Genomic DNA, 115343 nt, shown 5'->3' with positions numbered 1-115343 from the left:
ATATTTATAATGCCTATCCTATATTCGACTGGAAGACGACGGATGTATGGACGGCCAATGGAAAATTCCAGTGGGATTATAATACTTTATATGACCTTTACTATCGTGCTGGAGTCAATTTGGAGCGTCAGCGTGTAGCAAGTCCTTTTATTAACGAAGCGCAAGAGAGTCTGCAACTTTACCGGGTGCTAGATCCCAATACCTGGGGCAAAATGGTCGGAAGGGTGAACGGTGTGAACTTTACCGGTATGTATGGCGGTACTCATGCGATGGGATGGCAGTCGGTGAAACTTCCCGAAGGATATACATGGCGAGAGTTTATGTATTTCTTGTTGTCCACTTTGCCGGAACGGGCGAGGAAAAACTATCTTCGTAAACTTTCAGTGAGCGTGAATTTCTGGCGGACAAAAGGTGGATGTCTAAGTGATGCTACCATCCAAAAGTTGATTGATGCGAAAGTACCGATTATCGTTATGGACAACAGTAACTACAAAACGTTGAAAAAACCGGTACGTATGGAATATCAGGATGATATCGACATTCCGGAATTCAAAGAAATACCCACGTATAAGCGAATGTGTGTTTGTATTCTTAAAAATGACCATGCCTGCAAATATATGGGATTCTCACCTACGAAGGAGGAGATGAGTAAGAGGAGTCAAATTATGGAACAATATAGAATCATAGTATCATGAGTGTAGATAAAAGCCCTGTTTACGAGGTAAAAGCGGTACCCGTAGAAAAAGTATATGCGAACGATTATAATCCGAATGTCGTTGCACCGCCTGAAATGAAGTTGCTGGAACTTTCTATTTGGGAAGATGGCTTTACGATGCCATGTGTATGTTACTACAATAAAGATGAAGATCATTATATACTGGTGGACGGCTACCATCGCTATACGGTATTGAAAACTTCCCAACGAATCTATAAGCGTGAAAACGGCTTATTGCCGATTGTGGTGATAGACAAAGACCTGTCTAACCGTATGAGTTCGACCATCCGGCACAACCGTGCGCGTGGAATGCATAACATTGAATTGATGTGCAACATTGTTGCGGAACTTGACAAGGCAGGTATGTCCGATCAATGGATAATGAAAAATATTGGTATGGACCGTGATGAATTGTTGCGTCTGAAACAAATTTCAGGACTTGCCGATCTGTTTGCTAATCGCGAATTCAGTATTCCTGATGAGGTGGCACCTACGGAAACAGAGCGTAAAACCTTATAATTTGATAACTATATATACATATAGAAATTGAACTTGTTGTCATTTAGGCACAAATTATACAAGTTATTGGGCTATTTTGTTGTATAAAATAGCTATGTCTTTTGTCTAATTTGTGCCTAAGTTGTGTCTAAATGACACAGAAAACTATAACTTCCTTCCATTGTCCAAGTTTTTATGAGAGAAACTTGGGATTTTTTTAATGTTCGCATATCGAAAGAAATGAGGATATTAAATATTTTTGTTGTGAATTTCGTAACCCTCTTGTTCGCTACCTGCATAATTAGCCCCTTTATTCTAAGTTGATTCTCTGTAACAGAAATGAATACAATTTTGTATCTCCTTTAATATTCCGAAATTTGCAATATGAGATTTGGACAAAAATATTGTCCTGAGAGAAAAGCAAAAAGAGAAATAAGAGAGATATACAAGAAGTAGAAGAAAGTATATTAGAGAATTAATGAGAGAAATAACAAAACTTACAATCAGTATTTTATATTTGATTTTTTTATTATCTGTGATGTGTGTGCAGGGGTCGAATGTGACCGGCACTCTCTTTCAATTAACATCGAAGGTGACAACTTGTGCGGATATATATGCCAGGTTGTTGACTAAGCCGTTGAGCAATCCTTTGCTTGGCTCTCTGTCTTATAGTGACACTCAAGAAACTATCCCCATGAATTTATAACATTAAAAACAGGAAATTTGGAAAAAGAAGTTCATATTAGACAAAGGGAAGCTGTTCCTGCTACGGGAAGTACACTTCAGCTCATGCCTACTGGAAATTCAAATTCGGAGGTGTATGAAATCGATTATTTCTGCCTTACGGGCGAAGTGGATGAAAGTGCTAAAAATTGGATTCGTCTGTATTCTTCCGTAATGCCGGAGGGACATACAGGAGAAGAACGCATTATCGTTGAAGACGGTAAGATCTATATTAAGGTATTGCCCAATGTAGAGGCGGATTCCAGAAACGGAATCGTACATCTCACAACAATGGTGTCTTCCGTTAAAACGGGCATCAGTAATGTGCAACGCATAAAAATAGATGTTACTCAATTGGGGCAATAAACAACAGTAAATGTGATATAAATGAAGAAAGTTGCTATACTCATATTATTCATGCTCGGATGTGCCATTTCCGAGGGTCATGCCCAGAAGGTTGCGCTGAAAAGCAATCTGCTGTATGACGCTACTACTACCATGAATCTGGGACTGGAGATCGGACTGGCGCGTAAATGGACGCTGGATATTCCGGTCAATTATAATCCGTGGAAACTTTCCGACGGCAAACGCCTCCGTCATTTGGGGGTACAACCCGAAATCCGTTACTGGTTTTGTGAGAGTTTTCGCCGTATGTTTGTCGGAATGCATGGACATTATGCCGATTTCAATGTAGGGGGATGGCCCGACTGGTCTTTTATCAGTGACAATATGCAGCATACGCGTTATCAGGGATATCTTTATGGTGGTGGCTTTTCCGTAGGATATTCGTGGATTCTGAAAAAACGCTGGAGTATAGAAACATCTGTCGGAGTGGGATATGCGCACATTGTATATGACAAGTATCCTTGCGCTACTTGTGGTACGAGACTAAAGGAAAGCAGCAAAAACTATTTCGGGCCTACTAAAGCAAGTGTGTCACTTATTTATGTAATTAAATAATGAGGAGTATGATAATAAGAAAAATAGGTTTCCTTGTGTGTATGTTGGTGGTTTGCAGCCTGAATATAAACACAGCTATGGCTCAATCCCGCTCTTACGAAGGTGGCATTACTGTGAATCCGGTGCGGTTGGAACAGAAAGGTGATTTTATTCATGTCGATATAGATTTTGTTTTGAATAATGTGAAAGTGAAATCTGCCCGGGGAATGGATTTTATTCCGCGGCTGGTGACTCCCGGACGTACTCAGAATCTTCCGAAAGTTTCTATTAAAGGTCGTGACGAGTATCTGGCGTATGAGCGTGAGCTTGCGTTGATGAATGCCAAAGAGAAAAGAAACTACGAGAAGCCATATATAGTGGAAAAAGCTGGAAAACTAAGAAATGATACGATTCGGTATCAATATCTGGTTCCGTTCGAATCATGGATGAAGGATGCGCGCTTGGACGTGCAGCGTGATGAATGTGGTTGCGGCGAAACGGCATTGATGAACATAGAGGAGTTTGGCAAAGTGACGTTGGAACGTGTATGGACGCCTTACGTAGTGGTTCCTCAGTTTGCTTATCTGCAACCGAAAGCGGAAGAAATCAAACAACGGGATATTCAAGCAGAATGTTTTCTGGATTTCGAGGTGAATAAAGTCAATATTCGTCCCGAATACATGAATAATCCTCAGGAACTAGCTAAAATCCGCAAGATGATCGATGAGCTGAAGTCCGATCCGAATGTGAAAGTGAACCGTCTGGATATTATCGGTTATGCTTCTCCGGAAGGAACATTGGCAGCGAACAAACGTCTGTCTGAAGGGCGTGCTATGGCGCTTCGGGATTATCTGGCATACAGGTACGATTTTCCGAGAAACCAATACTACATTGTCTTTGGAGGTGAAAACTGGGACGGACTGGAGAAAGCGCTTGAAACAATCGAATTGGAATATAAAGACGAAGTGCTGGATATTATCAGGAACATACCTATTGAAAAAGGAAGAGAAACAAAACTGATGCAACTTCATGGAGGGACGCCTTACCGATACTTGTTGAAGTATATTTTCCCAAGTCTGCGTGTGGCTATCTGCAAAGTGAATTATGAAGTGAGGGATTTTAGTGTGGAGGAAGCGAAAGAGATTATCAAGACGCGTCCGCAGAATTTGAGCTTGAATGAAATGTTTCTGGTAGCTAATACCTATCCGACAGGCTCGCAAGAATTTATTGATGTGTTCGAAACGGCTGTCCGGATGTATCCACAGAGTGAGATTGCAAATATAAATGCTGCTACTGCCGCTTTATCACGCAATGATCTGGTTTCGGCCGAACGTTATCTGAGCATGGTGAATTCGAATAAGAATTTGCCGGAATATAATAATGCTATGGGAATATTAATGTTAATGAAGGGAGATTATGAATTATCGAAGAAGTATTTGAAGGTCGCAGAGCAGTCAGGTCTGGATGCAGCTAGGGGCAATCTGGAAGAATTAGTCAGGAAGAAGGCTAATGCTGCCGAAATGAGAAAAAATGGTAAGTAAAACTTACTAATTAAGTGGGAAATTATATATGTATTAATTCTAATAATTTTTTGTATTATGCTAAAGATTAAATCAATTTTAGTTTCGTTGCTGGCCATTGTGGCATTGGCAAGTTGTTCAAATGAGAATCTGGAGGAAAATCCGGAGGTTGAAGGGGGAGCAGGTTATGATGTAGCTTACGTATCAATTAGTCTGACTAATCCAAAAGTGCCTGGTTCACGTGCTTCTGGTGAACAGCCGGCTTTGCCTGCAGAAAGCGCGATTAATGAGCTTTATGTGATTACGTTCGATGCGGGTAAGGTGGTGACTAAGGATGAAAAGGCAACTAAGTATGCCACGGTATTGGGATCAGGTTCTTTCGGAACAAATAGTGGAGTTACGACTCCGAATACTCCGGTTAAAGTGGATCCGAATACTAAGTATTTGCTTGTTATAGCCAATCCGGGTTACCAATTAAAGGATCGCTTGGATAATCTTTCAGCGGGTGCAACCTATGCTACTATCAATGGAATGATTACAGTTCCTACGAACAATACTAAGCCCAACAATGCTTATCTGGTAGAGGAGGTTGTACACTCCAATGGTTGTGCAATGATTAATGTCGGATTCTACGATGATTCCGATTCGGATCCATCCAATCATGCATGGAAAGATGAATGTCTGCTCGATGTATCGGACAAGATTGTTTTGGTCAGTGACTATAAATCGGAAGCGCAAGCTCAGAATGCAGCGAAAAGTAATCCGGCTACTCTTGAGATAGAACGCCTTGCTGCAAAGTTGGAAGTTATGATTGGCAGTCCATTAGCAGTTGGACCTTTTGAAGATGGAACAAATGCAAGTCTTGGACAATTTGATTTTGGAAACTGGACTATAGACTACTATAACTCTCTGTTCTATCCTTTTGCAAAGAAGACTACCACAGCGTCGTCTCATACTACCGGATTCTACAAAAGTAACTTCTATACAGTTGACCCGAACTTTACGACTTCAGGTGGAACTGAATATCTTACAGGCATTGTTAAGAATACACTTGATGCTAACCGCGAACCTAAGGTAGAGTGGGTTGCTGAAAGTGCAGATGCGGGTGATAATTATAAATACTGTATCGAGAATACGATGGCTGAAGGATATCAGAAGTTCGGTGCGGCTACGCGTCTGGTACTTAAGGGACAGTATGCACCTTGGAAGTCCGGTGAATTTACTTTGGGAGATGACTGGTATCGTCTTCCTAACGGAACTAACTCTGTAAACTTCAAAAGTTTTGCTGACTTGCTGGCTGCTTATACACCTGCTAAAGCTAAACAAACAAACTCAGACCCTATGACCGCCCAGGAGAAACTCTTGGTTACAGCATGCGAACTGTTCTATACTCAGATACAATCTGAACTTACCACCAATGATCCGAGTAGTTTTGCTCTTCTTACACAGACTATTCTTGATGACAACAACATTAAGAATGGTGGTGAACTGTGTAAAAAAGAAGGTTGCATCTATTGGTATCCAAAGAGTCTCAACTATTACTACTATGAGATTCGTCATGACAATGCAGCCAACTCTTATATGGAGTATGGAAAATACGGTGTAGTACGTAATAACTATTATACGCTTACGCTGACAAAGGTAAATGGTAACGGTACACCGTGGTATCCTGGTGGTGGACCCGAAGATCCGGATGAAGAAGAAGATATCGATAAGAAAGGTGCTTATCTCCACTTTGAGATTAAAGTTGCTCCGTGGATATACTGGACTACAAATTTCGAAATCTAAAGAAACTCTTTACTTTCAAAGAAAACAGGGCAGTGCGGACTGCCTGCCCTGTACTTTTTTTAATAGATATTCTGTGCGGAACAGACCGCCGAAAAAAGTAAAAACAAGCCGGTGACAGGCTTCCCAAAAACAGCACTGAAATATACCGGCGCATCCGAGATGCAATGAAATGCAAAGCGCGCCCCTAAAAGAGGAAATAACCGGAGGTCACAAAATAGAGATCTCTGACAATATAAAATGGCAAACCGATAGGGTTGCCTCCTAAAAGAAAAAGATATGTTCGGAAAAACTAAATCGCTGTTCCTTATCGTTGCTTCGATGCTATGTATGGCTTCGTGCGACAGTATACGCGAAGACCTTCCACGGTGCGAGCTTTGGTTGGAATTTGTATTCGACTACAATATGGAATATGCGGATGCATTTAATCCGCAGGTTAAATCGGTGGATGTACTTGTGTTCGACAGCGATGATAAATTGCTTTTCACCAAAAGTGCCGAGGTTGCTGCGCTGGTGGGTGGAAACCGGATGTCGTTGACCGACGAGCTCGATTTCGGAAGTTATAAAGTACTGACCGTCGGAAGTCTGTCTGACAGATTCCGTCTTTCGGACAATGCAGGTAATAAACTGGCACCGGGAACTAGCACCCTCCAACAGGTCATTGTATCCCTGAAGCGAGAGACGGATGTTGTTAATTTCGAGTTTCAGCATCTTTACTTCGGAGAGGTTGTAGAAGTGGACCACCTGCCATCCAGTACCGACCATAAAATTTATCCGGTGAACCTGATACGTGACACCAATCGGTTTAATCTCGCGTTAATGGGATATGAGGAAAATAAAGTGGATGGCACACAATATACATTTGAAATTCAGGCGCCGGAAAATGCAGTTTATTCCTGGGAAAACGAACCCGCAGGACAAGGGCCGGTTACTTATGTGCCTTACTATACAGGTCCGGGTGAAATATCCGACGTGGTTATGTCCGCACGCCTGAACACGATGCGTTTGCTCAACAGGAGTGGATGGGATTATAAATTTATTATAAGGGATGCGAATACCGAAGCTGAAGTCTGGAGCTATAATCTGATGACACTCTTGAGTATTGCACGGCCGGTTTCCCGTTACGACGGAACGGAGCTTCCCTTTCAGGAATATCTTGACAGGCAGAGTGAATGGAACCTGATATTTACAGTTGTTGAAAAAAACGGAGGAGGATTCCTTCAAATTGGTATTGTCGTGGGGAACTGGATTCATTGGCTCCACGGGATGGAAGTTTAAGAATGAGAAAAAAGCTATTACATATCATTTGTCTGGCATCCACCATCCTTTTGTTCTCATGTAGTAGAGAAGCTGATGTGGCTTATGAGTTGCCTGCCCATACTACCCGGGCGCAACTTAGCATCGACTTGGTGAACAATGGGGATGTGGAACAACAGGAGAAGATAAACTCCATGCGGTTTATCGTATTCGGCAGCACGCCCGGTGGCGTGAGGCTGGATGTGAATGAACACATCCTGTTGAGTACTCCGGAGACAGCTACTGATATAGATGCGCAACTTCTCGAAGTGACGTCCAGTAATGATATCCTGGTCGTAGTTATTGCCAACGAACCGCAGAGCCTCACAAGCAAACTTGACGGTATAGCCAATCTTTTGACGTTGCAGGAGATGATTTACGATATCTCCAGCATACTGAATAGTGACGGGCAGATTATTTCGGCAACCGGAATGCCTATGACAGGAGTGATCCGGGATATATCCATAGCACCTGATGAAACCAAAACAGTACAAATGGTGATCGAACGTGCCGTAGCCCGGGTAGATGTCTTTATCGAAGCTATAGACGGTGGGGCGGTGACCGGATATATTGCCGGAAGCACTAGTGTCACCTTGCACAATTTCTCCTACGATAGCTATTTCGTGATGGGAAACGTGGACAACGGCACGCGTGATAACGCCGACTCTTCAAAAAACTACGGAAAAGTGAAGGAAGACGTGTCGGAAAGCAATTTGTTAACGCATAAGTGGACAGCTGCGACTACAGAAACTTGGGCATATTCATCTGCTCCCGGAGCTGAAAACCGGAAGTTGCTTTGCTCGTTCTACACAGCCGAACGTCTATTCAAGTCGGATTATTCCGACCGACTGTCTATCAGTATGGCTAATGTCCCGAAAGGCCCTTCGGACGTCACCGGAATAACCGAGAAAGTAATTGAAAGCGTAACAAAGGTTGACGGTACAGGCAGTCCGACAGCGCAACCTTTTACAGAGATCCGTCGGAACAATGTGTATCAGGTAACGGCACGCGTAGGAAAAATAGGTATTCAAATACTGACGATAAGCGTAGAAGATTGGGGTGAAAGACAAGACATTGATCTGGATATGGACTTGTAATATCTTTCGTTGATTGTTTTTAATTTCGGAAAAGAAGTAAGATGATAAAGACTATAAATAATATTAAGATGATTATGGCAATGGCTGTCCTTTCGGCTGTCCTCTTTTCGTGTGTCAGAGAAGAGATGACGTGTGATAAGGAATTAATTGTTGTGCAACGTATCGGAGAAGGCGGCTATGTCTACACTCGTGGTGCGGCAATCTCTTCGAATACTGATCTGAAAGAAGAGACTTTCGGTCTTTACGGCTCACTGACTCCCAATGCTTCCGTTCCCCAACCATACTTCAATGCAAGTGCCACGGTTAACGCCGACCTGACAGCCACCATCTCGCCGTTGCAATATTGGCCCGGATTGCTGAATGCGAGCATGAAATTCTTCTCCTGGTATCCGTACAACGATGCGAATGCGCCGACTGCGAGTTTCACTGATCCCGGAGAAATGGTGCTGAATTATACAGCGAATGCATCCGCCGCCAATCATGTCGATGTACTGGCGGCTATATCGGGCCCTGTATGGGTTGAGGGTGTGAATATACACTTCTACCACACATTGACTAAGGTTACCTTTACATTCAAGAAAGTAGCTCCTGTACCGGATGAGGTGACTATCGAGAAAATAGAATTCCAGAATGTGGGAAAAAGCGGTAAACTTGCCATGACTGAAATTCCGACCACCACGACGAAAAACGGCAAACCGAAGTTTGTCTGGAGCGATGTCGCCACCGGGAAGGTCGTTTCTACTCTCACCGATAACAAAACGGTGACCGAAGATGCCACCTTGATGGGGGATACATTCCTCATGTTGCCGACCGACGCTTTCTCCGCAACCGCCAAAATCGTTGTTACCACCAACTTTGGCGACCGGGAATTCCTGTTCAGTGATATTATCGCCAAGAACCCGCACTCTTGGGAGTCGGGCGAGTACATCAACTACAATCTTACGATATCCAACGAAACCTATCAGCTTTCAGCCACGCCGCTTGAATGGACGGAAAGCCCGGTGAATGTGATTTTCGACAAACAATATTATCTCAAGTTATCGCAGACCAAGGTACAGACGGCTGGTGATGGTGTCACTGTCAATATAGAAGCGAAAACGAATTATGATGCCAATCCGGATACGGGCTATCTGCCGGGTGCGTCATTAAACAAAAGTACTATGGATACGTGGGCAACGGTTAATATGGCCGAGACATCCTTTTCGGGAGGTGTATATACCTATAATATCCAGGTTGTGATGCCCGGATTTAACTCCGGAACCGGAACTAAGCGGGAAACAGGCTTTTATATCAATGCCGGTAATCTGCGGCATCATGTACTGTTGAGCCAGTGGAAAGAAGACGGAGAGTGGTTGACCTCGAACGTAGAATTGGACGGCAGTGATGGTGGAACCGGAAATATGCAACGTCGCAAGCTTGTCTTTACTTCGGGCAACCCGGGAACGTGGGAGTGGAAGATAACCCAGATACAGGATCCGGATAAAATTCTGCTTAACAGTGAGACAATGCTCGAAACAAGTGGCGTGAGTGGTGATGTGGTTTACTTCTACTTTAGAGCCGATGCTGTGTCCGGTGATACGGCTACACTCACACTAACCAATACGAATGGTGATAATCTGCCAATAGCGGTGACATTGACCGCGCCATAATGGCGAATATGCAATATTAAAGTTTAAGGAAAGGAAATAGAAATATGCAATATGGGATTTCAATCATAAGAAGGTGCTATCTTTTGCCTGTTTTGTTAATGACGGTATGGCTTACCGGATGCGTACAGGAAGAATTAGGGTCGACACCTTCTCCAACAGGAAACGGTATCCGGTTTACATTAACGGTTCCCGATGTAAACCTCCCGTCCGTATCTTCGCGTACGATGACTGGAACGGGAACAGCAAAGAAAGAAGACGAAATAGAAACGGTGGATATTCTTGTTTTTGATATGTCAAAAACACCGGCGGTATACCTGGAATGCGTCAGCGCTACAGGAGTTACTCAGGACTTGGCTGACAATTCCACTGTGAGTTTCTCTGCTGTGCTTTCTCCCACTACCGCATCTACTTGCATCGTGGTTGTGGCAAATAAGGAACTTGATAATATTGTGCCGGGCTTCATAAAGGGAACGACCACCAAGGTTGAGGCAATGGAAAAGATGCTCCACGCCCAGACCGGCAAATGGCTGGCAGACGGTTCGACGACTGATGGGTATACGCGGATTCCGATGTACGGGGAGAAGGTAATAAGCAAAATCACTCCTTCGATGGATCCGATAACTGGCATAAATATGAAACGTATGCTGGCGCGCATCGATATCCGTAATAACAGTGCCACTTCGAATTTCACGGTCGAAGAGGTTTACCTGGCTAATTACAATACCACCGGATACATTGCTCCGGCATGGAACACGAACGGGCAGGTTACTGACCCGGCTCCGGATACTCCGGTTCTCCCTGTGAACAGTGGTAAAATGACGGAAGAAGGGGATGCAATTCTTTACTCCGTAAATGGCAACACACCCTACGAAGGGGAGATTTATACATTTGAATCTATAGCAGCAGAGGATGTCGGTGGTGTGGGACAAGATGGAGAAGCGAGCCGTAAGAATGCTACTTGCCTGATTGTGAAAGGAAGAATCGGTACGGGCGAATCGACATTTTACCGGGTGGATTTTACCAAAACCGGAAATACAGGAGAGCAGGTGGAATATTTGTCCTTGAAGCGAAACCATAAATACATCATTACCATTACTAAGGCGTTGGGAATCGGTTATAAAAGTTTTAGCGAGGCGTTGGCATCTTATACAGTCATGTCCAACCTGAAATTCCGATTGATACACTATGACCGTGATAAGGTCAAAGATGTAGTCTACAATGGGCAATATATACTCGGAGTGGGTGAATCGGAGGTCGCTGTAACTCAATACCAGAATAATAGTTATGCCATAGACGTTTTTACTGACAATCCCGGCGGTTGGAAGGCCACCGTTACTGCAGGGAGCGACTGGCTCAAATTTGAAGGTGGAGCCGATGCGGCGTCGGGCGTTGCGAACGATGATACCCAACTCAAATTGAAGATTCCTTATTTTAATAATGATAATATAGGTGTTGAGCGTAAGGCTACTGTTACGTTGACGGCAGGGCGCTTGACTCACAATATTGAAGTGACGCAGTATACGATAGATCCGGGAATTATCAAATTTGTCGATGCATACGGAAATGTGTTGGAGAGAGGTCTTTTTTTCCCGATTAGAAATCCCGATGGTGACGAACTCCCTCTCGAACCGCAGACGGTGTATGTCATGTTTTCCGTGGATAAGATAGAAGGTAAACTTTTTGACGCTAACGATATCGGTATGATCCAATATAATGCCGGCGGTTTAATTCCGCAATTAGACAGGACGAATACGGTACCATTCAGTGAAAGGGTGCAGGCGTTTACCATACAGCCTAATCCGCGAAGAGCAGGTGATGGTACTGTTGAAGATGGTGAAGGTTGGTGGTGGCGTTGGGATTTCATCTTATTCGGCCTGTACGATAAGGAGGGATACCTCACTCATGTACAATTCCCCATCAATCAAGGGGAGTTGGAATTCTCATTCCGATATATTCCCACTACAGTCAATAGCCGTACTTATAAAGTCAATCTGGGTGCGGAGCAATACTTGCAATTGTTTGTCAATAACAATTGGGAAATTATGGATATTGAGGAATTGAATATAACGAACGATGATGGTACCGGACTGATTCGGACCGATTCGGATAATGATGTAATTATAGGCAGAAAGAATGCGGACGACAAGATGTATCTTGAGTCTATCATAGGCTATAATGACGGAAAGGGTAATGATGTGGTTGGCCACGGATACGATTTTAGGCTGAAGCTTCACCCTGGCAAGTGGAAAGAGGGAAAAAGTGGAACGATAAGAATCACGTTCAGAAATGTAATGCATACTGTGTCGGATGAAGAATTCCCGTTTTATCGTACGATTGACCTTCAGATGGTATCCGAAACCAAATCTTACACAACTGCAGGGGAACCTCTTTTCTATCTTTATCCACTTCGGTTTGATAACAGGCTATATTATAAGGAAATAGGCGAGACGAAGCAAAGTGTGGGACGGTTGGAAAATGTAGCCGATGCGGAGGATATCTGTAGGAATATAGGCGATGGTTGGCGTCTGCCTACTGCCAGTGAACTGTTGCTGTCATTCGCTTATGAAAATGCTTTGGGTGGCAATGCAGAGAATTATAATAATCATGATAGCCAGAATATATATGGGTGGTATCAAAACTGGACCGGTAATTACTGGACTTCATCATACTATGAGGCTAAAGGCTCTGCTACCCGTTTTTGGATGGAGATGTCGGCAGGTTTTTTGGATTCCGAATCTATTAGCAAGAATAATTATTTCCGTTGCGTGAGGAATAATACAAATAGTGGAAAGAAGTACCCTTATCTAACGGTAGAATCCTCGGGGGTCACTATTGTCTCTCGTGATGCCAGTGGAGGAACGGATCCTTCGGTATTATTTGCTTCAGGTGAAACTCCGGGTACAAGTGACGCGATGAATAAGATTGCTCCTAAGTTTCAGATTGAAAATACCAGTAGTAATGGTAAAACTTGGTCGGAAGCAAAAGCGGCATGCGAAAACAAAGGGAGTGGCTGGCGTCTGCCTACCCAGCGTGAGATGTATCTGGTGCTCAGTATGGGAGGGGCCGTTACCAGCATTGAAAACCAAGGTTTCGGTGGTTCGACTACTTGGACAGGGAGCGGATTCGAGAAGATTAGCGCTGTACATTGGACATTGACTTCACGCGATGGCGGCTATTGGGTGGTCGGACATAATAATGGAGAATTCGGCGCATGGACTACTGGAGAATCCACAGATTGGGCTTGGTATCGTTGTGTGCGCACAATAGAATAAAAGCTAAAAGAAAAGAGCTGTATCAGAATGAAGATAAACAACATTCTGATACAGCTCGTCTTTTCCCCCTTTCCTTTATATCCTAAAATCTACAATTGTTTACAACGTATTGATAACTTCCAATTGCTTTTGTAAAAAAGCGATACGCTGTGCTTCTCCACTTTCTGAAACTAGAATAGAGTGGCGCTTCAACGATTGAATCCAATTGCGTTGCATCTGGCAGATATACGAGCTTTGCGAATCCATCGAATTGATAGAATATACCCGCAGCAGGCTGACTTGGTAATCATGTTTCTCGATATAACTGTAAGTGGCTTCGAAACTGATATTGGACAGATAGAAAGATACTTTCTTGTTTTCGCTGAACTCTCCTTTTATGGACAGATGTTCTACCACGCCAAGTAACTGAAGAAGCTCTTCCTTCAAATGCATGACATCGTCCTTGCTTATCAGATTCAGACTGGCAAAGTACTTGATCTCTTTCACAAAAGAATAAAAGATATTTGTGTCCCAGATGAAAAACGTTTTTGGACACTGTCTTATACTTTCACTCAGCTTCTTATGCACATTGACGATCCGTTCATCCACAGACATCTCTTCCAAAGAATGTGGCGTCTTTATATCTCCATTCTGATACATCCATCGGCAAAGACGAAATTTAGACAAATTCTCATAGGAAGAATAAAGTGTAAAGGGCAGGGAATTGGATGCAGTATACACCTCCGTCGTATTATCTGTTTTCACATAGTCGAAAATTTGCAGATAACGGTTGATTATTTCGTAATAACTTTCCAGCGCACTGGAAGCATGAAGCAAGTTCAGGTCGAAAGTAACTTTATTAGATACATGGCTACCGACAATCTGGTCGATAGAAATACCGAGTTTTTGAGAAAGCAGCGCTACTTCGTCTATTGTAAAAGACACCTCACCCCTCAATCTGCGATAGACAGCTTCCTTTCCCATGCATAAAATATCAGCCAAAGTATTGGCCAGATTCATATCTTGAGGAATTCGCTCCCTCATTGTAGATATTAATTCGTTTAGAATACCGTTTTTCATTGTTTGTTCCTTTAATTTTAATGTTAATAATCTCTGTGATACATTCTATGCAAAATTACGTCTTGTGTTTGAAAGATTTGTGTGGTAAAACAGAGATGAGCGTACAGGTCTTTTTCTGATTGGGAATCAAGTGGGTAGGATGGGAACAGGGAATGAAAAAAAGTAGATAAGATTCTTATCTACTTTCATTTATTGGAACTTAATTTTTTTTGAAGTTCTAATCTGCGAAAATAAAATTAAAGAGCGTCAATAATTTCTCGCTGTTGCTTGAAGAATTGAATACGCTGCATTTCGCCGCTTTCGGATATCAAAGTGGAGAACTTTTTCAGAGATTGAATCCATTCTTTCAAGGTACAGAAAATTTCGTTGTCCATCGTGGTAATGGAGTTGATAGAATAAATACGTATGAGGCTCAGTTGCAGGTTATTGGTGTCTACATAACTATATGTTGCCTCGAAGTTGATATTCGACACATAGATGCGTACACGATTGCCGTCGGCTGTTTTACCGTTGATAGCCAGTTCTTCCAGTTCATCCGCCAATAAGAATAATTCTTTTTTGATTTCTTCTTTTGTTTCGTCGGAAATGAGATGGATGCTGGCGAAGTATTGAATATCGTTGATGAGATGCTGGAAAATCATATTATCCCATATATAGTCTATGGAGTGGATATGACGTGTCATTGCTACATAGTCTTTTTGGATATTGACCAGTTTCGGTGGAATATCCAACTCTTCGAAACTCTTGCAATCAATATATTTATTCTGGTACATCCATTTGAATAAACGGAATTTTGCCAGAAGCTCATGTTTCAGATAGAGAGTCTGTGGAATAATGTTGGCGGAAGTTCCCATTACAGAATTCGGGTCATCCGGCATCGTATTAATCAGCGAGACATATTTTTCAAGGATATTGTAGTAACTCTCGAACGGGTCGTCATAATCTACAATGTTTATATTGAACATGGCGTTCGATTTGAAACTTAGTCCTATAATTTTGTCTAACGATATACCCAGTTTTCTTGAAATAAGAGCCGACTCTTGCAAGGTGAAAGGTACTTCACCGCGCAATCTTCTATATACTGCCTCTTTTCCTATGTATAGCGTGTCCATTAACATATCTGCCAGTTGCCCTTTGAGCGGGAGCTTTTCCTTCATCGCTTCTATGAGGTTTGCATTTGGATTATTTGTCATCATAATAGTTCTAATAAATAATACTTTTTTATTATAAACATTTGTCAGTGGCAAGTTGTTTCGGAAATTGAAACTATTTAAATCTTCTTTTTTTTAAAATATCCTCTCCGAAAATTGTTTATTTTAAGCAAATCGGTTACATTTGTGACCATAAACAAAACGAAGAGACAGCGTCTCTTTAGTAAACAATAGAAATATTTAGAATGAAAAGAATATTGGTAAGTGGCGGAGCCGGTTTTATAGGCTCTCATCTCTGTACACGGCTTATAAACGAAGGTCATGACGTGATATGCCTGGATAATTTTTTTACGGGTTCGAAAGATAATATCATTCACTTGATGGATAATCATCATTTTGAGGTGGTGAGGCATGATGTCACTTATCCTTATTCGGTTGAAGTAGATGAAATCTATAATTTGGCCTGTCCGGCATCTCCCATTCATTATCAACATGACCCGATTCAAACTGCCAAAACATCTGTGATGGGAGCTATTAATATGCTGGGATTGGCAATGAGACTGGATGCCAAGATTCTGCAAGCTTCTACGAGCGAGGTATATGGAGATCCAATCGTTCATCCGCAACCGGAAAGCTATTGGGGAAATGTGAATCCGGTGGGATACCGGTCTTGCTATGATGAGGGAAAGCGTTGTGCAGAAACGTTATTTATGGATTATCACCGTCAGAACAATGTGCGTGTGAAGATTATCCGTATTTTTAATACGTATGGTCCGCGAATGTTGCCGAATGACGGACGGGTTGTTTCTAATTTTATTCTTCAAGCGTTGAATAATGAAGATATAACGATATATGGTGATGGGAAGCAGACGCGCAGCTTCCAGTATATTGATGATTTGATTGAAGGAATGATAAGAATGATGAATACGGAGGACGAGTTTACAGGTCCTATAAACCTGGGGAATCCGAATGAATTTCCGGTATTGGAATTGGCGGAAAGGATCATTAGTATGACCGGTTCATCTTCGAAGATTGTATTTAAGTCTTTACCGGATGATGATCCGAAGCAACGCCAACCGGATATTACATTGGCTAAAGAGAAATTGGGCTGGCAGCCTACTGTTGAACTTGAAGAGGGGTTGAAGCGTATGATTGAATATTTTAAAAATGTCTGAAGCATAAAAAAAGAAAATTATGAATATGGAAATTAATCCTTCTGAATATAAAGTCCTTATTGTGGACGATGTGATTTCAAACGTCCTTTTATTAAAGGTACTTTTGACTAACGAGAAATTCAAAATTGTGACTGCCGGTAATGGAACGCAGGCGTTGGAACAAGTGAAGAAGGAAAATCCGGATCTTGTATTACTGGATGTAATGATGCCGGATATCAGTGGCTTTGAGGTAGCTCAACAAATGAAAGCGGACCCCGAAATGGCTGAAATTCCCATTATCTTCCTGACTGCTCTAAACAGTACGGCGGATATCGTAAAAGGATTTCAGGTGGGTGGTAATGACTTTATTTCAAAGCCATTCAATAAAGAAGAATTGATTATTCGTGTGACGCACCAGATTTCGTTGGTTGCAGCGAAAAGAATCATTGTTGCACAAACGGAAGAGTTGCGTAAGACGATCATGGGACGCGACAAACTCTATTCTGTGATTGCACATGACTTGCGTTCACCAATGGGATCTATCAAGATGGTATTGAACATGCTGATTCTGAATTTGCCGAGTGATACAATCGGTGATGAGATGTATGAATTGCTAACGATGGCTAATCAGACAACAGAAGATGTATTCTCATTGCTTGATAATCTGCTGAAATGGACGAAGAGCCAGATTGGTAAGCTGAAAGTGGTTTATCAGGATATTAATATGGTGGAAGTCGTAGAGGGCGTAAGTGAAATCTTTACGATGGTGGCCAGCCTGAAAAATATTAAGATAGTACAAGATGTGCCTGTAGAGAATGTGGCTGTTCGTGCTGATATTGACATGATTAAGACAGTGATTCGTAATTTGATCAGCAATGCGATTAAGTTTAGCAATGAAGGTTCGGAAGTAGTGGTGTCACTGACAGAGGAAGATGGTATGGCAATCGTAAGTGTGAAAGATAGTGGTTGCGGTATTGATGACGAAAATCAGAAGAAGTTGTTGCACACTGATACTCATTTCAATACCTTCGGTACAAACAATGAGGAAGGTTCGGGACTCGGATTATTATTGTGTCAGGACTTTGTTGTCAAGAATGGTGGTAAACTGTGGTTTACTTCAAAGAAGGGAGACGGATCTACATTTAGTTTCTCAATTCCATTGCTCGAAAAATAATTGATTCAATGCGTTTTTGTCTCTGTTAAAGGATGCGTTGAAACTTCTTTATATTTTATTCAGGCACGGATTACACGGAATTATACGGTTTAAGATAATTGGGAAAACCGTGATCCGTCTAATTCGTGCCTGAATTTTTAATTTAATCTATCGCTTGCAGATAGCTTTAAAATCGCAATACGAACACTTTTTAGTGTCCTCTGTCTGCATGAAAGGCTCTTTTTCATTAAAGATCTCTTCTAATAATGCCTGTAAGCGTTCACGGAATTCATCTTCAAAAAAGGCGAAGTTGTTTACCGGTATTTTCGGTTTGCGGGGTTCTCCCATTTCAATAACAGGCGAATAGCTTTCCGATGCTGCCCGATGAATGTAGAGCAGGGCAGGAGCTACCATTAATGATTGCTTCCGGCTCATGATAGCGGCATACAGGAAAGTCTGGAAGATATAGTTCGGGCGTGTTTCTGATGGCGTAAACAGTTGCTCGATGTTGGCTGGAATCTTAGGGCTTCCTCCTGTTTTGTAGTCAACAATCCGCAGGGTACTTTCCTTAGCATCCATACGGTCGATTGTCCCACCCAGGCGGAGAGTGAACGGTCCTTGTCCCGTTTGTATGGTTATCTCTTCTGAAACCTTCTTTTCCATGGCGACCATTTCAAAAGGAGTATATTGAAGGTCGTTGCGGAGCAATTGTTTCAGATAGGAAACAATTACTTTGGAGTTGATAAGCTGTATGCCGTTATATTCGGGCTTTTCTTCGGGAGCGACCTTGAATAATTCTTCCTTGAAGGCTTGATCGACATAGCTTTGCAACTTTACTTCATTACGTAATAAGCGTTCAATATCTTCTTTCTGTATCATTTTTCCATTGGCAGTCAGATCGGTGTATGCCAATTGGGCAGAGAGATGGAAAATGGTTCCAAACAAAGCTGAATCAATTTCTGCACTGACTTCATCCGGTGTTTTTAATCCCGCTACGTAACGGTAATAGAATCTCAACCGGCAATCAAGATAAGCATTGAGGGCGGAAGGGGAGAGAATTACCGATGAAGGATTAGTGCTATCGTAAGTACGATAAATTCGTCTTAGTACTTCAGGTGTTTTTTCTATCTGTATCTCTTGGATGCTTTGCGGAGATTGTCCGGCTTCCAGATACTCACGAGTGATATCATGCGGACCTTCCACGAGTAATTGTAGCATGAAGCGGGACTCTTCTCCACGGTTGAGACCGTCCGAGGAAGTATTGTAGAGCAGAGTGATATTTTCTGCCCGCTGTATCAGGCGATAGAAGTAGTAGGCATACACTGCATTCTTATGTTCGATAGTGGTCATGCCAAAAGCTTTCCGGAGGTTATAGGGAATAAAAGAAGATTCTCCTCCGGATTTGGGGAGTTGTCCTTCGTTGAGAGATAATATGATGAGATTTCGGAAGTCCAGATTACGTGTTTCCAGTACTCCCATAACTTGCATTCCGATAGCGGGTTCTCCGTGGAAAGGAATATTGGAAGCTGTCAATACTTTGGTAATCAGTCGTTTCAGGGTGTCTGTGCGTATACTTAGTTCTCCGCTTTCAATCAAACTGTAGAGACGGTTGATTTTGGTGTGGCTTTGGAAGAGGGATTCTCTATAAAGTTGATTGAAAATATCATTGTATTCCCCTTCTTTGCGATAAATGGTTGAAATATCTTTGATTAATTCAATCAGATAATCGCATAGCTCTTTAATGCCATTACGGGGAGTGAAGAGGGTAGCCAGGAAATCATCTTGCTTCAGTTCCGATGGAAGTGGATAGAAGCGGTTTGTTTTGGTTAGTTCGCGTTCCAGTGGACCGGCATGGGATGAGATTTGCCGGGTATAGGGATGTTTCAATATGGCTGATACCGCCTCGTAAGTGAATCGGCCGGTATCGGAGCGGTAACCGTTGGTTTGTAGCTCCATAGCGGCATTGATAAAACTGTAAATAGGAGTTTGAGCCAATGGGAATCCCATGGTGATATTGACATTCTTCACTTCCTGCGGAATGGAATGAAGTACAGGGAGCAGCAGGGCTTCATTACAAAGTACTACGGCATTTTCTTTTTCCTTTTCTTCAGCGATTTGTGAATGATTGTCCGTAATCATTTTGATCCATTCGGGGAGGAAACGGGCTTGTGCATTCTCGGTGGAAGCGGAAATATAACGTATTTTTTTCGGTTCTTTGAAGGTATCGAAAAAGCTTTCCGGAAGTTCGTTCGGAAATTCCCCCAGATTACGTTTCAGAAATTCTCCGGCTTCATGTTTTCTGATTTGTTGGGTGTAGAAAATATCGTAGTCCCAATAAAAAAGTGCTTTGCCTGCATCTTTCAGCTTTCTGAAAAATTCGTTTTCTACTTTGTTCAGTACATTGAAACCGACAAATATGTATTTGTCGTATTTGAGTTGATCGGTATCGAGTTGCTCAATCACATTCCGGTAGAGCATGCCTTCGTATGCGATGCCTAGCTCTGTCAGGTTTTCCCGGTAATGATGGTAGATAGTGCCTAGTTTGTCCCAAAGGGAAATAAATTTCTCTTTGAGTTCGGTTCGTCTTTCAATGGAGAAATTCTGAAAAAACTGTTGAATGGCTTCTTCCTGTTCTTTGTCGAGGAATTCATAGTCGTCCATCAGGTTTTTCAGATCTTGCAGATTACTAAATAGTTTGTCGGCATCAACCATATTCTTATCCACATCATCAAAATCACTAATCAACAACTCTCCCCAGAAGTAGAAATCATCCAATGTTTCCTGGCTCTGTGTTTCCTCTTTGAATACTTTATAAAGCTCACAAACCAATCGAATAGGGTCACCGCTTTTTTGTACTGATAGTTTCTGAAACAGGTCGCTAATACTCATGGCGGCTGGTGACCAGATCGGTTGATCGGATTCTCCTGCCAAATATTCATTGAAAAACAAGTTAGCACGTTTATTGGGGAAAATGAGTGCTGTACGTGACAGGTCATTTCCTATTTTGGCATATAAATCGTGAGCGACTAGTTGGAGAAATGATTGCATATTAATTAAGTTTTTTCTAATTCATATATTTATTGTGCCCGGAACATAACTGGAACGGTGAAATAAACGGCTACTTTAGTACCATCTTCCAGTTCTCCCGGTTTCCATTTGGGCATTTGGTTGATGATGCGCAATGCTTCTTTATCCAAGTAAGGATCTACGCTGCGTACAACTTTGGGGTTGACTACATTTCCTTCCTTATCAACAACAAACCGGATAATTACACGTCCCTGTAGTCCCATCTCTCCTTGAGCGACTGTCGGATACTTTATTTTTTTTCCAAGGAATTGAATTAATGCTTGTTGACCTCCCGGGAATTCCGGCATAACCGGAGCTACTTCCAGTGTATCGCTAACCGACAGTGAAGTATTTGATATATCGGGGGCAATAAATCCAACTACTACAGGTGGTTCTTCACAAATATCTCCTTCTAGCACATCATCGGGTGTTGGCGCTGGTGGCGGGGGAGGTGGTGCATCTTTTATGGAGGCAATGATAGTGTCTTCTGCCGGAGTGGGGACAGGCTCTCCCATAATGAGATTTTCATAGGAAGTTGTATCACTAGGCACTTCTTTATTCATTCCTTTATTAGCCGAATTAGTGCATGAAGTCATTGGAGTCATGGCTATTAGCCCTGCAGATATGCCTAATACTGTGATTGCTTTTCCCGCTATCTGTTTTCGTTCAAGCTGCTGCTCCAAATAACGAACTTCCGCTTCGCATTTGGGACAAGTGCCCAAACAGTCTCCCTGATACTGACATTCAGAAGTAATGAATTCAATATCATTCGCTTCGGCTATTTGTCGGCGAATCTCTTTTAAGATTTTGCAAATTTGTTTTTCTCGTACCATGTCATTAATCATTAGGGGTTTTATAGGTGAACCGGTCGAATTGGGTAATTCCCATTTCTTTCAGAAGTTCTATGCTTAGGTTAATATCCTTCTCCGTATTATAGGAGGGGATGAGTGGTGTCCGAATAACGATTTGCTTGGTTTTGTCTTTCCCGATTAAATATCGTAAATTACCTAAGACGTTTTCATTATTCTTTCCGGTATATCGCTGATAGATGTCATTATTCATATCTTTGATGTCGACTATGTAATTGTCTATAGTAAAAATCAGTTCTTCTACATTCTGTTGCGGAACATTGAGAGAGGTTTCGACAGTGATTCTCCATTCCGGGCCACAGAGTTGGCGGAATTGCCTGATAAATTCGCTTTGTAATAAAGGTTCTCCACCTCCAAATGTGACTCCGCCGCAACTCGCCAAAAAGTAAAGTTCATCTTTGCGTACTTCCTCGTAGAGCTGGTTACAATTATAGCTCTCCCAAACACCGTTAGGCTGCAAAGATGTCGGGTTGAGACAGTATTTGCAACGCAATGGGCAGCCGTGAAATGCAACTAGTGTTGTAACTCCTTCACCGTCAATTGTTAGTCGATGGCGGGCGATGCCGATGAGGGGAACTGCTTTCATACTTTTTCTATTTTTTCTTCATCCACATACCACAAGTAACCGGTGATATTCTTATATCCCATCTTGGTAAGTAGCTGCATGTAGCCTTTTACCTGTTTATTATATTTAGGGTTTTCCTTACCAAATTTGAAATCAACTACAACAACCTGGTTGTCTTTCATCATTACGCGGTCCGGGCGACGGGTTTGTAGCACTCCTTTTTCTTTATAGATAATGGCACACTCATTAAATAATGTCCACTTTCCGGAATACCAATCTTGAATTTCAGGAGAAGAAAAAGCTTTCGTTGCAACTTCGCGGGCTACTTTTTCTTTCTCATCATTTCTGATCACTCCTTCAAAAATAAGTCGTTCGATGGCCGGATCTATATCTTCTGCTGTTTCGATAACAGAAAACAGGGTGTGTAACATACGCCCGCGGTTGATAAAGCGGTCGTCCGAGTCTTCTTCCTCAATTCCCTGGATGAAGTCCGCTGAACGGTTGGACTGACGAAACTCAATATCATGGCGCATGGATTCCATCCGGATAGGGAGCTTTTCCGGTTTCTGGGTTAGCTTGTTGGTCGATGTCTTTGTTCTTTCTTTTTCTGACGGACATAGTTGTCCTTGTTCGTAACAGTCTTCTTCCCAATCAATACCTTCTTCCTTAGCTACGATTGGGAGAGTGTTTGCCAACAGTTCGGACATGGTACCTTTTTGATTTTTTCTGCTCCAGATAATAAGGTTTTTTCCTGCACGGGTAAAAGCAACGTATAACAGATTGAGGTTATCTACCCAAAGTTGGAGACGCTCTTGCAGGTAGTCGTTTCCATAAATAGATTCTGCCATTTGGGTGGAGTAGTTGATAGGGAGAATATCCAACGCGTCGAATGGTGCTGCTTGCGGGGTACACCATACAAGTTGGTTATTGGTCTCATTCTCCAGTTTCCAGTCGCAGAAAGGGAGGAGCACGGTATGGAATTCCAATCCTTTGGATTTGTGTATGGAGAAAATCCGGATTCCTTCTACTTCTCCGCTTGGAATTGTTTTACTGCATAACGTTTCATTCCAATACCGGATGAATCCGTCGAGTTCGGAAGAGTTACTTTGTAGATAGTCAGTGACAGCATCGAAGAATGCGAATAAGTAGGCATCCTGGTCTTTGATAAGATTCATCTCGAATATACTGAAAAGCTCTTCCAATAGCTCATAGAGAGGCATTAGCCTTAATTCTTTTATCTTTTCAAGAAAAGCGGCGGGAAGATAATTCTCGGCAGGGAGGAGTAGGAGGGTATTCCAATCCAATCCTTTTTGTAAAACTTCGTTTTGATAGGCTATGGCCAGCTGGGCACGTGCTATTTTATTGTTTTCGTCGGAAAGAAATCGCAAGGCGTCCAGCATCATACAAATGGCAAGAGAGGCGTCAAGGCGAAAGGCTTCGTCTGATACCACTTTGTAGTGTAGCTCCTTATCAAAGTAATCGGCAATACGGGGAATACTTTTATTTTTTCGTACTAAGATGGCGATGTCATTAAGCTGTACTCCGGAGGCGAGGAGGTTTTCCACTTCTGCTCCCAGGCTAATAAGTGTCTGCTCGGTATAGTCATGTTCTTCGTCGGGTTCGAGAAAAGAGACTTTAACGTATCCTTTTTCTGTACTTCGGGGAGATTCCTGCACAACGTCGGCATAGGCTTTCTGCAAATCCTCACAATCTTTGCCTAATTGCTGTTTATACACTCCGTTCAGATAGTTGGCAGCAGCTGTGAAGATTCGATTGTTAAACCGGATGACATTCGTTTCACTTCTCCGATTGGTGGCTAACGTCTTGACGCGGATCGGGAAATGCTCGATGTGGTCATTCAGGCTGTTGAGAATTCCCCAATCACCATTCCGCCAACGATAAATGGACTGTTTGACGTCTCCTACAATCAAACTGTCTGCTCCTTGAGACAGCCCTTCGAGCAAAAGCAGTTTGAAGTTGCCCCATTGCATTCGGCTGGTATCCTGAAACTCGTCTATCATGACATTATGGATATTTGTCCCTATCTTTTCGAATACAAAAGAGGAGTCACCGTCTTTCACCAGTTGGTGAAGTAGGGCGTTCGTGTCTGACAACAGAAAACGGTTGTTGTCGTGGTTCAACTGACGTACTTTTTCGTCGATATTGGCGAGAAGTTGCACTTTATTGAGATGTTGCAAGGATAACCGGCAACTATTCAGTAACAAATTATTCTTGGAACGCAACTTTTCAGCATCTTCCAGAATTTGTATAAGGCTGGAATTAGCTAGGTTGATGATATCCGCATAACGGGGAGAAGTCTTGGTTGCCCAATTTTTGGCATCTTCCAGACATTTCTCTACTGTGGCATTACGGATATCATTGCTTAAAACGCCATTATTCAGTTTACGGAAATAACTTCCGATTCCCCGTGAACCGTTTTTCAGATCATCAGCAGTTAATGCGTGACCATCCAGTTCTCCTTCGAATTGGTCGTAGAATCCTTTCATTTGCTCCAGTATTTCCGTTTCCAGAGCTTTCAGTTGTTTGCGGTATTCTTTGATGGTGTTCGGATTACGCAGTCGTTGCCGAAGTCCTTCTCCTTTTTCAATATAGCCTTCATCGAAAATATTGCGTCCGAAACTTTTAACTTCGTCTGATACATTCCATCGTTTATCATCGGCAATTCGTTCGTTGATATAGTCTAATAACCATGCGAGGACAGGGGAAGTGGGACCTAACTTCTCGATCATGCTATCTACGGCGTCACTAAGAACTTCGGTATTGTTTAACTCGATATTCAGATTCGGGCTAAGTTCCAGTTCCCGTGCGAGATTACGCATGACAGATTGGAAAAATGAGTCAATAGTCTCTACCCTGAACCGGCTGTAATCATGCAGCATATAGTTAAGGGCGACGCCTGCCGCTTCCCGTATCTCCTGTTCGGTTTTTCCAGTCTCTTCTTTGATACGGTTGAGATAGGCTTCCGAATCTTTATCACCTATCTGTATGCCGTAAAGCTGACTAAGAATACGTTCCTTCATTTCTGCTGTTGCCTTATTGGTAAAGGTAACAGCGAGAATTTGCCGGTAGGCACGGGGATTGAAAATTAATAGTTTGATGTATTCCACGGCCAGGGTAAATGTTTTACCCGAACCTGCAGAGGCTTTATAGACTAAAAGTTCACTCATGTTTTTGTTTAAGGGATATATTCGATTTTAGCAACGATTACTCGTATCTCTTCCGGTTCTTTCCCGGCTTTTACTAATGCCTGATGGAAGTTTTTAGGGAAGAACATGAAGAATGTGTCCGGAGTGGAATCTACATATTTTATTTTCTTGGCTTTGTAGAAAGTAACATCCGGTTTATATTCGGTGATAGGCTCCGCATATTCGGCTGAAGTAATTCCGAAACGTTCAGTACCTTTTACTACATATTGCAGATCGATGCCGTGGCGGTGTGCTTCAATTTTACGTTTACTGACATCTTGTGTTGTTGCATCCTGTACATTGATGTAGCAATGTTCACCATCTACTTCGTATCGTCCGGCAGGCATATTTACGAGGTCGTGGGTAGCTAGCCATTGGAAAGTCTTGTCCCACACTTTCTTGTTCTTGTGATATTGTGAGGCAAACTCCTGATAATCGGTTGTCTTATGAGGCATTGCCTTCAGCCCGTTCGCCCATTCTTGTTTCTGTGTCCATTGGCGGGCTTGTTTAAGAGTCCAGTTGTCAGCAGATTCTTGTGAATATACATTTTCTGTGAAGAAGAAAAGAAAAAGTCCGATAAACAGGCTTGAACTACTAAATACGAAGTTTGATTTCATGATTGTTCGAAAAAATTAGGTCCGAAAATAAGTATGAATAAAGGTAGATAGTCTTTTAAAGCTACTCGTAATAGCTTTAAAGCTTGTCCAATTCTGTAATTAATCGTTTGTGGAGATACATTCAGTTTCTCGGCAATTTCTTTATGCGTCAGATGTTGATTACGGTTCATCTCGTAGGCTTCGAGATATTCTTTCGGAAGTCTTTTTAATGCTTCTTCATATAGACGGAAAAGCTCATCACTCAAATAGAAGTCCGGGTTATTGAGCTCACTATCATATTTATCTACGATTTCCTGATGTACTTTTCGTTTAATCTCAAAATGGGAAAGACGGTTGAGGGCTTTGTTCTTGACAATCGTAAAAAGAAGAGTTTTGAGTGTCAGATCTTCCATCAGAGTACAACGGTTTTCCCACAGCCACATCATTGTTTCCTGCACAATCTCCTCTATTTCTTCCTGCTCACTTACGTATTGAGAACAAAAAGCACATAGCCTACGGAAATAATGTCTGTAGACGACGTCAAAAACTTTTTCTTCTCCTGCTTTTAGGGCAGTAATAACGGACTTATTATTATTAATATCCAAATATATCGGAGATTGTGACATTCTCTTTTAATTTATGTAAGACAAAAATAATGAAAGAAGTAGATAAATGAAATAAAAATGCGAGAAAAAATATTTTTTTCTTTTTCTCTTTAGTATATTTGTGCTCACAACTGTATTACTACAAAGGTATTATAGTTTTTTTTGTAAAAAGATAAAAGAGCATGGATGAAACTATCTTGGTGAATTACCTGCAAGGTGAATGTAATGATGAAGAAGCTGCTCGGGTGGAAGCTTGGTGCGAGGAAGGGCCGGAAAACCGGAAAACTTTGGAGCAACTTTATTACACTCTCTTTGTAGGTGAGCGTATAGCGGTGATGAATACTGTAGATACAGAGGCGTCATTGGATCAATTTAAATCAGCTATCAGAGAAAAGGAGAAAAAGGCTAAGCGGAAAAGTATTTCAATCCGTTGGGGACGTTATGCTACTGTGGCGGCTGCTTTTCTTACCGGACTCGTTTTTGCCGGTGGAATTGCCTGGGGATTACTTTCTAATAAGCTTTCGGATTATGAGGTGATAACTGCTGCCGGACAGAGAGCGCAGACTGTGTTGCCGGATGGTAGTAAGGTATGGCTGAATGCATCTTCAAAAATAGTTTATCATAATTCTTTATGGAGTTCGGATCGTCAAATCGATTTGTCGGGTGAAGCCTATTTTGAAGTGTCTCATGATAAACATGCTCCATTTATAGTAAATAGTAAGCAAATCAAGACTTGTGTGCTTGGTACGAAATTTAATGTGCGTGCACGCCAAGATGAGAATAGGGTAGTGACTACCTTGCTTCAAGGACTGGTACGGGTAGATTCTCCGCGAACGGAAGAGAATGGTTATTTGTTGAAACCGGGACAGACATTGAATGTAAATACGGATACTTATCAAGCAGAGTTAATTGAATATAACCAACCTACAGATGTGCTTCTCTGGATTAATGGCAAGTTGGAATTTAAGCAACAGTCTTTATTGGAAATAACCAATATTATGGAGAAGTTGTACGACATCAAATTTATCTATAAGGATGAAGCATTGAAATCAGAACGGTTTACCGGTGAATTCTCTACTGATAGCACTGCTGATGAGATACTGAATGTATTAATGCATACCAATCATTTCTCTTATAAGAAAGACGGACGGATTGTCCGAGTGATGAAGAAATAAGAGATAGGTTAGTGTTTCTAAAAGGCTGTCTAATTAGATCTTGACAGATTAAGGTTTGTTCGTTATATAAAGATGTGAAGTGCTCCCAAAAGTTAGATACATAACTTTCTGGGGGCATTTCACATATATGTAGTGGCAAACTGATTGGAATGGGATTTGATTAGATAGTCTTTAACACGAGAAATCACCCTCACTACATGACTGAACTGCACTCCTTAAGTTTTGTGTTCAACTTTTGGGGTGCAGTTCATTGTAATGAGGGTGATTTTATGAACTTAAGGCCTGTTTGATAGCCTCTATTCTATATTTTTATAGTTATCTATTCATAAATACTTACTCACTTTTGGGTTCGTAAACATTAAATTCTGTAACATCCGTACGACCGTTTGTAGAGATAGTGATAATCTGATATTTTAGATATCGCGTAGTAATAGGAGAGATGAACGTGATGTTTTGTGTACTACTACCGGGTATTGCTAATGAACTTAATGATTTCCATGTCATACCATTTTCAGACTGTAATATTTCCACTTCTCTAGGAGCATATGCATTTCCCCAGTGATTCGTTTTGATGCCTGTTAAAACCTTAGTTTCTCCTAAATCAACGGTGAACCAGAAGCCTTTATTATTTAGAGCAACGTCAGTTCCAGTCTTGCCATCAATTAAATTATTAGGTGCGCCGTCTACTCCTTCTTCCACATTAACAATCCAACCTGCACGATTACTGATAAGTTGGCTATTGCTAGGAGTACCACTTTTTAGATTACAGTAGGCAGCTTTATTAATGATGACAGGTAAGATACTTAAATTACTGCTAATGACAGTGTTCTTATCATTGGTAGTTACATTACTGATTGATACACTGAAAGAGAAACTTGTTTTTTCCATGATACTGGCGAATATCGTTGGATCGACCGTTGCAGTGATTTCTTCAGAAGTCATCTGTCCTTCTTTGAGAGTAACCTGTGAGGAACTTAAAACGATCTGGCTTGCATCAAGCCCTTCTGTTTCACTTTTTGCACTTAATGCGATAACCATATCTGTAGAGACTGCTTTCTGTGTTTTTACAGTAAAAGCCATCTTAATTTCATCTCCTCCGATTCCATTCGCATCATGAGTCAGATTGAACTTTTTTACATTCCCCGATAAATAGTCATTTCTCTGTAGAGACACATACGTAGCATTCCACTCGTTAAAAACTTCTTCATCATCACTACAGGACGAAATGAATGGGACAAACAAGCCGAGTAGAGTTGCTATTGATAGTGATTGAAATATATTTTTCATATACATATACAATTTAATTTTTACTATTTCCATTCAGTAGCCTTATCTGTAGATAAAATACCGTCAATCCAGGTAGGAGTAGCAGAAGTTGTCAAAGTATGACCTTTACCGGTTGCATCTTCGAACACATTACCTTGTCCTTCATTGAATCGCCAATAAGCTTCCAAACCTACAGATTTAGGGCTAACTTGCGTCATGTTATTCTGAATTTGAGAAGCGGAACGAACTACGGACCAAATACGTGCTTCACTCATCAAAATTTTACAGTTTCCCCATCTACTATAAGAATCATCACCTAAGCAGAACCAATTTACATCAGAGAAAGTTGTTGCTCCTGTTGGTATACTCAACACACCCGAATCAACTCCGTTTATGTAAAGTCGATAGTTGGAACCATCACAGACCAATGCTAAATGTTGCCATTCGTTTGGCTTGAAAGAATTACTTGGATTCAAATAAAGCCGGTTACGTCCTACAATCTGTACTAATGAATGTGCCTTATAATTTTCATTGTCACTTTGAGGATCCTCAAAACGTAAAAGGATGAAGTTTGCATCATCGCCTCCGTTCTTAAATACTGCACGGTCACGGTCAGCTGTGTTGGCTACCTGAAAACGAACCTCTATCGTATATTGTGAATACGTTTCGGGAGATTCTGTGAATTTATTAGCTTTTAAACTAGGAGCGCCAACAAACATTGGAGCTGAAAATTCGATAATACTTTCTGCCAAGATAACAAAGGTTCCGGTATTTTCCATCGGTGAAATACTTCCATCTTGCGATACTAGTTTTACAGGCAGTGCATATGATTCTCCCGATTTCATCATTTCCTGACTGAAAGCTTTCAAAGCGATGGAGAGGGCATCGGCTGCATATTGTCCTGCTTTTACAGTAATCGTTTCCGGCAACGTATAATAATCTTTGGGCAACATTATATATCCGGTTCCATTAATATGGTTATAAGTGTCCAGTACTGATTGATCTGTAACCAATTTATAATGATTATCTGTAGAAGAAAGATTACTAAGATGCACATTTAGGGTAGTAAAACTTTCTCCAGTAGCCTGTACGGTCACTTTTTGACTTGTACTGGAAAGAGCTTCTTCAATATAAGCATGTGTATCTAAAGTATCGTATTTTGCATCTCCACAACTTACTATACTTCCTAAGCCTGTTATGACTGCGGAGAAGCATAAAATTTTTATATAATTCATACGTTTCATAGTTTACATTAATTTTTAAGTAATGAATGTGATGACGGGTTCATAATTTGAATAGCACGGCGTATATTTTTATATTCTGGTGAAGTTCCATACTCTGCTTCCATATGATAGGTTCCTGCACCACCTTTACGGAATCCGTTACTTGGTTGCCAGCGTGCCATTCCTTCAAGAGATTTCATTTTGTTACCATAACGATCAGTGTAATCATATCCACCGTCCATAGCAGCATCGGTAGCCTCGAAATTCTCGGTCATGATGGTCATCTTCGTGATTTGTTCTTCAGACATGACACTGCTATACGTCTGAACAAGTCCTGCACCTGCTACGCCGCCTGTGATAAGACGTTTATCGAGTTTAGAATCACTGCCAGGACTACTATTATTGTAAGCCTGAATGATAAAATAGTCAAAATATAACCCGACTTCAGGTCTACCTGTTATGCTCTGTGGTTCGCCATCGATAACTAATAATTTACCAGTTCCTGATTTCGGACCGAAATATTTGCCTAGTTCATCAACAAATGCAAACATTCTATCGTCTTCGTCTACGATATTACCGGGGTTGCCAAAATTAGGTTCATAATCGATATCAAAGCCGTCGTAACCATATTTGTTTACTGTATCGGCAATGGCGCTTGCATATTTGCGAATGGATGCTTCTATTGCTTCCTTATTTGATTCATCGGAAGGCCATCCCCAAAAATCATTCACAGCTTCTTTTTCGGATGAAAATCCCATATTTTCCCAATTTTCACGAATATTCTGCGGAGTAATTTGATCGCCTACACTTCTGATAATAAAACACATGGTAAAACGAGTACCTTTAACTTGTTGGCAAAATTCCAGATCTTTTTTTTGAGCTTCTGTAATGTTCGACCAATTTCCCCAAATAGAAACAATATCTACACTATCAGGAATACCGGCTAAAGAACTTTTCATATAGGCACCTTCACCACTCCAGCCACCAAACCAACCAAATGCAACTTGGTGATCTGTCTGTTTATAGGCACGCAAGGCCGCATAATATTCATCCGATACGATCGATTCGGGAAAAGTTTTTGCTTCTGACTCCGTCCAGTCACTGCAACCGATCAATGAGGTCGTTGCCAGTGATATGAGTACAATGTATAATAAATAAATTTTCTTCATAAAAGTCCTTTTTATGCATTATATAAATTAGTTCTTTTTAGCCCACTTTAAGTCAGTAGCTTCGTTATCAGCACCGCCTAGTTCTGCTACTCCCAGATCATAATTGGCTTTATTGTTTTGTGCCTCTGTATAAGGGAAACTTAGACGACGCATACCGCGTTGGCTGCTCACACCACAATCTGATAGATTGTCGATACAAGGATAAAGTTCCGGATAACCTGTACGGCGATATTCAGCCCATGCTTCCAATCCTAATGGATAATTGGCGATCCATTTTTGAGTAATGACACGTTGGAAATTCTTTCCATTTACGTTGTCAGCCTCGCTGTCATCCCACATTACACTCACAGTATTGGTAATTGTAGCAGTAGCATTTTGCACAACATCACTTTCATGTGATACGACAGGAGCCTCGTCAATCTTCATGTATTCAGTGGCTGAAACCTGATATTGTTCCATTGATAAATTAATACCATCTTCGTAATAGGCTTTTGCTGTTTTAGAACCGACATTCCAACCACGCAATTTTCCTTCTGCACGTAAAAACGCTGTCTCTGCAGCACAGAAAACCATTAATTTAGAAGTTGCCGTATATGCAGGAATAGAGAATCCTGCTGCATCTGCCTTTTTAAAATCAGCATCTCCAGTACGCATACCTACATATTTATCTGTTTTCCCGGCAAGGGTAGACTTATTAAAGAACTTCGGCATACGTGGATCGCCATATGCATTCATATAATCTACAATATTTGCATTCACACGCAGATCACCCCAACTTACAGCTGCCAGTTGATAGGGATTACTCTGCGTGCCACAAGAAAGCATAGCATTATCCGAATTACTTTCAATCAATCCTGCTTTATGTGTTACTGCTGCTTCAGCTGCCTCTTGAGCAATGCCAGGCCATGTTCCGCTGATTCGCATTGCAACACGTAAACGCATTGAATTGGCTAGCTTAGCCCAACCTGAATAATTTCCATCAAAAACCGGATCATTGGCTCCCAATGGGGCATTACCATTTGTTTCTACATAATAGTTGTACAAAACATCGGCTGCATTGGCTAAATCACTTAATATACTGGTATAGACCTGTTCCTGGGTATCATAAGATACATAGAAATTACCCTTCTTTACTTGGCTGTAAGGCATCGGTCCATAACAATCCGCAACGCGAAGCATTGTTATTGCACGTATCATACACGCAAAAGCATAATAATGTCCCGTAGAATTTGTCGCTTCTTGTATTTGGAAAAAGTTTCCATATATTTTTTCAAACGGAGTGTTCCAGGGGGTAGCATTCCAGGCATCACTCTGATTGAATGTGCTGAAGTTTGTACCACTCCATGTGTTAGAACAGCATAGATAGCCACCTAACTGTCCCACCATCTGATCTTGCATTTGAGAGTCATTCTGCTGAATATTCACAATTGTTTCAATCATAGATTTCATCAAAGTCGCAGGGTCTGCATCATGAATTTGATATTGATTCGTATTATACTCCTCAAATTTATCGGTACAACTTCCTGCCAGTAACAACAGAGCGGCACCGACTGTGATATTTCTTAAATATTTTCTCATAACATTAGCTTTTTCTTTTAAAATTGAACTTTCACATTAAAACCGAAGTTACGCAAGCTGGGTTGCATAAAGTAGTCTACATTCATATAATAGTTACTGGAGGTAGAGGCAGACAATTCCGGGTCAAATGGGGCTTTACAATAAATCATCCATAAATTACGTCCTACAATACCCAAAGTAACATTCGCCACATTTTTAAACCATCTTTTAGGAAGTGTATAGTTTAGACTCAATTCCTGCAAACGTACATTGGTTGCACTATATAGATAATAACGACCGTAGCCACCTTCACCCGTACCAATAGTCTGGTAATACTTTTGGGCGTTAACTTTGCCGTTATTAATAGGTATACCACCATTATCACGAGCTGTTGCAGATGTTTCGGATACTCCATAATAATCTAAAATACCTTGAGTAGCCGAATAAGCTAATCCGCCTACACGGGCTGATAATACAACTCCTAAATCAATTCCTTTATAAGTGAAATGATTGGTCCATCCGAGGTTGAAATCAGCATCCAGATTACCTACTTTTACCGGAGTGTTTGATGAAGTGATACCCAGATTACCATTCTGATCGACTTTTATATTACCGTTATTGTCTTTTGTCAGCTGGTTGTATACATAGATATCAGTCATGGAACCTCCTTCTGTCAGGATGACGCGAGGAGCTACATTCTCTTTACCTAACCAACCCACATTCATTTCATCCATTTGGATAGCTTCTCCTGTCACGGGATTCACGCTACCGCTTGCCAGTCGTTTCACCTTGTTACGGTTTAGAGTGAAGGTTGCATTAGAAGACCATCCGAATCCTGCCCATTTATCACTGAATCCTAAAGCTAATTCAATACCCTGATTTTGCACGTTACCAGCTTGTACAATCGCTTGTTTATATCCGGAAGAAGAGGGGATATCTACCTTAAATGTTTGGTTCAGTGTGTTAGAACGATAGTAAGTAGCGTCTAAATTAAAACGATTTCCCCAGAATTTCAAGTTCAAACCGATTTCCCAGGATTTAGTCTTTTCAGGTTTCATATTGTCCATCGGATATACGGTCGGATTCGCCCAGTTATGTGTCTGGCTGTTGTATTCGTACCCCGGATTAGTAAGGAAACGATCGAAAGAAGAGGCTACCACTGTATACGAACCGCGTATTTTAGCATAAGAAATCACCTCTGGTAGTTTAACCATTTCTGATAATAAAGCCGATAAACCGACTGACGGATAAAAGAACGATTTTTGTTTGGAGAATGCGAGTTTTGAATCCCAGTCATTACGTCCGGTTACAGTTAGATACAGTTGATTTTTCCAACTTAATTCAGCACTGGCAAAAATACTTTGAATTTCATCTTCATATCCGGTAGGATCCGGTTTATAGTTGGCAGAGAAATTAATATTGTTGATCTGGAAGAAGTTGGGGATAACCAGGTCACCTGCAATATATAACTGATCCATTGAAGTATGATATATGGAAGCACCAACATTGGCTGTTAAATGAAAATCACCAAATGTTTTATCTATATTAGCTAGGAAATCGGCATATAAAGAACGTTCCTGACGCATGGCATCTTCAAAACCACCACTTACACCACAGAATGTTGTTAATGTAGAAGCTGATTTTTCGTTTTTATTCCGGTAGTCGGAATTGTCCAGATTGACGCGACCGACAACATTGAGCCAATCTGTAGCCTGCCATTTCAAAGAAGCGTTCATCATATAACGTTTCTTGTTGGAAGTACGGTTGATGCGATTTTGTATCCAATATGGATTTTGTAATGACAAACTTGCATCACCATAAGGCCAATATTGTTCCATATAGCCGTAGTTAGTATTATAACGTTCATACAAACGAATTTCGTCAAAGTTGTCTCCACGAGGGAATAGATACAGTGATGGGAGAGGGTTATAATACTGTCCTTGAGAAACCATGTTTTTGTTGTTCTGAACGATATATTGTGCACCGATATCCAGAGTAAGTTTATCATTCAGGAAATGGGTGGTATTACGTGCCGTAAAATTATAACGGTTATAGGAGTTATTCGGAAGAATTCCACCGGAGTTAGTTGTAGAAGCAGAAAGATAGGTCTGGTTTTTGGTATTTCCTGTAGATAATGCTACCGAATTGATAACATTGGAGCCTGTTTCAAAGAAGTCAGATGGGTTATATCGACGGTTTGCCAATTCTCCCCAGCTGAATAATCCGGAACTTGTACCATAACGGTTCTGCATATCCGGCATAATATATGCTTTAGAGAAAGTAGTACTGTTGGATACTGTTATGGTAGTTTTCTCTGTTTGGCCTTTTTTAGTAGTAATTAAAACAACACCGTTTGCCGCAGCAGAACCATATAATGCTGCCGCAGAAGGACCGGTCATCATACTAATACTAGCAATATCGTCCGGATTTAAGTCAGCAACAGCATCTGATCCTCCCATCTCTCCAAATAATCCTTCGCCACCGCTTTTTCCTGTATTAAAAATAGGTACACCGTCAATTACATACAATGCATTGTTATCTTTAGTCAGAGATTTCATACCACGCATAACAACACGTGTGGCACCACCAGCACCGGTTGCACCACTATTAATCTGAACACCGGCAACCTTTCCTGATAGTGAATTCATAAAATTGGCATCTTTTACAGCTGTCAATTCGTCACCTTTTACCTCTTGTACATTATAACTTAACGCCTTAGTTGCACGCTTGATACCCAATGCAGTAACAACTACTTCGTCCAATACTTGCGTATCTTCTCCTAAGGTTACTTTTATAGGTTGTGCGTTGGCAAGCGTGATTGTTTGGGAGGCATAACCGATATAGGATACTTCAAGTACATCACCTTTAGCTGCTTGTATTTTGAAATTTCCATCCATATCAGTGATAGTACCATTTGAAGTTCCTTTTACCAAAATACTAACTCCAATCAATGGTTCTCCTTTTGAATCAGTAACAGTACCACTTGCAGTAATTGGTGTTTTTTTCTGCTGCTCTTCTTTATTACTCTTCGCAGAAAGTACAATATGATTATCTACTATTGAAAAACTGACATTTACTCCTCTGAATAACTGATTCATTACATTATTCAAAGATTCTTTTGTTACCTTGATAGATATGACACGATTTATATCGACATCATTTGTGTTATAGACTACTGACATTGAAGTTTGTTTCTCAATTTCTTTCAAAGCAGTGTTCAAGGGTACTTTCGATAGATTAAGAGTGATCGTTCGTTCTTGCCCATAAGCTGAAGCAAAACACGAAACCAACAAAAGGAAGAATAACAAGTATGAAAACTTGTGTTTTATAATTTCTTTCATCTTATTCTTTTTAATTAGAAATAGTTTTTAGAGAATTTGTAATTAGAGGCGGTAAATGAGATTACCGTTTTCACACAAAGGTTTCATGTATCTCTGTTTCTCATAATTAATAAATTTAAAGGTTATACTTAAAATAAATTCCATAAGCGCTTATTCAATAGTAATACATTTTATGTTGTAACCTTACTAAACGAAGATAAGATTTTTTTCGAAAAAAATAGAATAGAAAGATTCCTAATTGAAAAATAAATACTCAAATATTTGATAAATAGAATCTTATGTACTTATTAAAATCAGGCTGATTTATTACATTTGCATACATTTTGCATACAATATATGTATGCTTTACCTATTGTATAGATATAAATATTCATTTTATGTTCAAATATTCAAAAGATGGAATTTCGGTTTTAACCATATTAGATACCAGAAGAGCAAAAAAGAGTGGACAGTTTCCTGTTAAAGTTCAAGTGGTATATAGAAGAAAGCAAAAATATTACTCAACTGGGAAGGAAGTGTCAAAAGAAGATTGGGCAAGGTTATTAAAAGTAAAAAGCCGGTTATTGGCAGAAATTCGATCAGATATAGAGAGTAGTTTTTCAACTATTAAGCAACAAGTTAACGAACTGATACAAAAAGGAGAATTTAGTATTGAAACATTAAGCGCCAGGTTAGGAAGGCAGATGAATGATATGACTTTGCGCAGTGCTTTTCGCTTAAAAATGAAAGAACTGGAAGCCAATGAACAAGCAAACACTTACTTAAATTATCAAAGTGCTTTAAAAAGTTTAGAAGATTTCGGAGGTTCCACTATACCTTTGGAAAACATTACAATTGATTGGCTTAAACGTTGTGAAAAATTTTGGATATCAGAAGGTAAAAGCTATTCAAGCATAAGTATTTATTTCCGAGCTTTAAAGTGTGTCTTAAATCGTGCTGTACATGATGGTATCATAAAAGAATCATCTTTTCCTTTTGGAAAGAATAAATATGAAATTCCTGAAGGGTGTGGACGTAAATTAGCACTTACTCTTTCTGAAATAAAAAAAGTAATGTCTTATCAATGTGAAACAAAAGATATAGAAGAATTTAGGGATCTCTGGGTGTTTTCTTATTTATGTAATGGCATTAATTTTATGGATTTATTATTTCTTCAGTATTCAAATATTATGGATGGAGAAATATGCTTTGTACGCTCTAAGACATCTCGAACTACCAAACATAACAAAGAGATACATGCAATCATTACTCCTGAAATGTGGAATATTATTCAAAAATGGGGTAATCCAAGATTAAGCCCGCAAACGTATATTTTTAAATATGCTAGAGGAACTGAAGATGCCTTTGAAAAGATTAGATTGGTACGGCGTATTATAACCAAATGTAACAGAAGACTTAAAAAAATAGCCCAAGACATTGGAATTTTTCAGTTGACGACTTACACGGCAAGGCATTCTTTTGCTACAGTATTAAAACGTGGAGGTGCAAAAACCTCATATATTTCTGAAAGCTTGGGACACTCTAACTTATCTGTAACCGAGCACTATTTAGCATACTTTGAAAAAGAGGAAAGAATAAGGAATGCTCAATTATTGACTAACTTTAATCTCTAGATTAATACATTTGCATGCAAATTGTATGTACAATGAAAAATGGACCAATAATTGATATAGGATAAAAGTGAGTATAATATTAAAAAACGCATATTCAGATTACCTATAATTTAGAATATGCATCTTGTTATCAGGAGTGTTTTGAAAACCGCAGGGATTTCCACTTTAGCCAAACGTAATTCAAATAAAAAAGGATAATATTATTGCAAATTATTCTTTTTATCGCCCGCGTAGTGATAGAATAGTATCTAATATTGACAATATTAATCAAATGAAAAGATTCCGTTCTTTGTATTATCGGCACTAACTAGAAGAAAACAACTACTATAAAACAAGTTATTATTATTCTTTAAATGATTTGTTAGGTTCCATTTAAAGAATCAAAATGTTCCACACCGAGAAACGAAGTGATTCTCGGTGTGGAACATTCCTGAGAAAACGTCTTTTATCGAATATTCATACCGCATATATGAATAAAAACAATTTAATTACTGCATATTCATGTGCAATCTTACTAACTTTTTCTTTCATTCATTGATTTTGCTCAATTGTATTTAGCCTGATATCTTAAAAATAGAACATCTAATCTATTTATCTAACAAGAATTGGATCTAGAAAAAGTATATGAAACTGATTTTCTCCCAAGCAATCACGCTTACTAGTGCACAACCCTTGAAGGTTACTTTAGGAGAAGATACGCAGGTGTTGGACGAAGTAGTCGTTACTGCATTAGGTATCAAGCGCGCAACTAAAGCATTAAGCTATAATGTGCAAGAAGTAAAAGGTGATGAATTGACAACTGTAAAAAGTGCCAATTTTATGAACTCACTGGCTGGAAAGGTGGCTGGTGTTAATATCAATGCATCTTCATCCGGTGTTGGAGGGGCTACGCGTGTAGTTATGCGTGGTACCAAATCTATATCTTCAGACAATAATGCTTTATATGTAATTGATGGTGTTCCTATTTTTAATACAAATAAAGGTGACACTAACGGACAATATTCAGCCCAACCGAGAGGAGAGGGTATATCTGATATCAATCCGGAAGATATTGAAAGCATGTCTGTATTAAGTGGACCTGCTGCTGCGGCCTTGTATGGCTCTAATGCAGCGTCTGGTGTAATTTTAATTACTACAAAGAAGGGAAAAGAAGGTAAGGCACGAATTATTATTTCTAATAATTCTACTTTTTCCAATCCTTTTATAATGCCTGAATTCCAAAATTCTTATATAAACCGCGCAGGTTCCTTTGCTTCATGGGGAGATAAAGCGTCTTCCCTTTTCGGAACTTATGAGCCAAAAGATTTTTTCAATACAGGTACTAATATTCAGAATAACGTTTCTTTATCTGTTGGTAATGAAAAGAATCAAACTTATCTGTCTGTAGGTACTACTAATGCAACTGGTATCATTCAAAATAGCAAATATGACCGTTACAATTTTACCTTCAGAAATACAACAAAATTCCTGAAGGATAAAATGACATTAGATGTGGGTTTTAGCTATATTATTCAAGAAGATCTTAATCTAATGGCACAAGGTGAATATTTCAATCCACTACCAGCCGTATATCTGTTCCCGCGTGGCGAAAACTTTGAAGCTGTGAGGATGTATAAAACGTATGACACAACTCGTAAGATAGATGTACAGAACTGGGGATGGGGTGATCCTGGATACAGTATGAAAAATAATCCATATTGGGTGGCTAATGAGATGAACCATGGCATGAAAAAACAACGTTACATGGCTAATGCCAGTTTAAAATATGAAATTTTGGATTGGCTTGATGTGACAGGGCGCGTTCGCATTGATAATGCAACCAATGATTATTCAGATAAAAGAAATGCTTCTACTGATCTTTACTTTACTAATAGTTCTATTTATGGATTCTATAAGTACTATAAAGCTGACGATAGACAGGCTTATGCAGATGTGATGGCTAATATTAATAAACGCTTTGGTGACTTAAGTTTAAGTGCTAATATTGGCGGTAGTTTTACTCAAACTTATTATGACGAAAGAGGATTCCAAGGTGGTTTGAAAGATATGTCTAATGTTTTTAGTCTATATAATATGACTACAACTTTGGATAAAGATACTTATCCTATAGAAAGTGGATATAAACAACGTACCAACTCTATTTTTGCTAGTGCGGAAATTGGCTGGAAGAGTATGTTATATATGACTTTAACCGGGCGTAATGATTGGGATTCAGCATTGATTAATACAGAACAATCATCTTTCTTTTATCCATCAATAGGACTTTCAGGAGTAATTTCCGAAATGGTGAAATTACCCAAAGCTATTACTTATTTGAAAGTACGCGGTTCATTTGCTTCAGTAGGTGCTCCTATTCCTAAGAATCTTTCTTCTAACAAAACGTATGAGTGGGACCCTGCGACTAGTCAATGGAAATTACAAACTTACCGTCCTTTGCCTAAACTTTATCCTGAACGTACAAATTCTTGGGAGGCTGGTTTGAATGCCAAATTCTTTAATAATAGTTTAAGTTTGGAAGTTACCTGGTATAAGGCTAATACTCGCAAACAAACATTCCAGGTTCCTTTGTCAGGAACCGCTGTATATGCGACTATGTATGCACAGTCTGGTAATATTGAGAATAAAGGTATGGAATTTTCTTTAGGGTATAATAAATCATGGGGAGATTTCTCATGGAATTCCAATTTGACTTTTAGTTTTAATAAAAATAAGATTGTAGAACTCTTGGATGATGCAGTGGATGATGAAGGTAATCACTATAGTTTGAATGAGATAGATAAAGGTGGTATTGGATCGGCTAAAGTTATTCTTCGTAAAGGAGGAAGCATGGGAGACATGTATGTCACTAATCGTTTGAAACGTGATAACGAAGGAAATGTATATATTGATAAAGCGAGCCAGAATGTAAAGAAAGAAGATATAAAGAATTCGGATGAGTTTATTCATATTGGCTCTGTATTGCCTAAAAGCAATTTAGGCTTTAGAAATGACTTCTCTTATAAAGGTATTAGCCTGGGATTTATGCTTGCTGCCCGCTTTGGAGGTATTGTTATCTCACCAACACAAGCTGTAATGGATCAGTTCGGAGTATCTAAGGTCACAGCTTTAGCACGTGATAATGAAGGTGTTCCTGTAAATAATGGAAAAGTGGATCCCCAGACTTATTATACAGAAGTGGGTGGAATAAGTGGATTGATGTCTAACTATGTATATAGTGCTACTAATGTTCGTTTACAAGAGTTATCGGTGGGCTATTCACTTCCAGCCAAATGGTTTAATAACAAATGTAATCTTAGTTTGTCAATAACAGGTCACAACTTGTGGATGATTTATAATAAAGCACCATTTGATCCGGAAGCTACCGCTTCTACTGGTACTTATTATCAAGGTGTTGATTACTTTATGCAACCAAGTTTGAGAAGTTGGGGATTTAATGTAAAAATACAGTTTTAACGATAAAAGAATAACCAAATGAAAATATATAAATTCATAACGCAGATTTCTATTGCAGGCTGTATGCTTGTTGGAACTCCAATGTTACAAGGATGCATGGATAATAGCTTGAATGATCCGTTGGGAAAAGTTTCGGAAGAAGAACTTGGACGAGATGGATTTGCTGCCAATGCTTTCTTCTTGACTTTATGTGATTATGCATATCCCATAGCTACTGAAAACATTTATAATACCAATGAATCCTTGATTGGTGACTGCTATGGACGTTATCAGGTAATGGCAACAGATAAGTTTAAAGGGGCAAATTTTGCTACATATAATGCACCCGAGAACTGGTTAAACTGGCAGTTTGCAGATGATAATGTAATGGTATTGACGTATGGTGCATGGAATAAAATAAAGAATGTAACCCAAGGGACAGGGGTTAACTTTGCATGGGCACAGATCCTAAGAATTGCGACAATGCATCGTATGCTTGATATGTATGGGGCACTTCCTTATTCCCAAATTTCAAGTGATAAACTTTCGACTCCTTACGATACAATGGAGGAAGCATATCATGCAATGTTTACTGATCTGACTGATGCAATTAATGTAATGACTGTTTATGTGACCGAAAATCCAAACAACAGAACGATGGCTAAGTATGATAAAGTTTATGACGGTGATTTTGAGAAATGGGTGAAATTTGCAAATTCACTGAAACTACGTATGGCCATTCGTATTCGTTTTGCAGATCGTGAATATGCCAGACAGATGGCGGAGGAAGCTATTAACCATTCTATAGGGGTAATTACTTCCAATGAAGATAACGCAACTTCTTTAGGCACTAAAAATCAATTGTATACGGTATTAGTGCAATGGCCTGACCAATGTGTCTCTGCCGATATTACATCTTATATGAAAGGATACAACGATCCACGTATGTCGAAATATTTTAAAAAGAAAACGAGCGATAAAGGAGATGATGATTATGTGGGTATGCGCGCAGGTTTGTCTTATGGTAATGATATTACCGGACCGACTTTCTCTAGAATAAATGTTGGAGAGATGGATCGTACTTTATGGATGAGTGCAGCTGAAACAGCTTTTAATAAAGCTGAAGCGGCAATGTTAGGATGGGATGTAAAAGGAGAAACGGTGAAAGATTTGTATGAATCAGCTATCAGACTTTCCTTTGCACAATGGGGAGTATCGGATGGTATTGACCAATACCTGAATGATGAATCAAGTACTCAGGCTGATTATGTAGATCCTAATGAGAATAAGGGGAATGAAAGTGCTATTAGTTCTATAACTATCAAATGGAAAGATGATGCTGGTGAGGAAGAAAAACTGGAAAGATTAATAACCCAAAAATGGATTGCAATGTGGCCTTTGGGACAAGAAGCATGGAGCGAGTATCGTCGTACTGGGTATCCGCGTTTTTTCCCGTTATTGAATGGAAATGTAACCAATCTTCCTTCCGCTAATCGTATTCCGTTCCCACCATCGGAATATATTCGTAATGCTGCTAATGTAAATGCTGCTGTAAGTAAATTGGGTGGCGCTGATAATTATCAGACTAAGGTTTGGTGGCAGCGTAGGGATAAGTGAATAATAGTATAATCTATATTAATATAAATAGTATGAGAAAGATATTCTATTTTATAATGTTGTTATTTGGCATAACGGTTGCGAATACAGCGTGTGATGATTGGACAGACATGGAACCAAAATTCCAGGAAGATATGACTCAGTCGTCACTTCCGGAAGAATACTATGCCCAGCTTCGCGCTTATAAGAAAACAGATCATCCGGTTGCTTTCGGATGGTTTGGTAATTGGACCGGAAATGGAGCTACTTTAGAAAAATGTTTAGCCGGACTTCCTGATAGTGTGGATTTTGTTTCTATTTGGGGTAACTGGAGAAATTTGACAGAAGCGCAAACAAAAGATTTGCGTTATGTACAAAATGTAAAAGGGACTAAAGCTTTGATGTGTTTTATTGTTCAAAATATCGGTGACCAATTGACTCCCGAGGAATATAAAGATAATTATCTGGAATTCTGGGGATGGAATGAGAATAAGGAAGAAGCTATAAAGAAATATGCCCATGCAATATGTGATAGTATTGATAAATATGGATATGATGGCTTTGATATTGACTATGAGCCTAATTTTGGTCATCGAGGTAACATGAGTGGAAGTGATGAGAATATGTTGTTGTTCATTCAGACCTTGGGAGAAAGAATCGGACCAAAATCGGGTACAGACAGGCTATTAGTAATTGACGGTGAGCCACAAAGTATTGTATCGGAGTCAGGTCCTTATTTTAATTATTTTATAGTGCAGGCTTATGATTCTCCAGGAGATAATACTGGACGTGACCATTTGGATAGCCGTTTAAACTCTACAATAAGAAACTTTGATGGGCATTTGACTGCAGAAGAAGTTGCTAAGAAATATATTGTAACTGAAAACTTTGAAAAATGGGCTTTGTCTGGTGGGGCTGATTTCACTGATCGATATGGAAATAAAATGAAGTCATTGGAAGGTATGGCACGTTGGACACCTATTATTAACGGGAAAAAATGTGTAAAAGGAGGGGTCGGAACTTATCATATGGAGTATGAATATACAATTGATGGTACAGAAGAATCTTATCCTTATTTGCGTAATGCTATCCGCATTATGAATCCACCGGTAAAATAATAAATTTAAAGATATAATAATTATGAGATATCTGGTAAAAAATAAAAACACAATAATGTTCGCCTTTGCCATATTGCTTTGTGCAATTATAGCAAGTTGTGAAGATGCAAAGTATGATACTATCGGCAGTAGAATTTATTTAGCTGAATCCAGTAGTTTGTCTTATGAGTCCAAAAAGGTAACAGTAGCCGAAGAGGGTAGTGTTGTCACTGTGACTCCGCGGTCGGGACAAATTGCAACAGAAGATATAGAAGTTACTTTGGGACTAAGTCCGAAATCGTTGGAAGTATATAATACAAAAAGTGGTACGAACTATAAATCTATGCCAGAAGGTTCATATTCTTTTGATCAAAAGACAGTGGTTATAAAAAAAGGAGAATTAGTGGCTCCTACTGTTAAAGTAACAATTGATCCGTTGACAAAGGAAATGCTTGATTCTGGTGATAAATTTGCACTACCGGTTGCTATTACTGCTGTATCAGGTGGGCAACAAACTTTGGAAGGTGCAGATGTGATGATTTATATCATGGATCAGGTTATTATAACCTCTGCACCAGTGTTGACGGGTACAAAACCAATTACTATGGAAATGCGTCAGGATTATACAGTAACTCAATGGTCACTTGAAATGCGTATTAATATGAGCGAACTTGGGGATGGGGTGACTCCTGGAGTTGGTTATCCTGGTCCTCCTAGCTATCAGAATCAAGCAATATTTTCTGCAGGTCCAGGTAATGGTATCGCAGAAGATGGTGAAATTTATATCCGTTTCGGTGATGGCCCGATTCCTGGTAATATTTTGCAGATAAAAACACAAGGTACTCAAGTAAATGCTGCTACTAAGTTTAAAAATAATCAATGGTATCATTTAGCATTTGTTTGTGATGGAGTGAAATTGACTATTTATGTAAATGGAAATATTGATGCAACATTAGATCTTCCAAGAAAACCTTTGCGTCTTGTTAAGAATAGTTTTGGTATATGCAATGGTGATTGGATGGTTACAGATGCTATAGTTAGCGAAGTACGTTTTTGGACTACTGCTATTTCACAGTCGCAGATTCAGAATAATATGTTTGCGATAAATCCGGGTACGGATGGCTTGGAGGCTTATTGGAAATTGAATGAAGGGGCAGGAACCGAGTTTAAAGACGCAACTGGTCATGGAAATAAAGCCACGGCGCCTAATGGAGTTGTCAGATGGGTAGATGGCATTAGATCAGATGGTAAATAATATAATATTCAAATGATGTAATTATGAGATTGAAAAATATAATATGGAAAACAGTAGTGATGTCATTAATGGCATCACCACTGTGCATCTCTTGTGACGATGATGACGAAGTTACTGTGAATTCTAAGTTTTATCTTTCTACGAAAGTTTTTCCGGTAGATTCTTATGAAGCATCGTTGTCAGTGATTTTGAAAGATAATTCAGTGGTCGTAAATGAGTTACAACCTAATTATCGGTTTGTTGCATGTGCCACGGAGAGATTATCGAAAGATGTGAAAATAACAGCCGATAGTGATGATAATCTAGTAAGTGCTTACAATAAAGCTAATGATACGGAATATAACATATTACCTGCTGAAAATTATTCTTTCACCAATAAAACTGTTACTATTGAAAATGGAGAAAGTGTATCTGGAGATTCTATAAAAATAGAGCTGTTAAATGTAGGATCGTTGACTACAGAAGGGGGATATTTGTTGCCAGTTACCATATCTTCTATAGAAGGTAATAACTTAGATGCACTTAGCTCTAACAGAGGAGTAGTTTATGTGAAAATTCAAAATATTCATGTCAATGTAGAGTCCGGGCAACCGGCTGAAGGTACTTTGATTGCCGATCGTTCTGGCTGGACTGTAAAAGTTGCTCCGACGACTCGTGGAGATGCTAAAAATCTAATTGATGGAACAAATTCTGATCTAGCTCGTGATGGAGGAGCAGAATATTGGTTAACTGTGGATATAGGTTAAGGTGCAGACATTAACAGGAATAAGAAATAAGTGTTATGCTAGTAGTTATTCACCGACTGCAGTAGAAGTATTTACTTCGAGTGATGGAGCAAAATGGAAATCTATTGGTGCTGTAACTATTTCAAGAAGTGGCACACAATATATTAAGTTTTCGAAAGCCGTTGAAACGCGTTATTTAAAGTATTATGTGAAACAAGGTCCCAATACGGTCAGCCTTACGGAATTTGACCTATATGCGAAATAATTAATAGGTTATTGAAAATTTTTAAGTCCCACTTTTTCGTATTTTCGGATAAAGTGGGACTTATTATATAAGTTAATAAATAAAAAAAGAAAAAGATTGATTGTTTAATAGTATCATATTGATTGTATTACTATTATATAATAACTTTTAATAGCAAGAAAAACATGAAATTATCTATTATTCTACGGATCTGTTTATGGTTTATGGGAATTAGTATGGCATTTCCGTCTCTCTCTCAAACAATGTTAGTAACTAATGGGAATACAAGTTCTAGGATCATTTTGAAAGAGAATAATCAAATATCGTGGACAGCTGCAAATTTGTTACAAACATTTATTCAAAAAGTAACCAGTTGTAAGTTGCCTGTTGTTATAAGTCAAACTCCTCGAAAAGGAGATATTCTCATTGGTGGTCAATCTCCGGCGGAAGTAACAGAGGACGGATTCTCTATTTCTACTCAAGACGGTATTCTAAAAATATCTGGTAAAGAAAACGGTGTTGTATATGGGGTTGTTACTTTATTAGAGCAATATTTGGGTATCGATTATTGGGGAGAGAATGAATATTCTCTTGCCCCTTCAAAAACAGTGAACTTACCCTTAATTAATAAAGTCGAGAATCCGGGCTTTCGTTACCGTCAGACACAATGTTATGCTATCCATACAGACTCTATTTATAAGTGGTGGAATCGTTTAGAGGAACCGAATGAAGTGTTTGCTGCCGGTTATTGGGTGCATACTTTTGATAAGCTTCTGCCTTCATTCATTTATGGGAAAGAACATCCGGAATATTATTCTTACTTCAAAGGAAAACGCCACCCGGGAAAGGCCAGTCAGTGGTGTTTGAGTAATCCGGAGGTTTTTGAGATTGTAGCTCAACGTGTTGATTCTATTTTCAAAGCAAATCCAGATAAGCATATCATGTCTGTAAGTCAGAATGATGGTAATTATACAAATTGTACGTGTGATGCTTGTAAGGCAATTGATGATTATGAAGGAGCATTATCAGGAAGCATAATCACTTTTCTGAATAAGTTGGCTGCCCGTTTCCCGGATAAAGAATTTTCCACATTGGCTTATCTATATACTATGAATCCTCCGAAACATGTGAAACCTTTGCCGAATGTGAATATTATGCTATGTGATATTGACTGTGACCGTGAAGTAACTTTGACGGAGAATGCTTCGGGAAAAGAGTTTGTGAAAGCCATGGAAGGATGGTCTAAGATTACCAATAATATTTTCGTGTGGGATTACGGTATTAACTTTGATAATTATCTGGCTCCATTTCCTAATTTCCATATTTTACAGGACAATATCCGTCTTTTCAAAAAGAATCATGCCACCATGCATTTCTCTCAAATAGCAGGGAGCAGGGGAGGAGATTTTGCAGAACTTCGCGCTTATTTAGTGTCAAAGTTAATGTGGAATCCAGAAGTTAATGTAGACTCATTGATGCAACATTTTCTGCATGGATATTATGGGGAAGCAGCGCCATATCTTTATCAGTACATAAAGATAATGGAAGGAGCATTAATTGGTAGTGGACAGAGGTTGTGGATATATGATTCACCTGTATCACATAAATATGGCATGCTAAAGCCTGCTTTGATGCGTCGTTATAATCATTTGTTTGATTTGGCTGAAAAAGCTGTTGAAGCAGAACCTGGTTTCTTGAAACGAGTTCAACGGGCACGTCTGCCAATTCAGTATTCAGAACTGGAAATAGCACGAACGGAGACAGAAAAAGACTTAGTAGATATCAATAAAAAGTTAGACCTTTTTGAGGAACGCGTGAAAGAGTTTCAAGTTCCGACATTGAATGAGCGTTCCAATTCATCGGTAGACTATTGTAAATTGTACAGGGAACGTTACATGCCACAAAAAGAGAAAAGTTTGGCATTGGGTGCAAAGGTTACTTATCTAATTCCTCCTACCGGAAAATATGCGGCATTAGGAAAGAACGCACTGATTGACGGTTTGTTTGGTGGAGCAACCTTTGTTGATAGCTGGATTGGTTGGGAAGGAACCGATGGTGCATTCGTTATAGATTTGGGCGAAGCGAAAGAGATACATAGTGTGGAAACAGATTTTCTTCATCAAATAGGGGCCTGGATTCTTTTTCCTCTAAAGGTGGTTTATTCATACGCTGAAGACGGTGAACATTATACGCATTGGAGAACGATTGATTTACCGGAAGAACGTACGGGTGAGGTAAAATTCCGTGGAGTCAAGGCTGAATCAGCCGAACCGATAAAAACTCGTTATGTGAAAGTAGAAGTCACCGGAACGAAAGAATGTCCGACCTGGCATTATGGTGTAGGCCATCCTTCGTGGTTCTTTATAGACGAAGTGATAATAAAATAAAAAAAGTAGGGGGGAGACGTTAGTAGTTTCCCCCTTTTAGTTGTATTATATATAGATGGGTCAGAAAAATGTTTTTTTTCATCTATATACTATGATTTATGCAACAGAATAAAACTGCTTCTCAACGAAAAACTATTAACCCGGCTTGCTGGGTACCTACTGCTTATTTTGCAATGGGACTTCCCTTTATTGCTATTAATCTGGTTTCTGTTTTCATGTTTAAGGATCTTGGAATTTCGGATACGCAAATTGCATTCTGGACTTCTCTGATTATGATGCCTTGGACACTGAAATTTTTGTGGAGCCCTTTTCTTGAAATGTATCGGACGAAAAAATTCTTCGTATTGATTACAGAATTATTGAGTGGTGTATTGTTTGGAGTAGTAGCCTTTTCTTTGTTTTTCGATTACTTTTTCGCCATAAGTATCTCTACGATGGCAGTGATTGCTTTTAGTGGAGCAACGCACGATATTGCTTGTGATGGTGTATATATGGCTGAATTGAACAAAGAAGATCAGGCAAAATATATCGGAGTTCAAGGTGCTTTTTATAATGTAGCCAAATTGGTTGCTAATGGAGGATTAGTTGCTATGGCAGGAGCATTGGCAGAGCACTTCGGAGCAATAGAAGGTGCTTCGATAGATGCTAACAAAGGAGCATATTCATCTGCATGGATGATTATTTTCGGCGTAATTGCGGCAATAATGGTACTGATCGGTATTTATCATATAAAAATGTTACCTTCTACACAGGTTCCGTCAACAACAAAGAAAACTGCATCGGAGGTTGGGCACGAATTGGTAGCAGTCATTGCTAACTTCTTTACTAAAAAGCATATTCTTTATTACATCTGTTTTATTATTTTATATCGTTTGGCAGAAGGCTTTATCATGAAAATAGCTCCGCTGTTTTTACGTGCTTCAAGGGATGTAGGCGGCTTAGGACTGTCGTTAACAGAGATCGGCACGCTAAATGGTATCTTTGGTTCCGCTGCTTTCGTTTTAGGCTCATTGTTGGCAGGTATTTATGTTTCTAAGTTCGGATTGAAAAAGACACTATTTACTCTCTGCTGTATTTTTAATCTTCCGTTTGTAGCCTATACTTTTTTGGCAGTTGCACAGCCTACTAATGTATATCTGATCGGAACTTGTATAACAATGGAATATTTTGGTTATGGCTTTGGTTTTGTCGGACTGACGTTGTTTATGATGCAACAGATTGCTCCAGGCAAACATCAAATGTCACATTACGCATTTGCTTCAGGAATCATGAATCTGGGAGTGATGCTTCCGGGAATGGTTAGTGGTTATCTTAGTGACTTATTAGGATATCGTAATTTCTTTATCTATGTGTTAATTGCAACTATTCCAGCTTTTCTGATTACTTATTTCATACCTTTCACGTATGATGACTCAAAAAATAAATAATATAAAATCAACGATTATGAATAAAATTCAAATTCCTTGGGAAGATCGTCCTGTCGGATGTACGGACGTTATGTGGCGTTACTCACAAAATCCAGTTATCGGACGTTATCATATTCCTTCATCTAATAGTATTTTCAATAGTGCTGTTGTTCCTTTTGAGGATGGTTTTGCAGGCGTATTCCGTTGTGATAACAAAGCTGTACAGATGAATATCTTTGCAGGTTTTAGTAAGGACGGAATTCATTGGGATATCAATCATGAACCTATTCAGTTTAAAGCAGGTAACACGGAAATGATTGAGTCGGAATATAAATACGACCCTCGTGTTACATGGATTGAAGACCGTTATTGGGTGACTTGGTGTAATGGCTATCATGGCCCTACGATTGGTATTGCCTATACTTTTGACTTTAAGGAGTTTTTCCAGTGCGAAAATGCTTTCTTGCCTTTCAATCGTAATGGTGTACTTTTCCCGCAGAAGATCGATGGCAAGTATGCGATGTTGAGTCGTCCCAGTGATAATGGACATACTCCGTTTGGCGATATATACATCAGCTATAGTCCGGATATGAAATATTGGGGTGAACACCGTTGTGTAATGAAAGTGACTCCTTTCCCGGAAAGCGCTTGGCAGTGTACGAAGATTGGTGCAGGTTCAGTTCCTTTCCTTACAGATGAAGGCTGGTTGCTGTTCTATCATGGTGTAATCACTACTTGTAATGGTTTCCGTTACGCTATGGGAGCTGCCATATTGGATAAAGATCATCCGGAAAAAGTTCTTTACCGTACACGTGAATATCTGCTTGGTCCGGCTGCTCCTTACGAACTTCAAGGTGACGTTCCTAATGTCGTATTCCCCTGTGCTGCTTTGCAAGATGGTGAACGTGTTGCTGTTTATTATGGTGCGGCAGATACTGTGGTAGGTATGGCCTTCGGATATATAAAAGAGATTATCGATTTTACGAAACGAACGAGTATCATTTAATAAAGATATGAAACGTATTATATTAACTTACACACTTGCTTTTTCCCTTCTTTCCGCCTATGCGGGGGAAGGGGGGAGCCCTCCCCTTAAAAATACGGATAAAAGTCTTTTGATAGATTATGTGGATCCTTTTATCGGAACTACAAATTTCGGAACGACCAATCCGGGAGCGATTTGCCCCAATGGTATGATGTCTGTGGTTCCTTTCAATGTGATGGGATCTTCCGAAAACACATACGATAAAGATGCCCGATGGTGGTCTACGCCTTATGAATATACAAATTGTTTCTTTACCGGATATGCTCATGTGAATTTGAGTGGAGTCGGTTGTCCGGAATTAGGTTCTTTATTATTGATGCCTACTACCGGAGAACTGAATGTGGATTATAAAGAATATGGTAGTAAGTATAAGGATGAACAGGCCTCACCGGGCTATTATTCTAATTATCTGACTAAATATAATGTAAAAACAGAAGTTTCGGCTACTCCGCGTAGCGGTATTGCCCGGTTTACTTTCCCAAAAGGGAAAAGCCACATCCTGCTGAATCTGGGTGAGGGGTTAACGAATGAGAGTGGCGCTATGCTTCGTCGTGTAAGCGATAGCGAAGTGGAAGGAGTCAAACTACTTGGCACATTTTGTTATAATCCTCAAGCTGTATTCCCCATTTACTTTGTATTGCGGGTTAAGAAGAATCCTTCTGCAACAGGGTATTGGAAGAAACAACGTCCGATGATGGGGGTTGAGGCTGAATGGGATAAGGATCAGGGAAAGTATAAACTTTATACTCGCTACGGAAAAGAAATAGCAGGAGATGACATTGGTACTTATTTCTCCTTCGATACAGAAGAAGGTGAACAAGTAGAAGTACAAATGGGAGTTTCTTTTGTAAGCATAGAAAATGCCCGTTTGAATCTGGATCGTGAACAGGCTGGAAAGGATTTTGAGAAGATTCATGCGGAAGCACGTTCCAAATGGAATCATGACTTGTCACGCATAACAGTGGAAGGTGGTACAGATGCCCAAAAGACTGTGTTTTATACAGCGCTTTATCATTTGCTGATTCATCCTAATATTTTGCAGGATGTAAACGGAGAATATCCGGCAATGGAAAGTGATAAGATCCTGACAACCAAAGGTGATCGCTATACCGTATTTTCTCTTTGGGATACCTACCGCAATGTTCATCAATTGCTGACCTTGGTTTATCCGGAACGTCAGATGGAAATGGTGCGCACAATGCTTGATATGTATCGTGAACATGGATGGTTGCCTAAGTGGGAATTATATGGCAGAGAAACATTGACAATGGAAGGTGATCCGAGTATTCCGGTAATTGTAGATACCTGGATGAAAGGTTTGCGTGACTTTGATGTTGATTTGGCTTATGAGGCAATGTACAAATCTGCTACGTTACCGGGGGCGGAAAACTTGATGCGTCCTGATAATGATGATTATATGTCTAAAGGATATGTACCCCTTCGTGAACAGTATGACAATTCCGTCTCTCATGCATTGGAATATTATATTGCCGATTTTGCATTGTCTCGTTTTGCAGCTGCTTTAGGTAAAAAGAAAGATGCAGAGATGTTCTATAAACGTTCTTTAGGATACAAACATTATTATAGTAAAGAATTTGGTACTTTCCGTCCGATTCTCCCCGATGGAACGTTTTATAGCCCGTTTAATCCGAGACAAGGAGAGAACTTTGAACCGAATCCCGGTTTCCATGAAGGTAGTTCCTGGAATTATACGTTCTATGTACCACATGATGTATATGGCTTGGCGAAATTAATGGGGGGAAAGAAACCTTTTATCGATAAACTACAAATGGTTTTTGACGAAGGACTTTACGACCCGGCAAATGAACCGGATATTGCTTATGCTCATTTATTCTCATACTTTAAAGGTGAAGAATGGCGTACGCAGAAAGAGACGCAGCGTTTATTAGATAAGTACTTTACAACAAAACCTGATGGTATTCCAGGAAATGATGATACGGGAACGATGTCTTCCTGGGCTATTTTCAATATGATCGGTTTTTATCCGGATTGTCCCGGACTGCCCGAATATACATTGACGACTCCCGTCTTTAATAAGGTAACGATCCGGTTAGATCCGAAATGGTATAAAGAAAACGAATTGGTGATTGAAACCAATCGTACTCAACCAGGAGTTTTATATATTAATAAGGTACTATTGAATGGCAAGAAGTTCAATAAATATCATATCACACATGATGAACTTGTTCACGGCAAATATTTAAAGTTTGATTTGAAATAACACACAGTGTTTCATAGGTATCGTTTTTGGGTTGACAGGGCTGTCGGACTTCTTATAGTCCGGCAGCCCATTTTTTTACATTTACTTCTGTTATTACTTCTTCGAAAATAGTGACGGTATATGCCCGGGATAGTGACGGTATCGGACTAAGATAGCGTCACTATTTGTCTTGGATACCGTCACTATCTTACTTTTATTAAATTATACTCCGTAGTATTTTTAGTTATTCTCTGTTTTATAGGTGATTACAAAAATCTATTCCATACGTCTACTATGTAAATCGTATGCAATAAAATAAAAAATGAGAAGAAATTTATTTAAACATATCCTTTGGATATTGATACTTGCAGAGTGTTTTCCTCTATTGGCAATTGCCGGATCGCAGCAAAAGGAACAACGTTATAAAATAGCCGTATGTGACTGGATGATTCTGAAACGTCAGAAAATCGGTTCATTCCAATTGGTACATGAATTGAATGGTGACGGTGTAGAATTGGATATGGGTGGCCTTGGCAAGAGGGAAATGTTTGATAATAAATTGCGCGAGCCCCATTTCCAGCAATTATTTCGTGAAACTGCTCAAAAATATCAATTAGAAGTTTCTTCTATTGCTATGTCCGGTTTCTATGGACAGTCTTTTCTGGAACGAGCTAATTATAAAGATTTAGTTCAGGATTGCCTTTGTGCTATGAAAGTGATGAATGCCAAAGTAGCCTTTCTTCCTTTGGGAGGAATCAAAGCCGGATGGGAAAAGATTCCGGCACTACGGACAGAAGTTGTAAAACGCTTGAAGGAGGTAGGAGATATGGCTGCTTCTGAAGGAGTGGTGATTGGTATTGAAACTCAATTGGATGCAAAAGGAGATGTGAAACTACTGAAAGAAATTAATTCTCCCGGAATCAAGATCTATTTTAAATTTCAAAATGCATTGGAGAATGGAAGGGATTTGTGCAAGGAGTTGAAGACTCTGGGGAAAAAGAGGATTTGCCAGATTCACTGTACGGACACAGATAGAGTGACTTTACCTTATAATGAACGATTGGACATGAATAAGGTGAAAAAGACACTGGATAAGATGGGATGGCGTGGATGGCTGGTGGTAGAACGTTCGCGCGATAAGGATGACGTGCGGAACGTGAAAAAGAATTATGGTACGAATATTAAGTATTTGAAAGAAGTGTTTCAATAGTAATTTTCGAGAGTCATAATCAAGTGGTGGTTTGTATCAAAATCCATGATTAATTACTCCTCAACCTATGATTGACTATGGTGGAATATATGATCGAATATTTTTTCTAAGATAAACCAAACGAAAAAATTAAGAACGTTTTTTTATTTAAGTGATTACATATTTTGTAGTCATACGTCTTTCCTAATGAAGTACATTTTAGGATTTAGATATATAATATATTATTTTTGTTTATTAAAAATTTAATCTATGAAGGGTAAATTAAAGTTTGAGAAACCAATTGTCGTAAGTGCGGTTTGCTTATCGATGATTCTTTCAGTTGGCTCTTGTGCAGGAGATGGTTTTGATGAAGAAACCTTTTCTGGAGGTGTGACGAATACCCAGTTGGAGTCACCGGACGCTTCCAAAGTGTCTTTTGAAAAACTTGCAGGAAAGCCTAGTGTGAAAGTTGAATGGCCGGTGATAATGGGCGCTGGTGGTTATTTGTTTTCTATGTATATTGTAGATGACCCTACAAATCCTGTAGCGGTAGTGAAAGACTCTATTATAGATGGTTGTTCGGTTGCTTGTACATATTTGGATGATACTAACTATAAGGTAGAAATTAAGACATTAGGCAATGATAAATATAATAATAAGGATGCCGCTTCTGTGTCTGAGGTAACTTGGTCAACATTAGTTCCAGCTACGACTATTCCGGCTGGAACAGATTTAAATACTTATTTTGAGAATAATCCCATTACTTCCGGAAAAGATGTAGAAGTTGCGTACGAGTTAGAAGCTGGTGGCTCATATACTATTTCCGGTGATCTAAACTTGGGAGTTAACAACGTTCAATTGCGTGGAAATAAAGTGAATCATGCGAAAGTGACATTCACAGGCTCTGGTGCTATCGTTTCGAGTGGAGGTGGTATGGCATTGAAATTTATAGATTTCGATTGTGATGTGGTGTCAAAAGGTTCTTTTGTGAAGTTTGGAGATGTGCCGGAAGAAATAAAAGGTATGAATAGTTATGGGATAGTTACGAATCCGATGATTATTCAATCGTGTGAGATTCGAAATGTACGTCATTATCTTGTTAATATAAATGGTAAGAAATATGCTATTCAGAATTTTATAGTTAGAGATTGTCTCATTAAATTTTATCAAGATGCTGAAATTTTTAATTTTAATAGCAATAATTCTTTTGTAAAAGACTTTGAACTTAGTAGTTCGACTCTATATAATCTTTCAGAAGCTAGTAATGGACGTTTTATGCGTGTTGCTGGAGGAAAAGGTGCTGATGTCGGTTGGGCTGATTGCTCAATGAATTTTACGAGTAATACTTTTTATAATATATCTTGCGACCAGGAGGCGTTTAACTCTAATGTCTGGAATAGACAGAAGAATACTGTGAATTTGAGTAAGAATATATTCTACGATTCTTGTAAAGGTGAATTTAACCGTAGAATTGTCGGAGGACGTACTGATAATGCCAAAACATGTGACAATAATTGCTATTGGTATAAAGGTGGAAGTGGTCTTGAAAAAGAAGCTAATGGTAATTATGGTGATAAAAGTACTTCAGCTTATGGCGTAGATCCCGGTTTTAAAGATCCTGCTAACGGAGATTTTACAGTGAGACACTCAGAAGTTATCAGTCATGGCAGCGGTGACCCGCGTTGGTTAAAATAAATTAAGTAAAGAAACATTAATACAATAGAGATGATACATAAGAATACATTTAAACTATGTTTAGGTATACTTCTTTCGTTTATGATGCTATTGCCGACATTGGCACAGAATACCAAATCCTTTAAAGGAGTTGTGGTAGACGAAACCGGAGAACCTATAATCGGTGCTGCTGTAAAAGTGGTAGATACTACTATTGGAACTATTACAGATTTGAATGGAAAATTTGTAATAAATGTTCCTGCTGGCAAATTGGTGGAAATATCATATATCGGATATATTTCGCAAAGAATCTCAGATTTTAAGTTGACTAAAGTAGTATTGAAAGAGGATACACAGCAGTTGGACGAAGTGGTAGTTGTTGGTTACGGAACACAAAAGAAGGCGCATCTGACCGGTGCCATTGCTACTGTTCCGATGGATGATATACAAGATATCTCGAGTGGTAGCTTGGCTAATACGTTAAGTGGTCTTGTAAATGGGGTTTCCGTTAGTGGAGGTAACTCTCGTCCAGGGGAAAATGCTCGAATTACGATTCGTCAGAATGATGTATTAGCAAGTATGGGTAATAATAATTTAGAGCCTTTGTATGTGATTGATGGATATATATATCCAACGGAAGTTAAGGTTGGCTCTTCTATTGAAAATCTGGGAGCTACAGCTTTTAATAACTTAGATCCTTCTATGATTGAAGGCATCTCTGTGTTGAAAGATGCCGCTGCTGCTGTATATGGAGCACGTGCTGCAAATGGTGTTATTTTGGTTACAACCAAAAAAGGTAAGCTTGGTACACCACAAATTTCCTATAGCGGAACTTTCGGTATTGCAGACGAAGTGTCTCGTCCTAAGATGCTGAATGCTTATGAATATGGTAGATTGTGGAATGCAGTACGGGCAGCAGACCCGACGGATACTTCTATTAATTTGCTGGAAGATTTGTTTCAAGCAGACGAATTGAATGCAATGAAGGGGCTGAATTATGACTTGTTGGATAAATATTGGAAATCTGCATTGACACAACAGCATAGTGTGAATTTAAGTGGTGCAACGGAAAAAGCAAATTATTTTGCCGGTATCTCTTATTTCAATCAGGATGGAAATTTAGGCAACTTGGATTATGACAGATGGACTTACCGTGCAGGTGTAAATGTAAAAGTGAGTAAGTGGCTGAATGCAGGTGTGCAAGTATCCGGTGATTATGGAAAGAAAAATACTCCTTTGAATAAAGTGGGAGGTTCTAAAACCGAAGATTACAATACATTGTTGACGCATCCATATTATATTCCGGAAGAAATCAATGGTTTGCCGATTGCAGCTTTTGGTATTAGCAATTCACAAGTGAGCAATGTGCAGAAGTATAACTTTTCAGCGATTCAAAATAATGGAGATTATAGTAGGAATATGACTTCCAATATGAATATCAATGCTAATTTGGAATATGATTTTGGATGGAGCAAGTGGTTGAAGGGACTGAAAGTGAGATTTACTTATTCAAAAAGTATCAATTCCGCTAAAATAAACCAATACGGTTCTTCTTATGATCTTTATTATATGGCTGACCGTGCCGGTAGCGGAAAGCATTTGTACACACCGATACCAGGACAAGAGGATGCTTATGACTTTTTGCTTACTGCTGATAATTTCCTGTATGCCAATAATGGTAAACCTGTTGTGAACGGTGATACTTCTTTCTTGAGCAGAAACATGAATCGTACGGATAACTATCAGATGAACTTTACGGTAACTTACAATAGAACTTTTGGCGATCATACTTTGGGGGGATTGTTCTCTATCGAACGTTCGGAAGCTGAAAGTGAGTATGTTGAGGGTAGTATCACTTATCCTTATGAATTCACTAATGGTCAATCCAATACGATGAGTGCGGAAGGTAAAGGTAATACTTCATTCTCTCGTTCCGAATCTGGTACATTATCTTATATTGGTCGCATTAATTATGCATATGCAGATAAGTATTTGTTAGAGTTTTTGCTTCGTTCGGATGCTTCTACCAAATTTGCGCCGGAAAACTATTGGGGCTTCTTCCCGTCAGTTTCTGCTGGTTGGGTGATTTCTCAAGAAGACTGGTTTAAGAACAATGTAAAAGGGATAGATTATTTGAAACTAAGAGCTTCTTTCGGTTTGACTGGTCGCGACAATACGCTTCCATGGCAGTGGGCACAAAATTATGCGATGGATAAAGATAAAGGTTTTATCTTTGGCACAGGTACAGATCTGAATGCAGGTAGCCATATTACGATTAACAAAAATATATCTGCCGTTAATCGCAATGCACACTGGGATAAATCTTACAAAGCTAATTTTGGATTGGATTTTAATGTCTTGAATAATCGTCTTGTTTTTGCTATCGACGGTTACTATGACTGGAATCGTGAAATGTTACTTCCATATAAATCTTCTATACCCGGTACGGTTGGAACACAATCTGCCTATGTGAATTATGGAGAGATGGATGCTTATGGAGTAGAACTTTCAGTGACATGGAGAGATAAGATTGGAAAAGATTTCAAATATAAAGTACAAGTAAACACAGGTTATACTGATAATAAAGTGCTGGTAACTGATTGGGATAGTCCGATGACATTTAAGAGTTTACATAAGGGAGAACGTTCGGATATCGGCACATGGGGATTGCAATGCATCGGCATGTTCCGCAGTTATCAGGATATTGATGAATATTTTGCTAAATATAACATTACTAAATATATGGATATGACCAAAGATCAGGTTAGACCGGGTATGTTGATTTATAAAGACGTGCGCGGGGAATTGCAACCTGACGGGACGTATGCAGGACCTGACGGAGTGGTAGACAAAGAAAACGATCAAGTAAGAATGGCAAACCGCAGTAATCCGTATGGATTCACTACCAATTTGAGTGCTGAATATAAAGGGTTCTCTATTAGTGCGCAATTGAATGCAAGTTGGGGAGGATATAGCTTTGTGCCGACAAATGCGATTAAGTTAGGAAATAAAGGAGATGCTGCCGGCGGTTATCGCGATTTGGAATATGCTAATATGCCTTCATTCTGGAATGTAGACAATATGTATGTTTATCAAGATGTGTTGGACGCTGCAGGAAATGTGGTAGTAAAAGCCAATCATGATGCTAAGTATCCTAATCTACAATATGCTTCCGTAAATAGTGCGGAATCTACTTTTTGGAGAGTTAGCGGTACGCGTATCCGACTGAACCGTTTGACGTTGGCCTATAAAATTCCATCTAAGTACACCAAAATGATAGGTATTGAGAGTTGCCGTTTTAATGTGACAGGACAAAATCTGTTGAGTTTCAACAATCCTTATCCGGACAATTTCATGGATCCGATGATTTCTTACGGTACATATCCTACATTACGTAAGTTTACGATTGGTGTGAATGTAACATTCTAAAAGAAAAAACAATGAAAAGAAAACATATATTGATAGCAAGTGTTGCTCTCATGGCAACATCCTTTCTTGAATCGTGTAGTGATGAGTTTCTGCAAGATAAGAAAAATTATGATTATGCCAGTCCGCAGGATGCCTATAACAACTATAGCGGGGCTTTGGCTCGTGTGAATGATATTTATAAGTTTATAATGCCGGATGTGAAAGGAGCACCCAGCTTCCAATACAACAGTACGGGTGACTCGGATGCGCAGTCTCAGTCGACGGAAGAATACAGTGGTTTTGGGGCTTTCGTTGATCCTCGTACGCCATTGACTTATCAAACGGGTAATAATCCTGTACCGGATTATTTTCATGGTTCAAGCGGTAATATTCAGACAATGACTTATGGTATTATTCGAAACTGTAATGATGCGATAGAAGGAATTGAAGGAAGTACATTATCACAAGAACAGAAAAATGAATTATTAGGGCAATTGTATTTCCTGCGTGCATGGCGTTATTATAATCTGCTCAAATGGTATGGTGGTGTTCCTATTGTGGATAAAGTACAGGAAGTGACAGCGGAATCAGTAACTCCTCGTTCTACTACAAAAGCGTGTATTGATTTTATATGTAATGATTTGAAAAAGTCATCCGAACTGTTGGCTCCTTTCACGCAGAACGGAGGATGGACCGGTAAGGACCTGGGACGTGTGACTTCCGGTACGGCTGAAGCCTTGCTCGGGCGTGTCCGTCTGCTTTATGCCAGTCCGCTTTTCAATCGTTCTAATGATGTGAACCGCTGGCAGCAGGCTTATGATGATATTAAAGCGTCTATAGCAGTGTTGGAAAAATGTGGAAACGGGTTGCAGAATTTTGAAGCTCCGGGAAATAATGCAGCCGGATGGGCAAAACTTTTCTCAGAAGTAGAAGGTAACAAGGAAGCAGTTATGATAACTCTTTATAATACGACAGCTTCAACGAGTGCCGCGGATTATAGCAAGAACAATCCTTGGGAACGTGGTATTCGTCCGAAAAATACTTTAGGAAACGGTGGGAAGAATCCATCAGGAATGATGGTGGATTTGTTTCCGATGGCTGATGGCAAACGTCCTGCAACTTACGGAAGTTATACAAAACTGGAAACCTCTGAATATACATACGATACTAATCCGGAGTCTCCGACATGTACCCCTGTTTTTATGAATCGTGATCCCCGTTTTTACCGCACTTTCGCCTTCCCCGGTGTACATTGGCATTTTAAGGGCGATCCGAGAAATGATAAGAACAACAATCCGTATGATGGTTCGTCTTATGAGTTGTGGAATTATGTATGGTATACCTCAGAAAAAGACAGGGATGACATTGAAAGTGGAAATACTTATGGAGCAGATAATCTGCTGGATAATGTAAAAGGACTTTATATACGCAAACGTTCGGATGATCTTCAAGTAAGTTCAAATCCGAGATATCAGTATTCACAAGAGAATGGATTTACATATAATGCAAACCCGTATATTGAAATCCGCTATGCGGAAGTATTGCTCAACTATGCGGAAGCGGCATGCGGATTGGCATATGCGAAAGGTGGAGACAATGCTTTGCTGAAAGAAGCGGTAGACCGGTTAAAGTTGATTCGCCAGCGTGTTGGATATACAGGTGATTGTGGTTTGCAGGCCAATCTTGAGAGTGATCCTGCTGCATGTATGTCTGCCATATTATACGAACGTCAGATTGAACTGGCTTATGAAGGAAAGCGTTTTGACGATTGCCGTCGTTGGTTGTTGTATGATGGTGACGGAATGGGCGGAGGACTTTACACAGATGATTTGCCTGCTTCATGGAAACTGACTGGTTGGAATGGGAATACATGCAATTGGTTGGGGGTTGTTCCACTTAACGGACAACGACGTGACAATATCGAATATCGTGTAAGAAACGATTATAATAATGGCTTGGGAGGTAATTCATGGCCGGTGGGAGATGCAAGTAAGAATCCAGATCCATTGAAGGACATAAAACGTCCGAAAGCTTTAGATCTGAACGAGGATATTTCTACATCGCAGGAAACATTGAAAGAGTTTTATGATACATATTTGATTCGTAAGAAAAAGAAAGGTGATTCTTATGATTCCAATAAAGGTGAATATAAAATAACTTTCTACCCTAGATATTATTTTCTTGGTTTGAACCAAGGTGCTCAAGGCGCAAATTCGGCAGTACAGCAAACAATTGGTTGGGGAGATTACAACAATGGTGGTGCAAATGGAACATTTGATCCATTGGCAGAATAACGAAAATATTTGAAACAGTAAATTAAGTGGGTGTGTCGGAAGTTTATTATACTTTCCGGTACACTCACTATTTCTTGTATAGTATATATTTCTATTCCTCTATAGGTGTAGAAGCTAGCATATGATGCGGATATTAAAAAGTATATGTTTACTGATTACAAATCTTTTCTTCTTTCGTCTTATTATTGTATTTTTGAATTAACAACTTCACAAAACCAAATAAAAATGAAGAAGAAACAGGTACTTTTAGCAGTTTTTGCTGCAACAATGTTGACTCCGACCGTTGCATGGGCGCAATACCCACAAATATCTGGCGAAGCCAAAGAAAACTATACAAAAATGATGACTGAAGAGCGGAAACGCTCTGATGAAGCATGGGCAAAAGCGTTGCCGATAGTACAAAAAGAAGCTAGAGAAGGACGTCCATATATTCCTTGGGCTGGTCGTCCGTACGATTTGCCACAGGCTGATATCCCTTCATTCCCAGGTGCTGAAGGTGGTGGTATGTACAGTTTTGGGGGTCGTGGAGGTAAAGTGATAACTGTCACAAATCTGAATGATCGTGGACCGGGTTCTTTCCGTGAAGCATGTGAAACTGGTGGTGCACGTATTATCGTTTTTAATGTTGCTGGTATCATCCGTCTGGAATCTCCGATTATCGTCCGTGCTCCTTACGTAACTATTGCCGGACAAACAGCTCCGGGAGACGGTGTTTGTATTGCTGGAGAATCATTTTGGGTAGATACACATGATGTGGTGGTACGTCACATGCGTTTCCGTCGTGGAGAAACGAAAGTATGGCATCGTGATGACTCTTTCGGAGGTAATCCTGTTGGTAATATAATGATCGACCACTGCTCCTGTACATGGGGATTGGATGAGAACATTTCTTTCTATCGCCACATGTACGACCCGAGTGAAGGACAATATGAAAGCAAAGACTTGAAACTTCCTACTGTAAACGTAACTATTCAAAATACTATCTCGGCAAAAGCGTTGGATACATACAATCATGCGTTTGGTAGCACGTTAGGTGGTGAGAACTGTGCATTTGCCCGTAACCTTTGGGCTAGTAACTCCGGACGTAATCCTTCTATCGGCTGGAATGGTATATTCAATTTCGTTAATAATGTAGTATTCAATTGGGTGCACCGTTCTTCCGATGGTGGTGATTATACCGCGATGTTCAATATGATTAACAACTACTACAAACCGGGACCTGCTACTCCTAAGGATTCCAATGTAGGACATCGTATCTTGAAACCGGAAGCAGGACGTAGTAAGCTGGATCATAAAGAATATGGGCGAGTATATGCCGACGGAAATATAATGGAAGGCTATCCTGAAATAACTAAAGACAACTGGAATGGCGGTATTCAGATTGAAACTCAACCGAACACTGACGGATATACTGAATACATGCGTAGCTACCAGCCGTTCGAAATGCCGTATATCAATATCATGGGAGCTAAAGATGCTTATGACTATGTATTGAAACATGTAGGTGCGAATATTCCTTGTCGTGATATTGTTGACGAACGCGTGATTGAAGAAGTAAGAACAGGTATTCCTTATTATGAAAAGAAACTTCCTAAAGACGCTTATGGTGACTTGACAGGTTTGTCTCCTAAGTCAATGGGAGAAGACGGACAGTTCAAGTATCGTCGTTTGCCGAAAGATTCTTATAAGCAGGGTATTATTACTGATGTTCGCCAGATGGGGGGGTATCCTGAATACAAAGGTACTCCTTATGTTGATACAGACAAAGATGGTATGCCGGACGAATGGGAAATTGCTAACGGATTAAATCCGAACGATCCGAGTGATGCCAATAAAGACTGTACTGGTGACGGATATACGAATATTGAAAAATATATCAACGGTATCAGCACAAAGCATAAAGTAGATTGGAGAGATATGAAGAACAACTACGATACATTGGCTGAAAAAGGAAAATTAATGTAATTATGAAAAAGATACTGATACTATCATTGCTTTTTATTTCCGGTTGGATGTCTGCGCAGGCAGTCGACTTAAATAAAGAGAATCGTGATCCTGAATATGTAAAGTCTATTGTCGGCCGATCACAAAAGATCGTTGATAAACTCGGACTTACAGATGCGAAAATAGCCGAAGATGTTCGCAATGTCATAGCCAATCGTTACTTCGAATTAAATGATATTTATGAGGTGCGGGATGCGAAAGTCAAGAAAGTAAAAGAATCCGGGTTGACTGGTGAGGCTAAAAATGAAGCTTTGAAAGCTGCGGAAAATGAAAAAGATGCGGCGCTATATCGTTCACATTTCGCTTTTCCTGCCAATTTATCTCTCTTTCTTGATGAAAAGCAAATAGAAGCCGTTAAGGATGGCATGACTTATGGAGTAGTAAAAGTGACTTATGACTCACATCTGGACATGATTCCTACTTTGAAAGAAGAAGAAAAAGCTCAAATCTATGCTTGGTTGATAGAGGCTCGTGAATTTGCGTTGGATGCAGAAAATTCGAATAAGAAACACGCTGCTTTCGGAAAATACAAAGGACGTATCAACAACTATCTGGCTAAACGTGGATATGACCTGAAGAAAGAACGAGAGGAATGGTATAAACGTATAAAAGCCCGTGGAGGTTCTATATAATTAAAAAATAAGATACTATAAAAAGAAGTGAAATTCTTTCCCATTGTAAATGGTTAGTTTGTTTGATGGTGGAAAGGGTGGCTCGGAGAGTCGCCCTTTTATCGTATATAAATTTTGAATCTATTGATTCTTCTAGTATATTTGAGTACAAACGGCGCTTTCCATCGTCTCCTCTGTATAAAAGATACAAATATAGAATATAGAAATGAAAAAGTTAAGAAATACATTAGCCGCAATAAGTCTTCTGTTTCTGGCTTCTTGTGGGGGGAACAAAGACTACTACATGTTCACTTCGTTTCATGAACCGGCTGATGAGGGGTTGAGATACTTATATAGTGAGGACGGAATTCACTGGGACAGTATTCCGGGAGTTTGGCTAAAGCCGGAACTGGGACAGCACCAGCTCATGCGGGATCCCTCGATGGTACGTACTCCGGATGGAACCTACCATTTGGTCTGGACTACAAGTTGGAAAGGTGATTTAGGATTTGGCTACGCACATTCCAAAGATCTGATCCATTGGTCGGAACAACAGATGATTCCTGTAATGGCAGACGAACCGACTACTATTAATGTATGGGCTCCGGAAATTTTCTATGACGACGAGAACGATCAGTTTATGGTAGTATGGGCTTCCTGTGTCCCCGGGCGTTTCGAAAAGGGGATAGAAGAAGAGAATAATAATCATCGTTTATACTATATCACTACAAAAGATTTTAAAACCGTTTCGAAAGCAAAACTTTTGTATGATCCGGGATTCAGTACCATTGATGCCGTTATCGTGAAACGGGCAAAGAATGACTATGTAATGGTACTCAAGGATAACACCCGTCCGGAACGTAATCTGAAAATCGCTTTTTCCGATTCTATGACCGGTCCTTATTCGCCCGCATCCCAGCCTTTCACTGAATCCTTTGTAGAAGGACCGTCTGTAGAGAAAGTGGGAGACGATTATCTAATCTATTTTGATGTATATAAGAAAAAAATATATGGCGCTATGCGTACGAAGGATTTCCGGAACTTTACAGATGTAACAGAAGAGGTAAGCATCCCTGTGGGGCATAAGCATGGAACCATATTTACGGCTCCGGAATCAGTCGTAAAAGCATTGCTGGAAGAAAAGAAATAAACCCGGAAACAATTTTAAATCAGAATAAATCATGAACAACTCTGCTAAAATTCTTGTTGTACTGGCTGCCGGTTGGTTGACTACTACAGCCTTTGCACAAGATAGAATTCATTATACAGGAAAAGAATTATCGAATCCTGCTTGTCACGACGGACAACTGTCTCCGGTAGTCGGAGTACATAACATTCAGTTGGTACGTGCCAATCGTGAACATCCCGATGCTTCGAACGGCAATGGATGGACGTATAATCATCAGCCGATGCTGGCTTATTGGAATGGACAGTTTTTCTATCAATACCTGGCAGATCCTTCTGACGAACACGTACCGCCTTCACAGACTTTTCTGATGACGTCGAAAGATGGATATCGCTGGACAAATCCGGAAATTGTGTTTCCTCCTTATCAAGTTCCTGATGGATACACCAAAGAGTCTCGTCCGGGTGTGCAGGCCAAAGATCTGATTGCCATTATGCACCAGCGTGTCGGATTCTATGTTTCTAAATCCGGCAAGCTGATTACAATGGGAAATTATGGAGTTGCTTTGGATAAAAAAGATGATCCCAATGATGGAAACGGTATTGGCCGGGTGGTTCGTGAAATAAAGAAAGACGGTTCTTACGGACCGATCTATTTCATTTATTATAATCATGGATTTAATGAAAAGAATACTGATTATCCGTATTTTAAGAAAAGCAAGGATCGTGAGTTTGTGAAGGCTTGCCAGGAAATTCTTGACAATCCGCTGTATATGATGCAGTGGGTGGAAGAAGCCGACCGTGAAGATCCTATTCTCCCGCTGAAGAAAGGATACAAAGCATTCAATTGTTATACATTGCCGGATGGACGTATTGCCAGTCTTTGGAAACATGCGCTTACCTCTATCAGTGAGGATGGCGGACATACTTGGGCAGAGCCTGTGCTTCGTGCAAAAGGTTTCGTCAATAGCAATGCGAAAATTTGGGGGCAGCGTTTAAGTGATGGTACATACGCCACTGTATATAATCCGTCGGAATTTCGTTGGCCGCTGGCTATATCTTTGAGTAAAGATGGATTGGAATATACAACATTGAATCTGGTGCATGGTGAAATCACTCCCATGCGTTATGGAGGAAATTATAAATCATACGGTCCTCAATATCCACGTGGTATTCAGGAAGGCAATGGGGTACCTGCCGATGGTGATTTGTGGGTTTCTTACAGTGTGAACAAGGAAGATATGTGGATTTCCCGTATTCCTGTCCCGGTGGAAATAAATGCTTCAGCACATGCGGATGATGATTTCTCTAAAAATAAATCAATTGCGGAACTGACTGACTGGAATATTTATTCTCCGGTTTGGGCCCCTGTTTCTTTGGAGGATCAATGGTTGAAGTTGCAGGATAAAGATCCGTTTGATTATGCCAAAGTGGAACGTAAAATTCCGGCCTCTAAAGAATTAAAAGTATCATTTGATTTGAAAGCCGGCCAGAATAATAAAGGTACACTCCACATTGAATTTCTGGATGAGAATGGAATAGCCTGTTCCCGTATAGAACTTACTGATGATGGCATTTTTCGATTGAAAGGCGGCTCCCGGTTTGCAAATATGATGAAATATGAAGCAGGAAAGATTTATCATGTAGAAGCAGTCCTTTCTACTGTTGATCGTAATATTCAAGTGTATGTAGATGGCAAGAGAGTAGGGTTGCGTATGTTCTATGCGCCCGTGGCTGCTGTGGAGCGAATCGTATTCCGTACTGGCGTACCTCGTACATTCCCGACTGTAGATACTCCTGCCGACCAGACTTATGATCTGCCGAATGCAGGTGCGCAAGATCCATTGGCTGAATATGGCATTGCCAATGTAAAAACATCTTCTACAGATAAAGATGCGTCTTCTGCTTTTTTAAAGTATGCTGACTTCAGTCATTATGCAGACTATTTCAACGGTATGGAAGACGAAAATATTGTTCAGGCAATTCCCAATGCAAAGGCTTCGGAATGGATGGAGGAAAATATTCCTTTGTTCGAGTGTCCGCAACATAACTTTGAAGAAATGTATTATTATCGTTGGTGGTCATTGCGTAAGCATATCAAAGAGACTCCTGTTGGCTATGGCATGACCGAGTTTCTCGTTCAGCGTTCTTATTCAGATAAATATAATTTGATTGCCTGTGCAATTGGACATCACATTTATGAAAGCCGTTGGTTGCGTGATCCGAAATATTTGGATCAGATTATTCATACATGGTATCGTGGCAATGATGGCGGTCCGATGAAGAAAATGGATAAGTTCAGCTCATGGAACGCAGATGCTGTTTTGGCTCGTTACATGGTAGATGGTGATAAGGACTATCTGCTGGATATGAAGAAAGATCTGGAAACCGAATACCAGCGTTGGGAACGTACGAACCGTTTGAAGAACGGATTGTATTGGCAGGGTGACGTACAGGATGGTATGGAAGAATCAATCAGTGGCGGACGGAGGAAGAAATATGCCCGGCCGACAATCAATAGTTATATGTATGGCAATGCTAAAGCACTTTCATGTATAGGAATTCTTTCCGGTGATGAGGGGATGGCTATGAAATATGGCATGAGAGCAGATACTTTGAAAAATCTGGTAGAAAATGAATTGTGGAATACACGTCATCAGTTTTTTGAGACGATGCGTACGGACTCTTCCGCGAATGTGCGTGAAGCAATCGGATATATTCCCTGGTATTTCAACCTGCCGGATACCACCCAAAAGTATGAAATTGCCTGGAAAGAAATTATGGATGAAAAAGGCTTTTCTGCTCCTTATGGACTGACAACCGCAGAACGTCGTCATCCGGAGTTCCGTACACGTGGAGTAGGCAAGTGTGAGTGGGACGGTGCTATCTGGCCGTTTGCTTCCGCACAGACATTGACAGCAATGGCTAACTTTATGAATAATTATCCGCAGACTGTATTGTCTGACAGTGTATATTTCCGTCAGATGGAATTGTATGTGGAATCACAGTATCATCGTGGTCGTCCCTATATTGGTGAATATTTGGATGAGGTGACCGGTTATTGGCTGAAAGGAGATCAGGAACGTAGCCGTTATTATAACCATTCCACTTTCAACGACCTGATAATTACAGGATTGATCGGACTTCGTCCACGTTTGGATAATACGATTGAAGTGACCCCCTTAATTCCTGCTGACAAGTGGGATTGGTTCTGCCTGGATAATGTATTATATCATGGTCATAATCTGACGATTCTTTGGGATAAGAATGGTGATCGCTATCATTGCGGAAAAGGATTGCGCATTTTTGTAGATGGTAAGGAAGTAGGGCAGGCGAATACATTGACAAAAATCGTTTGTGAAAATGCACTTAAATGATAATTTTGCGGAGTGCCCTGAAAGGGCTTAATTATATAGCGTAGGGCAACGCCCTACGTAAAAACGACAATCTGAATTTGCGCCCTGAAAGGGCATAATTGTATACAGTTCCGCCCTTTCAGGGCTTGTGGCTGGTGTGTTTTTTTCGTAGGGCGTTGCCCTACGCTATATAATTAAGCCCTTTCAGGGCACCCCAATAAATATATAATTGTAAGGCTTTCAGCCTAACCGCTAAATTCTCATTTATCGAACAAATAAAAGATACTTGAAAAATGAAATTCAAAAAGATTCTTCTTTCATTGCTAATTTGTTTGTCTTGTTTTGTACAGGCGAAGAATATAACCATCAGTCGTCTTACCTGTGAGATGCAGGAGGGACTGGTAGTGGTCGAAGGTTCACCCCGTTTGGGCTGGGTGATGGAATCGCCGGAAAATGGGACACGACAATCTGCCTATGAGATTGATATTCGGGAAGCTTTTACAGGGCGTTCCGTTTGGAATAGTGGGAAGGTTTATTCTTCGCAGAGCCAGTTAGTTTCTACAAAGGGGGCAGATATACGTCCTGATAACTCATTTAATTATAGTTGGCGCGTTCGTGTTTGGGATGAAACAGATACACCTTCCGAGTGGAGCAATGAAGCGAAATTCCGGGCAGTACCCGAAAGGTTATCTTCGGGGCAGTGGATTGGAGCTATTACCCGACAAAATGCTCATTTACCGGAAGGGCGTAAGTTCCACGGTGGAGAGCTGAAGAAACCGGAAGTGAAAGCTGCTTGGGAAGCAGTGGACACTTTGGCAAAGAAAAGTATTTGTTTGAGAAGAACATTCCAGGTAGGAGATGCGAAAGAAGGGGGTGCAAACCGTAAACCGGGCAAGAAAATAGTGGAGGCAACGGCATACGTTTGTGGTCTGGGATTCTATGAGTTTTCTTTGAATGGCAAAAAGGTGGGTAACAGTGAGTTTGCCCCATTGTGGAGTGATTATGATAAAACTGTTTACTATAACACATACGATGTGACGGAACAATTGCGGCGTGGTGAAAATGTCGTAGGAATCTTATTGGGGAATGGATTCTATAATGTGCAGGGGGGGCGTTATCGCAAATTACAGATCAGCTTTGGTCCTCCCACACTTTTATTTGAGCTGGTTATTAACTACGAAGATGGAACATGTACGACGGTTCATTCCGATAATAATTGGAAATATGATTTTAGTCCGGTAACCTTCAATTGCATATATGGAGGAGAAGATTATGATGCGCGTCGTGAACAGAAAGGATGGAATCAGATTGGCTTTGATGACAGTCATTGGCGTCCGGTAGTCATACAGGAAGCTCCTAAAGGAATACTTCGTCCACAGATGGCGGCTCCGGTGAAAATCATGGAACGGTATGATATTCAAAAGGTAACCAAACTAAATGCGGACCAAGTTGCATCAGCTTCTGTATCAACTAAGAGAACAGTCGATCCTTCTGCTTTTGTGTTGGATATGGGACAGAATCTGGCTGGCTTTCCGGAAATAAAAGTACATGGCAAACGTGGTCAGAAAGTAACTTTGATTGTAGCCGAAGCATTGACAGAGGAAGATGCTTGCAATCAGCGTCAGACAGGGCGTCAACACTATTACGAATACACTCTGAAAGGGGAAGGAGATGAAACCTGGCATCCTCGTTTCTCTTATTACGGTTTTAGATATATTCAGGTAGAGGGTGCTGTCTTAAAAGGACAGAAGAATCCGCAGAAATTGCCTGTATTAAAGAATATTCAATCCTGTTTCGTCTATAATTCAGCTAGAAAAGTTTCCACTTTCGAATCATCCAACCGGATATTTAATGTTGCCCATCGATTGATCGAGAAAGCGGTTCGCAGCAATATGCAGTCTGTGTTTACAGATTGTCCGCATCGTGAGAAACTTGGGTGGCTGGAACAGGTACATCTGAATGGTCCGGGTTTGTTGTATAACTATGATTTGACAGCATACGCTCCGCAGATTATGCAGAATATGGCAGATGCACAACATTCCAACGGGGCCATGCCGACAACTGCTCCGGAATACGTGATTTTTGAAGGTCCGGGTATGGATGCTTTTGCCGAATCTCCGGAGTGGGGTGGTTCTTTGGTTATTTTCCCTTTTATGTACTATGAGACTTATGGAGACGATTCATTGATTAAGAAATATTATCCGAATATGCGTCGTTACGTGGATTATCTCAAGACTCGTGCAGATAAAGGTATTCTTTCTTTCGGATTGGGAGACTGGTATGATTATGGAGATTTTCGTGCGGGATTCTCACGGAATACGCCCGTTCCTTTGGTGGCTACTGCGCATTATTACATGACAGTCATGTATTTGGTACAAGCTGCGAAAATGGTAGGTAATGACTTTGACATTCATTATTACACTTCGTTGGCACAGGATATAATGGTTGCATTTAATAAATGTTTTCTTCATAAAGATACGGCACAATATGGTACAGGAAGCCAATGCAGTAATGCGCTTCCGTTGTTCCTCCAAATGACGCAGGATGCAGATGAACAAGGTAGCTACCGGCCGGATGCAGATTTGAATGAGAAAGTATTTGCGAATCTGATAAAAGATGTGGAAGCACATGGCAACCGTTTGACTACCGGTGATGTGGGAAACCGTTATCTGATTCAGACATTGGCGCGTAATGGGGAACATGAACTTATTTATAAAATGTTCAATCATGAAGAAGCTCCCGGATATGGTTTCCAGTTAAAATTCGGCGCTACAACTTTGACCGAGCAATGGGACCCCCGTCAAGGTTCTTCCTGGAATCACTTTATGATGGGACAGATTGATGAATGGTTCTTTAATTCACTGGTCGGTATTCGTCCTTCTACCACTCCAAAACAAGGTTATCAGAAGTTCATCATCGCTCCCCAACCTGTGGGAGATTTGAAATATGTCAAAGCGTCGTATGAAACTTTATACGGTACCATTAATGTGGACTGGACTTGTGAGAATGGGACTTTCACTTTAAACGTGTCTGTTCCGGTGAATACTACCGCTGTCGTTTACCTCCCGGGCGAAAAAGAACCGAAAGAGATACAGAGTGGAACATATCAATTGGTTTGTGCAAAATAAAAGAACCTTTTTGTATATATTTGTAGAATTAAAAAACAATGTATTCGTATAAAAAATCATGCAGCATCTTTATTTTAATCATGTAGCATGTTTGAAAAAAACATCTCAATGATTGTCTTCAAACATTGGGAAGAAAAAAAGATTCTATTAGCATGATTTTTTAGAAGGAAACGATGAAATATACTTTAATAATATCGATTATGAATTTACGAACAACTCTTTTTGTCTTTCTTTGCTTCTGTGCAACCACAGTTCTTCGTGCCGAGCGTGTAGATATGCTGAAGGCCGGTGCAAAAGCAAATGGCAAGACTCTTAATACAAAGCTAATCAATTCAACGATTGACCGTCTGAACCGTGGCGGCGGAGGTACTCTTTTCTTTCCTGCCGGAACTTACCTGACGGGGAGTATCCATCTGAAAAGTAATATTACACTGGAGTTGGAAGCCGGAGCTACCTTGCTCTTTTCCGATAACTTTGATGACTATCTTCCTTTTGTCGAGGTTCGTCATGAAGGAGTGATGATGAAAAGTTTCCAGCCTTTGATTTATGCGGTAGATGCCGAGAATATTACGATCAAAGGAGAAGGAACTTTGGACGGACAAGGAAAGAAATGGTGGATGGAGTTCTTTCGTGTCATGATTGATTTGAAAGACAATGGCATGCGTGATGTGAATAAATATCAGTCCATGTGGGATGCAGCAAATGATACGACAGCAATTTATGCTGAAACGAACAAGGATTATGTAAATACATTGCAACGTCGCTTTTTCCGTCCTCCGTTCATTCAGCCCGTTCGTTGTAAGAAAGTAAAGATTGAAGGAGTGAAAATCATAAATTCTCCCTTCTGGACGGTCAATCCGGAGTTTTGCGACAATGTAACTATAAAGGGGATCACCATAGATAATGCGCCCTCACCAAATACGGACGGAGTGAATCCGGAATCCTGCCGCAACGTACATATCAGCGACTGCCATATATCAGTAGGAGACGATTGCATCACAATCAAGTCGGGAAGAGATGCGCAGGCCCGTCGTTTGGGAGTACCTTGCGAGAATATCACTATCACCAACTGCACCATGCTTTCCGGTCACGGAGGCGTTGTCATCGGCAGCGAGATGAGTGGGAGTGTGCGTAAAGTTACTATTTCTAATTGCGTGTTTGACGGAACAGATCGTGGAATCCGTATTAAGTCGACCCGTGGAAGGGGAGGAGTCGTTGAAGATATTCGTGTCAGCAACGTCGTAATGAGCAACATTAAACAGGAAGCTGTCGTATTGAATTTGAAATACAGTAAAATGCCTGTCGAACCTAAGAGTGAACGCACTCCGATATTCCGTAACGTACATATCAGCGGAATGACTGTGACAAACGTAAAGACTCCGATCAAAATAGTGGGCTTGGAAGAAGCGCCGATATCTGACATCGTTTTGCGTGATATTCACATTCAAGAAGGGAAACAGAAATGTATCTTCGAAAATTGTGAACGTATCACGATGGATGACGTAATCGTCAATGGTGAAGTAATTAAAAGCACCACAAATACTACAGATTAACACAGATTTTTAATTCGACTAAATTATAAGAATAATAAATCTGTGAAAATCTGTGTAATCTGTGGTGAAAAAACAACTTACATAAATTAAAAATAAATGAAACGAATCCTTTTTACTATGCTTCTTGCCGCATCTCTTTCGGCCGAAGCCCAGACGCAAACATACGAGACGGAATTTGCCCGTCCCTTGAATGAAGTACTGACGGATATACAGAACCGTTTCGGAGTCCGTTTGAAATATGACATTGATACGGTGGGAAAAGTGCTGTCTTATGCCGATTTCCGTATTCGTCCTTATTCCGTGGAAGAATCCTTGACGAATGTATTGGCACCTTTCGATTATAAATTTGTTAAGCAGAAAGGAAATATGTATAAGCTGAAAGCATACGAGTATCCACGTCGTACAGATGCAGACGGAGAGAAGATGCTGGCTTATCTGAATACACTCTATACAGACCAACAGTCCTTTCAACTTCGTGCCGATTCTCTGAAAAAAGAGGTACGTCAGCGTTTAGGTATTGATACTTTGTTGGCTCAATGTGTCAAAACCAAACCTATTCTTTCAAAGATACGTAAGTTTGATGGCTATACCGTGCAGAATTTCGCACTTGAAACACTTCCCGGATTATACATTTGCGGTTCTATCTATACGCCCCAATCGAAAGGAAAACATGCGTTGATAATCTGCCCTAACGGACATTTTGGTGGCGGACGTTATCGGGAAGACCAACAACAACGTATGGGAACTTTAGCACGTATGGGAGCTGTTTGTGTAGACTATGATTTGTTCGGATGGGGAGAGTCGGCTTTGCAAGTTGGCAGTGCGGCACACCGTAGTAGCGCGGCGCACACTATTCAGGCAATGAACGGCTTACTGATTCTTGACTACATGCTTGCTTCCCGTAAGGACATTGATACCAGCCGTATCGGTACGAATGGCGGTTCGGGTGGAGGTACCCATACTGTATTGTTGAGCGTATTAGATGATCGTTTCACCGCTTCAGCTCCGGTAGTGAGCCTGGCTTCTCACTTCGACGGTGGCTGTCCCTGCGAAAGCGGAATGCCTATTCAACTATCTGCAGGAGGAACCTGTAATGCGGAATTAGCCGCTACTTTTGCTCCTCGTCCACAACTGATCGTATCGGATGGCGGCGACTGGACGGCCAGTGTTCCTACTCTTGAATTTCCTTATCTGCAACGAATCTACGGATTCTACCAGGCAAAAGATAAAGTAACGAATGTACATCTTCCCAAAGAGAAACATGACTTTGGTCCGAATAAGCGGAATGCCGTTTATGACTTCTTCGCAGAAGTATTCAAATTGGATAAAAAGATGTTGGATGAAAGCAAGGTCACCATTGAACCGGAATCCGCTATGTATAGTTTTGGTGAAAAAGGAGCTTTGCTTCCTGAAGGCGCCATCCGTTCTTTTGACAAGGTAGCTGCTTATTTTGACAAGAAGGCTTATGCTAATTTAAAATCAGATGCTTCTCTCGAAAAGAAAGCCATCGACTGGGTAGCTTCTTTAGAATTGAACGATGATAAAAAGGCAGGTTTTGCAGTAACTGCCATTTATAATCATCTTCGTAAAGTGCGTGACTGGCACAATGAGCACCCTTATACAACAATCCCCGAGGGTATCAATCCTCTGACAGGCAAACCGCTTTCCAAGCTCGACCGTGAAATGATTGCAGATTCTGCTATGCCGAAAGAAGTGCATGAAAGGCTAATGAAAGATTTACGCAGAGTATTGACGGAAGAACAGATTGAACAAATCCTGGATAAATACACGGTAGGTAAAGTTGCTTTTACCTTGAAAGGTTATCAGGCCATTGTGCCCAATATGACGGAGGAGGAAACGGCTTTCGTTCTAGAACAGTTGAAACTGGCTCGCGAACAGGCTATTGACTACAAGAATATGAAGCAGATTTCTGCTATCTTCGAAATTTATAAAACCAAATGCGAACAGTATTTTAATGAGCATGGTCGCAACTGGCGTCAGATGTTCAAAGATTATGTGAATAAGCGAAACGCAGAAAAGAAGGCTCAAGGAAAGAAATAAAATGAAGGTAAACCCTTAACCTCCTACATAACCGGAAAATCTCCGGGATAATAGAAGAATATAATAGAGCTATGCTTTGCAACTGACAAAGCATAGCTTTATCATATCTAAAGCTATGCTTTAGTTCCCCTAAAACACTGCTATAATTTATTTCTTCACGATTACTAAACATCTTTTTCGCAGAAAATGTGTTATTTTGTAGATGGCTAACAGAAATGTATATGATATGGATAAGCAGAAAGTAGCATTAGTCCTTTCCATGGGGGGAGCACGTGGAATAGCACATATAGGAGTAATTGAAGAATTACTTCGTCACAACTTTGAGATTACTTCCATTGCAGGAAGTTCCATGGGAGCAATGGTGGGAGCAATGTATGCTTCAGGAAAAATGGAAGAATGTAAAGAATGGCTGTTTAGTTGGGACAAACGCAAGATGTGGGAATTGGCGGATCTTACCTTAAGCCGGGATGGATTAGTGAAAGGTGACCGTTTCATTAAAGAACTGAAACAAATTATTCCGGACATGAATATCGAAGACCTGCCTGTCCCTTATGTAGCGATGGCTACGGATATTGTCCGCGATCAGGAAGTCAGGTTTGACAGAGGGAGCTTACATGAAGCTATCCGTGCGTCTATTTCTATCCCTATGCTTTTCCGTCCGTTGAGAAAAGACGGTATGGTATTGATTGATGGAGGTATTCTGAATCCTCTTCCATTGAGTCATGTGCAACGCACTGAAGGAGACATTCTGATAGCTGTCGATGTGAATGCACCCATTGATACCGGAAAGAAAAAGAAAGTATCTCCTTATAATCTGTTGACAGAATCTTCCAGAATGATGATGCAGCAAATCACCCGTTACCAGATAGAACGTTGTCGGCCGGATATCTTAATTCAAATTTCCGGCGATACGTATGATATGTTGGAGTTTCATCATGCTGCTTCGATAGTGAAAACAGGAGTGGAAGTTGCTCGAAGAATATTAATGCAATAAATAGTGGATACTATCGTATTTGTTATCGTGCCCAAAAGACCTTAACAAATACGATAGAATTCATTAAAGTGATAGATTTTTATTCAATATAAATCATCTTTTTCGTCATTCCCCCGTCAATAGTGATGTTTTCTCCATTGATGAAATCATTGTTTTCCTCGCAGAGAAACAAACACATGCGGGCAATATCTTCCGGTTTGCCTACCCGCCGGGAAGGATGCTGTGAATGGTCTTCCGGCTGGAGTTGCCCATAATCATGAGTCTGTATCCATCCCGGAGCAATGGAATTTACGGTGATATTCCATTCGGATAAAGACAAAGCCAATGCATGAGTCAAAGAATAGATACCACCTTTTGACGCTGCATAACCTTCACTTCCCGGTTCACTCATCAGATAACGTGTAGAGCAGATATTTACAATTCGGCCGTATGGGTTGGGAGAGGGCTGCTTTTTACGATGGATGGCAAGCAGCCGGGAAGTGATGAATACAGGACGCAGGTTAATAGAAAGAATTTTGTCGAAATCTTCTACACTTGTCTCTGTGATAGAAGAAAATTTGCTGATACCGACGTTGTTGACAATAATATCAATATCGTTCCATTCGGCAAGAATGGTTTGCATACAACTTTCAAGTGCGTTTTTATCACTTACGTCGACCTTATGGAATGTAGCCCCGGTTGCCTTCGCAGTCTCCTGTCCCGATGTTTCGTTTATATCACAAAAGGCAACTTGATTTCCAGCTAGGCAAAAAGCTTCTACTATTGCTTTGCCTATTCCTTCCGCTCCGCCTGTTATAAATACTCTTCTTTTTGAGTCTTCCGGTTTTGAAACCGTTGAAGTGTGAGACTTCGATTCAGCCGGACGTACTGCTGTTAGTTTCTTCTTACCATATTTTTGTGCTTGTTTCCAAGCAGCTTTTCGGGCTTCGTATTGTTCCTGTTGTCTCTCTATATAATTATCTGCCATCGTTATTTTTTATTTATTGGCAAATGTAAAGTATAAAATGGATAAATACAAGAATCGACCGCTCTTTTGCGGGCAAAGGAGCGGTCGATTTCATTCGGATGATCGTTCAATATTTAAAACTTCGTCGGATCTATCTCTGCATATTTAATTCGTTGACGGCGCCATGTGTAAATGGCATGCAACTTCCCGTCTTTCCCCTGAATAATGCTAGGGTAAGAGTATTGGCTGATTGGACTATCTTCTAATGTAAGAACAGGTTGCCAATTGATACCATCTTCTGAAACGGCCACACAGAGCGGAGTACGCGGACCTTTCGGAGTTCCGGGCAATGTAGAGAAATTATTGTAGATAAGGATATGTCTACCGTCTTTCATTGTCACGGCATCCGTACCGGAATTATTATTCGGGACATTCAGCAGCGTTACTTTACTCCATGTGTCACCATTATCACTGCTCCACGCAGTTGCTACCTGTGCGTTACGTGTACGACAGAGTATCTGTAATCTTCCGTCCTTATGCTTCAGAATACTGGGTTGTATTGCATAAACAGGTTTGGCTCCTTCTCCTTTGATCGCTTCTCCGCCTTCTTGGTCATCCACATTCACACCTCCCTTTTTACGATTTTGGGTGGGGACAGATAACTCGGCATCCAGTGGTCCGACCATCTTCCAGGTCTTGCCTTTATCATCGGAAATCTCGAAATGGACACGCCATCCGTTACTTCCTTCCGTACTGGAAGGGCAGATGATACGCCCATTGATATATTCCGGTTTATTCTTAATAGGTCCAAGAAAACCTTTCGGAAGCGCTTCGCGTTTGCTCCAGGTTTTTCCTCCGTCGCGTGAACGGACAAGCCATCCTGTCCAGTCGCTCACTTTCAAACCTATTTTATAAAACAGAATCAGGTCACCTCCGGGAATCTGGAAAAGAACCGGGTTCCAGCAAGCTTTTCTGCGGGCAATAAGTGTTCCTTTTGCATCTTTCACCGGGGTACAGGTTGAATCGATTCCGGCTAATACTGCTTGTGGGTCTTTGAGTGAAAACACACCATCGGCAGCAAGTTTGGGGGTGGTCCATTCTTTAGAGCCTTTAGGTTTACGACATACCCAGATGCAACAATCCGGATTGCGCTCTTTGGTTCCTCCGAAGAAAGAGGCTACGAGATCACCATTTTTCAGCTCTACTATCGTAGCTCCGTGACATTCGGGGAAAGAAGCGTTTTCGTACAGGAATTCATCAGTCAGAATAGCCGTATTCCGGGTGGGAATGTCTACACTGAAATGATATTTTCCTGATCCGATTTTTTCTTTCCGTCCATCCGGAAGATGTACTTCCCCCGTCGTATTGGCGGGAAGTTCGATATCCCATTCCAAATGTGTGGGAGTCTTTGTCCATCGGCTGGTTATTTTTCCGTAGATACTCATGTACGATGCATCCACGTTACTCAACTCCTGAATTTCAAAAGCCGGCTGGAAGACGATATGCTTGTAACCGGACTTCCAGCGGTCCGCACGGATACCTGCCAGGTTATTGAAGCACCAAGGCAATAAATCACCTAAAAGCATCACATGATTACCGCTATTCATTTCAGGATTTGCCGTATCACCGTTCCATAACTCCCAAATAGTGGTAGCACCTTTTTCAACCATATATCCCCAGGAAGGATATGTTTTATTGGTAGCCAGTAGATAAGCTACATTGGCATGGCCGCGACGGCTCAATTCACGCAATAACCATTGTACGCCGATCACTCCGGTACTTATATGTCCCTTGTTGGTTTTAATAATGGAAGTTACGGCATTTTTAGCTACTTCATTGATGTAGTTCTTTGGCACCAGACCAAAAGCAAGTGGCAAGATATTGGCAGTAACTGTGTTGTTACCATAGAAAATACTATCCGGATATAAGGTATGTCCCGGTACGGGAGAGGTACCTTCCTTTACGTGAAGAAAACGGGCATTGAATGCGTCTTTCATGCGATGTTCCAAATCTTCCCATTCTTCTGCGTCAGCTTTCAGCCCTTGCAAGCTTGCAAAGCGGTGCATCAGTTGTAATACCTTCAGATAATAAGCCGTTGCGATCAAAGCTCCGTCAGTCTTGCGGGAAGGGTCCTTACTATGAATTAACTCCAGTGATTCGGGCGGAACGCACCAGTCACCATATTTATCTTTGGTGATGATAAAATCTTCTGTCATATAGTATTCCCGGATATGAGATACCCACTTCTTGATAGCCGGATAATTCTCTTCGATCGGACGTTTATCTCCAAAGTTTGTGAAAAGCATGTCGCAGGCCATTGGTAAAGCGGCAGGCCAGGTCACATTGTCCGAGTAGTAGTTCCAGTATGCCGGGGCTACATCAGGAATACAGCCGTCTTCCCGTTGTGCTTCGCGGATGTCACGCGTCCATTTGGTATACATGGCGTAATTATCGAAAAGCATGCTTTCTCCCCAACAGCCCATGGTACGGTCACCCAACCATGGTTGGCGTTCATTCCGTTGCGGACAGTCAACCGGCATCCCTTTATAGTTGCTCCGGATTCCCCAAAATGCATTACGGATAATCTTATTCAGAGTTTCGTCAGAACAGTTGAAAGTACCGATATGCTCCATTTCATCTTCTACTACTTCGGCAACGAAATCTTCTGCCTTCGCATTCGGATAACCGCTGACTTCTACATAACGGAACCCATGATAAATAAAACGAGGTGCCCAGGTAGCATCTTTTGTTTCGCGTCCGCTGACAACATATACATCTGTAGAACGGGCATCCCTGAAGTTTCTTGTATAAAGTTCGCCATTGTCTTGCAGACTTTCTGCAAAACGGAGACGGATGCTATCGCCAGCCTGTCCTTTTATCCGGAAACGTACCCAGCCCGCCATATTCTGACCGATATCCAGGATATATTTGTTACCGAGCTTTTTAATAGAAACGGGCTTCAGGGTTTCTGTAACTTTCATGCCCGGCATCATTTGTGCACGCAATGTTCCTGAAGGAATACTGACACGTTGGGCCGGCATCCAGTTTTTGTCATCATATCCGGTTTGAGTCCAGGCTCCTAACTCTTTACGGGCATCATATTCTTCGCCATCATATTCATTATTGCTACGGATAGGACCTTCAGTAGTCAATTTCCATGAAGTGTTTGTAGCAATCGTTTCTTTGCTGCCGTCTGCATATTCCACAATCAGATTCAACCGGAGTTTAGGATAACCGAAAGTCGGTATCTTATACGGTTTATAGTTCTGACGCATCGTATAGAAGCGACCATTTCCAAGAGTTACTCCAATAGCATTTTCTGTTTGAAGCAGTGAAGTAACATCGTATGTGTTGTACAGAATTGTTTTCCGGTAGTCGGTAGGAGCAGGTGCCAGTACTTGATTGCCGATGCGTTGTCCGTTGATAAACAACTCGTACAATCCCATTCCGGCGATATGTACTGTGGCACGTTTCACACTTTTCTTTACTGCAAACTCTTTACGGAGATAACGGGCTGCCAAACGGCTCCATTGTGTTTCGCTGTCTCCGGGAGCGGTCCTGTCCAAGCCGATCCATTGCCCTTGCCAGTCCGCTTCATTAAATAGTCCGGTGGTCCAGAAAGCCGGAGCACTCCAATTCGTTGCGCCTTTGTTGGTGTCTATTTTTACTTTCCAATAGTAGGGGGCATTACATTTTAATGTTTTTCCCTGATAAGTGATCCATTGAGAAGCGTCAGATTCAATCTTTCCTGAATCCCAAATATCTCCTTTTCCTTGTTCCAATAGCTCCGGGGAAGATGCGACAAGAATGTGATACGCAGTTTGTATCACATTCTGTTCATCCGATTCGATGCGCCAGCTCAATCGGGGTTGGCGCACATCGATACCTGCCGGATTTTTCAACTGCTCCGTTCGCAGGTCAGTTATACCTATGGCTGCGTATAGTGAACCTGCAAAGAGCAGAAGAAAGAAAAATGATACTATTCTTTTATTCATAAGTATGTTCTCATAATTCGTTTATATAATAAATTTAGGCACGGATTGCATGGATTAACGCTGTCGTTTTACTTATCTGTCATTCTGAAAGCCGTGAAATCCGTGTAATCTGTGCCTAATAATACAAAATTATTTAGCCCATTTTTGTTGTGCATTTGGTAATTCTGTCCAGGCCTTCTCTACATAGTTCTTACTACTATCCACTACAATCAGAATATGATCGTTTCCACTGCAATAACCACTGTCGTGCTGGAATTTGTGCACTCCGTTATCAAATTCTCCGATGTATTCCAGTTTACCATCTTTCGTGGTGTACCACCAGGCATTCTTTTTTGCGCCGCTAATCTTGCTGAAATCAACTTCCATCGGACGTCCGGTATAGTTGTATACCATCAGATAATCATTTCCACGTGTAGCGATAGCGCGGTCATAACGTTCTCCATTCTGTCCTGTGATGATAGACTGATCGGGTATGCGTTCGAAGAACGGGAAAGTCAACATCAGGTTTTTCAGATACTTCATCTGATTGTAGCCCGGATCATTCAACGCATCATACCAAGGTTTCTTTGCACCATAAGCACCACCTACACCCGGTTTGATAAATTGCATGATGGAATTATGACCGTAAGTATGTCCGAAAGAACCTGCAAATACAGACCAATAAGCATAACGACGTACGTCATAATCCTTCCACAACAGTTCGTTTTCATCGTGCAGACCATGAGGTATTTCTTCATAGATCGGTTCACCGTCAATCACAGGCTTCATGGGTTTCATGGCCAGGCTGCGTTCTACAAAACGCCAGTTATCTTCTTCCGTATTTTCTTCGATAGGGTAGTCACCATCTCCGAAACGTTGCCCGTAGCGACGATGTCCGCTTTGAAACATGTTGAAATCCAACCAGGGAGCGTTATTGAACCAAGTTGCGGAAGTTGTTCTTCCACGTGGATGGAATGTCATCAGGTGATTTTTGTCGATAGCTTTGATAGAGGTTGCCAAAGCTTCCCATTCAGCAGTTTTCACGTCGCCACGGATATCTCCACCGATAAACCAGATAATATTCGGTTCGTCCTTATAACGCTCTGCCAAAAACTTGCCGTATGCTTTTGCCTGTTCTACAGTCATCTCGCCCCGGTTCACCGGGCTTCCCCAAATGCAGACCATGCCGATATACTGACCTTTCTTGGCTGCTGTACGGATAATGTAATCCATGTGATCCCAATAACCGTATACGCCTTTTTGATTGATGTTTTTGAAGTTGTATCCGTCAATCATCGAATATTGTCCGTAGATATTCATAGACGGAACATTATTCAACGTTTGAACCTGAATCACGTTGTATCCACGACGTTTGCATTGTTCCAGGTAATATTCGGCTTCATCCCGGTTCAAGCGTTCAGGCAATAGCCAACCGGTTTCTCCTAACCAAAAGAAAGGAGCACCGTTTTCGTGTTTCAGGTAACGTCCCTCTTCGGAAACTACGAGTTTGCCGTTGTCCCAGGGGATATACGTCTTTTGTGTTTTCTTCTGTGCTGCAGCCGAAGTTGCCATTGTCAATAGCAGCAACAAAAGGGGAAGAATCTTGAATTTTCTCATTGTATTTTATCGTTTTTAGTTTATTTTTTAGTCATTTTCTCATACTCAATAGCAGCCAAGATGAATGAACCTACCGATTTCGGATCATTTTCTATGATCGGTTCACTGATATAATACTCAAATGAGCCGTCACGATATCTTTTTGAATCTCCGCCCAATCCTGCAACAGCACAGCAATTGGTAATTGTATAGCTGCCATCCTCTTCCAAACGGGTAAATGTCTTTACCATTCCGTCAAAGGCTTTTTGTGTCGGTTCGATATACTCGTTGCCAATATATCCTTTATTGATAGCTTTGGCAAGCGTATAGATAAACAGGGCAGTGGCAGATGATTCCAAATAATTACCTTCACGTGCTCCCTGATCGGTTACCTGATACCAGGTTCCGGATGAAGGATCTTGGTATTTCACAATCGCTTTTGCCAATCCCTGTAGAATTTGTATAATGCTGTCACGTCCGGCTGTTTCCTGTGGCAGGAAGTCCAGTACATCTACAATAGCAGCTCCATACCATCCGATACTGCGACTCCAAAAATTAGGAGAACAACCTGTTTCAGGATTTGACCATTTCTGTTCGCGACTTTCATCCCATCCGTGATAAAAAAGCCCTGTTGCAGGATCATAAGTCTTGCTATTTATCAAAAGAATCTGTTTTGTTGCTTCGTCAAATAAAGCGGGCTCATTAAAAGTAGCACCATATTGAACCAGATAAGGAGAAGCCATAAAAATTCCGTCCAGCCACATTTGATGAGGATATCTCAATTTATGCCAGAATCCTCCCTCACTGGTACGGGGTTGCTCTGCCATTTGCTTGCGCAAAGTATCCATGGCTATTTTGTAACGTTCGTCTCCGGTCTGTGCGTAAAGATCGAAAAGAATCTTTCCACCGTTGACATTATCAATATTGAATGAAAGATATTTCATGGTTTTGATATGTCCGTCAGCATCGATCAGACTATCTGCATATATCTTGGCATACTCATAATATACGCTGTCCCCGGTATGTTTCCATTCTTCCAACATGGATTTCACTACTAATCCGTGGGTATATCCCCAGCGTGGTTTTTTAGCTTTTTCAATCATCCAGGGTTCGGGGAAACGTTTCATTTCGGAGCGTGCCATGCGTTCACTCCATTTTTCCGTTTCTGTTTTTTGAGGTGCTGCGCAAGCTAGGAAACAAGCAGTTCCACAGGCGACAATCAGTTTCAATAAGTTTTTGTTCATATCGGTCGAGTTATTATTTTTCAATCAATACATATTCTTTTCCTGCTTTGGTAGGTAGGTCATAGAGGTATGTCTCTGCAATTTCCACTTTGTTCAAGTTGGCCTTTTCGTTAATCAATGGCTCCGGAATGGTGGGGACTGCATAAAGAGGGTTCGGATTTTCACCTTTGGCACGCTTCAAGCCATTCCCGGTTAATGGGTTGAGCGAACGTAAACGACAATTTCCTCCCTTATGAGATTTGACAACCAGCCGGCTGACTTTCCCGTTTTTCCAACTCAAATCAAGTTCGAAACCTCCACGGGCAATGATTCCTTTGATAGAACCTGCTTTCCAAACGGTAGGCAGTGCGGGAAGCAAATATATAAAACCGTCGTAGCTTTGCATCAACATCTCTGCAATGCCTGCGGCACAACCAAAGTTTCCATCAATTTGAAATGGCGGATGCGCATCGAACAGGTTAGGGTAGGTGCCTCCTTTTTTCTTTTCATTGCGTACGAGAGTCAGCTGGTCAGTTATCAGCTTGTAGGCGTGGTCACCATCAAGCAGGCGTGCCCAAAGGCAAACTTTCCATCCCATGCTCCACCCGGTCGACGGGTCGCCACGGTGAATCAGAGAAGTACGTGCTGCATCAAATAATTCAGGAGTACGGTAAGGGGAAATCTGATTGCTGGGGAAGAGTCCGTACAAATGAGAAATGTGACGGTGTACGTCCTTCGGATCATCCCAGTCGAACATCCACTCTTGTAATTGCCCCCAATGTCCCACCTGCATGGGAGCCATTTCTTTGAGACGTTGTGTCAGATGAGAGGCAAACTCCTGATCTGTATCCAGTATTTGAGAAGCAGATATAATTGCTGTCCAAAGATCGAAAATCAATTGGTTGTCCATGGTGCATCCGGCAGCTGTAGTAGCTTTCCCGTTACTTCCCGAATGTACATTCTCCGGTGAATTACTGGGGCAGACTACCAGCCAGTTGTGTACGGGGTCTTTCACCATAATTTCATCAAAGAAACGTCCGGACTCTTTCAGTATCGGATAGACAGAACGCAGGAATTCCACATCTCCGGTGTATAGATAACGCTCCCAAAGATGTCGGCAAAGCCATGCGCCACCACTGGGCCACATACCCGAAGGAGCTTTGTCAACTGCTCCTGTAATACGCCATATATCCGTGTTATGATGCAACACCCATCCGTTGGCTCCATACATAATCTTAGCCGTCTCTTTACCTGTGTCACTCACTTCTTTTATCAGACGGAATAACGGTTCATTCAGTTCACTTAGATTCGTTACTTCCGAAGGCCAGTAATTCATTTCCAAATTGATGTTACAAGTATATTTGCTATCCCAGGAAGGGAATAATTTGTCATTCCAAATTCCTTGTAAATTGGCGGGTTGTCCTCCCGGTTGGGAAGAACAGATCAACAAATAACGTCCGAATTGAAAATAGGTGGCAACCAGATGTGTGTCATTGGTGTTTTTGAAATTCTCCACACGCTTATCGGTGGTTACATTCGCATATTGGTCTCGTCCCAAATCAAGAGAAACGCGTGTCAGATATTGTCGGTAAAAATCAACATGATTCTTCTTCGATTCAATGAACGGATGAACCATTGCTTTCGCCAAATAGTTCTTTGCCCGCTCTGTCTGATTACCGGTGATATCTTGATAGTTGTTGAAATTAGTTGCAATGGATACATAGATAACCGCTTCGTCGGCTTTCTCAACAGAAAGTATTCCATCGGCACAAGCTATTTTCCCACCTTTATTTTTAGCAGTCAATCTGCCTTGAAATTCTACTTTCCCTTTCAATCCTTCATGCAAGGAAGAGACTCCCGAGAGTGTCACACAGTTTCCCTCTTCAGAAGCGATCATAACATCCTGGTGAGGGGAAGTGAGTTGTGCATTGAAAGTAATTTGTCCAGGACGATTGGCGGTCAGTCGTACCATTACTACCTGATCGGTGAATGAGGTGATCGTTTCGCGTTGATACTGCACTCCGTCTACTTCATAACGTACGATTGCACGTGCGGAATCCAGACTTAATTCCCTGTAATAATTGGAATAACGTGTATGACCTGGAAAAGCGATTCGCAGGTCACCAAAACTTTGGTATGGCATTCCTGAATTAGTCTTTGCCATCACCTTCTCTGTGGCCAGTGTCTGTGCTTCAAGATATTTTCCGGCAAAGACCAGCTCACGCACTTTCGGAATATATTCCAGTGCATCCGGATTGGCGTTATTATTGGGACGTCCCGCCCAAATGCTTTCTTCGTTTAGTTGTATTTGTTCTGTGCCTGGTGTTCCATATACCATGGCCCCCAAACGACCATTCCCAAGGGGTAATGCCTCGGTCCATACCTGTGCGGGACAGTCGTACCATAGCTTGTATTCGGGTACAGAAGACTTCTGTTCCTGCGCCTGAATACAACCAACAGACATCGTGACGAACAGATATCCGATTAATCTCTTTTTATTCATTTCCTTCCAATTGCTTTTATACTTTTATAAAAGGACGATTGAAAGGGATTTTTGTACCCACTATGCAGGCAGTAAGAAAGGGAGAAGAATAAAAATAAGTTAGCAAACTTAAATGCAGTTATAAAGCCATTAAAATAGATGAATTTCGACAAACAAACAGATATACTGATTGTTGTCACATTGAATCATTCGTTTTTTTATTCACCTAAAAAATACAGATTATGGCAAAGAATTCTCCCGATGAAGGAAAAAACATCAAAATGGTAGAAAAGCAGGCGGTTGAAGCCTCTATGATCAACCTCAAAGAGTACCGGGCAAAAAGGCAATTCGGTAAAACACCGGAACCGATGGCGGATACGGTGGAAACTCCCAATCGAATGCCTGTTTTTGTTGTTCAGAAGCATGATGCCAGTCATTTTCATTTCGATTTTCGTTTGGAAGTGGATGGAGTATTAAAAAGTTGGGTGGTGCCTAAAGGACCTTCCATGAATCCAAAAGATAAGAGGTTGGCCATAGAAGTAGAAGACCACCCCTTGAGTTATGCGCACTTTGAAGGAGTTATACCGGAAGGTAACTATGGAGCAGGTACGGTGGAAATATGGGATAGTGGAACCTATGCTTACGTTGGTAATAATCGTAACATTTCCGCTGCCATTAAAAATGGAATACTTGAATTCAAGTTACACGGGCATAAACTCAAAGGGCTATTTGTCCTTATACATACCAATATGGATGATCAGGATAAAGACTGGCTGTTGATAAAGAAAGACGATGTATTTGCGGCCACTCACGTTTACGATGCAAAGATTATTCCGTCTTATGATGAGGTATTCCTGTAAACTATGATCTGACAGTACTTATCAGAAGTCTATTATTTTCAAATTATATACGTGGCTTTATAATTCTACTTATTTCATTATTCTAATGATTAAGTGGAACTATATGCTCGTGTGGTTGTATTGTTTTGCGATAAAATATTTTACAATTACTGTGTTTTGCCAAATGAAATGATGATTTTAGAATCTATCCCTTGATATTTCGGTAACAAACGATATTGTTACCACTTTTGATAGAAAACACCCATTGTTTTTGTTAGAATCCACCTCATATGTGGACGTTGAAAACTTTATACTTGTGCCGGATTTAGACACGTTAAAAGATCATCAAACGTGTTTTGATGAAAATGTAAGTATTAATCAAATCCTATATAAGTATGAATGATTGTTACCTGAGTTTATTATTAAACTTTCGCGCTTTACTTTCTATAGATAGTGGAGCCAATTTAGTAAACAGTAAACAAGCTATTGGCGTAATTTTGCCTGATTTATCATTGCTTGGTTATGCAGTTCCTGTAGAGAGTTTCGGCATTGGGCTATTTATTGTTTTGTTTGCGTATCTTGCGGTAGAGTATAATGTCCAGTTGTTGTCACATGAAAAACTTAAGATAGCCATGAACATGCTCCATACTACGCATACCCCGTTGATACTGTTACGAAATCAATTGGAAGAACTTAAAACCGGTAATCTTCCCGAATCGTTTTCCCAACAGGTAGAAGAGGCATTGGGATATACCGAATGCATTATATATTGCAATCAGAATATTGTAACCCTCAATAAGGTAAACAAAAAAATACTTCCTAAGACATCAACAGTAAATTTGGAACTCTCTTCTTATATTACTTCTATTGTTAATCAATGTCGTCCCTATGCTGATTCGCGCCGTATACAACTGACTGTCAGCGAATGTTCGGATTGCGTCAGTTGCAGGATCAATGAGAACATAATGACGGCAGCGCTTCAACATCTTATAAGCAAACTAATTTTGGGTTCCGATTTAGGTTGTTGCATATCAATCAATATAACACATACAACAGATTCCTGGCAGTTGCAGATTACTTCCTCAAAATCAACGTGATATATCTATCAGCGACTTGCGTACATGTGTTGCAAATATAACGCAAACCCGAAAATAAGCATCCATAAGCAACCACAGCTCTTGCTTGCAAAATTACGATTTTTATTCATAAATAAAGAGATGTAAACGCATAAAAATCAAAAGAAAGCGATGTTTTTAACAGATTCTTCGGTTTTATCCTTACCTTTGTGTATGATATTGGGATGTTATACCCAAACAACAATAAGAAAACGATGCAGATACATAACAATACATTGATAGCGGAATGCTCGGCTTACGATTTCAAGGAAATGTTGGAGCGTAAGAAAGTAAAGTCATGGCTTAAATCCGTGTCGGCATTTGCCAATACGGACGGTGGCAGTTTGTTCTATGGAGTGAATGATGACGGCGTAATTGTAGGGTTGGAGAATCCACAAGCCGATGCTGATTTTATCAGTGAAATGATAAAGGCACGACTTGACCCTGTGCCAGAAGTTCAACTTATTCCGATAGAACATGAAGGACATACCCTGCTTGAAGTGAAAGTAAAGGCAGGAACGCTTACACCTTATTACTATTATCAGGATGGGACACGTACCGCATATGTACGAGTTGGGAATGAAAGTGTAGAATGCAACTCCCAACAATTACTTTCGTTGGTATTAAAAGGCACGCACATGACTTGGGATTCACTGCCTACCCAAGTGGATGCCAGCAAACATTCTTTCATCATCCTTGCCAATACTTTCCGTGAGCAAACCCATCAGGAATGGAACGATAAGTATCTGGAATCATTCGGGCTGGTAACTCCTGACGGCAAACTGACCAATGCAGGATTGCTGTTTGTGGATAATTGCACGGTATTTCAATCGCGTATTTTCTGCACCCGTTGGACTGGACTCTATAAGGATGATGCCATCAGTTCCGTAGAACATCGGGCTAACCTTGTGCTGCTCTTAAAATATGGTATGGATTTCATCAAAAACTATACCATGAGCGGCTGGGTGAAGATGCCAAACTATCGCCTTAACCTCCCCGACTATTCCGACCGTGCTATCTTCGAAGGATTGGTAAACCATCTTATCCATCGGGATTATACCGTGATGGGCGGTGAAGTACATATCGATATTTACGATGACCGTGTAGAACTGGTATCACCGGGCGCAATGCTTGACGGAACACAGATTCAAGACCGTGACATATACAAAGTGCCGTCCATGCGCCGCAACCCCGTCATTGCGGATGTGTTCACACAGTTGGATTATATGGAAAAACGTGGTTCCGGCTTACGCAAAATGCGAGAGCTTACAGAGAAGCTACCCAATTTCCTGCAAGGTAAAGAGCCGCAATATCAAACGGAAGCGACTTCTTTCTACACCACATTCTATAATTTGAACTGGGGTGACAACGGAAGAATGCCTGTTGAAGAAGTAGCCAACAGAGTAAATAGTACCCTCGAAAAGTACCCGGTAAACGAAGAAAGTTCGGTCGAAAAGTTCGGTGTAAACACAAAAGAGTTCGGTGTAAATGAAGAAAGTTCGGTCGAAAAGTTCGGTGTAAATGCGGATAAGTTCGGAGATACATCGGAAACACAGAAGAAAGTCAGTAAAACTGCACAAAAGATAATCGACCTCGTTATTTCAGATCCTTCAATCACAGCTGATAATATGGCCAACAAGATTGGTGTAACTAAACGCGCTATAGAGAAAAATATCAAGAGCCTTAGGGGTATGGGAATTTTGGTTCACGAAGGTTCAGACAAGGCTGGTTATTGGCGCATTATTGTTAAACCATAAACAGAACAACAAACCTATGGAGACCTCTTTCATACCATTCTTTGCAATCATAGCCGTTTTGATTATCGCCTTTTTGTTTGCCTCTTTGCCACAGGTAAACCATAAAACGCGATACCGAGTGCTTTATGCAATAGCCATTATCATGCTATTAGCTGTTATCCCTATTAGTGAATATATGGCTGGTGGCATACAAAACTCAAGTAACAATTATCTGCTTGTCCTAATATTCGATATTGCAGTAGGATATTTCTGTATGTACATTGCTGCTTTGCTAAAATTCAACGTTCTTAAACGAAAGAACCAAGCATTAGAAAACGCCTTGACAGAAAAGCAACAAGAAAATGTAGCAATCCTATTGGAGCATCAAAACGAAAAACAACAAGCACTCCGGCAAAGAGAGCTTGAATGGTTAGCTGGGAAAATAAAGATGTTTACCGAAGAAGAACAGGAAGCTATTCTTGCCAGTGCTCTATCATTTGCTGAACATGACTTGATAGTTGCTCCCTCAATAAGCATACAGCCCAAAGAAACATGTAGTCAGCAAGAACTAATGTACTTTGTCTGCTCTGCTTTTTACAATATGGATAAAAGCCGTAGTGAAGTTGTGGGTTTCTTATATAAAGTTTTTCCTCTCTATTTTCCTGCTGGAGAAAGTGCATTGGCTAAAAAGATGCCGGGATTGGAGAAAGTTAAGGAAAGGAGAGAAAAAGAAAATGCTCAATAACAATTAGTATTATTAGCGTCACTTATTTCTAATTAAATTTTAACACGAATAATAATGAGTACAAAATTTTTCACAAACAGCACAGGAAACACCTTGTTTGATAAATTCAAAGGTATTGCTGCTGATATGATAAATTTCGATAGTTTTTTAGCAGTTGTTGGATTTTTTCGCTCATCTGGTTATTTTAAATTACGAAAAGAGTTGGGTAATGTATCAGAAATTAAAATATTGGTAGGTATTAATATTGATGATATTTTTCGCAAACACAATAAAGCTCTATTGATGTTAGCAGACGAAGATAAAGCGAAAGAAATCTATCACAACGGCTTCAAAGAGGACATTATTAATGCCCAATATTCTCCTGAAGTAGAAGAGGGTATTTTACAGATGTGTGAAGACCTTGTTTCAGGACGCTTACAAATGCGTATCCACGCTACTAAAAACTTGCACGCTAAATTCTATCTCTGTTTGCCACAAAATCATAGCGAACATAGCGATGGTTGGGTTATTATGGGATCGTCAAATATCTCTGATTCGGGTTTAGGCATTAAGCAACCACCACAATACGAACTTAATGTAGCGATGAAAGACTTTGACGATGTGAAGTATTGCTCTGATGAGTTTTGGGCTTTGTGGAATGAAGCTGTGCCATTGACTGTAGAAGATATTGAAGAGTACAAGAAGAAAACATATTTGGGTTATCAGCCAACGCCATACGAACTATACATAAAAGTGCTTATCGATACTTTTGGCGACCAAGTGGAAGATGATTTTTCTATTCAGTTGCCCGATGGTGTCAAGGATTTGAAATATCAGAAAGATGCCGTTATTCAAGGCTATCAGATGCTGATGCAGCATAACGGCTTGTTTCTTGCTGATGTTGTAGGTTTGGGAAAGACTATGATTGCTACAATGATAGCCAAGCGATTTGTAGAGGCTAACGGTAAAAACACCAATATCCTTGTTGTTTATCCTCCTGCTCTGGAAGACAACTGGAGAAATACATTCAAGTTGTTCGGCATCTACAAAAAAGCTCAGTTTATCACTAATGGTAGCCTATCCAAAGTTCTTGACGGTAAAGACAACTACAAGGATAAAGAGGAGTTTGATCTAATCATTGTCGATGAAGCACACGGTTTCCGTAGCGATAGTTCGGGCAAGTATGACGAGTTGCAGAAGATATGCAAGTCTCCTTGCATAAATATGGGCTTATTGAAGAGTTCACAGAAGAAAGTGATGCTTCTTTCAGCAACTCCGCTCAACAACCGTCCCGATGATTTGCAGAATCAATTATTGCTGTTCCAAAACAGTCAGAGTTGTACCATTGATGGAGTTCCAAACCTCAAAGGTTTCTTCTCAGAATACATATTGGACTACAAGCGATTGATGCGTGAACGTGACCAGCGTGATGTTACATCCGAAGTGGATAAAATATATGAGCAAATCCGTAGTAAGGTTATCGACAAAGTAACAGTTCGTCGTACACGCAACAACATTCTAAATGACCCTGATTATAGAGCAGACATCAAGTCTCAGGGCATCATATTCCCCAATATTCTGCCACCTAACGAATTGGAGTACGTGATGGACTCCGACACAAGTAATCGTTTCTACGAAACATTGAAACAATTAACCGACGGGAAAACAGATGAGAATCCAGAGGGCAAGGGACTAACTTATGCTCGTTATCGTGCAGTAGAGTTTTTGAAGCCTGAATATCGTAACAAGTACAAGAATGCTGTACATATCGGTCAGACATTGGCAGCTATCTATCGTGTCCATATGGTAAAGCGATTGGAGAGTAGTTTCTATGCTTTCAAGAAGTCGCTCCGCACACTTCTTCGTATCACAACCGATATGATTAAGATGTTTGAAGAGGACAAGGTTATCATTGCTCCTGACTTGAAAGTAAAAGATCTTCAAGCAAAGAATATGGAACTTGACGAGATTATAGAGTATGCTATTACAAAAGGATATGCCACAGAAGATATACTCTTTACCGCAGATGCTTTCAGTTCCGACTTTGTTGAAATGCTCCATCACGACCGTGAGATATTGGAACAACTCAATGCAGATTGGGAGAAAGAAAATGACGACCCAAAATTCGATAAGTTCCAAGAAAACCTTACTCATAACTTCTTCGATAAAGAGAGAAATCCATCGGGCAAATTGGTATTGTTCTCCGAAAGTGTAGATACACTGAACTATTTGTACGATAGACTTACAAAGGAAATTGGTCGTTCCGATGTCTTAATGGTTACAGCAGCCAACCGCAATCGTTTGGGGCAGACCATCAAGGAAAATTTTGATGCAAACTTTGACAGCGATTCTATGAGGTACAACATTATCATTACCTCTGATGTGTTAGCGGAAGGTGTGAACTTGCATCGTTCTAATGTGATTGTCAATTATGATTCACCTTGGAACGCTACCCGATTGATGCAGCGCATCGGTCGTGTAAACCGTATCGGATCAGTTGCTACCAACATCTACAACTATATGTTCTACCCATCTCAACAGGGAGATAAAGAAATTCAGTTATATAAGAATGCCCTTGTCAAGTTGCAAGGTTTCCATTCGGCATTTGGCGAAGATGCACAAATCTACTCCAAAGAGGAGATTGTAAAGGAGTTCCAGATGTTCGATAGCAATGTAAAGGATAGCATTGACAAGAAAATTGCCCTATTGCGTGAGGTACGTGAACTCTATAATAGCGACCGCAAACTGTATCACAAAATCAAGGCACTGCCAATGAAGAGCCGTGTAATGCGTGATACAGGAAAGCATAGCGGTAAGTCTATAATATTTGTTTCTTCCAATGTTAAAACAGAGTTCTATTTGGCATCAGCAACTAGTGTGGAGGTTATTGACTTCCTTGAAGCAGTAAAATATCTCAAAGCGAAGCCAGAAGAACAGCCTGTGCCATTTTCTAAAGAAGAGCAACACTACAAACATGTAAATAGTGCATTAGCTCAATATACGACCGAATATGTGGAGGCTGCCGATACATCATCCATCAACCGCACTGACCTTGACAAGACTTCGCTTGAAGCCAACAAGTTCTTGCGTACTATCAAGCAGATAACAACCGATAATGAATTGAAATCACAATGCGATGTGTTGATGGGATATATCAATGAAGGTATCTATGCCCAACTACCTCGTTACTTGAAAACTTTGTCTCGTGAATACAAGAACGACCGTGCAAAGATGAAACAAAACGAGTATAGTTTACAAAACAAAATTTCGGAACTACTTAGCGAGTATCAGACGATGAACAAAGAGCAACGCCACGATGCCCAAGATATTTCCAATCCACAAATCATTATTTCAGAGAGTTTCAAATAAATCACTCACTATAAACCAATATTACTATGGCAACTATATATACCTCAGATAGTTTAAGAAACATATTCCAATCGTCATTCAACTTGACACAATGGTATAGCTTTTCGCAACACTTTTTCAATGCAAGTGAATTGAAAGAGAAGCCTGAAAGAATTATTGAGAACACTTCGGATGAAGGCTACTATTTAGGTAACATAAATACTACTGATAGTTACCGTATAGGTTTGTTTCATTATAATATCCGTCAAGGCTCTGTCGCAAATAAACGTGTAGGACTTCGCAATCTCGTAAAATCATTTATCAACCCTACTTGGGGCGAATTTGATGCGGCATTGGTGGTATTTGATAGTGGCGACCATTGGCGTTTGTCATTCATTTGTGATATTAATGGTGAGGCAACATCGCCTAAACGTTACACTTTTGTACTGGGTGACAAAGGAAGTCATTATAACACACCAGTAGCCCGTTTCATCGACTTGCAACAGAAAGGTCTTTCTTTTACCAACATCAAGGAAGCGTTCTCCGTGGAAGCACTATCGAAAGATTTTTATAACAAGCTCTACAATTGGTATTTGTGGGCTTTGTCTGAGGATATAAACGTCACCTTCCCCAACAATCCCAACACCGAGAAGGATGACCGAGAGAACATCAATGTCAAGTTGATACGCATGATAACACGTCTGCTCTTCGTGTGGTTCATTAAACAGAAAGGACTGGTGCCTGACAGTATCTTTAACCCGAAACAGTTAAAGTCCATTCTTGTTGACTTTGATGAAACATCGCACATTGATGGCAACTACTATAATGCCATCCTGCAAAACCTCTTTTTTGCCACGCTCAACTGTGCCATTATCGATGAGGAGGGCAATCCTCGCTGTTTTGCTGCCTCCAAGTCTGGACGTGATACACGGAACCTTTACCGCTACAAGGAAATGTTCCAACAGAAAGAAGAGGAGATACTGACTCTCTTTGCCCACGTTCCGTTTCTGAACGGTGGACTCTTTGAGTGTCTCGACAAACCCAAAGATTTGTATCTCAACCAAGAATATGACATTTTTTATGACGGCTTTAGCCGCAATGCTACCAAATCATCTAATGGTAACTTCAAGTATCGGGCGTTTGTTCCCAACATTCTTTTCTTTAATGATGATGAAGACCAACCTGGACTCATTAATTTGTTGAAGCAATACAACTTCACCATCGAAGAGAACTCGCCTACGGATGCCGTCATATCGCTTGACCCCGAATTGCTCGGTCGTGTGTTCGAGAACCTTTTAGCGGCATACAATCCCGAAACACAGGAATCGGCACGCAAATCCACTGGCTCATTCTATACGCCGCGTCCCATCGTCGACTATATGGTGGACGAGGCCATAAAGAGTTATCTCCTTGGCAAACGACTCGACCGAATAAGCGAAGAAAAATTGAATGCACTATTTAAAGAGAGAACCGTTTCTACAGATTGGACAGATAGCAACAAGGATGCTATCGCCAACGCGCTCAAACAAGTCAAGATACTCGACCCAGCCTGCGGCTCGGGAGCGTTCCCCATGGGGTGTCTCTTGCGTATTGTTGACATCATAGAGTTGCTCAAGGGAGATACGGTCGACCGCTACCAACTCAAACTCACTATCATTGAGAATTGTGTCTATGGCGTTGATATCCAGCCAATCGCCATGCTTATATGTAAACTGCGTTTCTTCATCTCGCTTATCTGCGAGCAGAATGACATCGACTTTAGTTCTCCCGAAACGAACTTTGGCATCAACACTCTTCCTAACCTGGAAACAAAGTTCGTTGCAGCCAACACGCTCATCAGTGCCAATATACGCAACTACGAGGACGATTGGACGAACGACGAGAAACTGGATAGCATGAAAGAAAAACTGCTCTGTATCCGCAACGACCACTTCCTTGCGAAAGGTCGTGTAGCCAAGAAACGAAGTGAGCGTCAAGACAATGCCACCCGCCAACAGCTGCTCGACTATATAGTCAGCCATGCCCAAAAGCCTGACCTTGAAAAAATTGCAGCACATGAACGACTCTTGCAGCAACTCTCTGATGAATGGGAATTGTACAAGGATGAAGTGTGGGTAGACAAAACTCATCCCGTAGAGCAAACACTGTTCGGTGTAGTAGAGCATCCTGACTCTTTGTTTCGTGAGGACATCAACAAGAAGAAGCGCAAGGAACTGACAGTACGCATAAAAGCGACAAAAGCAGAAATTGCCAAAGAGCAGAACAAAGGCGAAATCACAGGATTTGAAGCCGCAGTCAAGCAGATAACGGAATGGAATCCATATGACCAAAATTCAGTGTCTTCCTTCTTTGACCCCGAATGGATGTTCTGTCTTAAAGAGAAGTTTGACATAGTGATTGGTAATCCGCCATATATTTCTACTAAAGGAGTAAAGGAAGAAGACAAAGTGAAGTATGAAAAGGAGTTTGGCTTTTCTGATGACACATACAATCTTTTTACATTCAAAGGATTGGCTCTCTGTAAAGATGGTGGAACACTAACTTATATCACACCAAAGACGTTTTGGACGACACAGACCAAGCGCAATATGAGAGATTTATTGTTGTCAAATACCATTCGCTATATTTTTGATACAGCCAATCCTTTTGAAGCAGCAATGGTTGACACCTGCATCACACAGACTGTTAAGCAGCCGATGGTAGATGAGCACATTGTTAATTTCTATGATGGTACTGCAGATTTGTCTCATCCCATTGTGTTCACTCCTATTCAACAAAGCATGTTCATAAATGCGCAGAACTCCGTAATATTCAAACCTACGCCACTGAATTTGCGCATCTATGAACTCTATGGGAAGAAAGTGAAAGAACTATATGACAAATGGTGGAGCAAGATTGAGACATCAAAGAAGATTTCTCAAAACCATAAGGAGTTGGAAGCCTATCGTGCCAGCCTAAAACCAGGCGATATTGCTTTATTGGGCTGCCTTACAGAGGGAGGACAAGGACTTGCAACGGCCAACAACGGTAAGTACATTGCTGTGCGCCGTTCCACAAAATGGGCGAAGAATATCATAGAGTCACGCCCCAAGAAACTGGTAGAAGCCATTAAGAAAAAGAAAATTAAGGTGGAAGGATTGGACGCCTATGCCAACGAAAAGGAATTCTTGGCATCCCTCTCGGAAAAAGAAATAGCAAACCTCTTCGACAATCTCAAAGAGAAGTATGGCCGTGACATTTTCGGACAGGGCTATATCTATAAAATCATTGATGATAGTGAACTGGCAAACGTTGATGAGCTGACCAAAGATGAGAAGGAGAACGGCATTGATACCTCAAAAAACTTCTATGTGCCTTACGACAAGGGAGACAAAGACGGTAATCGCTGGTATCTTGAAACCCCATTTGCCATTGCTTGGTCTAAGGAGAACGTCCAGTTTTTGAAGACAAATTCAGGAAAGAAAGGTGAAGGAATGCCAGTTGTCCGCAATCCTCAATTCTACTTTAGGGAGGGATTTTGTTGGAATAATGTTTTGACAACATATATGAAATGCAAAAAGAAAGAAAAGACTGTACAAAGCACAGAAAGCATGAGTTTCTTTTCTTGTGTCAACCAGGTTCCAGAGTTCTATCTGATTTCTTTAATGAACTCTAGATTTGCAGCTATATACGTTGATAATTTTATTAATTCGACTTCTCATTGTACAACAGGAGATGCTAAATTAATTCCTGTATTAATTCCAGATAATGAGATATTAAAATCGTGTAACAGATTATTTACCAGTGCTTTTGAGTTGAAAAAGTCTGTTGCTAAAGGTATAACAACAGACATATCAATTCAATCAGAGTTGGAAATAATAGAAGAGGAAAATGACAATTTAATAGCATGCTTATATTCCATATAGTTCTGCTTGTACATAATAATCCAAATCTCGTTGCAATGCTAATAGTTTTTCTTCCGCAGTTGTTCTATCAACCAAGGAAGAAAAACTATCTTTCTTTAAACAAATCGCCTCTTTACATAACTGTTCTATTTTATTCAAAATTTTTAAATTTGGTATTACGATTGGTAACTGCCTCGCATCATTTATTTGGAAATGAGATGTATTGTTCACAAAATTATCTACATAGAGACTAATAAGCTCCGAATTAATAAGGCTAACGTAATACCAATCAGGTATTTGGTTCATAGAGAATAAACTCATACTTAAAACATCAAATACGCCATTACCTTTCAGTCTTGCTTTAAGATAAGTAGAATTTACATCTATCCAACAAAATCCCTCTGTGTTTAGAGATTATAAATTTTCTCAACATAAGAATCCACTTCTTTCTGGATGACATCAAGAGCATTGTTCGTTGTGTGTCCTTTCTTTATTTTAATTGCATTTGAGACAAATGATTTTGCCTGCTCATCATCTGTCGATGTAGGAATGATGATGGGTAACTGACGTGCATCATTAATCTGAAATGTCTGAGTATTATTGACGAAGTTGTCAACATAATGACTAATCAAGGTTGAGTTTATCATTGTGATGATGTAGTCTTCTGAAAGCAAATTAGAAACTCCAAAAATGCTCATACTTTTGACGTCATGTATGCTTTTTTCTTTCTTACGGCACTTCAGAAACATTGTGTTTATATCACTCCAACACAATCCCTCCCTAAAGTAGAACGTATAACCTTGGTATCGCGCCCTTGGATCTGTCTTCAAAAACTGGACCTTATTCCCGACCATATGCTAGTTTTATTCCTTCCGACTTTATGAGCCAGGTATGGAGTGAAGAAAATACAAATGCTTATTTCCCACATCCCAGAGGATATGTGGCTCTCGGTAGTAATCGTGAATTGGCAGTGGTTAATACTAAATATTTGCAGAATCTGGCTTATTGTCGGTTGAAGAATCTTTCTATTGGTTACACATTGCCGGATAAATGGCTTTCTAAAATAGGTTTCGAGAAAATACGTGTTTACTTTAGTGGTGAGAACTTGCTGACATTCACTAAGCTACATTCCGATTATATTGATCCGGAACAAGCATCGGCAAGTAACAGCTGGAAAACAAGTAAAAGTGACGCAAATATTTATCCCTGGGCAAAGACATACTCTTTTGGTGTAGATATAACGTTCTGATAATAATGAATATAAAGGAATATAGTATGAAAATAATGAAATATACATTGTGGGCGACTGTTGGTCTGTCGTTGTTATTTGCTTCTTGTGAAAGCATATTGGATATAAATCCGAAAGATCGCTTGACGACTAAGGATTATTTTACGAATGAAGAGCAATTACAGTTGTACAGTAACCAGTTCTATTCAAACAATTTTCCGGGTGACGGTGATATTTATAGGGACGATGCTGATATGCTGATTGTATCTCCTTTAAGCGACGAAGTGAGTGGGCAACGTGTCATTCCGGAAACGGGTGGAGGATGGAGTTGGAGTGCACTGCGATCAATTAATTTTTTATTGGATAATCTGGGAAACTGTAAAGACCAGAAAGTGCGCGACAAATATGAAGCCCTGGCACGCTTCTTCCGTGCTTATTTCTATTTTGAAAAGGTGAAACGTTTTGGAGATGTACCTTGGTACGATAAAGTACTCGGCTCGGATGATGCTGATTTATACAAAGCCAGGGATTCACGCGAATTTGTGATGGGAAAGATAATGGAAGATCTTAATTTTGCCATAGAGGTTTTTAAAGAAACCAACCGGACAAAAGAACTTTATCGTGTAACCTGGTGGACTGCCCAGGCATTAAAGTCACGTGTAGGATTATTTGAAGGTACTTATCGTAAATATCATGGATTGGGTGATTATGAGAAATACTTGAATGACTGTGTAAGTGCCTCTAATGAAATCATGACTGCTTCCGGAGGATATTCATTGTATCAATCCGGCTCACAGTCCTATCGTAATCTCTTTAAATCCGAGAATGCGATTGATGCGGAAATCATATTGGCAAGGGATTATAATAATGATTTGAGTCTGGTTCATAAAGTACAAGCTTTTGAGAATTCTCCGACATTAGGCCGCCCCGGACTTTCGAAAAAACTGGTCAATTATTATTTAATGAAGAACGGCAACCGTTTCACCGACCAGCCCAATTATGCAACAATGGAATTCAAGGATGAAATAGTCAATCGTGATCCGCGTTTAGCGCAAACAATCCGTACTTCAAATATAAATATGAATGTCACGATGACCGGATACCACTTGCTGAAATATGCAAATGATAATATGAGCTATACAGGTGATTCAAGCAATGACCTTCCTCTGTTCAGATTGGCAGAAGTTTATTTGAACTATGCCGAAGCAAAGGCAGAATTAGGCACACTGACGCAAACTGATATCGACAATACGATAAACAAATTGCGGACACGTGCAGGAGTCACGGGAAAACTGAATATGAACGCAGCAAACCTTTCTCCGGACCCTTATATGTGTGCTCCGGAAACCGGTTATGTGAATATCACAGGAGATAATAAAGGGGTGATTCTGGAAATCCGACGGGAACGTGCGATAGAGTTGGTCATGGAAGGCTTCCGTTATTATGATTTGATGCGCTGGAAAGAGGGGCAATGTATGGCCCAATCTTTTAAAGGATTTTATCTTCCTGCTACAGCTATCAATAAAGCGTATGATATCGATGGAGACGGAACAAATGATGTCTGTTTCTACACCACATCTTCGCAACCCAATGTTGGAAGTGTGACGTATGTAAAATTGGCTTCCGATGGAAGCGGCACCTCATTGTCAGAAGGTAATTATGGCAATTTATTGTGTTACAGTTGGATCGACCGTACCTGGAATGAGAACCGTGATTATCTATATCCGATACCAAGACAGGAAATAACCTTATCTAATGGTGTCGTAACCCAGAATCCGGGATGGAATGAATAACAAGTATAAAAGATATAAATAATAGATTTATGAAAAAAATAGTAATATACACATTGATTACCTTCATATTCTCTGTTTTCGCCAGCAGTTGTGAAGATAATAAAGACAATTCATTGTACTATCCTGATTTCACGTGGGATACAGGAGATGGCGAGGAAGACGAAGACCCCGTGACTGAAACGTCCATGCGTGTAGCAACTTATAACTTACAGGTGGAGACTGGTACAGGATGGACTAACCGACGGGAACGTGTGGCACAATTAATCAGAGACTACGATTTTGAGATTTGTGGATTCGAAGAAGCCAGTTGGGAACAACGTTCCTACTTAGGAACTCAACTTGCGAGTGATTATCAGATTCTCGCTTATGGTCGTGACACTGGAAATGACGATAATAAGGCAGGAGAGATGAGTGGCATTTTATATAAGAAGAGCCGCTACACATTACTGGATGCCGGACGTTTCTGGTTTTCCGAAACTCCGGAAATTCCTTCCAACGGATGGGATGAAACAAATTTCAAACGTTTCTGTGTATGGGGAAAATTCAAGGATAGCAAGACTCAAAAAGAATTTTATCTTTTTGAAACTCACATGCCTTTGGCTGATAATGCCAGAAAACATGCATGTCAAATGCTGGTGGATGCAGTTTCCGATAAAGCAAAAGACAATACTCCCGCATTTTGTACCGGCGACTTTAATGCGACTCCTGATGCTCCCGAAATAGCCACTACGATTTGCCAAAGTGGTATATTAAAAGATGCATATCGGGAAGCGGCCGTTCAGCATGGAGCTCTCTTTACATTTCCTTCTAAAAAGACCAGAATTGATTTTATTTTTGTGAAACATGCTACGGTGCTTTCTACCCGCACTATTGTCAGTTCTTTATCCGATCATTATCCTATGGTGATCGTAGTAGAAATCTAAAATAAAAATGAAGATTATGAAAAACAAATTTTATCATATAAGTACATACTCGGTAATGAGATATTGGACCATTTTATGGATGGCTATTTTATCTTTCTCATGCTCTGATTTTAATCCGATGGATTCCTATAGCCGTATTCCGCCGGATAGAAACACAGACATAGATGACGGAGACGAGGGTGACGGAGCAGGCGGGCTTTTTGAAAAAGGTTATGGAACAGTGAACAAGCCCTATCTCGTTATGGATGTGATACAGATTCAGAATATGAGTGAGGCTTTGGTGAAAGGAAAGATGATTTATTTCCAATTGGGAGCTGATATTGATATGAAGTCTATATCTAATTGGGATCCATTGAACCCAACCGGTGACTATTATATCTATTTTGATGGAAATAATCATATTATAAAGAATTTCACCTGTACGGATAAAGCGTATGCCAGTTTTTTCGGTATTTTGACCGGGACTTGTAAAAATGTCGGTTTCTATAATGCCCATGTAGAAGCAGCTACTAATAGTGGGGCAGGGGTTATCGGCGGTTATATCGGAGTGAAAGCTCCGAACGCTGTAGAGAAGACAGGGCAGGTGGAAAACTGTTACGTCTCCGGAAAAGTGAAAGGAAAGTATGCTGGTGGAATAGCTTCCCGTATGGGTAGACCGTATGGAGGACAGATTTGTTATATCAAAAACTGTTATTCCACAGCAGAGGTTATATCTACAGGAGATGAATGTGGAGGTATTGTAGGTTCTATGTATGAAAACAGTGAAGTGTCGTATTGCTATTCTACAGGTGTATTAATTGGAGCCAATTCAGTGGGAGGTATTGCTGCACTTCCTTCCGAAGGAGCTAAAATTACGTCCTGTGTTGCTTGGAACTGGAAAATAACAGGTCCTGCTGCCAGATCTGGACGTATCAGTGGAGTTTTGTCTCAAGGTGAAAATGGACATCAGGCGGATCCCGTCGCATCTGAATGTTATGCATGGGAGGATATGATTTGTACAGGATTTACTCCGGAGGATAATGCAGGTTCCGTTTCGACAGGAAAATATGATGGAGTGAGTGAAAGTGCTCTGACTTTGCAGAATAGCATTGCTAATTGGGGGACCCCATGGCATAATGTTGGGAATATAGATATGGGATTCCCTATTTTAGAGTGGCAATTGGATAGAGAAGATTATGCTAGTTATGGAGGACATGACAACGAACCGGAAGGAGATTTTGCCAATGGAGACGGAACTCAAAATAATCCTTATGTGATTGCTAATGCTATCCATATTCAGAATATGAGCAAAGCCCTCATTGAAAAACAAACGACTTATTTTGTCTTGAGTGCGGATATTGATATGCAGGGGATCAAGTGGGCACCTCTAAATGATGCTAATGGTTACCATAAATGGATTGATTTCGATGGACGCAATCATGTAATTAAAAACCTTACTTGTGAGTCAGGCACATATAGAAGCTTCTTCGGGGTATTGTGTGGAGAATGTAGAAATGTGGGATTTGTGGATGCAAATATCTCATCTCCGAATACTGGTATTGGCATCATAGCCGCTTATGTAGGATTGGCTGCCGGTGCAGAGAATTATACTGGAAAGATAACAAACTGCTATACTACCGGAGTACTGAAGGGGTCGGGAGCAGCAGGTGGAATTGGCGGTGTACTTGGTGGTTCGGGATATATCAAAAATTGCTATTCCAGTGCTACTGTTATTGATCAAATTGCTAACAATACAGGTAAAGCCGGTGGAATCATCGGAAGGGTGAATGGCAATGCCAGTGGAAGCAGTATTGAAAACTGTTATACTAGTGGTGATATCAATGCCATAGGTGGAGGAAATGCCGGAGGTATAGTCGGCAAAGTGGATGGCGGTAAATTAGTCATAAAAAATTGTATTGCTTGGAATAGTATGTTGGTTAGTACCGATAAAGCAAAGGTGGGACGTATAGTCGGAGGTACTGCCAATGCTACTTATGAAAATTGCTATGCTTATGACGGTGTGATTTTGAAAGCAGGAGAGGCTACATTTACCGTTTCAGATGAGACATCACCGTCCGGTAGTAGTTTCCAGGGAGTAGCTAAATCTGCTAACGAGCTGAAAAACACTGTCATAAACTGGGATTCTTCTCTTTGGAAAGAAGGAAGCAACGGCTATCCGGTATTTAAATGGAGTAAATAAATTGATACTTAATGATTTGTAATATGAAGTGTTCTATAAATAAGAAATATTATTTTCTACTTTTGATTTTACTTTTTGCCGGAGGTCTTCCGGCAAAATCTTCCAACTTAGACAAAACGAAACCGGAAGATATTATTCGCCTTGCATCTTATAACATCCGTACCAAAGGAGACAAGGGGGATAAGTCTTGGGAAGTCCGTCTGAACGCATTGGTAGATGTTGTGCGACGGAATAAGTTCGATATGTTTGCCATACAGGAAGGGCGTACCTCTCAATTAAAGGATATGATGATTCTGAACGAATATTCTTATATCGGTCGTGATCGTGACGGGGATAATAAAGGAGAACATTGTGCCATTTACTATAAAAAAGATCGCTTTAAGGTGTTGAAACATGGTGATTTCTGGTATTCGGAAACTCCGGATATACCTTCTTATGGTTGGGGAGCACGTTGTCGCCGGATTTGCACTTGGGGATATTTTAAAGACCTCCGGACTGGGAAGAAATTCTATGTGTTTAATTCGCATACGGATCATGAAGCAACAGAAGCAAGACGGCAATCTTCGTTCATGTTGTTGGAACAGGTAAGGAAAATCGCTAAAGGCAGACCAACCTTTTGCACCGGTGATTTTAATGCCACTCCGGACGAAGAACCGATACAACTTCTCCTGAAAGATAGTTTATTACTGGATTCATATAAATGTACTTTGACGCCTCCTAAAGGACCGTCCGGTAGTTTTTATGCCTATGACAAAACTGGAAAAACAGCTAAGCGCATAGATTTTATTTTTGTGACTCCAAAAATAAAAATACTTTCTTATCACACCATTGATGATGATATAAAGTATAATAAGTACTCTTCAGATCATTTTCCTGTAATGGTGGAAGCGCTACTGAAATGAGAAAAGGAATAAACATTTGAATAGTTATAAAAAACAAGTTGTAAAGGTCGTTCATTACTATAAGTGTATAGATATATTTGTATATATCGCATTGGTGTTGTTTCGGCCTTTACACTGTTTTCTTTTTCTCATACAAGATGCTAATAAACTCATAGAACGTTTATAATAAAAAGTGAAATAGTTTATTATATTTATTATAAACGACATTCATAGAAATTCGTCAAACGGCACTGAATATATTAAACAAAACGGGGTGAAATTAGCAAAAATTTCACCCCGTTTTTACTCTTTCAGACATATATTTATGTATCTGAAAAACTACTTTATGTATCTATTTTTGTATATATCATTTTGATGTTAGCTAATTGGTTATTGCAAATATACAAAATAAAAAGGGCAAAGTCAATAGTTCTATTCATTTAGAATCCACAAACTGCCCGAATATATTGATCATATTAATATTGAGAAACCAAACATGCGGACAACTCTTTTTATAGTCAGTCTAGTCAGCAGCATGGTACGGATGTGTAAACCAGAAGCAGGAACCTATTCCTTCGGTCGAATCCACGCCAATTTCTCCTCCCATTTGGGAAACAATGCTTTTGCAGATAGAAAGTCCAAGTCCTGTACCCTGAACAAAGGTATTGAGCTTCACAAAACGTTCAAATACGCTCTTTTGCTTTTCTTCCGGTATTCCCATTCCGGTGTCGCGCACATAGAATTTTATTTTCTGATGGGATACTTGTTCATATCCCAAGGTGATACTGCCTTGCTGGGTGAACTTTAATGCGTTATTTATAAAGTTACTGATTACTTGGGTGAATCTGTTTTTATCCGTATAGATATAACATTCCGGGAATGGTTCCTCCAAAATCAGTTCAACACCTTTACCCACTTTCATACCCATTGATTTGATAATTTCAGAACAAGTCTCGTTTACATCCACATTGGTATATACAAAATTGAATGTTCCCGCTTCGATTTTCGAAAGATCGAGAATGTCCGATATCAGTTGCAAGAGAAGTTCATTATTCTCTTGCACAATCTTGATATATTCCTGCCGTTCGCTTCTGCTATCCGTTTCTGCCAGAAGACTGGAAAAGCCGACAATAGCATTGAGAGGAGTACGGATCTCATGACTCATGTTAGCCAGGAAAGCCGATTTCAGACGATCCAGTTCTTCCGCTTTATCACGGGCAATAATCAATTTCTGTTCAGTTTCTTTCAAAGGCGTGATGTCATAATTGATACACAACATCTCAATAATGCCGTCTTGCGGACGATAATCTCTGACCATTACGTTAATGCTGGTCCATGTATATTTGCCATTCTCCCTGCATACACGAACTTCTTTACGCAAACTGGTTGCCTTTCCCGTTTTCACTTCACCTACAAAGTTTTTCAGAACAGCCTGATCTTCAGGAACCACATGTGCATATACTCCGATAACCTGTGGCATGGGAATACCTTCTTTCTCTCCCAAATTCCTGTACCATGTATCTTGGGCATATCCGTCTCTTGTCAATACATTGAAATGAGCAAATCCTACCTTGGCGTAATCACCGATGAGAAGAAACAGATTCTCAAACTCCTGTATCTTGGTGTATGCATTGGTCGTTTCCGTCGTATCTATATTGATAAACAGATAGTTGATAAATCGATTTTGAGAATCATAGAGAGCAGTAACTTTAGTGTTAAGATTAATAATCCCATTTCTCCGGCTATCTACATATTGATTTATTTTGGAGAAGTCATAATTGATGGAGAAATTTACATCTTCTTTCGCTCTCAATCTCTCTTTAACCTCTGAAGGAATATTGGGATTATCGAACAGATTAACTCCCAATGCCTCATTCTTGTCAGACAAGCCGAATATTTCAAGCTCTTTATCATTAATATCTACCAGATAACCGTCTTTGTCGTAAAGTTCGACGCCTGCCGGAAGATTCTTATAGATGTTTCTCAATATCTTCTCGCTGTTGTCCAAAGCTAGACGATCTTCTTTGGCTTGTAACTCCGACTTTCGCAATTCGATGCAAATACTGATAATATTAGCAAGGGAGGAGAAGCATTGATAATCCACATTGCTCCAGCTACGCTGCGTTCTTACCATATCAATTCCCATATAGCCCCATACCTCTTCTTTAGAGATTAGCGGAACTACCATCAGTGACTTGATATCCTGCATCTCCAACGTCTGACGATATTCCGCAGCTTCTTCGGGCATATCGTCCAGCGTGTTCAGTATGATAGCCCTTCTTTCAGCTATCTGATGATTCCACCAGGTAGAAGGGTCCCAGGGAATATTGCTCAAGAACTCCTGTTCCTTGGATATTCCTTCGGCGGTAACCTCATAAGTGCAATCCTGGCGTTGTTCTTTTCTGTTTATTTCGAAGATATAGATACGATCGCCCAAAAATTGGTGAAGAAGATCTCCTAATGTCTTGTTAACCACTTGAGCGACATCATCACATTGCAGAAAAGCAAGCAATGAATATGAAATATTAGTTTGTTGGTAAAGCAAATTGCTTACTTGAAAGAAATCAATGTTTCCATTCGTAGTATCGATCGGTCTGTCAATATATTGCAGAAAGCCTGTCATGTTCCTATATCCCTCTTTATCGGGCTTTTGGAAATTAATCTTAGAGTACACCCATATTTCCCCGTCTTTTGCCCGGATTGGGAACATTTGTTCGTATGTCTCCAGATAAGAAAGAGACATATATTCATTTTTAAGACGCAGTCGGTGGTCTTCACGTATTCTTTGGTGGAATTCGGTGAAACTGATGCGGTTACTTTCAAGGCCGAGTAAGTCAACAATAAAGTCAGAGCAGATATATTCTTTATTCTTCAAATCTGACTCCCACCATCCCATTTTGGCCATCTGTGCTATCTGAACGTATTTTTCATAGTCATAATTTGTTTGTTCTTTCATATTGTTTGCTCTTGTTTTCTGTTTTATATTATAAGACACTAGCCGGCAAAGATAAGCATAACTTTTAAATAATGAGGTGTTTGCATATCACAGCAGGATGAAAGTGGAAATTTGGTGCTGAAAAGTGGAAAAAGAGACGAATGAGTACAAACAGGGGATTATTTCGTCTTGCTCTTAGTGAAGAAATGAATTATATAATCTATAATATATATCAGAAGAATGAAAAATACCAGATTATTCATGTTTGCGGCATGCACACTTTTTTTGGCAGCGTGTGGCAGGCAAACCGTGAAGATTATGACTCCGCCGGATGCGTCAAATCGTGTTCTGTTTGGTGCGGAGCAGTTACAGACTACCTTGGATAAAGCCGGTTATCAGGTAATGATGCAACAGGGAGACACGACATTCTCCGATCCCGAAATCAAAACGATTCTGTTGACGGAAGTAAATGACACGACGCTCAAGAAAGAAGGTTTTCATATTTCGACGACGGGCAATCTGACCAGAGTGTCCGGCAGGGATGGGAGTGGTGTCATTTACGGATGCCGTGAACTGATTGACCGTGTGAATGATTCGGATGGTAAGTTGAACTTCCCGGAGGAACTGAAAGACGGTCCTGAAATGGTATTGCGTGGTGCATGTGTAGGATTACAGAAGATGACCTATCTGCCGGGACATGGTGTGTACGAATATCCGTATACGCCGGAAAGTTTCCCCTGGTTTTATGATAAAGAGCAGTGGATTAAATACTTGGATATGCTGGTTGCCAACCGCATGAATTCGCTGTACCTTTGGAATGGCCATCCGTTTGCGTCATTGGTGAAACTGGAAGATTATCCGTTTGCACTGGAAGTAGATGAAGAAACTTTCAAAATGAACGAAGAAATGTTCTCTTTCCTCACGGAAGAAGCGGACAAGCGCGGTATCTTTGTCATACAGATGTTTTATAATATCATTCTTTCCAAACCTTTTGCTGAACATTACGGACTGAAAACACAGGACCGTAACCGTCCTATTACTCCTCTGATTGCCGATTATACACGCAAGAGTATTACCGCTTTCATTGAAAAATATCCCAATGTAGGATTACTTGTTTGTCTGGGTGAAGCGATGTGTACAGTGGAGGACGATGTGGAATGGTTTACTAAAACAATTATTCCGGGAGTGAAAGACGGATTACAGGCATTGGGACGTACGGATGAACCGCCTCTTTTGTTGCGTGCACACGACACGGACTGCAAACTGGTGATGGACGCTGCTTTGCCGCTCTATAAGAATCTTTATACGATGCATAAGTATAATGGTGAATCGTTGACTACCTACGAACCTCGTGGTCCCTGGTCGAAAATTCATACAGATTTGAGTTCGTTGGGTTCCATTCATATCAGTAACGTACATATTTTGGCAAATTTGGAACCGTTCCGCTGGGGTTCTCCGGATTTCGTACAAAAGGCGGTAACTGCCATGCACAATGTACACGGTGCCAATGCGTTGCACCTTTATCCGCAGGCTTCATATTGGGACTGGCCTTATACGGCGGACAAACTACCGAACAATGAACGTGAATTCCAGTTGGATCGCGATTGGATCTGGTACCAGACTTGGGGACGCTATGCATGGAACTGTCATCGCGACCGTACAGATGAAATGGGTTACTGGGACCATCAGTTGGGCAAGTTCTACGGAACCTCTGACGAAAATGCAAGTAATATCCGTGTAGCATACGAAGAAAGCGGAGAGATCGCTCCGAAGTTATTGCGTCGTTTCGGTATCACAGAGGGAAATCGCCAAACGTTATTACTGGGTATGTTTATGAGTCAGCTTGTCAATCCATACAAATATACGATCTACCCGGGATTCTATGAAAGCTGCGGACCGGAAGGAGAGAAGCTGATAGAGTATGTAGAGAAAGAATGGAAAAAGCAACCTCATGTGGGTGAAATGCCTTTGGATATTGTTGCTCAAGTAATAGAACATGGAGATAAAGCAGTAGCGGCTATTGATAAAGCAGCTGGTTCCGTCTCTTCAAATAAAGATGAATTCGCACGTTTGCAGAATGATATGCATTGTTATCGTGAGTTTGCGTATGCGTTCAACCTGAAAGTGAAAGCTGCCAAACTGGTATTGGATTATCAATGGGGAAAAGAGATTAAGAATCTTGAAGAAGCTATTCCTTTGATGGAACAAAGCTTGGAACACTATCGCAAATTGGTGGAACTGACGGACGAACATTACTTATATGCCAACAGTATGCAGACTGCCCAACGTCGTATTCCTATCGGTGGAGATGATGGAAAGAATAAGACTTGGAAAGAACTGCTGGTACACTATGAGAAGGAATTGGAGAATTTCAAAGCCAACCTCGCTTTGTTGAAAGAAAAACAGAATGGAAATGCAGTGACTGAAACTGTCGAGATTGCTGCCTGGACTCCTGCAAATGTGAAACTGATCTCTAATTATCCGACAGTGAAAGTGGATGAGGGGACTTCTTTATTTGTGGATGTTCCAGGTAAGATAGAAGCAGTAGCTCCGGAATTGAAAGGAATGAAGGCGCTCCGCTTCAATGGAAATGAGCAGAGAGAGAAAGGCACAAGCATCACTTTCGAAACGGATGCTCCGGTGAAATTGTTAGTCGCTTATTTCAAAGACGACCAGAAAAAATATGCAAAAGCTCCGAAACTGGAAATCGATGCGTCAGCCAATGACTACGGTCAGGCGGAACCCGTGTTGACGAATGCCGTCCGTATCAACGGAATGCCTTTGGCAAATGTACATGCATATAGTTTTCCGGCTGGAAAGCATACGTTGATGTTACCCAAAGGTTATCTGCAAGTGTTAGGATTCACGGCTGCGGAAACGAAAGTTCGTAATGCCGGGCTTGCCGGGGATGAAGAGACAATGGATTGGTTGTTTTATTAATGGGAATTTAGCAGTTAAATGGGAATTTAGCGGTTAAATGGGAATTTTGCAGTTAAATGGGAATTTTGCAGTTAGGCTGAAAGCCTTACAATTATATATTTATTGGGGTGCCCTGAAAGGGCTTAATTATATAGCGTAGGGCAACGCCCTACGAAAAAAACACACCAGCCACAAGCCCTGAAAGGGCGGAACCGTATACAATTATGCCCTTTCAGGGCGCAAATTCAGATTGTCGTTTTTACGTAGGGCGTTGCCCTACGCTATATAATTAAGCCCTTTCAGGGCACTCCGCAAAATTATCATTTAGTGGTTATGCACTATTTAAGTATTAAACGATTAGAAAAAGTATCATGAAGAAGTTATTGCTGGCAGTTTTTAGTATAGCCACCACTTTCTCTCTGTATGCGCAAAGGGAAGTTCCGCAGGAACGAATGGAGCAGATTTACGAGGAAGTAAAGACACCATACAAGTACGGGCTCGCAGTTGCCCCGGCAGACAATTATCATAAGATTGATTGTCCTACCGTTTTTCGTCAGGGAGACAAGTGGCTGATGACTTATGTGGTTTACAACGGCAAAGGTGGAACCGATGGTCGTGGTTACGAAACGTGGATAGCAGAAAGTGATAATTTGCTCGAATGGCGCACTTTGGGACGGGTTCTTTCTTATCGGGATGGAAAATGGGACTGCAATCAGCGTGGCGGATTTCCTGCATTGCCGGATATGGAATGGGGTGGAAGCTATGAGCTTCAGACTTATAAAGGTCGCCATTGGATGACTTATATCGGCGGTGAAGGAACAGGCTACGAAGCTGTAAAAGCTCCGCTTTATGTCGGACTGGCATGGACGAAAGGAGATATTTCTACGGCACATGAATGGGAATCTCTGGACAAACCGATTTTGAGCATCCATGATAAAGATGCCCAATGGTGGGAAAAACTGACTCAATATAAGAGTACCGTTTATTGGGATAAAGATAAAACATTGGGAGCTCCGTTTGTGATGTATTACAACGCGGGCGGGCATCATCCGGAAACGAATTTAAAGGGCGAACGTGTCGGCATTGCGCTTTCCAAAGATATGAAAACATGGAAACGCTACTCCGGAAATCCGGTCTTCGCGCACGAAGCAGATGGAACCATTACAGGAGATGCGCATATCCAAAAGATGGGAGATGTGTATGTAATGTTCTATTTCTCTGCTTTTGAACCATCGCGTAAATATAAAGCATTCAATACATTTGCCGCCAGCTATGATTTGGTGAACTGGACCGACTGGAAAGGGACCGACCTGATTATTCCCTCCAAGAACTACGATGAACTGTTTGCTCATAAAAGCTATGTGGTGAAACATGACGGAGTGGTTTATCATTTCTATTGTGCGGTAAACAACGCAGAGCAACGTGGCATTGCCATTGCTACCAGTAAGCCGATGGGACGTTCGGCTGTCCGTTTCCCGAAACCGGAAATCAAGAACCGCCGGCAAATTATTGAATTAAATGAAGGCTGGAAAACTTGGAGAGTTGAGAATGGAAAGTTGAGAGTTGAGAGTGAAAAGACTGTGAATATACCTCATAACTGGGATGATTATTATGGGTATCGTCAATTGACTCACGGCAATCTTCACGGAACCGTTCTTTACAAAAAAGACTTCACCCTCAACAACTCTCAATTCTCAATTCTCAACTCTCAACTTAAAAAATATTTCCTTCGTTTTGACGGAGTAGGTACATACGCCACCATTACAGTGAACGGAAAGGACTTCGGTCGTCATCCCATAGGTCGCACCACGTTGACTTTGGATGTCACAGATGAATTGAAACAGGGAGTAAATCGCCTGGAAGTGAAAGCCGAGCATCCTGAAATGATTGCCGATATGCCTTGGGTATGTGGGGGATGTTCGTCGGAATGGGGATTCAGTGAGGGTTCCCAACCGTTAGGTATCTTCCGTCCTGTGGTATTGGAAGTAACGGATGAGATTCGCATAGAACCTTTCGGTGTACATATTTGGAATGACGAAAAGGCTGCTAACGTATTTGTAGAAACAGAGGTTAAGAATTATAGTAAAACAACAGAAACGGTAGAGTTAGTCAATAAACTAAGCAATGCCGATGGAAAACAAGTTTTCCGTTTGGTTGAAAAAGTAACTTTAGCTCCGGGAGAAATGAAAGTGATTCGCCAGCAGGCTCCTGTTGAGAATCCTGTCTTATGGAATACGGAAAATCCATATCTCTATAAATTGGCTAGTATGATTAAGCGTGATACGAAGACAACGGATGAAATTTCGACACCCTTCGGTATTCGTACCATTAGCTGGCCGGTAAAACGAAACGATGGAGACGGACGTTTTTACCTGAACGGGAAGCCCGTGTTTATCAATGGAGTATGCGAGTATGAGCATCAGTTCGGACAAAGCCATGCGTTCGGTAATGAACAGGTTGCCGCAAGGGTAAAACAGATACGTGCAGCCGGTTTCAATGCGTTCCGCGATGCTCATCAGCCCCATCATCTCGATTATCAAAAATACTGGGATGAAGAGGGAATCTTGTTTTGGACACAATTTTCCGCCCACGTGTGGTATGACACTCCGGAGTTTCGTGAGAACTTTAAAAAGTTGCTTCGTCAATGGGTGAAAGAACGTCGTAATTCTCCGTCAGTGGTGATGTGGGGATTGCAGAATGAAAGCACTTTGCCTCGTGAGTTTGCACAGGAGTGCAGTGACCTTATCCGGGAAATGGACCCGACTGCCAAGACAATGCGTGTCATAACAACCTGCAATGGTGGTGAAGGTACAGACTGGAATGTGATTCAAAATTGGAGTGGGACGTATGGAGGAGATGTGACGAAATACGATCGTGAGCTCTCTCAAGCGAACCAATTATTGAACGGGGAATATGGAGCGTGGAGAAGCATCGACCTACATACGGAACCGGGAGATTTCCAAGTGAACGGAGTGTGGAGTGAGGACCGTATGTGTCAGCTGATGGAAACTAAAATCCGTTTGGCAGAACAAGCTAAAGATAGTGTTTGCGGACAATTCCAGTGGATATATAGCAGTCATGACAATCCCGGACGCCGCCAGCCGGATGAAGCGTATCGCAAAATAGATAAAGTAGGTCCGTTCAATTATAAAGGATTGGTTACTCCGTGGGAAGAACCGTTGGACGTATATTATATGTATCGCGCCAACTATGTTCCGGCTGCAAAAGACCCGATGGTTTACTTGGTATCACATACATGGGCCAACCGTTTTGAAAAAGGACGTCGCCGTGCCACTATCGAGGCTTACAGCAATTGTGATTCTGTATTGCTATACAACGATCTGACAAATGAAAAGGCAACCTTCCTCGGACGTAAAAAGAACAACGGAACAGGCACTCATTTTATGTGGGAAAACCGGGATATTCGTTATAACGTGCTTCGTGCAGTAGGCTATTACAAAGGTAAGCCAGTGGCAGAAGACCTGATCCTATTGAATGGCTTGGAGCAAGCCCCTAACTTCGAACTTCTTTATCAGGATGATAAAAAGATA

At 40.6% G+C, this 115343-nt stretch carries 69 protein-coding genes and 1 pseudogene (2 of these 70 cut by a window edge); 49 read left to right on the top strand and 21 right to left on the bottom strand.

What is annotated here, in order from left to right; all coding sequences use genetic code 11:
• From BSAG_RS04010 to BSAG_RS04055, 10 genes are all read left to right on the top strand, one after another.
• Positions 1-695, top strand: the 3' portion of a protein-coding gene (locus BSAG_RS04010; RefSeq protein ID WP_004313604.1) for a DUF3440 domain-containing protein. 610 nt of this gene lie to the left of the window's left edge; the window shows 695 of its 1305 coding nt (coding positions 611-1305); its start codon lies beyond the left edge, outside the window; it ends in the stop codon at positions 693-695.
• Positions 692-1234, top strand: coding sequence for an IbrB-like domain-containing protein (locus BSAG_RS04015; RefSeq protein WP_004313605.1), 543 nt, complete (start codon positions 692-694; stop codon positions 1232-1234). Before BSAG_RS04010 ends, BSAG_RS04015 begins: the two co-directional genes overlap by 4 nt.
• 702 nt (positions 1235-1936) lie before the next feature.
• Positions 1937-2302 (top strand): hypothetical protein, encoded by a 366-nt coding sequence (locus BSAG_RS04020; RefSeq protein WP_004313606.1) that lies wholly within the window; start codon positions 1937-1939, stop codon positions 2300-2302.
• 21 nt (positions 2303-2323) lie between these two features.
• Positions 2324-2896, top strand: coding sequence for a DUF3575 domain-containing protein (locus BSAG_RS04025; RefSeq protein WP_004313607.1), 573 nt, complete (start codon positions 2324-2326; stop codon positions 2894-2896).
• Positions 2897-2904: 8 nt separating this feature from the next.
• Entirely contained in the window at positions 2905-4416 is a 1512-nt protein-coding gene (locus BSAG_RS04030) for a DUF3868 domain-containing protein (protein WP_004313608.1), read from the top strand.
• 57 nt (positions 4417-4473) lie between these two features.
• Positions 4474-6183 (top strand): Mfa1 family fimbria major subunit, encoded by a 1710-nt coding sequence (locus tag BSAG_RS04035; RefSeq protein ID WP_004313609.1) that lies wholly within the window; start codon positions 4474-4476, stop codon positions 6181-6183.
• Between the two features lie 276 nt (positions 6184-6459).
• Complete coding sequence (locus BSAG_RS04040) at positions 6460-7458, top strand: FimB/Mfa2 family fimbrial subunit (RefSeq protein WP_004308186.1); 999 nt, start codon at positions 6460-6462, stop codon at positions 7456-7458.
• 2 nt (positions 7459-7460) lie between these two features.
• Positions 7461-8573, top strand: a complete 1113-nt coding sequence (locus BSAG_RS04045; RefSeq protein ID WP_008770985.1) for a fimbrial protein — start codon at positions 7461-7463, stop codon at positions 8571-8573.
• Between the two features lie 41 nt (positions 8574-8614).
• On the top strand, positions 8615-10222 hold the full coding sequence (locus BSAG_RS04050; RefSeq protein WP_004308181.1) for a fimbrillin family protein: 1608 nt from the start codon (positions 8615-8617) through the stop codon (positions 10220-10222).
• A gap of 44 nt (positions 10223-10266) precedes the next feature.
• Positions 10267-13494: a fimbrial protein gene (locus tag BSAG_RS04055; RefSeq protein WP_008017650.1), complete on the top strand. Its 3228-nt coding sequence runs from the start codon at positions 10267-10269 to the stop codon at positions 13492-13494.
• A 99-nt stretch (positions 13495-13593) separates the two neighbouring features.
• On the opposite strand, the gene BSAG_RS04060 is transcribed toward BSAG_RS04055, so the two are convergent.
• Both BSAG_RS04060 and BSAG_RS04065 read right to left on the bottom strand, forming a co-directional pair.
• Positions 13594-14553, bottom strand: coding sequence for a hypothetical protein (locus tag BSAG_RS04060; RefSeq protein WP_008022188.1), 960 nt, complete (start codon positions 14551-14553; stop codon positions 13594-13596).
• A 236-nt stretch (positions 14554-14789) separates the two neighbouring features.
• A complete protein-coding gene (locus BSAG_RS04065; RefSeq protein ID WP_004313613.1) occupies positions 14790-15749 on the bottom strand; it encodes a hypothetical protein in 960 nt (319 codons plus the stop codon).
• Between the two features lie 200 nt (positions 15750-15949).
• On the opposite strand from BSAG_RS04065, the gene BSAG_RS04070 reads away from it, so the two are divergent.
• Positions 15950-16879, top strand: coding sequence for a UDP-glucuronic acid decarboxylase family protein (locus BSAG_RS04070; RefSeq protein WP_004313614.1), 930 nt, complete (start codon positions 15950-15952; stop codon positions 16877-16879).
• Positions 16880-16898: 19 nt separating this feature from the next.
• Positions 16899-18032: a hybrid sensor histidine kinase/response regulator gene (locus BSAG_RS04075; protein WP_008770988.1), complete on the top strand. Its 1134-nt coding sequence runs from the start codon at positions 16899-16901 to the stop codon at positions 18030-18032.
• A gap of 147 nt (positions 18033-18179) precedes the next feature.
• Here the strand turns inward: BSAG_RS04075 and BSAG_RS04080 are convergent, their stop codons facing one another.
• From BSAG_RS04080 to BSAG_RS04105, 6 genes are read right to left on the bottom strand one after another with little or no spacing between them, the layout of a single operon-like run.
• On the bottom strand, positions 18180-21059 hold the full coding sequence (locus BSAG_RS04080; RefSeq protein ID WP_004313616.1) for a PD-(D/E)XK nuclease family protein: 2880 nt from the start codon (positions 21057-21059) through the stop codon (positions 18180-18182).
• Positions 21060-21088: 29 nt separating this feature from the next.
• On the bottom strand, positions 21089-21910 hold the full coding sequence (locus BSAG_RS04085) for an energy transducer TonB (RefSeq protein WP_008997720.1): 822 nt from the start codon (positions 21908-21910) through the stop codon (positions 21089-21091).
• Positions 21911-21914: 4 nt separating this feature from the next.
• Positions 21915-22532, bottom strand: coding sequence for a radical SAM protein (locus BSAG_RS04090; RefSeq protein ID WP_004313618.1), 618 nt, complete (start codon positions 22530-22532; stop codon positions 21915-21917).
• Positions 22529-25699: a UvrD-helicase domain-containing protein gene (locus tag BSAG_RS04095; protein ID WP_004313619.1), complete on the bottom strand. Its 3171-nt coding sequence runs from the start codon at positions 25697-25699 to the stop codon at positions 22529-22531. The genes BSAG_RS04090 and BSAG_RS04095 overlap by 4 nt, the downstream gene beginning before the upstream one ends.
• A gap of 8 nt (positions 25700-25707) precedes the next feature.
• Positions 25708-26334: a YhcH/YjgK/YiaL family protein gene (locus tag BSAG_RS04100; RefSeq protein WP_004313620.1), complete on the bottom strand. Its 627-nt coding sequence runs from the start codon at positions 26332-26334 to the stop codon at positions 25708-25710.
• The gene (locus tag BSAG_RS04105; protein WP_004313621.1) at positions 26331-26939 is read right to left on the bottom strand and encodes an RNA polymerase sigma-70 factor; all 609 of its coding nucleotides are present in this window, start codon (positions 26937-26939) and stop codon (positions 26331-26333) included. The genes BSAG_RS04100 and BSAG_RS04105 overlap by 4 nt, the downstream gene beginning before the upstream one ends.
• A gap of 161 nt (positions 26940-27100) precedes the next feature.
• Between BSAG_RS04105 and BSAG_RS04110 the strand changes: the two genes are divergently transcribed.
• The gene (locus tag BSAG_RS04110) at positions 27101-28093 is read left to right on the top strand and encodes a FecR family protein (RefSeq protein ID WP_004306246.1); all 993 of its coding nucleotides are present in this window, start codon (positions 27101-27103) and stop codon (positions 28091-28093) included.
• A 333-nt stretch (positions 28094-28426) separates the two neighbouring features.
• On the opposite strand, the gene BSAG_RS04115 is transcribed toward BSAG_RS04110, so the two are convergent.
• Genes BSAG_RS04115 through BSAG_RS04135 form a run of 5 tightly spaced genes read right to left on the bottom strand, consistent with a single transcriptional unit; the run spans position 28427 to position 36649 of the window.
• A complete protein-coding gene (locus BSAG_RS04115) occupies positions 28427-29380 on the bottom strand; it encodes a DUF4999 domain-containing protein (RefSeq protein ID WP_008770989.1) in 954 nt (317 codons plus the stop codon).
• Between the two features lie 23 nt (positions 29381-29403).
• Positions 29404-30603, bottom strand: coding sequence for a DUF1735 and LamG domain-containing protein (locus BSAG_RS04120; protein WP_004313623.1), 1200 nt, complete (start codon positions 30601-30603; stop codon positions 29404-29406).
• A gap of 8 nt (positions 30604-30611) precedes the next feature.
• Positions 30612-31751 (bottom strand): glycoside hydrolase family 18, encoded by a 1140-nt coding sequence (locus tag BSAG_RS04125; protein ID WP_004313624.1) that lies wholly within the window; start codon positions 31749-31751, stop codon positions 30612-30614.
• Positions 31752-31778: 27 nt separating this feature from the next.
• On the bottom strand, positions 31779-33329 hold the full coding sequence (locus BSAG_RS04130; RefSeq protein WP_004313625.1) for a SusD/RagB family nutrient-binding outer membrane lipoprotein: 1551 nt from the start codon (positions 33327-33329) through the stop codon (positions 31779-31781).
• 17 nt (positions 33330-33346) lie between these two features.
• The gene (locus tag BSAG_RS04135; protein ID WP_008997719.1) at positions 33347-36649 is read right to left on the bottom strand and encodes a TonB-dependent receptor; all 3303 of its coding nucleotides are present in this window, start codon (positions 36647-36649) and stop codon (positions 33347-33349) included.
• Between the two features lie 377 nt (positions 36650-37026).
• On the opposite strand from BSAG_RS04135, the gene BSAG_RS04140 reads away from it, so the two are divergent.
• The 23 genes from BSAG_RS04140 (at position 37027) to BSAG_RS04240 (ending at position 77067) form a co-directional block, all read left to right on the top strand.
• Complete coding sequence (locus BSAG_RS04140) at positions 37027-38262, top strand: site-specific integrase (RefSeq protein WP_004314041.1); 1236 nt, start codon at positions 37027-37029, stop codon at positions 38260-38262.
• 624 nt (positions 38263-38886) lie between these two features.
• Positions 38887-41715, top strand: a complete 2829-nt coding sequence (locus BSAG_RS04145; protein ID WP_008997718.1) for a SusC/RagA family TonB-linked outer membrane protein — start codon at positions 38887-38889, stop codon at positions 41713-41715.
• Positions 41716-41733: 18 nt separating this feature from the next.
• Positions 41734-43311, top strand: coding sequence for a SusD/RagB family nutrient-binding outer membrane lipoprotein (locus BSAG_RS04150; RefSeq protein WP_004310777.1), 1578 nt, complete (start codon positions 41734-41736; stop codon positions 43309-43311).
• A gap of 32 nt (positions 43312-43343) precedes the next feature.
• Entirely contained in the window at positions 43344-44408 is a 1065-nt protein-coding gene (locus tag BSAG_RS04155) for a glycoside hydrolase family 18 (RefSeq protein ID WP_008017812.1), read from the top strand.
• Positions 44409-44430: 22 nt separating this feature from the next.
• Positions 44431-45642 (top strand): DUF1735 and LamG domain-containing protein, encoded by a 1212-nt coding sequence (locus BSAG_RS04160; protein ID WP_008640544.1) that lies wholly within the window; start codon positions 44431-44433, stop codon positions 45640-45642.
• 23 nt (positions 45643-45665) lie between these two features.
• Complete coding sequence (locus BSAG_RS0223470; protein ID WP_004313674.1) at positions 45666-46388, top strand: DUF1735 domain-containing protein; 723 nt, start codon at positions 45666-45668, stop codon at positions 46386-46388.
• Between the two features lies 1 nt (position 46389).
• Positions 46390-46632 carry a discoidin domain-containing protein gene (locus BSAG_RS0223465; RefSeq protein WP_008017810.1) on the top strand — a complete coding sequence of 81 codons (243 nt, stop codon included), beginning with the start codon at positions 46390-46392 and terminating at the stop codon, positions 46630-46632.
• Positions 46633-46796: 164 nt separating this feature from the next.
• Positions 46797-48998 (top strand): DUF4838 domain-containing protein, encoded by a 2202-nt coding sequence (locus BSAG_RS04165; protein WP_008770994.1) that lies wholly within the window; start codon positions 46797-46799, stop codon positions 48996-48998.
• Between the two features lie 98 nt (positions 48999-49096).
• A complete protein-coding gene (locus BSAG_RS04170) occupies positions 49097-50425 on the top strand; it encodes an MFS transporter (RefSeq protein WP_004306233.1) in 1329 nt (442 codons plus the stop codon).
• A gap of 16 nt (positions 50426-50441) precedes the next feature.
• The gene (locus BSAG_RS04175; RefSeq protein WP_004306232.1) at positions 50442-51410 is read left to right on the top strand and encodes a 1,4-beta-mannosyl-N-acetylglucosamine phosphorylase; all 969 of its coding nucleotides are present in this window, start codon (positions 50442-50444) and stop codon (positions 51408-51410) included.
• Positions 51411-51417: 7 nt separating this feature from the next.
• On the top strand, positions 51418-53691 hold the full coding sequence (locus tag BSAG_RS04180; RefSeq protein WP_004313672.1) for a GH92 family glycosyl hydrolase: 2274 nt from the start codon (positions 51418-51420) through the stop codon (positions 53689-53691).
• A gap of 301 nt (positions 53692-53992) precedes the next feature.
• Complete coding sequence (locus BSAG_RS04185) at positions 53993-54880, top strand: sugar phosphate isomerase/epimerase family protein (protein WP_004313671.1); 888 nt, start codon at positions 53993-53995, stop codon at positions 54878-54880.
• A 249-nt stretch (positions 54881-55129) separates the two neighbouring features.
• On the top strand, positions 55130-56554 hold the full coding sequence (locus BSAG_RS04190; protein WP_004313670.1) for a DUF4992 family lipoprotein: 1425 nt from the start codon (positions 55130-55132) through the stop codon (positions 56552-56554).
• 30 nt (positions 56555-56584) lie between these two features.
• Complete coding sequence (locus tag BSAG_RS04195) at positions 56585-59962, top strand: SusC/RagA family TonB-linked outer membrane protein (protein WP_004313669.1); 3378 nt, start codon at positions 56585-56587, stop codon at positions 59960-59962.
• An 11-nt stretch (positions 59963-59973) separates the two neighbouring features.
• The gene (locus BSAG_RS04200) at positions 59974-62235 is read left to right on the top strand and encodes a RagB/SusD family nutrient uptake outer membrane protein (RefSeq protein WP_004313668.1); all 2262 of its coding nucleotides are present in this window, start codon (positions 59974-59976) and stop codon (positions 62233-62235) included.
• A 225-nt stretch (positions 62236-62460) separates the two neighbouring features.
• Complete coding sequence (locus BSAG_RS04205; RefSeq protein WP_008770997.1) at positions 62461-64200, top strand: thrombospondin type 3 repeat-containing protein; 1740 nt, start codon at positions 62461-62463, stop codon at positions 64198-64200.
• A 2-nt stretch (positions 64201-64202) separates the two neighbouring features.
• Positions 64203-64871: a DUF3826 domain-containing protein gene (locus tag BSAG_RS04210; protein WP_004300481.1), complete on the top strand. Its 669-nt coding sequence runs from the start codon at positions 64203-64205 to the stop codon at positions 64869-64871.
• Positions 64872-65076: 205 nt separating this feature from the next.
• On the top strand, positions 65077-66000 hold the full coding sequence (locus BSAG_RS04215) for a glycoside hydrolase family 43 protein (protein ID WP_004300482.1): 924 nt from the start codon (positions 65077-65079) through the stop codon (positions 65998-66000).
• Between the two features lie 31 nt (positions 66001-66031).
• A complete protein-coding gene (locus BSAG_RS04220) occupies positions 66032-69352 on the top strand; it encodes an MGH1-like glycoside hydrolase domain-containing protein (protein ID WP_008997716.1) in 3321 nt (1106 codons plus the stop codon).
• 272 nt (positions 69353-69624) lie between these two features.
• On the top strand, positions 69625-72459 hold the full coding sequence (locus tag BSAG_RS04225) for a glycoside hydrolase family 78 protein (RefSeq protein WP_008770999.1): 2835 nt from the start codon (positions 69625-69627) through the stop codon (positions 72457-72459).
• A gap of 200 nt (positions 72460-72659) precedes the next feature.
• Positions 72660-74012, top strand: a complete 1353-nt coding sequence (locus BSAG_RS04230) for a glycoside hydrolase family 28 protein (protein ID WP_004306223.1) — start codon at positions 72660-72662, stop codon at positions 74010-74012.
• 96 nt (positions 74013-74108) lie between these two features.
• Positions 74109-76073, top strand: coding sequence for a DUF3826 domain-containing protein (locus BSAG_RS04235; RefSeq protein WP_008771000.1), 1965 nt, complete (start codon positions 74109-74111; stop codon positions 76071-76073).
• A gap of 202 nt (positions 76074-76275) precedes the next feature.
• A complete protein-coding gene (locus tag BSAG_RS04240) occupies positions 76276-77067 on the top strand; it encodes a patatin-like phospholipase family protein (RefSeq protein ID WP_004314458.1) in 792 nt (263 codons plus the stop codon).
• A gap of 79 nt (positions 77068-77146) precedes the next feature.
• Here the strand turns inward: BSAG_RS04240 and BSAG_RS04245 are convergent, their stop codons facing one another.
• The 5 genes from BSAG_RS04245 to BSAG_RS04265 all read right to left on the bottom strand — a co-directional run bounded on the left by BSAG_RS04245 (position 77147) and on the right by BSAG_RS04265 (position 87309).
• Positions 77147-78034: an SDR family NAD(P)-dependent oxidoreductase gene (locus BSAG_RS04245; RefSeq protein WP_004314459.1), complete on the bottom strand. Its 888-nt coding sequence runs from the start codon at positions 78032-78034 to the stop codon at positions 77147-77149.
• A gap of 113 nt (positions 78035-78147) precedes the next feature.
• Positions 78148-82008: a family 78 glycoside hydrolase catalytic domain gene (locus BSAG_RS04250; protein WP_008017797.1), complete on the bottom strand. Its 3861-nt coding sequence runs from the start codon at positions 82006-82008 to the stop codon at positions 78148-78150.
• Between the two features lie 129 nt (positions 82009-82137).
• Positions 82138-83604 carry a glycoside hydrolase family 140 protein gene (locus BSAG_RS04255; RefSeq protein WP_008771001.1) on the bottom strand — a complete coding sequence of 489 codons (1467 nt, stop codon included), beginning with the start codon at positions 83602-83604 and terminating at the stop codon, positions 82138-82140.
• 20 nt (positions 83605-83624) lie between these two features.
• The gene (locus BSAG_RS04260; RefSeq protein ID WP_008771002.1) at positions 83625-84827 is read right to left on the bottom strand and encodes a glycoside hydrolase family 105 protein; all 1203 of its coding nucleotides are present in this window, start codon (positions 84825-84827) and stop codon (positions 83625-83627) included.
• Positions 84828-84840: 13 nt separating this feature from the next.
• A complete protein-coding gene (locus BSAG_RS04265; protein ID WP_008771003.1) occupies positions 84841-87309 on the bottom strand; it encodes a glycosyl hydrolase family 95 catalytic domain-containing protein in 2469 nt (822 codons plus the stop codon).
• Positions 87310-87530: 221 nt separating this feature from the next.
• Here BSAG_RS04265 and BSAG_RS04270 point away from each other — a divergent pair, with 221 nt between their 5' ends.
• The 6 genes from BSAG_RS04270 to BSAG_RS04295 all read left to right on the top strand — a co-directional run bounded on the left by BSAG_RS04270 (position 87531) and on the right by BSAG_RS04295 (position 98955).
• Positions 87531-88148: a DNA polymerase ligase N-terminal domain-containing protein gene (locus BSAG_RS04270; RefSeq protein WP_004308227.1), complete on the top strand. Its 618-nt coding sequence runs from the start codon at positions 87531-87533 to the stop codon at positions 88146-88148.
• A 374-nt stretch (positions 88149-88522) separates the two neighbouring features.
• Positions 88523-89224, top strand: coding sequence for a HAMP domain-containing histidine kinase (locus tag BSAG_RS04275; protein ID WP_008771005.1), 702 nt, complete (start codon positions 88523-88525; stop codon positions 89222-89224).
• Between the two features lie 233 nt (positions 89225-89457).
• The gene (locus BSAG_RS04280) at positions 89458-90999 is read left to right on the top strand and encodes an RNA-binding domain-containing protein (RefSeq protein WP_008771006.1); all 1542 of its coding nucleotides are present in this window, start codon (positions 89458-89460) and stop codon (positions 90997-90999) included.
• A 16-nt stretch (positions 91000-91015) separates the two neighbouring features.
• Positions 91016-91723 carry a hypothetical protein gene (locus BSAG_RS04285; protein WP_008771007.1) on the top strand — a complete coding sequence of 236 codons (708 nt, stop codon included), beginning with the start codon at positions 91016-91018 and terminating at the stop codon, positions 91721-91723.
• A gap of 54 nt (positions 91724-91777) precedes the next feature.
• On the top strand, positions 91778-95071 hold the full coding sequence (locus tag BSAG_RS04290; RefSeq protein WP_008771008.1) for a helicase-related protein: 3294 nt from the start codon (positions 91778-91780) through the stop codon (positions 95069-95071).
• Between the two features lie 26 nt (positions 95072-95097).
• The gene (locus tag BSAG_RS04295) at positions 95098-98955 is read left to right on the top strand and encodes an Eco57I restriction-modification methylase domain-containing protein (RefSeq protein WP_008771009.1); all 3858 of its coding nucleotides are present in this window, start codon (positions 95098-95100) and stop codon (positions 98953-98955) included.
• Here BSAG_RS04295 and BSAG_RS25780 read toward each other — a convergent pair.
• The gene (locus BSAG_RS25780) at positions 98941-99093 is read right to left on the bottom strand and encodes a hypothetical protein (protein ID WP_227080996.1); all 153 of its coding nucleotides are present in this window, start codon (positions 99091-99093) and stop codon (positions 98941-98943) included. The two genes, BSAG_RS04295 and BSAG_RS25780, sit on opposite strands and share 15 nt — an antisense overlap.
• Before the next feature lie 248 nt (positions 99094-99341).
• The gene (locus BSAG_RS04305; RefSeq protein ID WP_008771011.1) at positions 99342-99683 is read right to left on the bottom strand and encodes a hypothetical protein; all 342 of its coding nucleotides are present in this window, start codon (positions 99681-99683) and stop codon (positions 99342-99344) included.
• 86 nt (positions 99684-99769) lie between these two features.
• Here BSAG_RS04305 and BSAG_RS04310 point away from each other — a divergent pair.
• The 5 genes and pseudogenes from BSAG_RS04310 to BSAG_RS04330 all read left to right on the top strand — a co-directional run.
• Positions 99770-100183 (top strand): annotated as a pseudogene (locus tag BSAG_RS04310) (SusC/RagA family protein); the annotation flags it as partial.
• A 26-nt stretch (positions 100184-100209) separates the two neighbouring features.
• Positions 100210-101955: a RagB/SusD family nutrient uptake outer membrane protein gene (locus tag BSAG_RS04315; protein WP_008017756.1), complete on the top strand. Its 1746-nt coding sequence runs from the start codon at positions 100210-100212 to the stop codon at positions 101953-101955.
• A gap of 29 nt (positions 101956-101984) precedes the next feature.
• Positions 101985-102878 carry an endonuclease/exonuclease/phosphatase family protein gene (locus BSAG_RS04320; RefSeq protein ID WP_004313087.1) on the top strand — a complete coding sequence of 298 codons (894 nt, stop codon included), beginning with the start codon at positions 101985-101987 and terminating at the stop codon, positions 102876-102878.
• 16 nt (positions 102879-102894) lie between these two features.
• Entirely contained in the window at positions 102895-105057 is a 2163-nt protein-coding gene (locus BSAG_RS04325; protein ID WP_004313085.1) for a hypothetical protein, read from the top strand.
• An 11-nt stretch (positions 105058-105068) separates the two neighbouring features.
• Positions 105069-105959 carry an endonuclease/exonuclease/phosphatase family protein gene (locus BSAG_RS04330; protein ID WP_004313083.1) on the top strand — a complete coding sequence of 297 codons (891 nt, stop codon included), beginning with the start codon at positions 105069-105071 and terminating at the stop codon, positions 105957-105959.
• Positions 105960-106461: 502 nt separating this feature from the next.
• Here the strand turns inward: BSAG_RS04330 and BSAG_RS04335 are convergent.
• On the bottom strand, positions 106462-108894 hold the full coding sequence (locus tag BSAG_RS04335; protein WP_004313081.1) for an ATP-binding protein: 2433 nt from the start codon (positions 108892-108894) through the stop codon (positions 106462-106464).
• Between the two features lie 219 nt (positions 108895-109113).
• Between BSAG_RS04335 and BSAG_RS04340 the strand changes: the two genes are divergently transcribed.
• A complete protein-coding gene (locus BSAG_RS04340) occupies positions 109114-111813 on the top strand; it encodes a hypothetical protein (protein WP_008997713.1) in 2700 nt (899 codons plus the stop codon).
• A gap of 350 nt (positions 111814-112163) precedes the next feature.
• Positions 112164-115343, top strand: the 5' portion of a protein-coding gene (locus BSAG_RS04345) for a malectin domain-containing carbohydrate-binding protein (protein ID WP_008771015.1). Its footprint extends 1032 nt past the window's final position; 3180 of the gene's 4212 nt are visible here — the first part of the coding sequence; the start codon lies at positions 112164-112166; its stop codon lies off the right edge, out of view.

Origin of the sequence: Bacteroides sp. D1 (assembly GCF_000157095.2) — a bacterium.
GTDB lineage: Bacteria > Bacteroidota > Bacteroidia > Bacteroidales > Bacteroidaceae > Bacteroides > Bacteroides xylanisolvens.
The sequence above is the reverse complement of the archived record's forward strand: the minus strand, read 5'-3'. Positions and strand labels throughout refer to the sequence as shown.

What these genes read in the sequence shown, in the direction of transcription:
- BSAG_RS04015 (WP_004313605.1), top strand. Translation starts at nt 692, where the DNA reads ATGAGTGTAGATAAAAGCCCTGTTTACGAGGTAAAAGCGGTACCCGTA.
- BSAG_RS04025 (WP_004313607.1), top strand. Translation starts at nt 2,324, where the DNA reads ATGAAGAAAGTTGCTATACTCATATTATTCATGCTCGGATGTGCCATT.
- BSAG_RS04030 (WP_004313608.1), top strand. Translation starts at nt 2,905, where the DNA reads ATGATAATAAGAAAAATAGGTTTCCTTGTGTGTATGTTGGTGGTTTGC.
- BSAG_RS04035 (WP_004313609.1), top strand. Translation starts at nt 4,474, where the DNA reads ATGCTAAAGATTAAATCAATTTTAGTTTCGTTGCTGGCCATTGTGGCA.
- BSAG_RS04040 (WP_004308186.1), top strand. Translation starts at nt 6,460, where the DNA reads ATGTTCGGAAAAACTAAATCGCTGTTCCTTATCGTTGCTTCGATGCTA.
- BSAG_RS04045 (WP_008770985.1), top strand. Translation starts at nt 7,461, where the DNA reads ATGAGAAAAAAGCTATTACATATCATTTGTCTGGCATCCACCATCCTT.
- BSAG_RS04050 (WP_004308181.1), top strand. Translation starts at nt 8,615, where the DNA reads ATGATAAAGACTATAAATAATATTAAGATGATTATGGCAATGGCTGTC.
- BSAG_RS04055 (WP_008017650.1), top strand. Translation starts at nt 10,267, where the DNA reads ATGCAATATGGGATTTCAATCATAAGAAGGTGCTATCTTTTGCCTGTT.
- BSAG_RS04060 (WP_008022188.1), bottom strand. Translation starts at nt 14,553, where the DNA reads ATGAAAAACGGTATTCTAAACGAATTAATATCTACAATGAGGGAGCGA.
- BSAG_RS04065 (WP_004313613.1), bottom strand. Translation starts at nt 15,749, where the DNA reads ATGATGACAAATAATCCAAATGCAAACCTCATAGAAGCGATGAAGGAA.
- BSAG_RS04070 (WP_004313614.1), top strand. Translation starts at nt 15,950, where the DNA reads ATGAAAAGAATATTGGTAAGTGGCGGAGCCGGTTTTATAGGCTCTCAT.
- BSAG_RS04075 (WP_008770988.1), top strand. Translation starts at nt 16,899, where the DNA reads ATGAATATGGAAATTAATCCTTCTGAATATAAAGTCCTTATTGTGGAC.
- BSAG_RS04080 (WP_004313616.1), bottom strand. Translation starts at nt 21,059, where the DNA reads ATGCAATCATTTCTCCAACTAGTCGCTCACGATTTATATGCCAAAATA.
- BSAG_RS04085 (WP_008997720.1), bottom strand. Translation starts at nt 21,910, where the DNA reads ATGGTACGAGAAAAACAAATTTGCAAAATCTTAAAAGAGATTCGCCGA.
- BSAG_RS04090 (WP_004313618.1), bottom strand. Translation starts at nt 22,532, where the DNA reads ATGAAAGCAGTTCCCCTCATCGGCATCGCCCGCCATCGACTAACAATT.
- BSAG_RS04095 (WP_004313619.1), bottom strand. Translation starts at nt 25,699, where the DNA reads ATGAGTGAACTTTTAGTCTATAAAGCCTCTGCAGGTTCGGGTAAAACA.
- BSAG_RS04100 (WP_004313620.1), bottom strand. Translation starts at nt 26,334, where the DNA reads ATGAAATCAAACTTCGTATTTAGTAGTTCAAGCCTGTTTATCGGACTT.
- BSAG_RS04105 (WP_004313621.1), bottom strand. Translation starts at nt 26,939, where the DNA reads ATGTCACAATCTCCGATATATTTGGATATTAATAATAATAAGTCCGTT.
- BSAG_RS04110 (WP_004306246.1), top strand. Translation starts at nt 27,101, where the DNA reads ATGGATGAAACTATCTTGGTGAATTACCTGCAAGGTGAATGTAATGAT.
- BSAG_RS04115 (WP_008770989.1), bottom strand. Translation starts at nt 29,380, where the DNA reads ATGAAAAATATATTTCAATCACTATCAATAGCAACTCTACTCGGCTTG.
- BSAG_RS04120 (WP_004313623.1), bottom strand. Translation starts at nt 30,603, where the DNA reads ATGAAACGTATGAATTATATAAAAATTTTATGCTTCTCCGCAGTCATA.
- BSAG_RS04125 (WP_004313624.1), bottom strand. Translation starts at nt 31,751, where the DNA reads ATGAAGAAAATTTATTTATTATACATTGTACTCATATCACTGGCAACG.
- BSAG_RS04130 (WP_004313625.1), bottom strand. Translation starts at nt 33,329, where the DNA reads ATGAGAAAATATTTAAGAAATATCACAGTCGGTGCCGCTCTGTTGTTA.
- BSAG_RS04135 (WP_008997719.1), bottom strand. Translation starts at nt 36,649, where the DNA reads ATGAAAGAAATTATAAAACACAAGTTTTCATACTTGTTATTCTTCCTT.
- BSAG_RS04140 (WP_004314041.1), top strand. Translation starts at nt 37,027, where the DNA reads ATGTTCAAATATTCAAAAGATGGAATTTCGGTTTTAACCATATTAGAT.
- BSAG_RS04145 (WP_008997718.1), top strand. Translation starts at nt 38,887, where the DNA reads ATGAAACTGATTTTCTCCCAAGCAATCACGCTTACTAGTGCACAACCC.
- BSAG_RS04150 (WP_004310777.1), top strand. Translation starts at nt 41,734, where the DNA reads ATGAAAATATATAAATTCATAACGCAGATTTCTATTGCAGGCTGTATG.
- BSAG_RS04155 (WP_008017812.1), top strand. Translation starts at nt 43,344, where the DNA reads ATGAGAAAGATATTCTATTTTATAATGTTGTTATTTGGCATAACGGTT.
- BSAG_RS04160 (WP_008640544.1), top strand. Translation starts at nt 44,431, where the DNA reads ATGAGATATCTGGTAAAAAATAAAAACACAATAATGTTCGCCTTTGCC.
- BSAG_RS0223470 (WP_004313674.1), top strand. Translation starts at nt 45,666, where the DNA reads ATGAGATTGAAAAATATAATATGGAAAACAGTAGTGATGTCATTAATG.
- BSAG_RS04165 (WP_008770994.1), top strand. Translation starts at nt 46,797, where the DNA reads ATGAAATTATCTATTATTCTACGGATCTGTTTATGGTTTATGGGAATT.
- BSAG_RS04170 (WP_004306233.1), top strand. Translation starts at nt 49,097, where the DNA reads ATGCAACAGAATAAAACTGCTTCTCAACGAAAAACTATTAACCCGGCT.
- BSAG_RS04175 (WP_004306232.1), top strand. Translation starts at nt 50,442, where the DNA reads ATGAATAAAATTCAAATTCCTTGGGAAGATCGTCCTGTCGGATGTACG.
- BSAG_RS04180 (WP_004313672.1), top strand. Translation starts at nt 51,418, where the DNA reads ATGAAACGTATTATATTAACTTACACACTTGCTTTTTCCCTTCTTTCC.
- BSAG_RS04185 (WP_004313671.1), top strand. Translation starts at nt 53,993, where the DNA reads ATGAGAAGAAATTTATTTAAACATATCCTTTGGATATTGATACTTGCA.
- BSAG_RS04190 (WP_004313670.1), top strand. Translation starts at nt 55,130, where the DNA reads ATGAAGGGTAAATTAAAGTTTGAGAAACCAATTGTCGTAAGTGCGGTT.
- BSAG_RS04195 (WP_004313669.1), top strand. Translation starts at nt 56,585, where the DNA reads ATGATACATAAGAATACATTTAAACTATGTTTAGGTATACTTCTTTCG.
- BSAG_RS04200 (WP_004313668.1), top strand. Translation starts at nt 59,974, where the DNA reads ATGAAAAGAAAACATATATTGATAGCAAGTGTTGCTCTCATGGCAACA.
- BSAG_RS04205 (WP_008770997.1), top strand. Translation starts at nt 62,461, where the DNA reads ATGAAGAAGAAACAGGTACTTTTAGCAGTTTTTGCTGCAACAATGTTG.
- BSAG_RS04210 (WP_004300481.1), top strand. Translation starts at nt 64,203, where the DNA reads ATGAAAAAGATACTGATACTATCATTGCTTTTTATTTCCGGTTGGATG.
- BSAG_RS04215 (WP_004300482.1), top strand. Translation starts at nt 65,077, where the DNA reads ATGAAAAAGTTAAGAAATACATTAGCCGCAATAAGTCTTCTGTTTCTG.
- BSAG_RS04220 (WP_008997716.1), top strand. Translation starts at nt 66,032, where the DNA reads ATGAACAACTCTGCTAAAATTCTTGTTGTACTGGCTGCCGGTTGGTTG.
- BSAG_RS04225 (WP_008770999.1), top strand. Translation starts at nt 69,625, where the DNA reads ATGAAATTCAAAAAGATTCTTCTTTCATTGCTAATTTGTTTGTCTTGT.
- BSAG_RS04230 (WP_004306223.1), top strand. Translation starts at nt 72,660, where the DNA reads ATGAATTTACGAACAACTCTTTTTGTCTTTCTTTGCTTCTGTGCAACC.
- BSAG_RS04235 (WP_008771000.1), top strand. Translation starts at nt 74,109, where the DNA reads ATGAAACGAATCCTTTTTACTATGCTTCTTGCCGCATCTCTTTCGGCC.
- BSAG_RS04240 (WP_004314458.1), top strand. Translation starts at nt 76,276, where the DNA reads ATGGCTAACAGAAATGTATATGATATGGATAAGCAGAAAGTAGCATTA.
- BSAG_RS04245 (WP_004314459.1), bottom strand. Translation starts at nt 78,034, where the DNA reads ATGGCAGATAATTATATAGAGAGACAACAGGAACAATACGAAGCCCGA.
- BSAG_RS04250 (WP_008017797.1), bottom strand. Translation starts at nt 82,008, where the DNA reads ATGAATAAAAGAATAGTATCATTTTTCTTTCTTCTGCTCTTTGCAGGT.
- BSAG_RS04255 (WP_008771001.1), bottom strand. Translation starts at nt 83,604, where the DNA reads ATGAGAAAATTCAAGATTCTTCCCCTTTTGTTGCTGCTATTGACAATG.
- BSAG_RS04260 (WP_008771002.1), bottom strand. Translation starts at nt 84,827, where the DNA reads ATGAACAAAAACTTATTGAAACTGATTGTCGCCTGTGGAACTGCTTGT.
- BSAG_RS04265 (WP_008771003.1), bottom strand. Translation starts at nt 87,309, where the DNA reads ATGAATAAAAAGAGATTAATCGGATATCTGTTCGTCACGATGTCTGTT.
- BSAG_RS04270 (WP_004308227.1), top strand. Translation starts at nt 87,531, where the DNA reads ATGGCAAAGAATTCTCCCGATGAAGGAAAAAACATCAAAATGGTAGAA.
- BSAG_RS04275 (WP_008771005.1), top strand. Translation starts at nt 88,523, where the DNA reads ATGAATGATTGTTACCTGAGTTTATTATTAAACTTTCGCGCTTTACTT.
- BSAG_RS04280 (WP_008771006.1), top strand. Translation starts at nt 89,458, where the DNA reads ATGCAGATACATAACAATACATTGATAGCGGAATGCTCGGCTTACGAT.
- BSAG_RS04285 (WP_008771007.1), top strand. Translation starts at nt 91,016, where the DNA reads ATGGAGACCTCTTTCATACCATTCTTTGCAATCATAGCCGTTTTGATT.
- BSAG_RS04290 (WP_008771008.1), top strand. Translation starts at nt 91,778, where the DNA reads ATGAGTACAAAATTTTTCACAAACAGCACAGGAAACACCTTGTTTGAT.
- BSAG_RS04295 (WP_008771009.1), top strand. Translation starts at nt 95,098, where the DNA reads ATGGCAACTATATATACCTCAGATAGTTTAAGAAACATATTCCAATCG.
- BSAG_RS04305 (WP_008771011.1), bottom strand. Translation starts at nt 99,683, where the DNA reads ATGTTTCTGAAGTGCCGTAAGAAAGAAAAAAGCATACATGACGTCAAA.
- BSAG_RS04315 (WP_008017756.1), top strand. Translation starts at nt 100,210, where the DNA reads ATGAAAATAATGAAATATACATTGTGGGCGACTGTTGGTCTGTCGTTG.
- BSAG_RS04320 (WP_004313087.1), top strand. Translation starts at nt 101,985, where the DNA reads ATGAAAAAAATAGTAATATACACATTGATTACCTTCATATTCTCTGTT.
- BSAG_RS04325 (WP_004313085.1), top strand. Translation starts at nt 102,895, where the DNA reads ATGAAAAACAAATTTTATCATATAAGTACATACTCGGTAATGAGATAT.
- BSAG_RS04330 (WP_004313083.1), top strand. Translation starts at nt 105,069, where the DNA reads ATGATTTGTAATATGAAGTGTTCTATAAATAAGAAATATTATTTTCTA.
- BSAG_RS04335 (WP_004313081.1), bottom strand. Translation starts at nt 108,894, where the DNA reads ATGAAAGAACAAACAAATTATGACTATGAAAAATACGTTCAGATAGCA.
- BSAG_RS04340 (WP_008997713.1), top strand. Translation starts at nt 109,114, where the DNA reads ATGAAAAATACCAGATTATTCATGTTTGCGGCATGCACACTTTTTTTG.